The organism is Rhodococcus sp. Ni2, assembly GCF_021352185.1.
In the GTDB taxonomy this organism is placed as follows: Bacteria; Actinomycetota; Actinomycetes; order Mycobacteriales; family Mycobacteriaceae; genus Rhodococcus_F; species Rhodococcus_F qingshengii.
In genome coordinates this window covers 188,015-303,357 of the sequence record NZ_WOXZ01000002.1, presented here as the reverse complement: position 1 = coordinate 303,357, position 115,343 = coordinate 188,015, and the positions used below count along the sequence as shown (strand labels likewise).

The following is a 115,343-nucleotide window of genomic DNA, read 5'->3' as shown; positions in this document are numbered from 1 at the left end:
CCGTCAGGCGCGATCGCCACTCGAACATCGCGAGCCTCGAGATCGGCCCGCAAACGCTCGGCCTCAACCTGGTGCCGGTCGCCGACGGGCAGAATCGAGACTTGGTTGGGTGCCAGCCACGGCGGCATCCGCCCTTCGAACCTTTCGATCAAAAGCGCAGTCATGCGTTCCATCGATCCGAGCAAGCCCCGATGGATCATGACGGGGCGAGCCTTGGATCCGTCCTCAGCGGTGTACTCGAGGTCGAACCGCTCCGGTTGATTGAAGTCGAGTTGCACGGTCGAGAGTGTTTCCTCGCGGCCGTGCGCGTCTCGCACCTGGACGTCGATCTTGGGACCGTAGAACGCTGCCTCCCCCTTCGCTTCCACGTACTCGATCGAGCGTTCATTCAGCGCCCCGCGAAGGTGATCCTCGGCGTCCGCCCACTGCTCGTCGGTGCCGAGGTACTGCCCCTCTCCCCCTCTGATCGAGAGGCGGTACTTCCGTTCGGCAATCCCCAGAGTCGAGTAGCAGCGCTCGATCGCGTCGAGCGCGACTATCACTTCCGCTTGCACTTGTTCACGACTACAGAAGACATGTGCGTCGTCGAGATTGATCTGCCAGACTCGACTCAATCCGCTGAGAACTCCGGAGAGTTCGCTACGGAACATCGAGCCGAGTTCACGAACGCGGAAAGGTAGCTCGCGATAACTACGACCGCGAGCGGCGAATACCTGAGCGTGATGGGGACAGTTAGCCGGACGAAGGAGAAATGACTCTCCGCCTATCTTCATTTCGGGAAACATGTCGTCCGAGAACTTGGACCAATGCCCAGATCTCTCGTACAACTCTTTCTTCGCCATAACGGGGGTATAGACACCCCGGCATCCGGATCGCGCTGCTTGTTCGGCGGCGAGCTTGTCGAGTTCGTTCCTGATGATCGCGCCGTCCGGTAACCAGAGTGGGAGGCCGGCCCCGACGGTGGGGGTGGTGGCGAAAAACTCCAGGTCGCGCCCGAGTTCGCGGTGGTCAACGCTCATGAGAGCTCTCCGAATCGTTCAAGGGGAGACGCACACGGAGCGACGAAACAGGAAAGCCCCGGGGCGATAACTCCCGGGGCTGAAAGGGTTCGGTCAGCAGTTGCTAAACGATGCGCCGGAAGAGAACCGGCGTCGTCGTGTTGTGCGCAATACTGACCATGTACGTGAGGTTACATCAACTTCCTACCCACCTACAGCCCGAATTGTCGGGCCTCTATGCTGACGCAACTGGGAAGGCGCAGCAGTAGCCAACGAAACACCCACGAAGAGCGAAGTTTCGGCAATCATGTCCGAACGTGAGGTTCTCGGATATGAGGAGGATGTGCGACGGTGCCGGACCACTTGCTCGAACAGTTGATCACCATTCCTTTGTTCACGGGAATCATCGGGTACATCACCAATTGGTCGGGCGTCCTGATGCTTTTTGCGCCGATCAACTTCCACGGGATCAAAGTGCCCGGCCTCAAACTGCTCTTCCCGTTCCTCCCCCGGCGCGTCCAGGTGATCCCGGCGATCACGAGCGACGGCCGATTCGGCTGGCAAGGCATCGTCCCCTCGAGGGCGGAGAAGATGGCGTCGATCGCCGTCGACAAATCCCTCGCGAAAGTCGGCAGCATCGCCGACTTCTACCGCGTTCTGGACCCGGACAGCATCGCCGAGCACTTGGTGAACATCTCGCGCAGTGAAGTGCGCGGTGTGGTCACCAGAATCATGACGGCCGAGAATCCTCAGCTCTGGCACAACCTTCCGACGTCGGTGAAGGAAGCCGTCTTCCGCAAAGTGGAGGACGATCTGCCGGCCAGCGTGCGCATGATCACCGACCGCATCGAAGAGGACATCGACGAGTTCATCGACGCGAAGCTGATGGTGATCCGCTACCTCTCTTCGCACCCCAAACTGCTCAACGACATCTTCCGCACGATGGGCAACAAAGAGCTCAGGTTCATGCAGAACTTCGGCTTCTACTTCGGCTTCCCGATGGGCTTCGTGCTCGTCGGGATCCTCCACCTGGTTCCGCAGTGGTGGGTGCTTCCCATCGGCGGTGTGATCATCGGATACATCGTGAACTACCTCGGCATCACGATGATCTTCGAACCGATCACCCCCAGCCGTTGGGTGCCGTGGCGGCAGGGACTCTTCCTGAAACGCCGCACCGAGATCATCGCCGGGTACGCAAAAACCCTCGCCGATCACGTCGTAACGCTCGAGAACATCGGCACCGAACTCCTCGAAGGTCCCCGCTCGGACCGAACGCGGCGGATGCTCGATCAGGTACTGCGCGAATCCGTCGACGACGCAGCCGGCTGGGCAAAGTCAGTGGTCAAGATGACAGTCGGTTCGCAGAGCTACAAGCGTCTGCCCGGCCTGGCCACCACCGAAGTGCTCGACCTGTACCCCCGGGTCTTCGAGGACGCGGAGTTCGCCGAGAACCAGTCGGAGAAGATTCGTGTCTTCGTCACCGAACGCATGAGCATCCTTTCACCGGAAGATTTCAGCGAACTACTACGCTCAGCCGTCAAGCAGGACGAGTGGCTGTTGTTCGTACACGGGGCCGTGCTGGGCTCGTTTGCCGGTTTCCTACACCTCGCAATATTCGGAGTATGAGCATGAGTGAGCACGACCATCGCATGATCGTCGAAGCGGAATCGTACGACTGGGCTGCGGACATCACGCCGGTCGAATCCGTCGAAAAGCGTCTGATCCGTAGCCTCGTCGGGCTGACCGCCACGACGACGCTCACGTCGATCAAGCTGACGGGTTGGGCTTTCGGAACGGCGAAGGAGGCGACGCGGCAGATCGTTCAGGCTGCGGCCGAAGCCGCGGCAGAGGCCGCTGAATCGGCCAATGTTCAATCCGAACGTCGGGCCGAGAACTCCAACGGAGACGGCTCGCGGACCGAGAACCTACGGGCAGCAATGGCAACTCGAACCAATCGCAAGCAGAGCGTCGAGGCCACTCTCGCGGCGCTGCGGGCACGTGGCGACAGATTGCTGGACCGTTCCGCGGACGTGACCGATCGTGACGATCTGCACCCGGCCTACGACCGGATCCTCGACGAGATCGCGCCCGACGAAGCCCGAATTCTTCGGCTGTTGGCCACCTCCGGTGCGCAACCGAGCGTGGACGTACGCACGGCGCGGCCGTTCGGCGTCGGCTCGGAGATGATCGACGAGGGTCTGTCGATGATCGGAGAACTGGCGGGATGTCGCCATCTGGACCGCATCAGCGCGTACCTGAACAACCTGCATCGGCTCGGTTTGGTGGCGTTCTCACGCGAGCCCGTCGAGGCCGACCGGTACCAGGTGGTCGAGGTACAGCCGTCGGTGATCGAGGCGGTCAAGCGAGCCGGACGATCCAACAAGATAGTGCGTCGTAGCATCCTGCTGACGCCGTTCGGTGACGACTTCTGTCATACCTGTTTTTCGCTGTAGGGCCTCCGGCCCTGTGCGCCTTTTTGGTAGTTACCACTACCAAAAAGGCGCACAGGGGGCTTGCCCCCTACAGCCAGGTATCTTCTGTCGTGGTCGTCAGGAACGCTTCCAGATCGTCACGCCAGGTAGCCGGAACAGTCTTGTCCGGCTCGATGCCCGTGTACTGCCCGCGATAGAAGAGCAGCGGGCGTTCGGTCTTGATCTCACTCATCGACGACACCCGACCGAAGACGACGTAGTGATCGCCGCCGTCGTGCACGGTTTCCACCGTGCAGTCGATGTGTGCAAGGGACTTGTCGATGATCGGCGAGCCCAGAGGCGATGGCGTCCAATCGATGCCGGCGAACTTGTCCGGCTCACGTGACCCGAAACGAGCACACACCGCCTGCTGTTCCTCCGCCAACACGTTGACGGCGAACTTACCGGTCCGCTCGATTGCCGCCCACGACCGAGAACCCTTGGTGGGGCAGAACAACACCAAAGGCGGGTCGAGTGACAGGGCCGCGAAAGACTGACATGCGAACCCGACAGGCTCACCGTCGTCGACTGTCGTGATGATGGTGATACCCGTGCAGAATTGCCCGAGAACCGTGCGGAACTGGCGTGGATCGATCGCCTGCTCCGCACTCACCGACGCGTCGGGCGAACTCACGGCTTCATTCCCACCGTGAAGTCGTGACCCCACAGGCTCACGGCCGTGCTTTCCCTCGCGATCCAGTTTTCGTCCTCGACCTCTAGCCCCTCACAACCGAATTCGATGTCGAACCCGCCTGGAGTCTTCATGTAGAACGAGAGCATCTCGTCGTTGACGTGGCGACCGAGAGTCGCCGACATCTTGACCTTCTTGCGCAGTGCCCGGTCGAGGCACAGTCCGACGTCGTCGGAGTTCTCCACTTCGAGCATCAGGTGCACGATGCCCGTCGGGTTGGGCAACGGCAGGAACGCCAAGCTGTGGTGACGCGGGTTGCAGCCGAGGAACCTCAGCCACGCCGGGTCGCCGTCCGCGGGCCGGCCGACCATCTGCGGAGGCAGACGCATCGAGTCGCGAAGCTTGAATCCGAGTACGTCGCGGTAGAACCGCAGCGAAGCATCGTCGTCATCGGTGGTGAGCACGACGTGGCCGAGGCCCTGCTCACCCGTCACGAACCTGTGCCCGTACGGGCTCACGATCCGGCGGTGTTCGAGAGCAGCTCCGTGGAACACCTCGAGGGAGTTGCCCGAGGTGTCCTCGAACGCGATCATCTCGACGACGCGACGGTCCTTGAGCTGCTCCGCCGTGCCTTCCTTGAACGGAACACCGGCTGCCGACAACCTGTCACGGATATCCTGCAGCTCAGCGGCATTCGCGGTTTCCCAACCCGAGACGAGCAGACGGTCCGTGTCGTTCGGAACGATGACAAGGCGCGCCGGGAAGTCGTCCATACGCAGATACAGCGATTCCGCGTCGACGCCCTTGCCCTCGATCATTCCGAGGATCTTGAGTCCGTATTCGCGCCACGCAGCCATGTCGGTGGCCCCGATGCGCATGTACGCCAGAGATCGAATACCCATCATTTACCTCCGTCGAGCAGGAAGTCGGTTGCGAGCCGGTTGAATTCGTCGAACTTCTCGAGCTGCGCCCAGTGACCGCAACCGCCGAAGACGTGGAGCTGCGCGCGCGGGATCATCTTGAGCGCGACCAGTGCGCCGTCGAGAGGGTTGACCCGATCCTCACGGCCCCAGATCAGCAACACACGCTGACGAAGCTTGTACGCCTCGCGCCAGAGCATGCCGAGCTCGAAGTCACCGCTGGAGAAGGACTTACCCATCGCCTTGGCCGCAGCCAGCGACTCGGGAGTGCTGGCGGCAGCAAAACGTTCGTCGACGAGTTCCGGCGTGATCAGCTTCTGATCGAAGACCATGATCCGCAGGAATGCTTCGAGGTTTTCTCGGGTGGGCTGGTAGCTGAACTTTCCGAGGTTCTTGACGCCCTCGGTGGGGTCCGGCGCAAACAGGTTGACACTCAGACCGCCGGGGCCCATCAGAACGAGGCGACCCGCACGGTCCGGGTAGTCGAGCGCAAAGCGAACAGCAGCGCCACCACCGAGCGAATTGCCCAGCAGATCAACGCGACCGGTGATCTCGAGCGTGTCCAGGAGATCGTTGAGCGCCGACGCACTGTGCACGAAGTACTGCGGATGCTCCGTCGGCTTGTCGGACTGCCCGTAACCGGGCTGATCGACCGCGATGACGTGAAAGCTCTTCGCCAACACCGGAATGTTGCGGGCGAAGTTAGACCACGACGACGCGCCTGGGCCACCGCCGTGCAGCAGCACGATGGTCTTGTCGTTTCCGACGCCCGCCTCGTGGAAGTGCAGTTTCAGATCGGGGCGCACTTGCGCGAACCGTGAAGTGGACTCGTAGGTGAGGGCTTCTTCGGTGGTTGTCACTGAGCCTCCTCTAGACCATCGTGTCGGTGATCGGCAGACCGAATTCGCCGGTTCCGAACATGACGTAGGCGCGTTCGGGATCGTTGGCGGCGTGGACGCGACCAGCGTGAGCATCGCGCCAGAAACGCTGAATAGGAGTGCCGTTCTGCAGCGCCGTGGCGCCGGAGTTCTCGAAGAGCTTGTCGATCGAGGCGATCGCGCGGCCCGTGGCGCGCACCTGGTCACGTCGAGCGCGCAGCCGCAGTTCCATCGGAACCTCTTCGCCCGCAAGGATCAACGCGTACTCGTCGGCGACGTTGCCGGAGAGCTGACGCCACGCGGCGTCGATGTCGCTGGACGCCTCCGCGATGCGCACCTTGGCAAACGGATCGTCCTTCGACTTCTCGCCGGCGAACGCAGCGCGCACACGCTTGCCCTGGTGCTCGACGTGCGCTTCGTAAGCTCCGTAAGCCATTCCGACGATCGGTGCCGAGATCGTCGTGGGGTGAATGGTTCCCCACGGCATCTTGTAGACCGGCGCGGTGTTGTTCTCGAGGCCCGGGGCGGTCAGTTCGCTCATCGCCCGGAAACTCAGAACGCGATGCTTGGGAACAAAAACATCCTTGACCACAACGGTATTGGAGCCGGTTCCACGCAGACCGACCACATTCCACACGTCGTCGATCTGGTAGTCCTCGCGAGGAATCAGGTAGCTCACGAAATCGACTGCGCGGCCGTCCTTGAACACCGGACCACCGAGAACGGCCCAGCTGGCGTGGTCACAACCCGAAGACCACGCCCACGCACCGTTGACTTTGTATCCACCCTCGACTACTTCACCCATACCCATCGGGGCGTAAGAGGACGAGATGCGAACGTCAGTGTCGTTGCCCCACACGTCTTCCTGTGCCTGCTGAGAGAAGAGGGCGAGGTGCCAGTTGTGTACCCCGATGATCGAGGAGACCCACCCTGTGGAACCACACGCGCTGGCGATCTTCTTGACCGCGGAGTAGAACAGCACCGGATCGGCTTCGTATCCGCCCCACTGCTTCGGCTGCAGCAAGCGGAAGAAGCCTGTTTCCTGAAGAGCCTTGATGGACTCGTCGGGGATACGACGCAGATCCTCGGTCTCCTGTGCGCGCTCGCGCAGTGCCGGCAGTAGTGCGTCGAGCCTCTGCATCACCTCGTGGCTGTCATGGTTACCCACTTCGACGCTCCCGTCTTCCTCGATCGGTTGGTTCACTTACACTTGAGACTAGAACACGTTCTCTTTTCTGTCGAGACGCTGACAAAGGTCCCGTTTGTGGCCGCAATGCTGTAACAAGTGCCCCCAAAATCTGGCGGAACCGGATCGAGTTCTATAACGTGTTCTACTAACAGCTAGAAGGGATGTGAGGTCACAATGGCGCAGATTCGCGAGATCGACGTCGGAACGGTGCAAACTCGTTTCGCCCGCGGTTGGCACTGCCTGGGTCTACTGAAGACCTTCAAGGACGGCAAACCGCACGCGATCGAGGCTTTCGGTACGAAGCTCGTGGTGTTCGCCGACAGCAAGGGCGACATCAAAGTTCTCGACGGATACTGCCGTCATATGGGTGGTGACCTCACACAAGGCGAGGTCAAGGGCGATTCCATCGCCTGCCCCTTCCACGACTGGCGCTGGGGCGGCAACGGCAAGTGCACCGGCATTCCTTATGCCCGCCGCGTGCCTCCGCTCGCACGCACCCGCGCGTGGACGACCCTCGAGCAGAACGGTCAGCTCTTCGTCTGGAACGACCCCGAGGGCAATCCGCCGCCCGAAGAGATCGTGATTCCTCGTATCGAGGGTGCGTACAGCGACGAATGGACCGACTGGACCTGGAACTCCATGGTCATCGAGGGGTCTAACTGCCGCGAGATCATCGACAACGTGGTCGACATGGCGCACTTCTACTACATCCACTACGCCTTCCCGACGTACTTCAAGAATGTCTTCGAAGGTGAGATCGCCACTCAGTACCTCAACACCACGGGCCGTCCCGACATCGGAATGGCCTCCCAGTACGGCGGCGACACGCTGCTTCGCTCCGAAGCTGCGTATTACGGACCGTCGTACATGGTCAATCCCCTGTGGAACAGCTACAGCGGATACGAGGTCGAGAGTGTTCTGATCAACTGCCACTACCCGATCAGCCCGGACTCGTTCGTGCTGCAGTGGGGCGTGACGGTGAAGAAGCCGACGGGTGTCTCCGACGAGATGGCCGACAAGTTGGCCGGCAAGTTCACCGAGGGCATCAGCGAGGGATTCCTGCAGGACGTCGCGATCTGGAAGAACAAGACCAAGATCGAGAATCCCCTTCTCTGCGAAGAAGACGGCCCCGTCTACCAGCTACGACGCTGGTACGAGCAGTTCTACGTGGACAAGGCCGACGTCACCGAGAAGATGACGCAGCGCTTCGAGTTCGAGGTGGACACCACCAAGGCAAACGAAGCCTGGCACGCCGAGGTCGAGGAAAACCTCGCACGCCAGAAGGCCGAGAAGGAAGCTGCAGCAGAAGCGGCAAAGAAGGAAGCAGAGGTCTAGTCGTGAGCGCCTCGATCGGAACCGACGCACGGTGGGCTCGTTGGGCCAAGGCACCGGACTTTGCCGGGCAAACGGAACGGCTCGAGGCGATCGCGGCCCAGACGATCGAGGACAAGCACGAATACCTCGACTCGGGTCTGCAGGAAGTCGACTGCAAGGCATGCGGCGCGTGCGTACTGGTTCGCAAGAACACGTACAAACACACCAGCGTTCAGTGGACTTCCGACCCGGCGCTGCGTTGCCACACCTTCAAAGAGGCAATTGCTTCCGGGCAGTCGTCGGCATTGAAAGACGGATGCCCGAAACTGCACGACAGCATCGCCGACGCGGTTAGGGACGGCACCATCACGGTGCGTGATCCCGAGGTCAGCTGACCTGATTGTGTAGAACGAGGGCCGACCCACGGGTCGGCCCTCGTTTTACGTTCCAGCGCCCGCGCGTCCGTCAGGCAGGCGGTCGCACCTTTCGTGCAGCCACCGCGTAGACGTCGCTCGACGTGGTGAGAGAGTTCTTTCCGCTGGCCGCCGGCACTCCCCCGCGTAGATTCACGGCCCAGTTGAGCGCACCCAGCGGTCCACACCCGCTGGCTCCCGGCGCCGCAAACACCGCATCCGAATGTGGGACTGCCGGGAACACTGCACCGGGGAACTCACCGATAGGTTCCGACGGAGGGTTTCCGGTTGTGGTCAGGTGAAGGTTGATCGGATTCGAAACCGAACCGATGTAGCAATCGTCACCGAGCAAGGGATTAGACAGTTTCAATCGAACAGGCATGGTGAGTTCCTGCTCGAGAACCTTCAGATCCGGGACTCCCACCGATTCCACTGTCGCGCTGATCTGAGTCAGTCCCAGCGGAGTATCGATCCCGAGAGCACCTCCGGGTACCGAAATCGGATTGGAATAGACCCCGTTGGACCCGTCCTGCTTGGCGACGAACGTCTCGATGAAACTGTTGTCCGACTGGGTCGCGTATTTCACTCCGCCCGCAACCTTGAGGCTTCCGTCCGGGATCGGCACCGAAAGTGCGCCCAATTTCATGGTCCCTCCGCGAACTACGACGCTGGCGCACGTCGTCACCTCGAGATCCTCGATCGGGCACGTGCCCCAACCGTCGAAGGTCAACGGATCAACGGCTGCCGCACCGGAGGAACCGAGCGATCCGCTGCCGGAAGACCCTGACGATGATTCGTCGGCAATTGCCACACCTGCACCGGCCATGACAAATGTTGCAACTAGCGCGACTGTCGACATCACTCGAGATTTGTTGCGGCTCTTCATCTTCGAATTCCTCCACCGTTGACGGAAATTCACGCGAGCCACCCCCTGCGGATCGCACCTCGATCTACGCCCGGCACGCTACCGAGAAGTGAGACGCGGATTCACACATAACGACGATATTTCCCACCAAAGAACTACGGCGATCACGCTCGATCGAACTTCCGTCCTAGCCCGGAAACCGTATCGATCCTGTCGGCTCAGTTCGGTTCGACTGTGCCCGAACCGATGACCTGATCGAGGAACGGCCCGAACATCTCCCCCAGGTTCTCGGCGATCTGATCGGGGGTACCGAAAGACAACGTCACGTGACTGATCGCCAGACGCACTATCGTGCTGCCGAACATCTCGGCATGGATGCGGTCGACGTTCGCCCAACTGGTCATGAAGATCTCGGCCAACCTCGCGCTCGCATGTTCGAGCAGCGGAGTCCCGTCAGTGGTGACCAAGCTCAGCAGGTCGTGCTGCGGCCGGGGACCGACAATGCTGACCACCATCGGATCCCGGGCACCGGCGTCGAAGAAGGCACGGAAGGCTGCCGAGACCGCGCCCCGCGGATCCGAATGATGGAGCGTTACTTCGCGTTCCACCTCTTCGAGGAACTCGTCAACGAAACGGATGAGGTATCCGGACGCCAATCCCTGGCGGGACGTGAACTCCTTGTACAACGTCTGCCGGCTCATGCCCGCAGCTTCCGCGATATGCGCCATCGTGATGTCGTTCCACGATTTCTCGGTCAAGAGTTCGCGTGTGGCGTCGAGCGCTGACGCACGGAGGAGTTGACGAGCTGCCTCGTGGTACGGGACACGGGCACGAGCGGTGGACATATCGGGAAGATTTCCATCGCCCGTGCTCGGTGTCAAAACGGTGGACACGCAAGCCACAGAAGTCACGAGTGCACTCAGAGCACCGGTGAGGCGACAAGACCCGCCGCAAGTTCGGTCAGATCCCTGTTTGTATCGGCGAGTACGTCGGCGCTGATGTCCGGGGAGCGTTCGATAAGGGTTCGGACGGCACGAATGTCCTTCGGCCGGCCCACGCTCACAGCACCGACGATATTTCCGTCGCGCATGCAGATCGCAGTGAAGTCATAGGAGTCCAAGTCTCCTCGAACAATCACGGTGTCGTCCGCGCCTGGCCAACCCGCTACTTGAATGTTGCGGCCGAATTGGTTCGACCAACTCCAAGGGACGGATTCGAAGGGTTCTTCCTTCCCGACGATGGTCTTGGCAACTGCAACTGCGTGGTCCTGCGCAGTGTTCCAGTGCTCACCACGGTGCATGCCGCCGAGAAAACCGTTGGGCACGTTGGCCACATCGCCGATCGCGTACACATTATCGACAGACGTCCGGAGGTATCCGTCTACCGAAATCCCGTTGTCCACCGCAATACCCGCCGCAGCAGCCACATCGGTATCGGGCAAGGATCCGATTGCGACGACGGCCAAGTCCGCTGTCCACTCGCGTCCGTCACGCGCACGTGCGGTGACGCCGTCGGCACCCGTCGTGAGCGTCTCGAGGTCAACTCCCGTCTGCAAGGCGACGCCCGCCGAGGCGTGCAGCGCGGCGATCTTCTCCGCTATCGACGGTGGAAGCAGCCTGGACAGGGGCACCGGTTGCGCTTCGAGAACCTGCACACTGCAACCCAAGTCGCGTGCCGTTGACGCCACCTCCGATCCGATCAAGCCACCGCCGACCACCAAAAGCGAGGATCCTTCGATCAGCTGGGATTGCAAGCGTCGCATGTCTGCGATATCCCGAAGATAGTGAACGCGCTCAGAATCTTCCGCGGTCAACCGTCGGGACCGTCCACCCGTGGCAAGAATCAGAACGTCGTAGTCGATGCTGTCACCGTCGGCTAAAAGTACTGTGCGGGAATCTGTGTCGATACTCGTGACAGTTGCGCCGATCCGAAGATCGATACTCTGCTCGGTCCAGAAAGTCGACGGCCGCAACCGAGCCCGATCGATCGACGCTTTCCCGGACAGTAGCTCCTTCGACAGCGCTGGGCGGCGATACGGCTCCTCAGGTTCGCTGCCGATCAGGATGATGCTGCCGCCGAACCCTTCCTTGCGCAAAGCCTGCGCCGCACCGGAACCGGCGATACCCGTGCCCACGATCACGACGGTCCGGGTGTCGGGCTCGCTGACCGCTGTCATCAGCGGTCCACCTCCACCATTTCGAAATCGACTTTGGCAGCACCACAATCGGGGCAGGACCAGTCTTCGGGAATCTCGTCCCAGCGAGTACCCGGCTCGATACCGTCGTCGGGCCAGCCGATCGCTTCGTCGTACTCGAACCCGCACTGGAGGCAGCGGAACAATTTGTATGCAGTGGCAGTCTCGGACATCGGTTTTCCTTTCACCGGTGGGTAATTCGATCAGGATTGCGTGACGAGGGTGAAGTCGACCTTCTCGCGGACACCGCAGTCGGGGCAGCACCAGTCGTCCGGAATGCTCGACCACGGTGTGCCGGGCGGAAAGCCTTCTCGCGCAGCGCCTGTCGATTCGGTGTACGTGTAGTCGCAGATCGGGCAGATGTAGGCGTTCATGCGTTCACCCCGTAGGCTGCGAGGATCTTGGCCCGCTTCTTCGGCGCGATGTTGACCTGGGTGATGTCACCTCGGTAGTGCTCGAGAACGCGGTGGTCCATCACCTTGCGCCACAGGGGCGGAACTGTGGCGAGCATGATCATGCTGGCGTAGCCGCTCGGGAGCTGAGGGGCCTCTTCCATACTGCGAAGCGCTTGGTAGCGCCGTGTCGGATTCGCATGATGATCGCTGTGCCGCTGCAAGTGATAAAGGAAGACGTTGGTGCAGATGCGATCACTGTTCCAGCTGTGCGCCGGCGTGCATCGCTCGTACCGTCCGCTTGCGGTTTTCTGACGCAGGAGTCCGTAGTGCTCGAGGTAGTTTATCGCTTCGAGCAGCGAAAACCCGATGAACGCCTGGATCACGAGGTACGGCGCGATGCCGATCCCGAACACTGCAAGCGCGACACCGAACAGGACTACAGACATGAGCCAGGCGTTGAGCACGTCGTTCTTGATGCTCCAGTGCGTGGTGCCCAAACGCTCGAAGCGGGTCTTCTCGAGATGCCACGCCGACTTCAATCCCCCGCCGACGCTGCGCGGCCAGAAACCGTAGAGGGTCTCACCGAAGCGCGAGGTCGCCGGATCTTCCGGAGTCGACACTCGCACATGGTGGCCACGGTTGTGCTCGAGGTAGAAGTGACCGTAAGCACTCTGCGCGAGAACGATTTTGGACAACCAGCGCTCGACGCTCTCCTTCTTGTGCCCGAGTTCATGGGCGGTGTTGATGCCGATTCCGGCCGTCACGCCGATCGTCACGGCCAGTCCGATATTGGAGAGGACGCTCAAATCCCAACGCGCCCAGATGTAGCAGGACAGGAAGAAGGCCGTGTACTGCAGCGGCAGATAGGCGTAGGTGCACCACCGGTAGAAGCGGTCGTTCTCGAGTTCGTCGATCACCTCGTCGGGCGGATTCTTCCCGTCCTCACCCGCCAGGATGTCGATGACGGGAATGAGAGCAAACGCGATCAGTGGGCCGGTCCACCAGAAGACATTCCATCCGGTGGCGGTAACAAGCCCCACGGCGATGAAAGTTGCCGATGACGGAATCAGCGCCAACAGCCACAAGTAGCGTTTCCGGTCTCTCCAAGTTGCGAGCCGACCATCTGGCTCGGTGTACACCAACGCCGCCATCGAATTCTCCAGTTCTCGTTCGGATCAGTGAGTGCGTCCTGCGCGGTAATCCGCGACACGAACAACATCTATGTATAGAGAGTGGACAAATGATGGCGTTTTGTCAACGATTTTTGAGGTAAAAGTTTTACAAACACGCAGATTTGTACATCACTAGGATGTGGCGGGAGATCAGCGTTCAAGGAATCGAGGGCGCAAAAGTGCGCCGAAAGGCGCTCGCGCCTCAGGCGGAACGTAGGCCGCCTCGCCATGCCGGGAATACAGGTGGTCGTCCTCGTATCGCGGAAATACGTGGACGTGGTGGTGCCAGACGTCCTGGTTGCCCGCCGGTTCGTTGTGCTGCCGGGTCGAGACGCCGTCGCAGCCGTAGGCTTCACGAATTGCAACAGCCACGGCCTGAACCAGGTCGAAAACCGAGTGCCCGACGCTCGTGGGCAAAGTGTAGAGATTCTCGAAGTGCTCGATCGGCGACACAAGTACGTGGCCGGGGTTGCCCGGCCACCACTTCGGGGAAATCCGAGCGATTGCGTGGTCGGTTCGAGCAACCAGGTCGGTCGACGCGTTGTGCTCGTCGAACTCGCCCAGCGCGAAGCGACAGAACGGGCACCGGTACCCAGGCGGCTCATGATGCAACTCGCCTGCCTTCACGTCGCGATCTTCCCACGACCTCAACGTCTGCGACCCGTGTGGAAAGCCCCAAAATGCCCGATCTGCGCGAATTTCCCCAAAACAAAAGTTCGCGTACCCATACTGAAATGACCGACTGTCCCCGACGTGAGTGGGTCCTCATGGATACCGACGTATTGGTAGCGGGCGCCGGCCCGATCGGATTGACCACCGCGATCGAGCTGCGCAGACGCGGTGTCTCCTGTCGAATAGTCGACCCCCTCGACGAACCGCGGCAATACGCGAAAGCAGTCGGGATTCAGCCACGCACTCTCGAACTCTTCGAGAACATGGGGGTGCTCCGCCAGGCACTCGACGCCTCGACATTGATGCGCGGTCAGATCATGTACACGAACGGCGTCGAGGTCGGCCGCGTCGACCTCACCCTCCCCGACGACGTTCCTTACTGGTTTCTCTGCCTGCCTCAGTACTCGACGGAGCGCATCCTCACCGAGCGCCTCACCGAGTTGGGAACAACCGTCGAACGCGGAGTCGGCCTCACCGCATTCGAACAGTCCGACGACGCCGTCACCTGCACCCTCAGCGACGGCAGCACTGTGACAGCCCGGTACCTGGTGGGTTCCGACGGCGCGCACAGCGTGGTCCGCAAAGGGCTGGGCCTGAGCTTCGAGGGCGGCGCGTTTGCCGAGAGCTACATGCTCGGCGACGTCGAAGTCGACTGGTCGATACCCAGCGGCTACTCCGTCCGCGCCAACCACACCGCCGACGACGGAACCACCGACGATCTACTCGTCTGCATCCCACTTCCCGGACACAAGCGGTACCGCATGTCGATGCTCGTTCCGGACGAGTTGATGCCGGACGAATCGTCGAACAAAGCCGCTGTACAACACGGTTTTTCAACCGGCAAGACACCTGAACTCCATCACATCCAGGCCGTGCTCGACAGACTGTCCCCAGAACCGACAACCGCCTCGATGCTGCGATGGTCCTCGGTCTTCCGCATCAGCCACCGCATCGTCGACGCTTACAGCCGCGGACGGGTTTTTGTCGCCGGCGACGCCGCGCACATCCATCCCCCGACTGGCGCGCAGGGCATGAACACCGGGATCCAGGACGCCCACAATCTTGCGTGGAAGATAGCGCTCGCCGTCAAAGGTGTTGCGAAAGCGGATCTTCTCGAGACCTACGACGCCGAAAGGCGGCCGGTCGGTGAAGAAGTCGTCGGGATGACGGTCCGAAATGCTCGAGAAGGAATCGGTTCGGGAGAGTCCTCCATCGACACGGCAATGCGGCGCCAGGCTCAATTGTTGATCGACTACTCGGAGAGTCCGCTGAACACCGGGCGTAATTCTTCGAGTCCACACGTTCAACCGGGCGAGCGTGCACCCGATGCACGCGGAATGCGCCGAGACGGTGTGCAGTATCCAATTCGGTTGTTCGACTTGCTGTCCGGAGTCGACCACACGTTACTGCTGACTTCGGACGGATCCGCGGAGAGCATCAACAGCTTGGAGAAGGTCGCCGACGCCGCAATTCGATCAGCGCACGGCTTGCTGGACGTCTACGCGATAGTGCCACCGGGAACCGTGACCGTCGACTCGCTGGTGCCGATCATCGAGGACAACGCCTCGCAACTGTGCGCCGCGTATGGGGTCGAAGGTACGGCGGCGCTGGTCATTCGCCCCGACGGCTACCTCGGATTCCGTGGTCACCCGGAGAACGTTTCCGATTACTTCACGAAAGTGTTTGCCGTCAATCAGGAATGAGCGAAGCGAACATCAACCGAATCTCGGGCGAGAGCTTCATCAACTCGACGTATCCACCCAACGGCCCGGCATCGAGGTAGGAGAACTCCATGCCGGCGCCCTCTACCCGACCTTGTTGCACCACCGACATTCCGCGACGCTCGGCCTCGAGCAGCGTCGCCTCGTAATCGCCTGGAACCCAAGCCATGTGATGAACTCCGACGCCGTGAGTCTCCAGGAACTCCGTGTACAGGTTGCGTCCGGACACTGGTTGGATCAACTCGAGCTGTTGGCTGCCCGCATATCCGATCGACACGTGAACGACATAGTCCGCGGGCTCACCTCGATACGTTGTGGTCTCGGGACCAAAGGCGATGTCTGGCATACGTAGCCATCGCTCCACTCCCCACTGCCGAGTGAACTCCTGTTCGGCGGCCTCGATCTCCTCGACCGCCCAGCAGATCTGGAAGATCGGTCCCGAGACCAACGGGGTCATGCCATTTTTCCGTTGTCCACCGAGTAGACGGCCCCGTGTATCGCCGAGGCGTCGTCGGAGGCGACGAAAGCCACCATCTTCGCAACGTCCTCGGCTTCCATCAAGCCACGCGGCGAGGCAACCTTCATGACGAGGTCGAAGTCGACTCCGTCGGGGAAGGTGAATCCGGTGACTTGAGGAGTCATCATGCCGCCGGGGCAGATTGCGTTGACACGCAGAGACTTTCCGGTGAACTCCATCGCCATCGCTCGGGTCAGTCCGATGAGTCCGTGCTTGGCAGCACAGTATCCAGCCGAGTACGCCTGCCCTTCCAGTCCCGCGATCGAGGAGACGTTGACGATGTTGCCGCCCCGTTCCAGCAAGTGCGGCAGTGCTGCTCGGGAAAGGAAGAACGGTCCGTTCAGATTGACCGCAAGGTCATGTGCCCATTCGGAATCCGCAATGTCTGCCGTGTGGCGCAACGAGTGCGATCCCGCCACGTTGACGAGGATGTCGATACCACCGAGTTCGTCGACGCACGCCTGCACGGCCGCATCACACTGAGCGGAATCCGAGACGTCCGTCGCCGCGAAACGACGCTCTCCATCCGCGCCGACCACCTCGACCATCGACTGTCGCAGCTTTTCCTTGTCGCGGGCGATACCGAAAACCTGTGCGCCCCTGCGGTGGAGTATCTCGGCCACCGCGCGCCCCAACCCTGAGGACGCGCCGGTCACCAAGGCCACTTTTCCGGCCAGTACGTCTGCCATGACCTAGGAAGCCGCTGCTTCGCGCTGGAGTTCCAGCGCGATGTCGATCAACTGATCTTCCTGTCCGCCGACCAACTTGCGCTTACCTGCGCGCACCAGCAGTTCCGCGGACGACACTCCGTACCGCTCGGCCTGACGCTCGGCATGCTTGAGGAAGCTCGAGTACACGCCGGCGTAGCCCATCATCAGTGCCTGACGATCGAGCAGGCACTCCTGCGGCATTGCCGGGCGCACAACGTCTTCGGCTGCATCGGCGATCGCGAAGAAGTCGATACCGGTCTTGACTCCGATCTTGTCGCAGACACCGACAAACGCCTCGACCGGGGCGTTGCCGGCGCCGGCACCGAACCGACGGGTACTACCGTCGATCTGCTTGGCTCCCGCACGAACTGCCGCAATGGAATTGGCGACGCCCAGGCCCAGGTTCTCATGTCCGTGGAAGCCGACCTGAGCGTCGTTGCCGAGTTCCTGAACCAGCGCCTCGACGCGATCGGATACCTGCTCGAGCACCAGCGCGCCGGCCGAGTCGACCACGTACACACACTGGCAACCCGCGTCGGCCATGATGCGAGCCTGCTTGGCCAGCTTCTCCGGCGGAATCGAGTGAGCCATCATGAGGAATCCGACTGTTTCGAGTCCACGCTCACGCGCGAGGCCGAAGTGCTGGATGGATACGTCTGCCTCGGTGCAGTGAGTTGCAATGCGGCAGATGGACGCACCGTTGTCCTGTGCGATGACGATGTCGTCCTTGATGCCCAACCCGGGCAGCATCAGGAAGGCGATCTTCGCGTTGGTCGCCGTCTCGACTGCAGCTTTGATCAGTTCCTGCTCGGGAGTCTTCGAGAAGCCGTAGTTGAAGGAGGATCCGCCGAGACCGTCGCCGTGAGTGACCTCGATGACCGGCACTCCGGCTCCGTCGAGGGCACCGACGATGGCTCGTACTTCGTCGACGGTGAACTGATGACGCTTATGGTGGGAGCCGTCGCGCAGCGACGTGTCGGTGACGCGGATGTCCCAGCTCGAATCGAAATGAATCATGTCGCTCATGCCTTCACACTCAGAAGCTTCTGGGCGATTTCCTCGCCCACCTTGGTGGCTGCTGCCGTCATGATGTCGAGGTTGCCCGCGTACGGCGGCAGGAAATCGCCTGCGCCTTCGACCTCGACGAACGTGGTGACCGTTGCATAGCCACCGGAAACGACGCTCGGTTCGTCGAACTGCGGTTCGTTGAGCAACCGGTAGCCGGGCACGTACTGCTGGATGTCCTTGACGACGCGGTGAATGGAGTCGGTGATCGCGGCCTGGTCGGCGTCTTCGGGGATAGCGCAGAAGATTGTGTCGCGCATGATCATCGGCGGGTCCGCGGGGTTGAGGATGATGATCGCCTTGCCGCGCTGTGCGCCGCCGATGGTCTCGATACCGCGGCTGGTGGTCTTGGTGAACTCATCGATGTTCGCGCGAGTTCCCGGGCCGGCGGACAATGATGCAACGGAGGCGACGATCTCGGCGTACGCCACGTCGACGACACGCGACACCGCGTAGACGATCGGAATGGTTGCCTGCCCACCGCAAGTGATCATGTTGACGTTGGGTGCGTCCAGGTGCTCACGCAGGTTCGCGGGCGGAACCACAGCCGGGCCGACCGCGGCCGGAGTCAGGTCGACGGCACGGATACCGGCGGCCTCGTAGCGTGGTGCTGCCTCGCGGTGCACGTATGCCGACGTCGCCTCGAAGACCAGGTCCGGTTTCTCCGCCTGGCTGAGCAACCAGTCGACGCCCTCGGCGGAGGTCTCGAGTCCCATCTTGCGGGCGCGCGCCAATCCTTCACTCTCGGGATCGATTCCGATCATCCATCGCGGTTCGAGCCACTCGGAACGCTGCAGTTTGTACAACAGATCGGTACTGATGTTTCCCGATCCGACGATCGCCACACTTGCCTTGGTCATGACTACTCCTACGTGAACTGAAGAGAGACGGAACCGAGGCCGCTGAACTCGGCTCGGAAGTTGTCGCCTGGATGAGCGTCGATCGCTCGCGTGCACGAACCCGGCAGAACGATGTCGCCGGCCTTGAGCCGAACTCCGAACGTGTCGACCTTCTGCGCCAACCACGCGACAGCGGTGACCGGGTTACCGAGAACCGCATCGCTGCGCCCCTCCGCAATCCGCTCCCCGTTGCAGGTCAGCACCGCGTCGATGGCCTTGATGTCGATGTCCGACGGGCGAACTCGTTCCTTGCCGAGGATGAACCCGGCGGAGGACGCGTTGTCCGCGATGGTGTCCGAGAGGCCGATCTTCCAGTCCTTGATCCGGCTGTCGATCAACTCGATGGACGGCGCATAGGCGACAGTAGCGTCGATGACGTCTTGTTCGGTGCACCCGGCGCCCGGCAGATCTGCTCCCAGAATGAAGGCGACCTCCACCTCGACGCGCGGGAAGCAGAAGCGCGACGTGTCGACCGGACGGTTCTCGAACTCTTCCATCTCGGCGAGCAGGTGACCGTAATCTGGCTCGTCTACGCCCATCATCTGCTGCATCGCCAGTGACGAGAGTCCGACCTTGTGTCCGACCACCTTTGCGCCACCGGCAACACGACGCCGGATGTTGATGAGCTGGATCTCGTAGGCGTCGACGACGTCGATGTCCGGATACGTGGCGATCAGCGGGCTGATCGGAGCGCGATCCCGTTCCGCCGAATCAAGATGGTCGGCAAGTTCGCCGCGGATCTGCGTCGAGAGCATCGTTCAGGCCTTTCCGACTGTGGAGAATGCGGCTGCGTGCTGACCGGCTCGTCGTCCGGAGAACACGCAGTCGGCGAGCGACAAGCCGCTCACATACGAGTTGGAACAGATACCGACCGCGGTACGGCCGGCGGCATACAGACCAGGGATACCCTCCCCGGCCTCGTTTTTCACCATGCCGGACGATTCGTCGACCACCAATCCACCGAGCGTGAGCATCGGGCACGGATTCATCATGTTGGGCTTGATCGAGACGTCGTACATCGTGAACGGCGCAGACAGTATCGGCCTGACGAAGTCTGACGGTTTACCCATCGGATCAGGTTGTCCGGCAGCGGCAGCGGAGTTGTGCGCGTCGACGGTGGCTTGAAGGCCGGCGACGTCTATCCCCGCTTTGCGGGCGACCTCGGCAATGGTGTTGCCACGCACTGCAGTACGCATCATTCCGGTGGTCTGTACCCGCTGGAACCACATCGACTGGTCACTTATCTGCGATTTCGCTTCGCGAACGAGTTCGGAATCTGCCAGCAGCCAACCGATTCCGCTGCTCTTCTCCGCCATCGCCTGACCGAGAGCGGCACCGTAACGGGACTCGTCGACGATTCGCGCACCGGATTCACCCACCAAAATGGAACCGAGAAAAGCACTCGGCGGGACGATGAATCGCCAGGCGGACACATTGCCGAGCTTGTCGGTGGCTCCCCCGGCTTCGATACCGAGGTTGATGCCTTTGCCGTCGTCCCCGGAGGTGCCGAGCGGGATACCGCCCTTGTACGCGGGGGCATGGGTGCGCATCATCTCGCGATTGGACACGAAGCCGCCGGCGCTGAGGATCACGCCGCCGCGTGCCTGGATACGAATCCGCTTGGCGTGCTTCTTCTCGATCTTCGCGATCAGTGCGTCGAGAATCGTGCGCAACTGCGGTGCGTAGACGCCGGGCTTGGAGGACAAGGACCCGAGCGTCGCGTGACGGCGACGAACTCCGGCAGGTGCGTCACGCAGCGTCAGTGCTTCGACGCCGAGCACCCGGCCGTCCTCGATGATCAGCCGGTCCGCTCGCGTCTGGCCGAGCAACTGGACGCCCTTCGCCTCCGCGGACTTCGCGAGCGGGCCGTACAGCATCTTTCCCGACGTGCCACGCCCCTTGGCGCGATGACCACGCGGAGCAGGTTTTGCGATGTCACGGAACCCGCCGGCCGATTCGCTACCCGAGAAGTAGAGGTAGTGCTTGTTGCTCGGGTACGACGTCTTGTACGGACAGAGTGAGGCCTCGAACGGCACGCCGTGACTGCGCAGCCAGTCGATCGACGCCGGGCTCTCGTCGACGAACCGGCGCAGAGTCTGCGGCGTCACCGCGTCACCGACCTCGCGGTTCAGGTAGGCGAGCATGGCTTCGGGACTGTCCTCGACACCGGCTTCCTTTTGAATCACGGTGCCGCCGCCGGCGTAGTAGATTCCTCCGGAAATCGTGCTGGCCCCACCGCCGAGCGCTCGGTCGATCGCCAAAACCGACGAACCGGCCGCTACCGCTTCGAGCGCCGCACTGGCGCCCGCCACACCGAACCCGACCACAAGGACGTCAACCGAAGTATCCCAGGTCACACCGCACCATCCTCAATCTCACTGCAACGTGTTTCGTTATCAATGACAACGTCCGGAAATACTTCCTGGCAGAAAGCATGGACTGACACCCCCATCATTCTATAACGTGTTCTACATGAGCAAGCAGGAATACGACATCGTCGTCGTCGGCAGTGGTGCAGCAGGTATGACAGCGGCCTTGACCGCAGCCCACCAGGGCTTGAGTGTGGTCATCGTGGAGAAAGCCGCCCACTACGGCGGATCGACCGCCCGTTCCGGTGGTGGGGTCTGGATCCCCAACAACGAGGCACTTCAAGCGGACGGTGTCACCGATACACCGGAGGCCGCACGTTCCTACCTGCACAGCATCATCGGCGACGTTGTCGCTCCCGAACGCATCGACACCTATCTCGAGCGCGGTCCCGAGATGCTCTCGTTCGTGTTGAAGAACAGCCCGCTCGAGCTGCAGTGGGTTCCCGGCTACTCCGACTACTACCCGGAAGCACCCGGCGGACGCCTCGGTGGCCGCAGTGTCGAGCCCACCCCGTTCGACGGCAACAAGTTGGGCGCCGACCGCAAGAACCTCGAGCCCGACTACGTCAAGGCCCCCAAGAACTTCGTCATCACCCAGGCCGACTACAAGTGGCTCAACCTGCTGATGCGCAATCCTCGCGGACCCCTGCGCGCCATGAAGGTCGGCATGCGATTCCTCGCAGCGAAGGCCACCAAGAAGGATCTGCTGGTTCGCGGCCAGGCACTGGTCGCCGGTATTCGACTCGGACTTCAGTCCGCCGGAGTACCCATCCTGCTGAACACCCCGCTGACCTCCCTGTACACCGAAGACGGCGCAGTTCGCGGCGTCAACGTCATCGTCGACGGCGAGGAGCAGGTCATCCGCGCTCGCCACGGAGTCGTGTTGGGATCCGGCGGATTCGAGCACAACAAGGAAATGCGTGAGAAGTACCAGCGCGCACCTATCGGCACCGAATGGACCGTCGGCGCGAAGGCAAACACCGGCGACGGTATCCGCGCAGGCCAAGAAGTGGGCGCTGCAGTCGATTTCATGGACGACGCCTGGTGGGGCCCGTCCATTCCGTTGACCGGCGGACCGTGGTTCGCTCTCTCCGAGCGCACCCTCCCGGGCTGCATGATGGTCAACATGTCGGGCAAGCGCTTCGGCAACGAGGCTGCTCCGTACGTCGAGGCGACCCATGCGATGTACGGCGGTGAGTACGGTCAGGGCGAGGGCCCCGGCGAGAACATCCCGACGTGGATGATTCTCGATCAGCGCTACCGCAACCGCTACACGTTTGCCGGTATCACTCCCCGCTCCCCCTTCCCCGGCCGCTGGCTCAAGGCCGGCATCGTGGTCAAGGCGGGAACCATCGCCGAATTGGCAGAGAAGACAGGGCTTCCCGTCGCATCGCTGACCGAAACCGTCGATCGGTTCAACGGCTTCGCGCGCAACGGCAAGGACGAGGACTTCGGACGCGGTGACAGTGGTTACGACGCGTACTACGGCGATCCCCGACTGAAGAACCCCAGCCTCGCCGAAATCAGCAAGGCTCCGTTCTACGCCATCAAGATGGTTCCGGGTGACCTCGGCACCAAGGGTGGTATCTGCACCGACGTCAACGGCCGAGCACTACGCGAAGACGGAAGCGTCATCGACGGCCTCTACGCGGCTGGCAACGCGAGCGCTCCGGTCATGGGCCACACCTACGCCGGACCAGGCGCGACCATCGGTCCCGCAATGACTTTCGGTTACTTGGCCGTACTCGACATCGTCGAGCGTGCGAAGAAGGCCGAGACAACCGAAGCACCTGCAGCTGAAAAGACGGCGGTCGACCATGCCAATTGATCCGAAGATCGCACTCGGCGCCGAGCTTGCGCCACAAGAGTTCTCGTGGACCCCGTCGGACGTGCAGCACTACCACTTGGCATTGGGGGCAGGTGCTCGTCCGCTTGATCCGAACGAGCTTCGATACCTCGACGACGAAAAGCCTCAGGTACTACCCACCTTTGCCACCGTCGCCGCCAACTTCCACGCCACCGAAGCACCGAAGGTGTCGTTCCCCGGCGTCGAAATCGATCTGGCGAAGGTAGTCCACGGGAGCCAGGAAGTCACTGTCCATCAGCCGATCCCGGCAAGTGGAAGTGGCCGCACTACAACTCGAATCGCCGAGGTCTGGGACAAGGGCAAGGCCGCGGTGATCGTGCAGGAATCCGTCACGGTTGACGCCGAGGGCAACCCGCTGTGGACAGCTCGCTCGTCCATTTTCGCCCGCGGCGAGGGTGGTTTCGGGGGTGAACGTGGTCCGTCGGAGTCGATTACGCTTCCGGATCGCGAAGCAGATGAGACAGTGGTGACGCCTGTGCTTCCACAGCAGGCTTTGCTGTACCGGATGTGTGGTGATCGGAATCCGTTGCACTCGGATCCGCAATTCGCCTCCGCGGCAGGCTTTCCAGCGCCTATCCTGCATGGACTGTGTACTTACGGAATGGTCTGCAAGACCGCAGTGGATACCATGCTCGACGGCGACAGCAGTCGGGTAGCCGGATTTCGGGCCCGCTTTGCCGGGGTCGTATTTCCCGGCGAGAACTTGAGTATCCAGATCTGGAAAGACAATGGGCGACTCCTGATCTCAGCTTCTGTATTGGAGCGCGAAGCTCCTGCCCTGGCTGACGTAGTTCTCACTCTTGTCTGATACCAACCTGTCTGATACCCACCTGTTAGAACTCACCGTAGTTCTCGAACCCGATGGAGTAGCCCGAAGATGACGGCACAAGACGAAAAGTTCCGACTGTCCCGACGAGGTTTCATGGCCGCTGGAGCCGGCGCCGTGGCAGCGACCGCATTCGCCGGCTGGACGCCGGCCTACGCCGTCCCCGCCGGCTCTTCCGGCTCCGCGGGTGGTCCTGTCTCCACCCTCACGCCGCCGCCTGCCTTCCCCGAAGGCATCGCGCTGTACCAGCAGGCATATCAGAACTGGTCCAAGGAGATCATGCTCGACGCGATCTGGACCTGTTCGCCCAAGACGCCCGAAGACGTAGTCCGCCTCGCGAACTGGGGCCATGCCAACGGCTACACCATTCGTCCCCGCGGTGCCATGCACGGCTGGACGCCGCTGACCATCGTCAACGGTGCGCCGGTCGACAAGGTCATCCTCGCCGACACCACGGTCCACCTCACCGGAGTCTCCGTCAACGCCGGTGGCAGCCCAGCCACCGTCACCGCAGGACCCGGCGCGACCCTCGACGCCATCACGACCGCACTGCAGGCACAGGGCCTCGGGTTCGCGAACCTGCCGGCGCCGGGTGTGTTGACCATTGCCGGCTGCCTCGCCGTCGACGCTCACGGCGCAGCTCTTCCCGCCGAAGGCGAAGCACACGTTCCCGGACAGACTTTCGGCTCACTCTCCAACCTCGTCACGTCGCTGACCGCAGTGGTCTGGAACGGCAGCGAGTACGCGCTGAAGACGTATGCACGTAGCGACGCGGCGATCAAGCCGCTGCTGACTCACCTCGGACGCACCTTCCTCACCTCCGTCACCTTGCAGGCCGCCCCCAATTACCGCATGCGCTGCGTCAGCCACACCGACATCGGTTGGCAGGAACTCTTCGGCGCCCGCGGAGCGTCCGGACGCACCTTCGAGAAGTTCGTCCGCGAAAACGGTCGCGCAGAAGCAATCTGGTACCCCTTCACCGAACGCCCGTGGATGAAGGTGTGGTCACTTGCCCCCACCAAGCCGCCGTTCTCGCGTGAGGTGACCGGACCGTACAACTACATCTTCTCCGACAACCTCCCGGAGCCGGTCACCGACATGATCGGCCAGATCAACTCCGGAAACCCGGGCATCGCACCGGCATTCGGGCAGATCATGTACGCCACCACCGTTGCCGGACTCGCCGCGACGTTCTCCAACGACCTGTGGGGATGGTCCAAGGACGTCCAGTTCTACATCCGGGCCACCACCCTTCGTCTGACCGAGGGCGGCGGAGCCGTCATCACCTCGCGCGCCAACATCGGCCAGGTCATCCACGACTTCACCCAGTGGTTCAACGGTCGCATGGAGTACTACCGCTCTATCGGACAGTTCCCCCTCAACGGCCCCGTCGAAATCCGTTGCTGCGGCCTCGATCAACCGTCGGATGTCGAGGTCGACTCGGCAGGCGCCCCCACCATCTCGGCCATGCGCCCTCGGCCCGACCATCCGGAATGGGACACCGCCATCTGGCTCAACGTCCTCGGCGTCCCCGGAACCCCCGGCATGTTCGCGTTCTACCGCGAAATGGAACAGTGGATGCGTAATCACTACAACAACAACGACGCCACCTTCCGCCCCGAGTGGTCCAAGGGCTGGGCGTTCGGCCCCGACAAGCCGTACACCGACACCCCGATCATCACCCAGGGCCTCCCCCAGACCTACCGCGACGGCGTCCCATCGAGCGACAACTGGGACACCGCCAACGCCGCATTCAACGCGTTGGATCCGCACAAGGTCTTCAGCAACACCTTCCTGGACCAGTTGCTGCCTTGAGGTTCAAGTACTGAGCGCACACTCTGACAACTCGACGGTCGTCGCCACTCCCCTTACTTTCGGGAGTGCGGCGGCCGTCGTGCGTTGCAGTGAGCGGGATGAAGGAGTCCCCCCCGCATCCCGACGAGGCAGCTGCCTCAATCGCGATCAGGATGGATCGCCTCGTGCATACTTTCCACTGCCCTGGCGTGAGTTGAGAGCTCGGACCGAGCCGACCGAATCGTGGCGCTGTCGCTGCGTGCCCCCGGCTCGGACGACGACGAGTCCTCTCCGGGGTTCGGCGCGCCATCAGCTGGATGCTCGGAGGAGCCGGTGCGCTCTTCCCTCTCCGCGCGGGCGCGCAACAACGACTCGGACTTCGGGGTATTTCGCATCGGAGCATTGTCCCAGATCCATCTCCTATGACTCACATTGAGCGCTCTCACCCCCGGCGACCAGGCCGTTCCTGAATATCAACACCTAGAATGTTCGCAACAAAATATCTACAGCGGTCAGGGTAGACATTCTCGCGAGGCTGTTGTATCTTTTTTCTCGTAGCAAGGAACGAGTCAAGAGATGCGGGAGAGATGAACTACCCGCAAGCAGTACCGCAGGGCAGGGACGTGCCGGGGCCGAATTCGTGTGTGAGTGTGTAGTCGGACCCGGCACCCCCCTTCAAAGCGGCTACCGGATGTCTTGTGCGAGTCCGGAAGTTCGAAAGAATGCAGTTATGTAAGTAAGTTCAACCCCATCCGGCCCCCGGCGCTCCTCGCGCCGGGGGCCCCGTCCGTTCAGCGAAAGAAGCGAGCCATTCCGGCAGATACACCACCGGGGGACCCCTCCGGCAGATTCGACGACGAGAACTATCCTGCGTACAGCATGGGACATGCGGCCGAGATCCTCGGTGTCAGGCAAGCTTTCCTTCGTAGCCTCGATGCCGCGAAACTGCTTACCCCACAACGCTCTGAGGGCGGACATCGCCGCTACTCCCGCTACCAGCTGCGCATCGCAGCCCGCGCGCACGAACTCGTAGCCAACGGCACGGCGCTCGACGCGGCTTGCCGCATCATCATCCTCGAAGACCAACTCACCGAAGCCCGTCGCATCAACGCCGAGCTTCAGCAAGCGCAGGACCTGCGAGAGGAACCGGACGCGGCACCCGAATGAGGACTGCACTGGAACAGCAGTTGCGCCTACACGGTCGATCTGACCCCTCCTCCTTCCAACTGCGGTAAATTCGGCCAATTGGGACATTGCTCGGCGTCGGTTGCTCGATTTCCACATCGAAGGGATCGCAGGCATGACTTCCTCCCACCACCGCGCTCGGGTGCGGCTGTCTGCTCTGTCGATCGCCTTGACCGTTGCCATTGCAACCGCTGCGTGCAGTTCCGACGATGACTCCGCAACAAACACGGGCAGCGCCTCTCGCAGCACCTCGAGCAGTCGGGAATCCACCGAGATCACGGACATCGTCCGCCGCCAAGTGGCCGACTTGGGCCTCAGTGCCGCTGTGTTCGGGGTGTGGCGAGGCGACGACGAAGTTGCTCTCGGCGCCGTCGGAGAGTCCCCTGTCGGAGTTCCGGCGACAACCGACATGCTGTTGCGCGTCGGCCAACCGATGGAACCGATGCTCTCGACAGTCCTGCTGCAACTCGACGAAGAGGGAACGCTTCCCCTCGATCAACCGATCGCGAAGTGGGAACCGAACTTTCCACGCGCAGACACCATCACTCCGCGAATGCTGGCCAACAGCACGTCGGGCATCTCCGACTACGTGACCGATCCACAGTTCCTCAAACTCTTCACGGACAACCCGATGAAGGGCTGGACTTCTCGAGAGATCCTGGATCTTGCCAACTCCCGCCCGCCGTTGTTCGAACCCGGCACCAGTTGGGCGTACGCGCACAGCGACCTGACGCTGCTCGGCGACGTCATGGAGAAAGCGACTGGAAAACCGCTGGGCGAACTACTTCAGCAGCGCGTCTTCGATCCACTCGGGATGGATCACAGCAGCGTTGTACTCACGTCGCAGATGGACGAACCGATCCTGCACGGTTACACCAATGAACGTGGAGTATTCGAAGACTCCACTTTCTGGAATCCGACGGCGTTCCTGCACAGCGGAAACATGAACGCGCCTGTCGCCGACGTCGGAAAGTGGGTGCGCGCGCTGGGAACGGGAGAGTTACTCTCCGACAAGGCTTTCGAGCAGCAGATGGCGCCGACGACTGCGGGCTTGGGAAGTATGACGGCGGACAAGTTCTTTTCCTTCGGGACCGGGCACCTCGACGGCTGGCTGGTGATGAACCCGTCGTACGGCGGTTACAACGGTCTCGCGCTCTACTACCCCGATTCGAAGACGACGATCGTCGTCTACGCCACACTCGGGCCGACAACCAACGCGGACCTCAACAACACCGTGTCGATGGGGAAGGAGATCGGAACCCTCCTCGAGCCGGATCACCCGCCGCAGGTACCGACGCCGTGACGCCCCACACACGCTGGTAGTAAACAGCGCCGGTCGGCAACTTCCTGTTTACGCACGGATTACCTCCAGGACTTATCGCCCCATCACCATTCTCTTCAGTACCGAACGAAACGCGTCGGACCGCGGGTTGTCTCGCCAGTGAACGAGAACGTAGATAGATGGGGACAGGCCCGATGAGGAAATACGCGATGTCAGTGGCATGCACGGTTGCAGTCACAGCGGGGGTGACTCTTGTGATGTCGGTACCTGCCGGAGCGGACCCGAATGACGGTGGGTCGTGCCCGGCCGGTGCGGTATTCGCGGTCGGCGGAACGTGGGATCCGACGGGACAAACGACGCAACCCGTCACCGACCGCTACGTCGCCCAGGGTTACGCCTCCAAGCCGGTGACCTACCCCGCCAGCTTCTGGCCGCTCGGCGAACAGACATACGACCAGAGCGTTGCCGCCGGCGCCCAGACGCTTCGCACCGAAGTCAACGCTTTCCACGCTCAGTGCCCGGGCAGCGAGATCGTCGTCACCGGATACTCACAGGGAGCACGGATTGCCGGCGACGTTCTCGGTGACATCGCACGTGACGGATCCATTCCCCAATCGCAAGTCGAAGGCGTCCTCTACGCCGACCCTCGCAACTCGGCCGGGGGCATCGAAACCGTAGTGCCCAATGTCGTTCCGGGAGCGACGATGTCCGGAGCACGCGGCGGATTCGGAGACATCGCAGTGCAGGAAGTCTGCATCGAGGGTGACGGCATCTGCAACATGCCCAAGCCGCGTGATGCGCCCGAGGTGTTCGTGGATTCGGTCTTCGGCTACTTCACGAAGCACAACACCTACACGCCGATGATGTCCGAGCCCGCTCCGCCTGCTCCCCCGGCGCTGCCGCAGACACCGTCGGTGCCACTGCAACCGGCTGACGTCGCCACTGCGATCGTGACACGGGTCGTCGAGAACATCACTCCGTATCTGAGCGCTGCACTCGCCACCGTGCTGACGAAGTAACGCGACACCGCTTGTTCGGCTGACTGAAAGTCGACCGATTCGTACAAGTCGAGGACCACCCGCGCCGTGCACCATCGAATACATGCTCACCCTCATCGTAAGATACGGGTACGTCCCGTTCATGCTCTTGGGAATCAACGGAGCCGCAATCGCGCTGGCGGCATCCGGTGCGCCGAAATGGTCACTGGTGGCATTGATTCTCTTCGCAGTGGTCTGCTCTTTCGCGGCCGAACGGGCGCTTCCCTACGAATCTTCGTGGAATGCCCCGGGACCGGACAGGTTTCGCGACGCTGTCCATGCGTTTGTCAACGAATCCCTCATCTTGGTCAGCGTCGCGGTAATCCCGTTGATGGCCGCGGTGATTCCGTTCGACGGGCTGTGGCCGAGCGGTCTTCCGTTTGTCCTTCAGGTCGTCTTCGCAGTGTTGGTTGCCGATTTCGGCATCACCGTGGTGCATTTGATCAGCCACAAGGTTGGATGGTTGTGGCGTTTCCACGCGGTTCATCACAGCCTCGAACGGTTCTACGGTATGAACGGACTGATGAAGCACCCCGTGCATCAGACTTTCGAAACCGCCGGTGGCGTCCTGCCACTGATCCTCCTCGGGATGCCCGTTCCAGTTGCCTCGGCGCTCGCGGTTTGTGTCGCTGTCCAACTCCTGCTTCAGCATTCGAATGCCGACTACCGCATCGGCCCCCTGCGTCCGATACTCGCCCTCAACGCCGGCCACCGATTCCATCACCTGAAGTGGGCGGGAATCGGTGACGTCAATTTCGGTTTGTTCACTCTGATCTGGGATCACCTGTTCCGCACTTATTCTTTCGATCCGGAAAAGCGCTTCAGCAGTGACGATCTCGGAATGGCGGCCAAGCCCGACTACCCGGACGACTACCTCGGCCAGTTGGCCGAACCGTTCCGGAGACAGAACTGACGGACGAGGGGCGGAGATTCAGCCCGCGAGTACCCGTCGCATGACGGGCTTGGCTGCAAACGCACTGGCCAACACCAACGCGATCCCCACAGCCAGGGTGACGCCCAACTGAACCAGCGCCATCGGAGTGGTCAATACGGCTGCCCCTGCCAGTGGGAAGAGGAACAGCAGTGCAGCGCCGGCACCGGCCAGTGCCATCACCACCACGGGAGTGCGAACGTGCCGCATGCGGGCGCTGTCCATCACCTCGACAGGTGTACCGGCCAGAGTCAGACTCCGATACAGCTCACGGTTGTCGAGGATCCCGGATACCTGGGTGAGCGCAGACGAGATTGCCGCCAACGTGAATGTTGCTCCGAGAGTGAACAACACGCCGGTTCTCATGTCCGCGAACAGGAACTCCTGCCCTGGCTGCAAATCCTGCCCTTCCCCGTTGCCTATCGCGGCGAGGAGAGATGTGCCTGCGGCAACAAAGCTGGCCATCGTCACACCGCTGACCGTGCGCCACACAGCCTTCGGATTGTCCAAGACCCGACGCGCCGCAATCAGCGAAGCACCGTCTTTGGCGCATTTGAGCATGATCCGCCCAAGCAGCGAAATGACGAACGGACCGACCAACGCAACAACGCCGAAGCAGAGACCAAGGCCCACCAGGATTGCCGCGATGCTTGCCGCGGAGCCCCCGAATGCACTCCATCCCACAAGAACCCCCACCCCAGCCACCGCGAAGATCATCTTCGGTGCGGCGCTGGGATTGCCCGCCGTGACGCCCAACGGGCTCACGAACACCTGGCGCATCCCGAGCATCGACGTCAAAGCAGCCAGGATGGTCATTCCGAATACGATGCCCACCAGCGGAAGTGCGCCTACCCAAAGCTCACTCCACTCGAATGTCCGACCTTGAAATCTCAAGAGAGCTACGAGCGGCAACGCGAGGAGGTATCCCACCACACCGATCAACGCACCGGCCAAGCCCTGGATACCCGATTCCGCAGCGCACAGCGCAACGATCTGGCGAGGGGTGGATCCGATGAGTCGCAGCGAGGCAAGTCGTTCGTCGCGACGGCGCGCGCCCAAGCGGGCCGCCGCCAGGCCGAGAGTGACGGCTGGAACGATCATCAACACCGAAGCAACCCCTGCGAGTGCTAGGTACGCCTCGGCTTCGGGTTCGCTCGATCTGCCCGCAAATGCACCGTAGCCGCCGAGCACCGTCAGCAACAACGTCGTCGAGGCGGCAAAGGCCGTTACGGGAAGCGCGAAGGTACTCAAGGCCTTTCGGCCTTCACCTCGCACCGTCATCAATGCAACGCGCGCTGTGGCCTTCATGCCGCCACCTGTGTCCCGACGAGCGAACCGGCCTGCATCATCATCGTGCGATCACACCACCGAGCGACTTCGGCATCGTGAGTGACGACGACCAACGCAGAACCGATCTGTTGAGCCGAATCACGCAACACCCTCATCACTTCCCAACTCGTCTGCGCGTCGAGGGCACCGGTCGGCTCGTCTGCGAAGAGAACGGCGGGTTTGGTCACCAACGCTCGCGCAATCGCCACACGTTGCGACTGCCCACCCGACATCTGACCCGGGCGACGGTCCTGCAGCCCGTCCAGTCCCAATGGCGCAAAGAAGCCGTGCGCCGTCCGCTTGGCTTCGGCGATGGACAACCCGTTGAGCACCAAGGGCAAAGCGACGTTCTCGATCGCCGGAAGCTCCGGCAACAGTTGGCCCGATTGAAAAACGAATCCGTACGACTCGCGTCGGAGGCGGCTGCGGTCGTTCTCACCGAGGTTCTCGATATGCCTGCCGCTCAGCAGGATTGCTCCCGAGTCGGGCTTGACGATTCCTGACATGCAATGCAGCAGAGTCGACTTGCCCGACCCTGAAGGACCCATGATGGCCGTAGCAGTACCGGCGCGCACTTCCAGCGATACACCTCGGAGCACTGGAACGTCGCCGTACGACTTGCCCAGCGCGTGGACCGACAGGACTGCGGGTGCTTGTGCGTTGTTCATGATTCCACCTTCTCGTGAACCCCCTCGCCAGCACATCGGCCCAGCGCACGATCTTCGAACCGAGTGCGGTCCTACCGGAGGATGACCGGACCCCGAGCTCTGTCAGGGTCGTCACTATGATTTCCGACATGACCTGGTCCGGCGCCGTCCACATGGAGCCCGGAATTCTCATGTTCACCGGCGCAGTGGGATCCGCGCACATGCATTCGCATGCCGCTGTTCAGATCATGATCGTCGACGACGGGGACGTCACGGTCACGGACGGGGACGGCCACAGTGAAGTCGTGCGGTCCGTGGTCATTCCATCCGGGGCGGTCCACGCGTTATCCGCCTCCGAGGGTGCGCGGGGACGAGCGATCTACGTGGACTCCACCACGGGGATGGGCCGGCGCATCAGGCCGCCTGTATCCGAGCACGGTGGTGTGGCCGACTGGTCGGACCGTGGGCGGACCGCAGTAGCGATGACGGACCGTGGCGCTGATTCGGATCTGGAATACGCAGCGAGGCTGATCGATTCACTGTCCGAAAGTAGACAGCCGTCGAGCGTACGCGCTCTTCACCCTGCACTCGAGCATGCTCTGACGATACTGCCCGAGCGACTTTCGGGGCCGATAACGATGACGGACACCGCCGCGCTGGTCTCCATCTCGCCCGGCCGATTGGGAAGAATCTTCAACGATCAACTGCAGATGAGTTTTTCGACCTACATTCGTTGGTTGCGGCTACGACGCGCCATGGAAGTGATGAGCGGTGGCGCAAGCCTGACAACCAGTGCCCACGAGGCCGGCTTCACCGACAGCGCCCATCTCAACCGGATCTGCCACAGCATGTTCGGACTCACGCCCAGCGCCGCGACCGGCGATCTCACCTGGAATTGATGCTGCTCCTCAACTGATGCTGCCCACCGCCGACCTCGCCAGTAGCGACAGACGACTGTAGAGGCGCGCCAACCCCGGCACGTCCCGGAGGCTGCCTGCCACTTCTTCGACGTAAGCGTCGGCGTAGATCGTCAGCCGCGCATCGACGTCATAGAGAACATCGACGACATTCGCGAAACGGCGAAGGGCAAATTCCGACGCCTCGGCGAGCACCGGCACTCCGAAGATCACCCAGTCGTCGAAGCGGGCGGCGAGCGCGAGATAATCGGCAGCCGCGGTCGAACCAGCGCACAGCACCTCGAAATCGAACCAGACGACACCGTCTCGAATCGCCGAGCACTCCAATGTGCGTGTGCCTATCGTCAATTCGACACTTTCGCCCGAAGGCCGCGTAATTCCCGAGCCGACGAGGAATTCCCCTGTCGCAAAACGGTAGTCCCCGGCACCTGGCTGTCCCGCCGTCCGATAGTCGACGGAGCCACCCAACTCGATCACCTCGAGAGTCCGTTCGATCAACTCGATCGACGGAACGAACTGCTCGTGAAAAAGCGGATTGGGAAGAAGATCGGTCGGCGGAACATTGGACGTGACGACAACAGTCACGCCTTTCGCGACGATTGTGTCGAGAACCCTTGCCATGAACATGGCGTCGGCGACGTCGTCGATGTGGAACTCGTCGAAACAGAGCACGCGGATTCCATCGACGACGTGATCCAGTGCCACGCCCATCGAGCCGAGTTCATGCGCCCGAGAGTGCAGATCTGCAAAGAACCGATGAAAGTGAATGCGCCGCTTGCCGACCGGGAGCCTGTCGTAGAACTCGTCCATGAGCATCGTCTTCCCGCGGCCGACGCTACCCCAGAGATAGATCCCACCCCCGACCTCACCGCCCGAGATCCGGGCCTGCAGTGCGTCGAGGGCTTCGCGTGCCGCCAACTGCTCTTCGTCCAGTAGCATAAGACTCCTCTACGTCTGTAGAGTCGAGGCTAGTGATCGAAGGCAAATCGAGTCAATGTGACCCTCACGACGCACCATCTGCAACATTCAACTCCGGCAGCATGCAACATCGACAACAAGGAACGACATGAAGCCTGATCGCAGAGCCCTCATCGCGGCATCCGCCGTCACGATCATCGCCGAGCAGGGCCCGCGTGCACTCACCCATCGGGCGGTTGATCAGTCCCTGGAACTTCCTGCCGGTTCGACGTCGTACTATTTCCGCACTCGCGAGGCACTACTCGAAGCAACCGCATTGCACATCGTGCACCGGTCACGTTCGATATTCGACGAACTCCGCGAGAGGCCCAGCGATCCTGCTGCCCTGACGGCCGAGTATCTCGATGATCTTCTCTCGCACCGCAGACACGAATTGATCGCGAGATATGCACTGCTCTTGGAAACTCCCCGAGATTCGGCATTGCACCAACTCCTCGAAGACAGCCTGTTTTCACGGGAGAAGGCAAGGCCTGTCTTCGACATCGTTGGCGTTGACGATCCTGACGTCGCCGCCGCAAATTTTCTGAGCCTTCTGGAGGGCTTGATCTTCGACTACTGCCTCGGAGCGCGTAGCCGAGATCCCCGCTCCTCCGAAACCGTTCGGCAACTTCGGATCCCGATCGACATCTATCTGCGCGGAGTTGGTTCCGCCTGAAAGGTGTTGGTCAGCAGAGGCTTCCGGTGCATGGCCGTTGACCAGAGAACAGTGCCGCGACAAACGGGGTACTGTCTGGAACCGAAGCCGGAACGGTTCCCAGATGATCAGTGGGATAGGTATGGAATGCAAAGTCGACACCGTTGGCAGTAAGGTCGGCCGCGAACTTCAGTGTCAGCGGTGCCGGAACATCGATGTCCGACAACCCCTGACCGATGAAGAACGGGCGGTCGTATCCTGCGGTCGGCACAGTGAGCAGGTCACGCGCAGCCTCCATGAATACTGGATTGTCCAGCGACTTCGTCAGCACCTGCCCGAGCGTGACGGTGCCGTACTTCGTGCGCGCCTCGGTGTAGCACATGTTGTTCTCGACGTCGTCGAGGATGGTCTTGCCGAGCGGGGTCAGATACGAGTCGATGTCGATATCCGGCCGCGAAGCACGCAGTCCATCAAGAACGTTCGCGATGTAGACCGTCGAACCCTTGAGCGGAAGCGCCGGGAAAGCCGGACCACCGAGCGGTAGAAGATTCTCGATGTTCGAGGGGACACCAGTGGCGACAGCGCCGCGGTAGTCCAACTCCGGCGCGTAAGCAGTGGCAAGCGAAGCGGTGAACATAGTCGCCTGCCCGCCCTGCGACTGCCCCATCGCAACCCATGCGCTCGACAGGTCGTCGTCGACCGCACGAGCGGCACGCACCATGTCCACAACGCTGTGTGCAGCGGAACGACCGTCGAGATACGGGTGAACACCGGGTGTTCCGAGCCCCACGTAGTCGGTGGTCACGACCGCGTATCCCTGCTCCAGCCAGTGACCCAGATGCGTCGCGGTCCGTTCGAGTGGAACACTGCTGCTCGGCGCACACTGATCCGCGACACCCACCGTCCCGTGCGCGTAGGAGATGATCGGCCAACCACCCTCGGGCGGAGCTCCCTCTGGGCGATACACCACACCGGTACTCGTCATCGGCGCATCCTTCGGGCCCGTCGACCAGTACGTCACCTTCGTTGCGCTCACGGCACCCGGGATCACCCGGTCGGGACCGAGCAACTCCTGACTCACGACAGCACCCGGAGCATCGTTCGGTTCCGCTCCGGCCGGCGCCGCAACTGTCAACGCCACCAACGCACTCGCACTCAGTCCGACGAGCGTCCTACACAGTCGCTTACTCACGTACTTCTCCTACCGATTGCGGTGACGATGCATATGTGGTGATCGGCCCCACATCAGCTGATCGAGTTCAGACCATAGAACAGCCTTACCATTTGGTCAACCTAAATTCCCGCTCCGCATCGACCGTCGTGACACGCCTGCTCGGGTAGGGTGGCGGTGTTCGATACGTGCAGGTCCCCCGCGAGATCAGGAGGCCGAAAGGCTCTCTCATGTCAGCACCTGATCTCCCGACCTTCCCTGCTTCGCAGCAGAAGTCGGTGGCCGCGATCCTCCGAGCAGCAGGTTGCGTCTTCGCCGAAGACGAGGCTCGCCTACTTCTTCACACCGCACGCTCTCGCGATGAACTCGACGCGATGGTCGACCGACGAGTTGCCGGCGAACCACTCGAGCCCGTCCTCGGATGGGCCGAGTTCTGCGGCTTGCGCATTCACATCGACTCCGGAGTCTTCGTCCCACGCCGGCGCACCGAGTTCCTCGCCCGGCAGGCCTGCTCACTTGTCACCACAGGAAGCGTCGTCGTCGACATGTGTTGCGGCTCAGGAGCTGTCGGTGCTGTCCTGCAGTCGACGCTCGACGCCGTCGATTTGTACGCGGTAGACGTGGAACCGGCCGCAGTGCGGTGCGCTCGCCGAAACATCACACCGCCCGAGCGTGTACTCGAGGGCGATTTATTCGGACCACTGCCGACGAAATTACTCGGTCGCGTGGATGTCGTCGTCGCCAATGCACCTTACGTCCCCACCGAATCGATCAGGCTGATGCCGCCCGAAGCCCGTCTTCACGAACCGCTGGTCTCGTTGGACGGCGGTACCGACGGACTGGACCTGCAGCGTCGCATCATCGCGGACGCCGCGCCGTGGCTACGACCGGGTGGCTGTCTTCTCGTCGAGACGAGTACGGAGCAGGTCGAAATGACTGTTGAAACATTCACTCGGGGAGGGTTTCTCACTCGGGTAGCAACCTACAGCGAGACCGCGTCGACCGTGGTGATCGGTCAGCGTTGAAGGCGATCGGATCCTGGCGTGGACCACTCCCGAGCGCGGGCGGCAAAGCCGTCGACAAAAAGCCCGAACGCGCGATCGACGCGGGCCCGGTCCCCGGTGGCCAGAAGATCCATCGACAGACCCCGCATTTGCGAGAGCAACAGAGTAGCGACAGAGGCAACATCGTCCTCGGGGCAACCCGCTTGTCGTAGACCGGCTTCCAGTGCCTCGATCCAATCGCCCACAAAACGGTCCAGGAACCGTCCGTAGCGGTCGCGGTCGCCGAGCGCGAGGGCGTAGATCTCGACCATCACCCGGAACCGCGGCAGGACCTCCGGCGTCGTACGTTCGGTCCACCACGCAGTCAGCACTGTCGCCGGATCGACCCCCGGTTTCATCGGCACCGCAATCGGAATGGACTCACCACGCATGTTCTCGATGACCTCGGAGAGCAGATTCTCCTTGCTATCGAAATGGTTGAGCAACGACGCATGCGACACACCCACGGCCTTGGCGAGCTGCCTCACCGTCAATTCCCCGACACCGTTGTCGATGACGTAGCGGGTCAGCGCGTCGAGCAACTCCTCACGTCGCCCGGCGTATCTCAGGCTGCGTTTGTCGATGCGATCGGGCTCCGGCACATATCCACCCTACCGGCCGGAATCACCAGGTCAGCGGCTGACTGCCTTCTGATACCGACGAATAGCGAACGGCACGAAGACGATCAGCAAACCGAAAGTCCACAACAACGACGCGATGACCGGATTCTGCAGCGGCCACGCATCCGGAACCGTCATCGCAGGATTGGTATTGCCGAACAATTCACGCACCGCCTGAGTAACCGCCGACACCGGATTCCATTCGGCGATCACTTTGAGCGGGCCGGGAAGATTGGTGGTCTCGACAAAAGTGTTCGCGATGAACGACAGCGGAAAGATGACGATGAAGCTCGCGTTGTTGAATACCTCCGGTGTCCGGATCCAAAGCCCGACAACAGCCATGACCCACGACAACGCGTACGCGAAGAACAGAAGCAGCGCATAACCCGCCACCGCTTCGAGGAAACTGGAGTGAATCCGCCACCCGACCAGAAGACCGGTCAACGACATGACCACCAAACTGATGACGTTGATCAACACGTCACTCGATGTTCGGCCTGTCAGCACGGCAGACGGAGCCATGGGCAGCGATCGAAATCTGTCGATGATTCCTTTCTGAATGTCTTCGACCATCCCCAAACCAGTCCAGGTCGCACCGAATATGACCGTCTGCGTGAAGATTCCGGCGATCAGGAATTCTCGATACGACGTGCCCGGGACCGAGATCGCACTGCCGAACACATACGCGAACAAGAGCACGAACATGATCGGCGACAAAGTGGTGAACACCAGCAGATCCGGAACGCGCTTGATCTTGATCAAGTTTCGCCTGGCGATGGTCAAACCGTCTTCGAGCGCCATCTGCACGGTCATTTCTGATCCTCCAGTTCAGCCTGGTGCCCGGTCAGTGTGAGGAAGACATCGTCGAGAGTGGGTCTGCGCAGGCCGACGTCGAATACGCGGATACCTCGTGCCGACAGAAGATTCAGCGCCGCGACCAACGCGTCGGTGCCGTCGTCGACAGGAACAGTGACGCGACGGACATTCTCTTGAACCTGAATGTCCCCCACGGCAAGCGAGCGCAATTCCTCGCGGACGATGTCGAGATGTTCGACCTCGTGCACGCTCAATTCGATGCGCTCACCCCCGACCCGCGCCTTCAACTGGTCTGCAGTACCGCGCGCGATGACCGAGCCGCGGTCGATGACGGCGATCTGGTCGGCCAACCTCTCGGCTTCCTCCATGTATTGCGTCGTGAGCAACAGCGTGGTCCCCTGAGCCACCAACCCTTCGATGACGTCCCAGAGACCGAGTCGCGCCCGAGGATCGAGGCCCGTGGTCGGCTCGTCGAGAAACAACACCTGTGGCCGAGCAACCAATGCGCCGGCGAGATCGAGACGTCGCCGCATTCCACCGGAATAGCCCTTGACCGGCCGATCTCCAGCCTCGACGAGATCGAACTGCGCGAGCAATTCACGCGCTCGGGCCTTACTGCTTCGGGCGCCGAGATGATACAGCCGCCCGACCATGTCCAGATTCTCGTAGCCCGTCAGGTACTCGTCGACCGCGGCGTACTGACCCGAAGCACCGATCTTGGATCGCAACGCCCGCGCATCCTCGACCACGTCCAGCCCGGCAACCTTGGCGCGTCCACCGTCGGGAATGAGCAGCGTCGTGAATATCCTTACCGCAGTGGTTTTTCCGGCGCCGTTGGGGCCCAACAGAGCCATCACCGAACCCTCGCGCACTTCCAGGTCGATGCCGTCCAATGCCGTGACGTCGCCGTACTTCTTGACCAGCCCCTCGGCCACAATCGCTTCGGTCATGAGCCCTCCCGCGTCGGTAATCCGTCGGTAGTCCGTTCCCCAGTGTGACCCAGGAGGCCGACACATTCCAGGAAATTTCGTCAGTTGCCCGGCTGCAATCACCTCCCTGGTTTCGCCGGTGCCTTTCGGCCACGAGGTACGGAACAGACCACACCTCCCAGTCCTGTCCAATACAGCCGATAAATTTCACCGACCTTTCGACGGATATATACCGGAAAGAAAAACCCGAAATTCTTGAACAAAGACCGCTTTCAGGTATTCATGATGAACGCGGCAGCGTTACACTCGTTCAGCAAGTGACACTCGGGCCGGTGACGGTTGACTTATGGTGTCGAATCTCGAATTACAAATCAGACAGAGGCCGAAAAGAATTGAATCACCGATTCAGTGCACGCGGGGAAGACTCACACTTCGGGGGATCGAGAAAGGCTGACTGTGCCATGAGTATCAGAACTCGATACATCCGAACTCCGTGGATCCGAAAAACGGCGAAATATTCCTTCGAGACCATCTGCTTCACCCTGGCCGTGATTGTCGCGGCCGCACTGATCGCCGCGTACAACACACAACCACGCTCCGCGTCGACGTACACGCCGGCCTCGTTCTCGGCGAATCCTGAATCTGCAGCGCTGCCCTTCGACATTCCACCCAAGTCAGCACTGAACGGAAAGTTGGTTTTCGCTCACTACTTCCCGCCCTATCCGGTTTCGATCGACAATGCGAATCCGTCTGGCGATTACTATGCGACACAATATCTTACGGTCAACGGCGAGAACAACAAACACGTTCGCTACGGAGGATTCCTCCGCGATCGGCCGACACCGCGGCAACCCATCGCCGATACGCAGTGGCGCCAACGCGACCTCGAAAACGAAGTTCGTTCGGCAATCGCCGCGGGCATCGACGGATTCTCCGTCGACATCATCGCCAAGGCAACCGACACCAGTTGGTGGGGTTCCACCGTGCCCACAGCCCTGATCAAAGCGGCCGCAGCAGTCGATCCGAATTTCAAGATCATGCTCATGCCTGATATGAACGGCGCGTTCAAAAACATGACCGCAGCTCAAATGGCAGCAGAGATGAAACCGTATTCGACCATGGCATCATCGTTCAAATTGAGCGACGGACGACTAGTGATCTCGCCATTTCTTGCCGAAAACAAGACTGCGGGCTGGTGGTCGGAGTTCATCACTATTATGAAAAATTCTTACGGAATAAATGTGGCATTTGTTCCGATTTTCCTCGACGCAGCAGCCAACCGGAATTCTTTTGCATCGATCAGCTACGGGATGTCGAATTGGGGTAATCGAAATCCGGCAGGAAATCCGCTCTCGGGATCGAACCCGAACTCTCCGATGGGACTTGCCGCTGCCGCTCACTCCTTGGGAAAGATATGGATGCAGCCAGTCGCCTTCCAAGAAGTTCGTCCGAGTCAGTCGATCTACGACGAGGCACAGAATTCACAGAATCTGCAGAACATGTGGCAGATTGCGATTGCGTCCAACAGTGAATGGGTACAGCTCGTCACCTGGAACGACTACAGCGAGGGAACGTCGTTCGCACCCAGCGCCGGTCATGGGCGCGCGTTACTCGACATGAGTTCCTACGGGCTGTACAGCTTCCGCTCCGGCGCCTCACCCGCGATTGTTCGCGACACCGCGTATCTCGTCTATCGCAATCAGTCGGTCTCCGCGGTCCCCGTCAATCGCTCTGCTGCCCCTATGACACTGCGCCAATGGTCATCCCCCGCTCGCGATACCGTCGAGGTTCTCACCTTCTTGACCGCTCCCGCAGTCGTCAAAGTGACGGTTGGAACCACGACAACCACCTGCAATGCCCCGGCCGGGATGAGCAGCTGCATCGCCCCGTTGAAAGTAGGTTCCATCAAGGCCTCTGTCGTTCGCGGCACTACCGAGGTGTCTCGGGTGAGTTCGCACGCGGCGGTGACGGCCACACCGTACAACCAGAATCTCGAGTACCTGGTCGATTCCAGTCGGAGATAACGGTGACGAAGATCGGGTGAGTCCGTCGACTCACCCGATCTTCGTTGCGCCATCGGTTTCGGCTGCAATTGGTAACTCGGGCCGCGATACCGCCCCCGTCCGCTCCACCCTCACTGCCAAGGTCACCGCGGCCGCCAGTGCCGATACGCCCGCTCCGATCCAGTACAAAACCGCGAACGAATGCAGGGTCGGCACAGTGCTCGCACCGATCACCACCGTCGAACCGGCCAATACCGCTGCCTCAACGGCGCTTCCGGTGGAGGTACCGACCGAACGGAGCAGGCTGTTGAATCCGTTGGCCGAGGCAGTCTGATGGATCGGCGCAGATTCGGTGATCAGAGTCGGCATGGCTGCCAGGGAAAATGCCACACCGGCCGATACCACGGCAGCGCCGATCACGATATTGACCAGCGTCGGCGTCAACAGCACACGCAAGACGTATCCGATTGCGATGACGATCGCTCCTGAGGCCAACGTGGCCTTCGCTCCCCATCGCCTCGTCACCTTCGACGACACCGGCGCCAATCCGATCATCAGGACTCCGCCCGGCATCATCGCCAGTCCGGCTTCGGCAGCCGAGAGTCCGAGACCGTCCGCCGACGCCAGGGGCAACTGAAGTTCCTGCGTTGCCGCCAACGCGCTGATGAACATGGCAAAACCGAGTAATACTGCGCAGACGTTCGAAACCAGAATCGGAGCGCGAAGGGAAGTCCGCAGATCGACCAGCGGTGCCGGCGTGTGCAGTTCCCACGGAATCCATCCACAGAGCAAGACCACGCCGGACGCGATCAGAACCAGAACCTCGGGGCTTGCCCAGCCCCATTCGGTTCCTTTCGAAACGGCCAGCAGCAGTGCAGTCATAGCGAGCGTGAGGACTGTGGCTCCCAGAAAGTCGAAGCGTCCGCGACTCTTCACAGCCGATTCCGGCACCACCAGAGGCAAGACGACTATCAGTACGACCCCGAATCCACCGGTGACCCAGAAAAGCGCGGGTAGTCCCCAGTGCGCCGAGATCACCCCAGCCATCGGCATACCGAACATGCCACCGATCCCCAACGTCGCACTCATGAGAGCTACTGCACCACTGAGCTTTTCCGGAGGAAGGACATCGCGCATGATGCTGATTCCGACGGGCAGAAGTGCCGTCGCGAACCCCTGCAACGAGCGCCCGAGGATCAATAACCAGAAACTCTGGCTGAGCGCCGCAACCATGCAGCCGACGATCATCACGGCAAGACAGACGAGCATCATCGCGCGCTTACCGAACATGTCGGCGAGTCTGCCGATGAGAGGGGTTGCGACGGCACCGGTCAGCAATGTCGAGGTCACCAGCCAGGAAGCGGTGGAGGACGATACTCCCGATGCCGTCGCGAACGCAGGCAGGACCGGCACCACCAAGGTCTGTTGCAGCGCGACCACCACACCGCTCAGACTCAGGACGCCGACGACCCACCCGGTCCGCGCTTTCGCGCGAACAGTCTTGTCCGTCAAGCGTTCGAGCGAGCGGCTACTCCGGCGTCGACAGGAACCACGATGCCACTCATGTGGGCACTCGCGTCGGCGGCGAGGAACAGGACTACTCGCGTGATCTCGAAGGGATCCAGCCAACCGACCGGCTGCGCATGCAGAGTCGCGTACACGGGTTCGACGTCGTCTGCCGTCGGCGATTCGAGGTCAGGCCGCATCATCGCGTACATCATGTCGTTGTGAATCATCGGCGTCGAGATGTTCCCCGGTGCAATAGCATTCACGGTCACACCCGAGTTTGCCAGTTCGAGCGACACACTCTTCGTCAAACCGATGACGCCCCACTTGGAGGCGCCGTACGCAGCCATCTGGGTGCCACCGGAGCGACCCATCATCGAGGAAATCGTGATGATGCGACCGTAACCACGTTCCGCCATTCCACCTGACACGGCCGCAACGGTGTTGAACACACCGGTCAGGTTCGACGAGATGACTTCGTTCCACTGCGCCGACGTCATCGACGTGATCGGAGCGGGCACGGACACACCGGCATTCGCGACGGCGATGTCGACACGGCCGAACTCGGCTTCAGCGCGGGCAACGAGCGCGTCCATTGCGTCGCGATCAGCAGTGTCTGCCTTGACGGCAATGCACCGACGACCGGTGGCTTCCACCAAACGAACGGTTTCCTTCAGATCCTCCTCGTTTGCGAGGGGGTAGGCGACGACATCACTGTTCTCGCACCGGTCGCAGATCACGATGTCCGCGCCACGCTCCGCGAATGCGACAGCGTGGGCGCGCCCCTGACCGCGTGCGGCGCCGGTGATCAGTGCAACTTTTCCTTCGAAGCTGCCTTCGAGGCTGTTCATGCCGTCTCCTAGTTCGTCGTATGCAAGCGTGCGCTGTACTGCATGCGTACTCCGAACCCGCCCGAAAGAAACAGTCGATCCCGGACAGCGGGAATCCAGCCGGTTACTGGTAAACGGCGGTCTCGAATTCCAGGTATCCGTTGATGGATCCAGGGTCCGCGAACGGCAGAATCTGCGTTGCCCAGAACCCGCCGACGCCGGTCTGCCGGTCGATCCAGTAATAGAGGTTGGCAAGACCCGCCCAAGCCAGCGATCCGGCCGGCCTACCGGTGGGTGCCACCTCTTCATTTGTCATGAAGGAGTATGCCCATCCCTTGGGTACACCGGGGAAGAATTCCGCATCGTTGGACAGCGTCGGGAGAACTCCGGGCAACAACCCCACGTGCTGGCCTTCGAGCCCGTTCTGAACGGCTGCAGCTACCGTCTCCGACGACAACACGCGACCCGAAGTGCCCGCGCCGTCGTTGAGCCACATACGAATGAACTTCATGTAGTCGCCGACAGTGCCGTGCAAACCGTGACCACCCATGTGCACCTCGGGTTCGGCCGGAAGCTCGAATCCGATGAGCGGAGTGAGGCTTCCGTCGCTCTCACGCTGATGGATCGGCGCAAGTCGATCCTTCATCGACGGGCTCATCGTGAATGCCGTATCGGCCATCTCGAGAGGTTCGAAGATGCGCTCGCGCATGACATCGCCGAGTCGCTGACCTCGAATCGACTCGACGACCTGTCCGGCCCAGTCGATGTTGGTGCCGTACTCCCACTTCTCACCCGGGTCGAAGAGCAGCGGTGTCGTGAGCGCCGCTTTGCTACACGTGATCACGCTGGGCTGCCCATGTTCCTGCGAGAGCCGGTTGTACGACTCGTTGAAGAAGTCGTAGCCGAACCCTGCAGTGTGAAGGAGCAGCATGCGAGTGGTGATGTCACGCTTGGGTTCCCGAAGAACGGGGTTTCCGCCGGCGTCGAAACCGTCCAGGACCTTCAGCTCACCGATGTCGGGAACATAGGTCGCTGCAGGTGCATCGAGATCGAGCAACCCCTCCTCCACACATTGCAGGACAGCGGTACCGGTAATCGCCTTGGTGGTGGAGAAGAGCGCAAAGGTTGTATCGAGGGTCATCGGTTCGCCGTGACCGAGAGCCCGCTCACCGGCTGCACCCTCGTAGATGTTGCCTTCTCGATCCGTGATCATCGCGACGACACCCGGGACTCGGTCAGCCCGCTGAGTTGCTCGCGCCAGCACGTCGTCGAGGTGCTGCTTCGAAAGGGGCTTCCGCGCAATATCTTCGATCGTCACTGCATTTCTCCATCCGACTTGCAACTTGTCTTGTCGAACAGAATGTAACGGCGATCACATACCCGGTTCTGCCTCGAAACGGCAGTAAAACTGTCTCGTTTCGGCAGAACCGGGCAGAGCTTGGAGTCAGCTCTGGGGCGCTCCGATATTCACCAGCCAGGAAATGCCGAATTTGTCTGTACAGGCGCCGAATTCGTCGCCCCACATCTGCTTCTCGAGTGGAACGCTCACCGTTCCCGTTCCCGACAACTGCTCCCAGTACCCGCGCAGCACATCGCCGTCGTCGCCGCTGAGGCTGACCGTGATGTTGTCGCCGGGGTTGTACGGCATGCCGGGCGGAGTGTCGGCACCCATCAGGGTGTATCCCTGATCGGTTTCGAGCATTCCGTGCATGATCTTGTCGCCGCCTTCACCGGGATTGCCGAACTCACCGAACGTGCTCAGCGCCAGCGTGCCACCAAAGATTTCTTTGTAGAACTCCAACGCCTCACGGGCATTGCCGTTGAAGCTGATGTACGGATTGAGTCGAGTTGCCATGACGTACTCCTAGCTCGTGGGATTGCTGTCACGTTCGATTTCAATCCTTGCAGAACGCTCCGACACGAAACAACGGATCACGGCAGTTCATCGAGTGCGTAAAACGATCGTCATGACCGTTCAAACAACTGTCCTCAGAGTCGATTCCGGGTCTCGGAAGGCAACTCTCCGAACCGTTTCCGGTATGTGGCCGCAAACATACCCAGATTGACGTAGCCCCAGGCGTTGGCGATTTCGGAGACGGTTCTCCCGTCGGAACGCAACAGTTCGCCGCGTACACCCTCCAACCGACGCGCGCGCAATCGTTGCCCCGGTGTGGTGTCTCGGTACCGTCGAAATCCCGCAGTGAGCGCCCGGACACTGACACCCACCGCAGCCGCGATCTCCGATGCCGTCGGCACCGAGCGAGCAAACGTATCGATGTACTCCTCTGCCGATCGCACGTAGGCAGGTTCGGCGGAGGCGACGTCGACGCCGAGTTGCAGCCCGGCCTGCGTCGCCCACTCGTCGAGAAGCTGAGCCGCGATGAGTTCTTGAACCCTGGCACCCAGCCTTTCGCTCGACATCGCCTCAGGCGAGTCTGCAATTGCGCGAACGACGTAGTCCATCAATGCCAGCCAACTCGAGCCCCGCCCGCCGATGGTGCACTTGTGCCGCCACAGACGGTCGTCGGGAACCGACCCGAACCATTGCATGGCGTGATCGGCGACAAGCTGATGCGGCACAGTGAGATTCAGCTGCAGGTGATCTTCGTCGAATTCGACGAAGTAGTCGGTCCGGCTACAGTCGGCGACAAAGGTCTCCCCCACGGCAGTATTCACCGCAGTTCCTCCGCCGAGGGCATGTCGACCGTTGCCTCTGATAGTCGTCAGAACCAGAATGTTTCCGGCCTCAGGCGAACATTCACCGACGGAGACCGGAATCCCGTAACAGAATCTGGTGACGTCGATCTTGCCGACTGCCGCGGAGTACATGTCCGAAGCCGGCTTCAACCGACTTCCGATCGGCGTGACCGTATACGGCATGTAGATGTTGTCGGACCACTCCTTGATGCGGTCCCAGTCCCGAGAAAAGGCCTGGTGATGCTGCATAGTGGGCTGGCCGGCCGCGTCGATGAGCAAGGCATCCTCGAACATGGTTCGAGTATCGCACCAGGGCCCGGGAAGGTCACGCGAAGTGAGCTGACGTGATCTCTGGCTGTACGGCGGCGGGTCGTGTTGCAGCAAAAAGCAGCGAATCCACCGCGGTCCCCCGGATCACCATGTGTGCCCTCATTCGCCCCTCCTCCTCCATTCCGATTTTGGTGAGCACCGACGCCGACGCCGAATTCTCCGGACGACACGTTGCCTGCACTCGCTGCGCTCCGAAGCGAGCAAAGGCGAATTCCAGAACCGCGCGCCCCGCCTCCGACGCATAGCCTCGCCCTTGGAACTTCGGGTTCACGACAAAACCGAGTTCCGCCCGCCGGTGCGCGGCGGATACTTCCCACACAGCTACCGAACCGATGACCGTTCCATCGGCCTTCGACGTAATGACCAGGGTGAACGTGCGACGTTCGACGAGCGCAGCTTCTAGTGCAGCGTCAGCCAGGAACGCCCTGGTCACCGCAGGGGTGTTCGGCCCCCAATCAACATATCTACAGACGGCAGGGTCGGACGCGTACTGATGGACGGCACCTTCATCCGCGGCAGTGAAATCTCGAAGAACAAGGCGTTCCGTAGTCAACGTGAACATCCAGCGATCCTAGAGCGAGCCCAAAAGCACCTCTTGACTCGAACGCATGTTCGAGTATGATTTGGGGAGGGGATCGGGGGATTCAATGAGTGTCTTGTTGTCGGACGTGGTTTCGGGTTCTGCGGTGGGGTTACGCGGACGTCTGTGGCAGTTGTCGGCTGCTGAGTTACGTGCGGCTGCGGTGTCGGCGAGCGCGGAGATTCTTCGTCTCGAGGCTGTGCGGGTGGCAGTGGTCGACGAACTCTCGATGCGCCCGGATGATCAGGTGATCGCCAGCCGCGGGGTCGGTTCGTGGTTGGCGGCGAACACCATGTTGCAGGTTCGGGACGGGAAAAAGATCGCCGCGTTGGGTGCAGCTTTGCGGCCGTTTCCGGCGGTGGCGGCTCGGTTCGATGGCGGGGATTGCTCGTTCGATCATGCCGTGTTGATCGTGGCGTTCTGTGAGTCACCGCCGAAGGGGATGCCGGAGGAGGCGCTACCGAAGTGCATCGATTTGTTGTTGGCGGCTGCGTCGGGTGTGGAAGCGACGACGACGAAAGTGCGGAACGTGATCGCGACCTTGGAGCGGTTGTTCGAATCGGATGAGATCCCGCCCGCCGAGGATGTCGATCTCAACGAGTTGCGGATCGCCTCGACATTGAACGGTCGAGTGGTGGTGCGCGGCGATTTCGATGCCCTGACCGGGGAAATGCTGCTGTCGGCGTTGTCGAATCTGACGATGCCGACCCCGGCACCGGACGGAACCCCCGATGCCCGGTCGGCGGCGAAACGCACGGCCGACGGGTTCACCGAACTGATCCGCCGCTATCTGGACTGCGCCAAGACCGGCACCGATGGTGGTCAGCGTCCACACGTGAACGTGCACATCAACGCTCGGGATCTGGCCGAGCACCGGGACTGCGCCGCAACACCCTCCACTTCTGATGACGGAATGGCTGTATCGGATCTTGATGTCGGGCACATGCCCTGGCTCGGACCACTGTCCGTATCGCAGACCAGACTCCTCGGGTGTGACTGCTTCCTCTCCACCGTCCTGCTCGACGATCACGGCGCGCCCTTGGATGCGCAACCAGGAAAGAGGTTGGTCACCGCCGAACAACGGACTGCGTTGATCGCCCGGGACAAAGGCTGCGCCTTCCCGGGCTGCACATGCGTGCCCGCGTGGACTGATGCGCACCATATCCGGCACTGGGCCAACGGTGGCCCGACGGTGATGAACAACCTGGTCCTGCTGTGCCGTTCACATCACCGGTTGATGCACCGAAAATCCGGGTTCGTCGGGAAATGGGAAATCCGGATCGGTGTCGACAACAAGCCCTGGTTCATCCCGCCGCCCTCGATCGACCCCGGACAGCAACCCAGGCCGGCGAACACCACCTTCAAAACCTGAGGTAGTACTCCTCGGGCACAACAGAACACGGCCGAGCACCGCATCGAAGGAGACCTCGATGCGGTGCCAACCGGCCGTGACGCTTGATGAAGCTGTGCCCACGATAATCAGCGAGTCAGCACAAGCCCCGATGTCGGAACGCCCGTTCCCGCAGTCACAAGTACATTCTCGACGGAGTCGACCTGGTTGACCGAAGTACCGCGGATCTGCCGAACACCCTCGGCGATACCGTTCATCCCGTGAATGTATGCCTCGCCGAGCTGTCCACCATGGGTGTTGATCGGAAGCTTGCCGCCGAGTTCGATTGCGCCACCGGCGATGAAGTCCTTTGCCTCTCCCCTGCCACAGAAACCGAGTTCCTCGAGCTGCATCAGAACATAGGGCGTGAAGTGGTCGTAGAAGATCGCCGTCTGCATGTCCGACGGGCGCAGCCCACTTTGTGACCAGAGCTGATCGCCGACAAGGCCCATCTCCGGTAGGCCGGTCAAACCGTCGCGGTAATAGCTGGTCATGATGTATTGATCTGCCCCGCTGCCCTGTGCGGCGGCAGCGATAACGGCGGGGGTGTTCTTCAGATCTTTGGCTCGTTCTGGCGAGGTGACGACGATCGCGATGCCGCCGTCGGACTCCTGGCAGCAATCGAGAAGATGCAAAGGTTCGGCGATGAACCGCGAATTCTGATGGTCCTCGAGGGTAATCGGTTTTCCGTAGAAGAACGCCTTCGGATTGGTGGCTGCATGCTTACGATCCGCGACGGCGATTCGACCGAAGTCCTCGCTGGACGCTCCGTATACGTGCATGTATCGCTGCGCGACCATCGCGACAAACGATGCAGGAGTACCCAATCCGTGAGGATAGGAAAAGGCGTTGTCCGTTCCCGACGAATTGACCTGCGCCACAAGGCCGGAGTTCACCTGCCCGAAACGCGCACCCGATCGCTCGTTGAACGCGCGGTAAGCGACGACGACGTCTGCGACGCCAGTGGCAACAGCCATGGCGGCCTGCTGAATCGTCGCCGCAGCGGCACCGCCTCCGTAGTGAATGCGGCTGAAGAACTTGAGGTTCGGAATCCCCACCGAACGAGCTACTGCCACTTCGGTGTTGGTGTCCATGGTGAACGAGGTAAGACCGTCGACGTCGGCGGGTGTCAGACCGGCGTCGTCCAACGCGGCTTGAACAGCCTCGGCGGCAAGTCGCAGTTCACTGCGACCGGAGTCCTTCGAGAAATCCGTGGCTCCGATTCCGACGATCGCTGCCTTGCCGGACAATGCGCTCATTCAATGTCTCCGTTTTCAGTGTCTCCATTCGAGCCCGACGCCGGAAATGCCAGTGTGACCTGTGCGGTGATGTGATCTCCCAGGCTGTTCTTGCCGACCACCGCGAGCGACACGAGATCCTCGTCGTAGGAGGTCACCGTTCCGGAGAGCGTCAAGGTGTCGTAGGCGTACCAGGGGACTCCGAGGCGGAGTTTGATCGACGTGAGTACAGCCCGCGGTCCGGCCCAATCGGTCACGAATCGCTGCACCAAGCCGGTGTCGGTGAGGATGTTGACGAAAATGTCTTTCGAGCCGCGTTTCTGTGCGAGATCGCGGTCGTGGTGAACATCTTGAAAATCGCGGGTAGCGAGCGCCGCCGAGACCACAAACGTCGGGTCGCCGTAAATCGAAAGCTGCGGAAGAACCTCTCCCACAGTGATATCCGTCGTCGAAGTCATCGTCACTCCTTCACCGCAGAAACCGCAGACACCGCAGACACAGAAACCGGCTGCCAGGCGTACAGAGTCCAGGGAGTTCCCCCGGTCTCGTCGTCTCCGGGGAAGTCGAGGTAGATCGCCTCCACCTCCATCCCGATCGACACACTCGACGGATCGACGCCGCGCAATTCGCCGAGCATCCGCACACCCTCAGGCAGTTCGACCAGGGCAACGACGAACGGCAACGACCGACCAGGAACCTTGGGGGCGTGGTGAACGACAAAGCTGAAGACCGTTCCCCGACCTGACGCCACCACGTAGTCGGTCTGCTCCGACTTGTGTTTCCAGATCGCGGGCACCGGCGGGTGCTGTACCGAACCGTCCGCACGCAGTTGAATACGCAACTCGTGTGCGGCGACACCGTCCCAGAAGAACTGCGTGTCGAGGGATGTTGTCGGACGCAGCATTCGAGATGCGTCCAGGTCCGCAGGCACGTCAGTGGAGGAACTCTCGCTGACTGGCGGCGCGAACTTCAAGATCCGGAACATCATCTCCGAGACCAGTTCTTCGCCGACCCGCCAGAAGCTGCGAGTAGTGAAGAACCATCCTTCACCAAGACCTGTCTTCTTGGGTCCCACAACGTCTTCCAACACCGAGGAGATGGTGACTTCTTCACCCGGCTTCAAGTAGCGGTGGTAGATCTGATCGCAGTTGGTCGCGACGACGGAGGTGAATCCGGCCTCGTCGAGGATGTCCGTCATCCGGCCCAACGGGTCGTCGGCTTCTCGAATTGCCCCCAGACCGCGCATCGTCCATACCTGCGCCATCGCCGGCGGTGCGACTATTCCGTCGTGTCCGGCGGCGCGGGCGGCCGATTCGTCGACATAGATCGGGTTCTCGTCACCGATCGCCTCGACCCAGTTGCGGATCATCGGCACGTTCACGGGGTCCCGGCCGGCGCGAGGAGCGCTTGGCCCGTCCTCTCGAACCCGCTCGGCAGCAGTGAGAATGGGATCTGACACGATTTGTTTCCTATCTCGGAACGCGGGGAAGCTTCAGGCCGGCGGTAGCGATCAATTCGCGCATCACCTCGTTGACTCCACCGCCGAAGGTGATCACCAGGTTGCGCTTGATCTGCATGTCCAGCCACTCCATGAGATCAGCTGTTTCGGGATCGATCGGATTTCCGTACCGCCCGACGATCTCTTCCGCGAGTCGACCGACCCGCTGGATACGCTCGGTCGCAAACACTTTGGTTGCCGAAGCGTCGGCGATATCCACCGAATCCGAATCACTCGACGCCACTTGCCAGTTGAGCAGTTCGTTGAGGCGGTACGTCGCATGAATTTCGCCGAGCGCGCGTCGTACGTCAACGTGATCAAGCAGGTTTTCACGCTTGGCCCAATCGAAGACGTGGTCGTAAATCCCTGCGACACGACCTGCCGGACCGAGCATGACGCGTTCGTGGTTGAGCTGCGTCGTGATCAAGCGCCAGCCCTGATTCTCCTCAGCCACAAGCATGTTCGCCGGAACGCGAACGTCCTCGTAGTAGGTGGCGTTGACGTGATGTGCACCGTCGCAGGTGATGATCGGGGTCCAGGTGTAGCCGGGATCTTTGGTGTCCATGATCAGGATGGAGATGCCGCGGTGCCGTGAATCGGCAGACCCTGTCCGCACGGCAAGCCACACGTAATCGGCGTCATGCCCGCCGGTGGTGAAAATCTTCTGGCCGTTGACGACGTACTCGTCACCATTTCGTGCCGCCGAAGTGCGCAGTGCTGCAAGGTCGGTGCCGGCTTCCGGTTCGGTGTAGCCGATCGCGAAGTGCACTTCACCGGCGAGGATCGCGGGCAGGAATTTCTGCTTCTGCTCCTCGCTGCCGTACTTCTGCAGGGTCGGACCGACGGTCTGCAAAGTCACCGAAGGCAGTGGGACATCCGCCCGCACAGCCTCGTTGACAAAAATCTGCTGCTCGACTTCACCGAACCCACGTCCGCCGAACTCCACCGGCCAGCCGACGCCGAGCCAGCCGTCCTTGCCCATACGACGGATGACCTCGCGATAGGTAGGGCCATGCCGCTCCACGCGCATGATCTTGGCCTCTTCGGGCGAGATCAGCGTCGAGAAGTAGCGTCGAAGTTCAGCTTGCAATGCGCGCTGACTGTCGGTCAGATCGATGAACACCGGGCCCCCACGAGGTCGAGTCGCTGCGAAGCACCGCCGAGCAGGCGTGCCAGGTCTTTTGCAGTCGAGTAGTAACGATGAAGTGGATACGTGACGTCGACGCCCAGACCGCCGTGCAGGTGGTGAAGCACCTGCATCGTGGCAGGCACTTCTTGGGCGATCCAGTACGCCATGACGTCGAGGTCCGACTGGGCGTCCAGGCCCTCCGACACGCGCCAGGACGCCGACAACGCCGCGACATGAAGGGTCCGGGAGGTGACGTACGCGTCGGCTATCTGTTGTGAGACCGCCTGGAACGTGGCGAGCGGCTTACCGAATTGCTCGCGTGAGCCGACATGTGCCGCAGTGAGATCGACGGCACCGGACACCAAACCGTCTGCAACGGCTCCGATACTCGCCGTGGCGATCCGGTACAGCGTCTGGACGGCTTCCTCGCCGGCACCGAGAAGTTCACCGACTGCCTCGTCCATCGTGACTGCGAACTCGGGACTGCCGGAAGCACTGGGGGTCGGCGTCAATGCGACGCCGGCGGCGGTCGGATCGACGAGAACGACTCCGGCGTCGGTGGGCACAAGAATTCTGTGTGCGCTCGCCGCGAAAGGCACGGCAAGCACCGTCCCGCTGACGCGATACCAGTCGCCCGACTGATGGGCGGTGGTCGACGGCTGTGCCGGGAACTGCTGACCCGGCTCACCGAGCGCCGCGGTGAACACCCGTCCGGCGCCGACTCCGGTGAGCAATTCGTCCTGTTGAGCGTCGGTCCCCAGTGCGACTATGGGGAGTACACCGAAGCCGAGGGTTGCGAGAGCCGGAATTGGAGCGGCGGCCCGGCCGACCTCGACGAGGAGGGAACCGACGTCGGCGACGGAGAGTCCCTCGCCGCCCAGACGCTCGGGCAGGGCCAACGTGAGCAGGTCGGCATCGGCGAATGCCGCCCAGAGCGCGTCCGGCTCCAGTTCGCGGGCAAGGAGCGCGGTAGCCACCTCGGCTACCGCTTCCTGGGTTTCATCGGGAGTGAAGTCCACGCTGGCAATCCTGTCTCTGATGTAGAACGTGTTCTAGTTGTATCACCAACGTGGACATTTCTAAAGGCCTCTACTCACGCCGTCTAATCACGGGGCAGGCCCAGAATTCTCTCCGCGGCGACGGTCAACAGAATCTGCGTGGTTCCGCCGGCAATCGACAGGCATCGCGTGTTGAGGAACTCACGCGAGAGCGGACCCTCCACCCATCCGGCCGGGCCACCCAATTCCATGGCGAACTCTGCGACATTCTGACGCTGGCGCACGCCTACCAGCTTGCGGACGCTCGACGCCGGACCCGGATCCTGACCGTCCAATTGCCGCAGTGTCGTGCGCAATTCCAGCAGTGAGCCCACCATGGCGGTTCCGATCAGCCCACCGAGCTTGTCTGCCACCACAGGATCGGGGTCGCCGGCCAGCTCGAGCAATTCCTCCATCGCACCGCCGAGCGAAGAGCCACCGCTCATTGCGACCCGCTCGTTGGCGAGGGTCGTTCGGGCCAGTTTCCAGCCTCCACCGAGCTGGCCGACGACGCACTCGTCCGGGACGAAGACGTCGTCGAGGAAGACTTCGTTGAACAGGGCATCTCCGGTGATCTCGCGCAGCGGCGAGATTCGAATCCCAGCCGTCTTCATGTCGAGAAGGAAGTACGTGATGCCCTTGTGTTTGGGAACCTCGCGATCGGTCCTGGCGAGGCAGATGGCCCAGTCAGCTTCACGCGCAAGCGAAGTCCAGACTTTCTGGCCGTTCAGCTTCCAACCGCCGTCGACCTTTTCCGCGGTCGTGCGCAGTGCCGCAAGATCCGAACCTGCGCCGGGTTCACTGAAGAGCTGGCACCAGGTGATCTCGCCCTTGAGCGTCGGAGTCGCAAATCTTTCGATCTGCTCCGCACTGCCGTGCTCGAGGATGGTCGGCACTGCCCACCAGCCGATCACCAGATCGGGTCGGCCGATACCGACGGCCGCCAACTCTTCTTCGATCAGAATCTGTTGCGCGGCCTTGGCGCCCCGGCCGTACGGCTTGGGCCAGTGCGGCGCAAGGTAGCCCGATTCGGCCAACGCGTTGCGCTGCTCGGATTCGGGCAGCGCCACCAATTGCGCTACCTCTTCGCGAATTTCGGACCGGTCGGATTCGAGCTCACTCAAGTCGATCTGAAGGTGACGCCGTGCGCCGCCGATCGTCAATTCCGCGACGCGTGCGCGCCAATGAGACGATCCGCCCAGAATCTGCCGGAGCGACAGTGCTCGACGAAGGTAGAAGTGCGCCTCGTGCTCCCAGGTGAATCCGATGCCGCCGAGCACTTGAATGCAGTCCTTTGCCGTGTCGACAGCGGCATCCAGCGACACCGCGGCGGCCACTGCTGCGGCGATCGGAAGTTCGTCGCCCGACTCGGCAGCGACCGCACCATCCCAGGCGACGGCTCCGGCATTCTCTACGCGACACAGCATTTCGGCGCAGATGTGTTTGATCGCCTGGAACGAGCCGATGGGCTTTCCGAATTGTTCGCGAATCTTCGCGTACTCCACCGCAGTACGCAGGCTCCACGCCGCAATTCCGGCAGCTTCGGCAGCCCCAAGTACCGCCGCTAGGTCGGAAACCGATCCTGGCGCAATGTCATCGAGGATTCGGTCGGCATCGACCGTCACTCGATCGAAGGAGACTCGCGCCAGTGGTCGCGACTTGTCGATCGTGTCGACCGCTTCGTAGGTCACGCCTTCGCTGTCTCCGTCGACGAGAGCCCAGACGACACGCGAGCCTTCGTCTTCGGACACGACGCCCGCCGACACGAGTACCGATACGCCCGAATCGCCGCCCCAGGCGTAACCTCCTTCGCCATGAAGCTCGATGCCGCCGGACGCATTCGCCGTTGCCGCAACTGGACTTTCGTCCAATACGACGGCACACGGCAGCGCACCGTCGGCGAGCGTTTCGGACCATCGCTTGGCAGCGGGCGACGAACTACGCCCCACCACCAGAGCTGCGAGTGCAGTCGTGAGAACAGGACCCGGCACGAGTTCGATTGCCGCCTGCTCGAGCATTGCTGCGAGATCGACGATTTCGGCCCCGGCTCCGCCTACCGCTTCGGGAACGGCGACCGAAAATATCCCGAGAGACGCGAACTCGGACCATTTCTCCCGCCACGAAACTGCTGGTCCACGGCGTACCATGTCCATCGGCGTGGCCGAGCGAGCCCAGGCCTCTATCGATTCCTGGACCGCCCGCTGTTCATCGGTCGTGGCGATTGTCACAACTGGTTCCCGCCTCTCGATAAGTGACACAATTGTTTAGAACGTGTTCTAATATGACACCTGGCCAAGAGTCAAGGCGCGAAGGAATTTGTCGATGACCACAACATCCCGATCCCGCTCCAACGCGGTTGCTTCTGCAACGCTCGGGGACGACGATCTCAGCTCCAACGCGCAACGCGAACGCCGCAAGCGGATTCTCGACGCAACACTCGCCTTGGCGTCCAAGGGCGGCTACGAGGCTGTTCAGATGCGCGCCGTGGCCGAGCGTGCCGACGTCGCAGTCGGAACGCTCTATCGCTACTTCCCGTCCAAGGTTCACCTACTGGTGTCCGCCCTGGCACGCGAATTCGAGAAGATCGATTCCAAGGGCAAGATCCCGCCTGGAACCAGTCCGCTCGAGCGGATGCAGCTGATCCTCAGCCTCATCACCCGCGCGATGCAGCGCGATCCGCTCCTCACCGAAGCGATGACTCGCGCGTTCATGTTCGCCGACGCCTCCGCAGCGGCCGAGGTCGATCAGGTGGGCCAGTTGATGGACCGCCTCTTCGCACGAGCGATGACCGAAGAGGAGCCAACCGAAGAGCAGTTGGCGATCGCGCGCGTGATCTCCGATGTGTGGCTGTCCAATTTGGTGGCATGGCTCACGCGACGCTCTTCGGCTACCGATGTCGCCAATCGACTGGAATTGACGGTTGAACTGCTGCTCGGTGACGGAACTCGGAAACCCGAATAGACATCCTTTGTCGCATCTGTCATTTTTGCACTGATCGGCCGGAAACGTATCGAGCCAGGAGTCGCTGCATCACCTAGATTTGAAGAGGTGAGCGCACAAGATCTGTCCATCGAACTCCGCCGAGCGCTGTCAGGCGTGGCACGCACGCCGCGTCTGCTCGTAGCCTCCGACTACGACGGGACGATGGCACCCATCGTCGCCAACCCGGACAAGGCGTATCCCCGGGCGGAAACGGTGCGTGCGCTTCGCTCTCTCGCCAGCCTCGCGTCGACGACGGCTGCCGTGATCTCGGGCCGCGCCCTCAAGGATCTGGCTGCGCTGTCCCGACTTCCCGCCGAAGTGCAATTGGTCGGCAGCCACGGCTCCGAGTTCGACATCGGATTCGTCCACGCGATCGACGCCGACGCCAGGAAACTGCTCGACGAGATCGTCACCGAGTTGGGCCGAATCGCCGCCGACACCCCTGGGGCAACGGTGGAGAAGAAGCCCGCCAGCGTTGCACTGCACGTACGCAACACCAGTGCCGACGACGCCGAGAAGGCGCTCATCGCCGTCCGCACCGAATCGGCACTCTGGCCAGGCGTTCAGGTCACCGAGGGCAAATCGGTGGTCGAGTTGGCTGTCATCGCCACCGACAAGGGGCACGCACTCGACTTGATTCGCCATCAGGACGGCGCAACCGCTGCCGTCTTCATCGGCGACGACGTGACCGACGAAAAGGCGTTCAGCAGGCTTCAGGGGCCGGACATCGGAATCAAGGTCGGCAGCGGGGACACCGTCGCCGACTATCGCGTCGACAGCACCGAGGACGTCGCTGCCGCTCTGGCGTTCCTGCTCGACGAGCGTCGTACGTGGCTTTCCGGCGCCGACGCTCCGCCCATCGAGCGACTCTCGATGCTCGCCAGTCCGCGCACCGTCGCTTTGGTGACCCCGGATGCGACGCTGACCTGGTTGTGTCACCCGGAACCGGATTCAGCGGCCGTCTTCGCACACCTTCTCGGCGGAACCGGGGCCGGCCACTTCTCGGTCGGGCCTCGACGCACAGCCTTGCCGCTGAGCCAGAAGTACATCGACAGCACGATGACAGTTCAGACCCGCTGGGCGAGCCTGTCCGTCACCGACTACCTCCCCCACGACGTCCCACAGGGACGAACCGACCTGACCCGCATCATTTCCGGTCAGGCCGACGCGATCGTCTCGTTTGCACCCCGTCCCGAGTTCGGCCAGGGTCAGGTCACGCTCGAGGTCGTCGACGAGGGCATTCGGGTCCTCGGCACCAACGAGCCGTACGTGCTCCGCTCCCCCGGTGTGCTGTGGAACATCGCCACCGACGGAAACCAGCAGACCGCCCACGCCATCGTCGAGCCGTCCAAGGGTGACGTCGTCCTCGAATTGCGCTGCGGAACAGAAGAAATCGGCCCGTCCGACGTTCCGGAGCTCGAGCGTCGAGCGACCTCGGAGGCCTACTGGTCCGATTGGGCCAAGACGCTCGAACTCCCGAAGCTGAAGCCGGACTTGATGAAACGCTCTGCACTGACCTTGCGCGGGCTGGTCCACGCCGATTCCGGCTCCATCATGGCTGCCGCGACGACGTCCCTGCCGGAAGAGATCGGCGGAGTCCGCAACTGGGACTACCGCTATTGCTGGTTGCGCGACGCCGCCCTCACCGCAACAGCTCTCGTGAGCGTCGGATCCACCGACGAGGCCGAGAACTACCTGGACTGGGTACACCGCGTGCTCGAAACACTGCCGGGACCCGAGCGCCTGCACCCCCTCTACACGCTCTACGGGACTTCGCTACCGCCAGAGGCCGTCATCGATTCACTCCCCGGATACGCCGGCTCCCGGCCGGTCCGCGTCGGAAACGCCGCGAATCAGCAGGTTCAACTGGACGTGTTCGGCCCGATCGTCGAGCTCATCGTCGAACTGGCGAATGCACGCGAAAAGGCCGGTGATCCCGATCCTTTGAGCGACCGCGACTGGGAACTGGTGTGCGCCATGGTCGAAGCAGTGCAGCGGCGCTGGTTCGAACCCGATCACGGCATCTGGGAAATTCGCGACAACCCGCGCCACCACGTCTATTCCAAGGTTATGGGCTGGGTCACCGTCGACCGCGCCGTCGATCTTGCGACCCGCTTTTCTCGCGAGGCTCTGCCGGAATGGGCGGAACTGCGTGACCAGATCGCCGACGAAGTACGACACAAAGGCTGGAAGGACGACGTCCAGTCGTACACCGCAGCCTACGACGGTACCGATCTCGACGCGGCGACTCTGCACATCGGACTGTCGGGGCTGATCGATCCGACGGATCCGCGCTTTGCAGCGACCGTCGTAGCCACCGAGGCCGAACTACGCAGCGGCTCAACGGTATACCGCTACCATCACGACGACGGCCTGCCCGGCATCGAAGGTGGATTTCATCTCTGTGCCGCCTGGCTCGTCGAGGCATACCTACTGATCGGGCAACGCCTGCAAGCAGAGGCACTGTTCGACCAGTTGGTCGCGGCAGCGGGTCCCACCGGACTGCTCGCGGAGGAGTACGACCCCATCGCGGAACGCTCACTGGGCAACCACCCCCAGGCGTACAGCCATCTGGGCTTGTTGCGCTGCGCCCAACTCCTGGCGTGAGCGCTACCCCTTGATCCGACCTGATGTTCGCCCGGCCAGTAGTTCGGTGTCGAGCATCTCGACTATCGGAACGCCGGATCCGGACGGCGACATCAGGAGCGCACCGGCACGCCGGCCCTTCTCTTCCTGGGGCTGGCGCACCGTTGTCAGTGATTCGCGCAGCGCCTCGTCGACGCCGTCGAATCCGGTGATCGACAGTTGGCCAGGTACATCTATGCCCTGCCAGCGCGCCCAGTCCAAGGCGCCGAGAGCCAGCACGTCGGTGGTGCAGACCAGTGCGGTGATCTCGGGGTTGGTCGCGAGAGCTTCCGCCGCCGCCGAGTGCCCGGACTGCGATGTGTGGACGTACCGCTCGATCACGGTGAGTGAGAGTGGGTCCATGTCGGACGCCACCATCGCGTCGCGCACTCCTTCGATCCGCTCACGCTGGACGTGGAAGTGTGGGGACTTGAGTCGTTCCTGGCTGACGACGCCGTCCATCCGGTCGCGCCCCAGCCTCATGCAGAGCACGCCGATGTCGCGGTGGCCGAGCCCGATGAGGTAGTCGGCGACCTTGCGCATGGCAGCGCGGTCGTCGATGCCCACGAGGGATGCACCGGGAATCTCGCGGGGCTGGTCGCAGACGACGATCGGAATGTGACGCTCGAGCACGGCAGCGAGATACGGGTCGTCGTCGGCCACGGAGTAGACGACAAAGCCGTCGACGCCCGCCTGCTGGACCACGGCGGCAGCATCCACCTCGTCGCGGCCGGGCCCGGCCGGGATGAGCAGCAAGCCCTGGCCGGCGTCCTCACATGATTCCGAGAGACCGGCAAGGAAGCTCATGGCGGCCGGGTCGCGGAACGAATAACTGAGTGCTTCGGTGAGCAGGAGACCGACGGCGCCGGCTTTGCGAGTTCGCAAGGAGCGGGCGACCGGATCAGGTCCGGGGTATCCGCGTCGCTTGGCCGCTTGGAGCACTCGATCCCGCAGCTCGACGGAGAGCTGATCGGGTCGGTTGTACGCGTTCGAGACTGTAGTTCTCGACACATTGAGCTCGGCGGCAAGCGACGCCAAAGTGGCTTGACGGCGTGGCTGACGGGACCGGGGCATAAACGGACGTTAGCCGTAGTGCCCGCAGACGGCGCGTTGGGGCTGAACCGAAGGTGAACTACCAGCGACTATGCGCTAATGTGTAACGGTAACGGTTTCCAATAGCATTTAGCCCAGCCTTTGTTCAGGAGAAAAGCACGTGCGTTCGTCGTCGAAATTCCGCACCGCCACCGCCCTCGCGGCCGTCTCGGTCGCCGCAGCATTCGCGCTCACCGCGTGCAGCTCAACCTCCTCGAAGGACGACGGCATCACCGTCGTCGCATCGACGAACGTGTGGGGCAACGTCGCGCAGGCCGTCGCCGGCGACAAGCTGACCGTGACGTCGATCATCAACGAGCCGTCCGCGGACCCGCACTCGTTCGAGGCGACTCCCGCCGATGCCGCCAAGATCACCGACGCATCGCTCGTCGTCTACAACGGTGGCGGCTACGACCAGTTCATCACCGACGTCCTCGACGCAGGCAAGGGCGAGCAGAAGACGGTCAACGCCTACAACCTGCTCGACGGCGGCATCCACGCCGGCGAAACCGCGGGCGAATCGCATGACGGTCACACCCACGGCGCAGTCAACGAACACGTCTGGTTCGACATCCCGACCGTCGACGCCGTCGCACATTCGGTGGCCGATCAGCTGAGCGCTCTCGATCCGGACAACGCGGCGACCTACGAGGACAACGCGAAGGCATACAGCCAGAAGCTCGCCGGCGTCACAGCGATCACCGATTCCATCGCCGCTGCCCACGCAGGCGCACCGGTGGCGCAGACCGAGCCGATCGCGCACTACCTCCTGGTCGCAGCTGAACTGAAGGACGCAACTCCCGAAGAGTTCACCAGTGCCATCGAAGACGGCAACGATCCTTCACCGGCCGCAATCGCCGCAACGCGCCAGCTCCTCTCGGAGAAGCAGGCCCGCGCACTGGTCTACAACATCCAGACGCAGGACAAAGTGACCCAGGACATGCGCACCACAGCCGAAACCGCCGGAGTGCCCGTCGTCGAGGTTACGGAGACTCTCCCCGAGGGCCTGGACTACATTCAGTGGCAGACGCAGACCGCGGAGTCGCTCGCAAACGCCCTCTCTGCCCAGTAATTATTTGCCCCACCATTTCCGAGAAGAACCGATCGGCTTGTGACAGAAACTTCCGCGAATACTCCTGTGCCCCCTGGTAACACCGTGCCTTCTGGTAACACCGCGCCTTCAGAGGCCTCCGTGCCCGCTGTGACGCTGAAGGACGCTCGATTGTCCTTCGGCGCCCGCACATTGTGGGACGGGCTCGATCTCGAGGTACAGCCAGGTGAGTTCATCGCCGTACTCGGGCCGAACGGGTCGGGCAAGACCTCGCTCCTGAAGATTCTGCTGGGCCAACTACAACTCAGCGGCGGTAGTGCACAGATCGTCGGCACGCCGGCACGGGCCGGGAACTCACACGTCGGGTACATCCCGCAGCAGAAATCCATCGACGACGGCCTCCCGCTCCGAGGCCGCGACCTGGTCGGCCTCGGCGTCGACGGTCACCAGTGGGGTACTGGCCTACTGCGTCGGGGTCGTCGCCGCAAGATCGTCGACGACGCCATCGCACAGGTCAGCGCCCAGTCGTTCGCCGACGCTCCCATCGGTTCCATGTCCGGCGGTGAGCAGCAGCGACTGCGGATCGCACAGGCTTTGGTCGGCGACCCGCGGATCCTGCTGTGCGATGAGCCGCTGCTCAGCCTCGACCTCGCCAACCAGCACCTGGTCTCGACGCTGATCGACAAGCGTCGGCGCAGCCATGACACCGCGGTGCTGTTCGTGACGCACGAGATCAATCCGATCCTGCCGTTGGTCGATCGAGTGCTCTATCTGGTGGACGGCAAATTCCGGATCGGTACGCCGGCCGAAGTGATGACGTCCGAGGTTCTCTCGGATCTGTACAACACCGACGTCGAAGTGTTGCAGGTTCGTGGCCGCCTCGTCGTGATCGGCACCGGCGACGCCATCGACGCGCTCGGCAGCGCCGGCGGACTACGCCCGGGAGAAGGCGTTCACCATTCTGATGAGGATCACCACCAGTGAGTAACAAGTTCACCGACGCGATGTCGCGGATGTTCGACGTGTCCGCCACCGTCGACCTACTGCAGTACGACTTCGTCCAACAGGCGTTGATTGCCGGTGCCATCCTCGGATTGTTGGCAGGCATCATCGGGCCGCTGATCGTGAGCCGTCAGATGTCGTTCTCGGTGCACGGAACGAGTGAGCTGTCACTGACGGGCGCATCCGCCGCACTTCTCGTCGGTGTGGGCGTCGGCTTCGGTGCCATCGTCGGATCCGTGGTCGCGGCAGTGCTGTTCGGACTGCTCGGAGCCAAAGCGCGCGACCGAGATTCGGTGATCGGCGTGATCATGGCTTTCGGCCTCGGCCTGTCGGTGTTGTTCCTCTGGGCGTACGACGGTCGCACGGGAACCAGCTTCTCGTTGTTGGTCGGACAGATCGTGGCGCCGGGAAACAGCGGTCTCGAACTTCTGCTGCTGTGCGCGGTCATCGTGATCGGCACACTCGGATTCATCTACCGCCCTTTGCTGTTCGCAAGCACCGACCCCGAAGTTGCTGCAGCTCGCGGTGTTCCGGTCCGGGCACTGTCGATCGTGTTCGCAGTGTTGGTCGGCATCACCGCAGCACTCGGCGTACAGATCGTCGGTGCTCTGCTGGTGATGTCGCTGCTGATCACCCCCGCAGCGGCCGCCGCGTACGTCACGGCAAGCCCACTCAAGGCCACGATCCTCTCCGTCGTGTTCGCCGAACTGGCAGCCGTCGGCGGCATCCTTCTCTCGCTGGCCCCCGGCGTTCCCGTCTCGAGTTTCGTCACCTCGGTCTCGTTCGTGATCTACCTGATATGCCGACTCTTCGGATCCGCACGTCGCAAGAATGCCGGACGGATTCCGGCGCACGCCTGAACACCGAGAGCCCATACCTACCTAGAATCGAGGTATGGGTTACAGCGTTGATCTGAACAGCGACCTCGGCGAGGGCTTCGGAGCCTGGACCCTGGGCGACGACGACGCCATGCTCGAACTTGTCACCAGCGCGAACATCGCCTGCGGATTCCATGCCGGCGACCCGACAACGCTGTTGGCGACTTGCGAATCCGCAGCCACCCGCGGCGTCCGGATCGGCGCGCAGGTGGGTTACCGAGACCTCGCCGGTTTCGGCCGACGCTTCATCGACGTCTCCCCGAAGGACCTCACCGCCGACGTCATTTATCAAGTAGGGGCACTCGACGGTTTGGCCCGTGTCGCCGGATCGCGGGTCACGTACGTCAAACCCCACGGCGCGCTCTACAACGCAATAGTCCATCACCGACGGCAGGCGCGGGCCGTGGTCGCCGCCGTCGTTGCCTATGACAGTTCGCTACCTGTTCTCGGACTACCGGGTTCGGTGTTTCTCGAAGAGGCGCGCGAGGCCGGTCTCGACGTGGTCGCCGAGGCTTTTGCCGATCGTGCGTACACGGCGGAAGGCACCCTGGTCCCCCGCACCGAGTCGGGCGCCGTTCTGCAGGACCCGACACTTGTTGCAGAGCGGGTTCGGCGAATGGTCGTCGACGGCGAGTTGGACGCAGTCGACGGGAGCACGTTGAAAGTCGCTGCCGCATCGGTGTGCGTGCACGGTGACAGTCCGGCAGCCGTCGACATGGCCGTGGCAATCCGCGCTCTCCTCGAATCTTCCGACGTCGAGATCACGCCGTTCACATGATCGCGATCCTGCCCGCCGGTGAATCCGCAGTCCTCGTCGAGTACGACGAACTGCCGAGTGTGCTGGGCAACTTCAGGGCTCTCGACGCCAGTCGGATCCCCGGAGTGATCGACCTGATTCCCGCGGCGCGAACCATCTTGATCGAGTACGACAACACGATCACCGCGCACCAACTGGTGGAGAAATGGGTACGTGGGGCCGTACCGATCGAACTCACAGCTGACGAGAGTGGGTCTGCTGTCGAGATTCCGGTCCGCTACGACGGTCCCGATCTCGTAGAGGTGGGCAAGCTGACCGGACTCGGGGTCGACGGTGTGATCGATGCTCACACGTCTGCGTCGTGGACCGTCGCGTTCATCGGTTTCGCCCCCGGCTTCGCGTATCTGACCAGCAACGAGAGAAAGCTCGAAGTTCCACGTCGATCGGACCCGCGCAGGCAGGTCCCGGCCGGTGCAGTCGGGTTGGCCGGACCGTTCTCGGGCGTCTACCCGCGTAGCTCCCCGGGCGGCTGGCAGTTGATCGGAACGACGGAACTGTCGGTGTGGGATGCCGAGCGCCGCCCGCCGGCGCTGCTTCTACCCGGCACCACAGTCACCTTTGTCCGTGCATGATTTTGGTGCAAGCATGATTTTGGTGTCTTCACCGCGCTGTTGCGGGACAATGGATTCATGGCCTGGCTCGAGGTTGTGCGTACCGGCCCGCTCGCCACAGTTCAGGACCGCGGGCGGAGAGGCTACGGCGCCCTCGGGGTCGGAAGATCCGGCGCCGTCGACATGATCTCGCATGACAGCGCCAACAGACTCGTAGGCAACACTTTTCGAGCAGCAACCATCGAAGTCACCGCTGGGGGTTTCGCTATGCGGGCCGTCGGTTCGATGACGGTGGCAGCGACAGGCGCGCGGGTGCCGCTGGCCGTCGACGGACGGCCGGCACCTGACTACGCGAGCATCCATCTGGGTAGTGGCAGCATTCTCGAATTGGGTTACAGCACAACCGGGTTGAGAACGTATATCTCTGCACGCGGTGGCGTCGACGTCCCGCAGGTACTCGGAAGCAGATCCACCGACACGCTCTCCGGACTCGGGCCGCCGCCGCTCGCCGCCGGCGATCTAGTCCTCCTCGGGGCCGAGGAAGGGACGTGGCCCACCGAAGAGTTGATTCCACCGCCCGCACCTGCACTCGGCGCGGTTCCGATCGAGATCACGCTCGGCCCCCGAAATTCCTGGTTCACCGCCGCATCCGTTCACGCGCTCCTTCACACCACGTGGAAAGTCACCGAACACACCAACCGAGTCGGGGTCCGGCTACAGGGCCAAGGGCCTTTGCATCGCTCACGCACCGGGGAATTGCCGAGCGAAGGCGTCGTGACGGGATCCATCCAGGTGCCGCCAGGCGGCCAGCCCGTCGTGTTCCTCGCCGACCATCCCGTGACCGGCGGATACCCGGTCATCGCCGTCGTTTCCGACGCCGGGATTGCGTCGCTGGCACAGCTGCGGCCCGGCAGCACCATTACCTTCAAGGCCACTACTCGGCCGTCGTAGCGCTGATAGTCTCAGCCGCGCCAGCAATGCTGCCGGCGGCGCTCGGCCGTCGCCAAAACCTGAAGGACTGTCACACTATGAGCCCTAAGAGCAGCACACTTGCTCTCGGAATAGCGTCACTGATCACTGCTGCACTCGTCTTGTCCGGATGCAGCAGTTCGGAAAGCGGCGACGCCGTCTCCAGTGATACCAACACCAGTGAGACCACTGCTTCCGAAAGTTCTGCATCCTCGTCGTCTGCCGCTGCCGCGACGCCGACATTACGGGACGGAACACCGTTCATCGGTGAGCGGACGACGATCGAAACCGGCGACGACCCCGAAGCGCCGAGCATCAGCGTCAGCCTCCCGCCGAGCTGGACTCACGGCGAGAACATCCCTGCCGGCGTTACGGACGCATTGTCCAGCAACAGCCAGGAACCCAGCGGTTTCATGCCGAACACCACGGTGACGGTCGAAAATCAAGGCACCGCAACAAAAGACGAGGTTCTTGCCGCTGCGCGTGAAACGATCGCCACTCTCGACGGGTGGACCGAGGTGAAGTACACCGAGATCGACGTCGACGGACAGCAGGGTTTCCGCCTCTCCGGAACCTGGACCGCCCCAAACCTGGACGTTCCGCTCTACGCCGTCATGACGGTCGTCGCTTACCAAGCCGACGACAACTCGCCGGTCTACCTGGTCAGCTTTGCAAACCAGTTCACCGACACGACGAACATGCAGACCTCCAACCAGGTGGAAGAAATCAACACCTCGATCGAATTCGGCTGAGCACCTGATGGTTTGAATACCCGATCACCGAACAACCGCGGCGGGCCGAGACTACGACAGTCTCGGCCCGCCGTTTCACAACTCTCGCCTAGCTCGAACCGAACAGGCCGCTGAGGGAACCGAGGCCACCACTCAACGAGCCGAGCGATCCGGTTCCGCCACCGGTTCCGGGGCCAGTGGGATCAACCGGATCAACGGGATCGACCGGGTCAACCGGATCGACCACATCCGCGGCGCGGACAGTGATGGACGGGCCCAAGTTTGCGAAATTCGCACTCGACTGGAATCCGTTGCCCATCACCGTGGCACCTACCGCCAATCCACTTCCGTACACGGTTCCCGGCGCACACGAAGCAGTGACCGTGTAGCTGGTCTTCATGGTCACCGGTTTGCTGCCGTTGTTGATCCAGCCGGCACTGGTCACCTCGAGCGTCGTGGCTGTCAGTTCCGGCGTTTCAGTGGTTTCGGTCATCGTCCCGCCAACGTGAAACTTCGTGACCTTCGCCGAGCCCGGGACAAAGGTCAAGCATGCGGCATGCGTCTCGGTGAACCTGCTGATATACCCGTCGATTCCGCTCTTCTTCGACACTGTCGTGTAGGTGATCGTGTCACCGATCTTCGGCGACGCATTGTCCACGGTGCGAGTAAATGTGTAGGCACCGGAAGTTGCTGTCTCGGCAGTCGCGACTCCCGCACCCAGCGCGCTTGCGCCCACAGCAAGAGCAATCACCCCCAAACCAGCTCCAACGGTGGACAGACTACGATTCCTGGATCCAAACTTTGCCACGAACAATCTCCACTCTGTGTGGTTCCAGGACAACCGAATTCATTGATTACTGGAACTTGTTGCAACCCGACTCTCGAAGTACGATACAGTCGACCTGGACATTCGCCCAGCTTTTCGTCGAAATAGTCGACAATCAGTTAACGGCAGGCAATCGACACCGAAAAAGTCCTCTCAATTCGGACTTTTCCGTAAATTCTGCCGAACTGATACATAGGCAAGCGTCCGATAGGTTTCAATGGTTACCGCGGCGCAACCTTTGAAGAGTCATCCCATCGCCGTCAGCGTGAACCCCTCGAACGGAGAATTTCATGTCACGTTTTTCAATGCGCAAAACACTCACCGGAATCGCAATCGCTGCACTTGCCACCAGCGGACTCGTGATGACCGCAGGCACCGCGAGCGCCGATGCCACCCACCCGTCCGCGGCAACGGTCAACTCCTCCAACGTCCGAATCACCAAGAGCATCGTGGGCGACGGCGAAGTTGCACCCGGCGGCAAAGTCACCGTGCGCACGGTCATCTCCACAACAGGCCACCCCGAGCGTTACGTCGACCAGTTCGTCGACCGCTACCCCGCCACGTTCAAGTACATCCAGGGCACGGCGACGGTCAACGCGTGGCACTTGATCGGCGGTCAGAAGACCGAATCCGTCACGCCTTCGGTTGACACCGCCGCCCGAACCGTGAATGTACCCAGCACCGGCTGGCTGATCTCACCCACCGGAAGCAAGACCGTGACGATCGAGGCGCAGTACCTCGTCGCCGACGATGCACCGATCGGTTCGTACCAGGAAATGTCGAGCTCGATCGGTATCTCGACGTTCAATACCGAGCAGAACATCAGCGGCGTCTACGCCAAGATCCGCGCCAAGAACCCCGGTGAGGCTGCCGCATCAGGCTCTGCGGATCTGGGCTTCGGCTCTTCTGACGGCGAGGGAGGAACCGGTTCGGCCGGCTCCTCCATCCTGGACAACCCGGCCGGCTTCATCTCCGACATCATCAGCGGTGTCCTGGCCAACGGCAGCTGATTCACCCGCACCGCCTGCTCCACCTGTAAACACTCCGTCGGGGAATGTGTTCGAGGGTGGCATCGAGTCTTCGGACTCGGTGCCACCCTCGATCTTTTGTGGCGATCACACTTCCGTCGCGCCTGCATCAAGAATCAAATAGGAAAGCATTACCTAAGTCATTCGCGGTATGATCCACCGATGAGTTCCACAGGATTTCCGTACTGGGCTGTGCCGGCAGGCCGGTACGTTCCGCTCCCCTTCTCGATGACGACGTCCACCATCGGGCGTGATCAGAAGCGCTCGTGGCGTGAGATCCGCCATCCCGAACACGAACTCCTCTGGGGCGCTTCCGGCGAGATGAGCGCGTACATCGACGACGTTCGTTGGCAGATACCACCGACGGTCGGCATGTGGATTCCGGCTGGAACTCCACGGCGCATCACGCTCGGCGCATCCACCGAGGCTCGCTTCACCTATTTCCGGCCCGAGTCGTTCCCCCACCCGTGGACAAAACCCGCGATCATCGGCATCGACGACGTCGTCAAGACGATGCTCATCCATCTGCACCAGCGAAACATGCCTACCGAGGCTCGCTTGCGGGCGGAATCCGTAGTCTTCGACACGCTCGCGCCCATCGAGGCGGCTGATGTCGCAGTACCGATGCCCGCCGATCCCCGGGCCCTCGCCGTTGCACGCCGCTTGATCGCCGACCCCGCCGATCAACGCGGGCTTGCCGATTGGGCCTATGTGGTAGGCGGAAGCCCCCGTACCCTGAGCCGTGTGTTCTCTCAAGGCACGGGGATGTCCTTCACCGAGTGGCGAATTCAAGTTCGCGTCCGCGCTGCGATGTCCTATCTCGCTGCGGGCGTTCCTGTTTCGACGGTAAGCCGTCGCGTCGGATACGAAACCCCCAGCGCCTTCACCAGCGTGTTCCGCAAGGTCACCGGACGCACACCGAAGAACTACTACTCGGACGCGTGCGAGTTGTCAGCCTAACTGGTCAGAACCCGTTCATCTTCGAGACCAGTTCCGCGAAAGCATATTTGACGCTCAGCGACGTGGGTGAAGCCAAGGCCATGACTCGTGCCAGACCGAGCTGCTGAATCAGCCTGCCGTCCTTGACTGCCGGCAGGTCGGCAAACAACTTGTCCCCCATCAATCCGGGGAGCCCCTGCCCACTCGCGTCGTTGAGCACGATCACGTCCGCGTCCAGTTCGTTGTACTGTTCGCGCGATGCAGTCACCGACCCCTGGGTGTCGCCGCACAGCTCTGCGCTTCCGGCCGACTGCTCAAGTCCGAGCTGGGACATCAGGATGACTCGGCCGTCGTCAGCGCAGTAATTGGTGAGGCCGTCGATGTTTCCCGAGAGGAAGGTCAAGGTTTTCCCGTTCAGATTGGGGGATCCGGCAGCCAGGTCGGCTATGGAATCGTCAGTTTCCTCGATCAGCTCGGCAGCCCGCTTCGGTTGGCCGAGCACTGATCCGATGGTCGACAACTGTTCCTGCCACGTGGTCGCCCATGCGGTCTCCTTGAACGGAATGGTGGGTGCGATCTGGGAAAGACGTGCATAGTCGTCTTCGGTGATTCCCGAGACCACTGCGATGATCACGTCCGGCTCCAACGCCAGGATCTGCTCGAACGGCACACCGGACGTGCTGTCGAGCAACGTGGGTTCGACATCGCCCAACAATTCTTCGTCCCACGGCAGGATGCCGTTCTCCAAGCCTGCCCCACTGAACGACTCCATGGCGACGGGTGTCTTGCCCAGTGCGAGGACCGAATCCTGGCTGTTCCAGCCGATCGTCACGATCCGCTGAGGTTCGGTCTCGATGGTGGTCGACCCGTACGCGTGATCAACGGTGACCGGCAGCGCGCCGGCCTCGGCCAACTGCGTCGTGCCCTCCGACGCTGTTGACTCGGTGCTGCTCTGGCAGCCTGCGAGCAGGGCAATCGCGGCCAACGCAGCCACTATTCGGGTAGTGCTCTTCATCTTCTGTCAGCTCTCTTCGCAAACGTACTTTGTTTCGACCAGCCAGGTATATCGAGACCCGATCCCGGTAATGGGGTGTCGATACTCCATCTGGCCGCTGCCGCGTAGCCCTTGGCATCTGCGAGCACTTTCCGCACTCGCACCGGCTCTACCGTAGAACTGCACAACGAGTGTTCAGATCTGGGCGAGGAGTTTCACGAGTGTCAGCGCTGCCCGAAACTCGTTCCGGTCCGATGGAGATGATCCGAGTCGGATCATTCTCCTCCGGACGCGGCCCGCGACTGGTTGCAGCCGTCACCGGGCAGGCGTCGTATCAGGTAGCTCAAGCCCTCATCCCGGTGCTGATCGGCACCGTCGTCGACCGGGCAATCGGAAAGTCCGACAGCACAGCACTTCTCGTGTGGCTTGCGGTGCTGTGTGCTCTGTTCGTGGGACTCGCTCTGTCGTGGCGCATCGCAGTTCGCCTGAACACGCAGGTCTTCGTCTACGGCGAACACGACCTACGACTGAATGCTGCCAGACGAGTACTCGATGCCAGGGGGATGAAAGCTCAGCGTTCGACCGGTGAAGTTCTCACCATCTCTACCTCGGATGCCTCACACGTCTCGGGCTTCTCCTGGGTTGTCGCCGAACAGGGCTCGGCATTTGCGGGGCTCGCCGCGGCAGTGATTTCGCTTGCCTTCGTTTCGTGGCCGCTCGCACTGATCGTCGTACTCATCACCGCTGCGCAGCTCATATTCATCCACAAGATCAGCGGTCCGTTGGACGAGCGCGTGTATGCAGAGCAGAAGAAGGCAGCCGAGGCAGGCATGCTTGCAACGGATTTCACGCTGGGACTGCGGGTACTGAAGGGTTTCGGGGCTGAACCCACCGCCCTGTCGCGATACGTCAACGCGAGCCGGGAGTCGATGAAGGCAGCGATCCGGACGGTCAGAGCAATGTCCAGCCTGACCGCGCTCAATTCCGGGGTCTCCGCGTTGGTGCTGGCTTCGGTTGCGCTTGGAGCCGCGTGGATGGCGCATCAAGGCACGATCACCGTGGGCAACTTCGTCACCGTTGTCGGCTTGAGCAGAGTGATTGCCGGTCCGATGGAAACGCTGGGGTTCTTCGGTGCCGAACTCGCTGCCAAGCGAGGTTCCGCGCGCAGACTGTCCGAACTGTTGGCCGAGCCACACCTGATCGAATCGCTGGCCCCCACGGCCGCGACCGAACCTGCCAGAACTGAAGACGCCCTATTGATTTCGGCGGACAACGGAACCGTCGTCTCAGCTCGCCGCGGAGAAGTGGTGGGTGTGCGCGCTGACGATTCCGCCGACCGACTGGCACGACAACTCGCCTATCAGACCCCGCTCGCCCCCGACTCTTACTTCGTATTCGGCACCGATGCAACCGACCTCGGCCCGGACGGAGTTCGTGATCAGGTGTTCGTCTCCGCCCATGAAGGAACCGTGTTCACCGGCACCGTCTTCGACAATCTGGCTGCACCGAACGTCGACTCGTCGGCAATGACGTCATCTGCGCTCGACGACGTGTTGACGCATCTGCCCGACGGCCACCTCTCCGAGGTAGGCGAGCAAGGAAAAAAACTCTCCGGAGGTCAACGCCAACGCCTTCTCCTCGCCCGCGCTCTCCATCAACCCCAGCCGATCCTGGTCCTCCACGAACCCACCACTTCCGTGGACTCTGTCACCGAGCATCGAATTGCACACTCGCTGAGAAACTTCCCCGACAAGGCCATTCTGGTGATCACCTCGAGCCCGACCCTGCTCCATTCGTGTGACCGTGTCGTCACGATCGACCACGGCGTTCGGGAGGGAGAGTCGCTGTGACCGATACCCTTCCGGATGCATCTGCTGTTCCGGTTGTATCTGCCCTGCCGATCGCGTCGACCAAGCAGACCGTCCGCGCATTGATCGCACTGCTTCGGCCACGCAAGCGAGCGCTCGCACTCACGACCGTCGTGCTTCTCTCTGCTACGGCCTGCGGCCTGTCCACCCCGGCACTGCTCGGACTCATGGTCGATGCGGTCACGGAGGGCAAACCGTTTGCCTCACTCCTGCGTATCACCGCGTTCATGCTCGGCGCAGCGGCAGCAGGGGTTGCGCTGACCTGGTGGAGCACACAGCTTCTGGCGAACGTCGCGCAGAACGTGCTGGCCGATCTTCGTGAGGACGTGTTCGCCGCCACCCTCGCGCAGCCGTCGTCACTGGTCGAGGATGCCGGAACCGGTGATCTGATTTCCCGGATCTCGGGCGACGTCGAAGCGGTAAACACCGTCATCGCGCGAGTACTACCCGCCACCGTGTCTGCCCTGTTCATGATTTCACTGACGCTTGTCGGTGTGGGAGTGATCGATTGGCGCTTCACCGTGGCAATCGTTGCCGTTGCGCCGATTCACTATTTCGCTCTTCGTCATTTCCTCCGACGCTCCGGACCCGTCTACCGACGCTCTCGCGCTGCGCAGGCCAGGCGGGGACAACAGCTCATCGAAACTCTCGGAGGCGCAGGCACTGTCACTGCCCTGCGGCGAACAGACGAGCACATCGGCCGAATCGCCGAGACCTCCGAGCACGCCATCAGCTTCGACATGCAGGCAGTTCGCCTGCGCACCAACTTCTTCGCCCAACTCAACGGCGCCGAACTGCTCGGACTGGCCGCCGTCCTGAGCGTCGGCTACTGGCTCGTGACCACAGGCTCGGTGTCCATCGGGGCCGCTACCGCCGCCGCCCTCTACTTCCACAGTCTGTTCAGCCCCATCGCGGTATTTCTCTCGAACATCGACGAATTGCAGGATGCGGGTGCCAGCCTGGCTCGCCTGATCGGAGTCACCGCGATGCCCGGGCGGCCCACGAGCATTCCTGCCTCGGCTCGGTCCGAACCCATCGGCGTCGAGGTGGACCGGGTTTCCTACTCGTACGACAACTCCACCCCGGTGATCGATTCGATCTCGATCTCGATCGCACCGGGGGAACGAATCGCCGTCGTCGGAAGCAGCGGCGCCGGAAAGACCACGCTCGCCAAACTGATTGCCGGCATCATTCCCGTCGGGGACGGGCGAATCACCGTCGACGGCACACTGATTGACGACCTGAGTGATGCCGAACTTCGGCACGAAGTCGTCCTCGTCAGCCAGGAAGTTCACGTGTTCGTCGGGACGATCGCCGACGATCTCCGGTTGTGTGCACCAGATTCGGACGATGCGAAGATCGCCGAAGCCGTCGACACGATGAAAGCTCAATGGATTCATAAACTTCCGGACGGACTCGAGACCAGGGTCGGGGCCGGTGGGTACCAGTTGACGGCGGCGCAGGCACAGCACATAGCCCTCGTCCGACTGGCTCTGCTCGATCCTCCCGTCGTCATCCTCGACGAGGCGACTGCCGAAGCCGGAACCACCGCAGCCGGTCTACTCGATCAGGCAGCCGAGCTCGCAGTCACCGGCCGGACCGCCGTGGTGATCGCACACCGGCTGAGCCAAGCAGTCCGCGCCGATCGCATACTCGTCATGAGCGGTGGCCGCGTAGTCGAGAGCGGGACACATGACGAACTGATCGGCGCGGACGGTTCCTACGCTGCACTGTGGGAAGCCTGGTCGGTACGGAGCTAGAACCCCGCCAGACTCACCCGAAAGCCGTTACAACTCAGCTGCTACGACGCCTGCGGGCGATGTCCGCCAGGACGACTCCGGCGGCAACCGAGGCGTTGAGCGACTCGACCGGACCGGCCATCGGAATCGACAGGATCGCGTCGCAGTTCTCGCGGACGAGGCGCGAAAGGCCCTTGCCCTCGGAACCGACCACGATCACAACGGGACCGCTGCCGTCGAAATCGTCGAGAGTGGTGTCGCCCTCGGCGTCGAGACCGACGACCTGAACACCCTTCGATGCCCAGTCCTTGAGCGTGCGGGTGAGGTTGGTTGCCCGAGCAATCGGCAAACGAGCGGCAGCGCCGGCGCTGGTGCGCCAAGCGACAGCACTCACGCTCGCGCTACGACGCTCCGGAATCACGACGCCGTGTCCACCGAAAGCTGCGACCGAGCGCACGACGGCACCCAGGTTGCGGGGATCGGTGATGTTGTCCAGCGCGACGAGCAGCGGCGGCTCGGCATGCTTGCGTGCCTCCGAGAGAAGATCGTCCGGGTGCGCGTAGCGGTACGGCGGAACCTGCAGGGCGATGCCCTGGTGAAGACCGTTGGCGCTGAGGCGATCCAGATCGGTGCGGGGGACCTCGAGGATCGAGATGCCGGCATCCGCAGCGAGCTGAACGGATTCCTTCAGTCGATCGTCGCTCTCGGTGCCGACGGCGACCCACAGTGCAGTCGCCGGAACGCCGGCGCGTAGGCACTCGACCACCGGGTTGCGTCCGAGCACTGTCTCGGGACCGTCGAGAACCTTGCGGCCCGGACCCGGACGGCCACCGCGGCCCTGCTTCTCGTCGGCACGTGCGGCGCGCGCTGCACGCTTTGCCGCGGGATGCTTGGTGCGTGCCTCGGCGGGCGGCGTAGCGCCACGCCCTTCGAGACCGCGACGGTGCTTACCGCCGGAACCGGCAACCTGGCCCTTCTTGGTGCCGCCCTTACGGACTGCGCCGCGCCTGCTCGAGTTTCCAGCCATTGTTACTGCCCTGCCTTAAGGGACCATTCGGGTCCGTCGGGAGTATCGGTTACTTCGATACCCGCCTTGATGAGGCGATCGCGGACCTCGTCCGCCACCGCCCAGTTCTTTTCCGTACGTGCCTGCTGCCGACGATCGAGATCGGCCCGCACCAACACGTCCAAAGCTTCCATTGCCGTCTCGGTGTCGCCACCGGACTGCGTCCAATGCTCGTCGAGTGGGTCGACGCCCAGGATCGCGAGCATGGCCCGCACCTGGCCGGCAGCCACCCGAGCCGCGTCGAGATCACCGGCAGCGAGCGCGGAATTACCCTCGCTCGCCTTGCCGTGAATCTCGGCCAACGCGATCGGCACCGACAAGTCGTTGTCGAGAGCCGCCGCGAAACCTTCGGTCCACGTACCGAGTTCGACGCCACCCGCACGCTTGTGTGTGCGCAGGACGAACGACTCGAGCCCCTGGTAGGACTTCGCACTTTCGTCCAACGCCTCGTCCGAGTACTCGAGATTGGAACGGTAGTGCGCACTACCGAGGTAGTACCGAAGTTCTTGCGGACGAACCTTCTTGAGCACGTTCGGCACCGAGAGAACGTTGCCCAACGACTTGGACATCTTCTCGCCACTCATCGTGACCCAGCCGTTGTGCAACCAGTACTGAGCGAAATCGTCGCCGGCGCACTTGGCCTGCGCAATTTCGTTCTCGTGGTGCGGGAAGACGAGATCGCGTCCACCACAATGGATGTCGAATGCCGCCCCGAGATAGAACTCCGCCATGGCCGAGCACTCGAGGTGCCAGCCCGGACGGCCGGGTCCCCACGGTGTCGGCCACGAGGGCTCACCGGGCTTGACGGCCTTCCAGAGGGTGAAGTCGCGAGGATCACGCTTTCCCTCGGCAGCGCTCTCGCCCTGATGAACGTCGTCGAGTTTGTGGCCGGACAGTGCGCCGTACTCGGGGTAGCTCTGCACGTCGAAGTAGACGTCACCGCCCGCCGCGTACGCGTGGCCGTTCTCGATCAGACGTTCCATCATCTCGACCATCTGCGTCACGTGGCCGGTGGCCCGTGGCTCGATGGACGGTGGCAGCACACCCAGTTGGTCGTAGGCCCACGTGAACGACCGCTCGAACGTCGCCGCCCACTCCCACCAAGGTCGACCGGCGCCGGCGGCCTTGTTGAGAATCTTGTCGTCGATGTCCGTCACGTTGCGCACGAAGGCAACGTCGTTGCCGTGCGCCAACAGCCAGCGACGCAGCACGTCGAAAGCGACGCCGCTGCGAACGTGTCCGATGTGAGGATCACCCTGAACTGTCGCCCCACACAGGTACACCGATGCATGTCCGGGGGCCAACGGAACAAAATCCCGAAGGGCCCGCGTACCGGTGTCGTATAGGCGCAGGGTCACGACCAGCGATCTTACCTGTCGTGTTCGGTTGTCATGACCAACGCGGTGGCCATGGCGGCGATCCCCTCGCCTCGACCGGTCAAGCCGAGGCCGTCCGTGGTGGTCGCGGACACAGAAACAGGCGCGCCCAGTATCTCGGAAAGCACCTTCTGCGCCTCGTCGCGACGCGGCCCGATCTTCGGACGGTTGCCGATGACCTGCACCGCGGCGTTGCCGACGGCGAACTGGTTCTCTTCGAGCAGTCGGCGAACCTCGGCAAGCATTCGAGCGCCGCTCACGCCGTCCCATTCGGGCCTGCCGGTGCCGAAAACCGAACCGAGGTCACCGAGGCCCGCCGCAGAGAGCAACGCGTCACACAGCGCGTGGACGGCGACATCGCCGTCCGAATGGCCCGAGCACCCGTCTGCTTCCTCGAACAGCAACCCGGCCATCCAGCAAGGACGACCGACCTCGATGGGATGAACATCCGTGCCGAGACCGACGCGCATCTAATTTCCGTCCTGTGAATCCGCACTCAACGCTGTCTCCGAGCTCAGGAGCGCCCGTGCAAGGACCAGGTCGAGCGGAGTGGTGATCTTGAAGGCGAGAGCGTCGCCGGGAATCGTCTGCACCGAAACACCGAGACGCTCGACCAGAGCGGCGTCGTCGGTCGCGGCGACGTCACCGGCGTCGTACGCACTGCGCAGGACGTCGGTGGAGAATCCTTGGGGAGTTTGAACCGCACGCAACTCCGAACGCAGAGGCGTACCGGTGACTGCGCCGAGTACGTCGACCGACTTGATCGTGTCGGTAACCGGAAGTACCGGGATGACAGCGGAGCTGCCGGCTCGGAGAGTTCCGACGACGCGCGCGATCAACGCCGGCGGTGTCAATGCCCGTGCGGCATCGTGCACGAGTACAAAATCTGCGTCGCCGGCAGCGCTGAGGCCGGCTCGAACCGAATCGGTTCTTTCGGCACCACCGCCGACGACGTCGACGTCCGCTGCACGACCGAGGTCGGCTACGACGGATTCGACCAGTTCAGGCGGCACAATGACAACAACGCGGTCGATCGCTCCGGATTTCCGGAGTCCATCGACCGCGCGTGCAAGCATGGTGCACCCACCGAGTTCGACAAATGCCTTGGGCAATTTCTCGCCCAATCGCACTCCCCGACCTGCGGCAGGTACCAGGGCTACTACTGCCACTGTCAGCTTTGTTGTGTTGCAGTCAGGACGCGGCCGCGAGGACCTCGTCGAGAATGGTCTCTGCCTTCTCGGTGTCAGTGCCCTCGGCGAGCGCGAGCTCTCCGACGAGAATCTGACGAGCCTTGGCGAGCATGCGCTTCTCACCAGCGGAAAGTCCGCGGTCCTGCTCACGACGCCACAGGTCACGAACAACTTCTGCAACCTTGTTCACGTCACCTGAGGCAAGCTTCTCGAGATTTGCCTTGTATCGACGAGACCAGTTGGTGGGCTCTTCGGTGTGCGGTGCTCGCAGAACCTGGAAAACCTTGTCGAGGCCTTCTTGGCCGACCACGTCACGAACTCCGACGTACTCTGCGTTGTCTGCAGGAACCCGTACTGTGAGATCGCCTTGAGCGACCTTCAGAACCAGGTACTCCTTCTGCTCACCCTTGATGGTGCGGGTTTCGATAGCTTCGATCAGCGCCGCACCGTGATGGGGGTATACGACGGTGTCTCCGACCTTGAAAATCATGTGTCCCGTGCCCCTTTCGATTCCACTAGTTTAACACGTGAAAGAACCGACCACTCATCAACTGTGCAGGTCAGGGGCATCCTTGCTCGAGCGTAGGGGTTGACAGGGCTTGTTGTACGTGCATTCAACTGGTCTGGAGCACCCCTGCGTAACGGACTGAAAGCCCACGCAGACAACCGTTGTGGCGACCCGACGGCCAGCCCGCGGGACCTTATCTACTACTCTGCCTAGTGGAGTGCGAACCTGACGCCGTGGAGGACAAATCGTGACTGCTATCCGTAAGCCGACTCGTCGAGTCGCTACCGCCATTGCACTGGCTGCAGGCGCAGCCATCGCGCTGTCCGCTTGCGGTTCCGGACAGGTGAGCCAGACCGCCGTCCAGCAGGCCGCCGTGAACGGCAACAGCGCCGACCTCGGTGAGATCGCACTGCGCAACGTGCACATCGCTTACCCCTCGTCCGAGGAGTACAGCATCGAGCCGGGCGGCAACGCCGTGCTCGCGTTCACCGTCGTGAACGACAGCGCCGAGACCACGGACAAGCTCGTCAGCATCACCACCGATTACGCAGCACGCGTCATCGCAGGTGAAGAGGTAGGTGGCTTGACGATCAAGCCGCAGACGTCGCTGCAGGCCGGTCAGTTGCCCGCAGGCGAAGGCGCCGCGACCGAGGCCGAGACCCAGATCAAGAACAACGAAGAGAACGACGACGCACCCGCTGCGCTCTCTCTCGTCGTTCTGCAGGACATCAAGGCAGGGGTTCGCCCCGGCTTGACCGTCCCGATCACCTTCAAGTTCGAGAAGGCCGGATCGGTCACCGTCGACGTACCTGTCGACGCCGGCCCGCAGCTCGAGCGCAACGAGTCGGACAAGTCACCCGACGTTGCAGAAGCTGGGCACTGAGCCTCGAATCACCAAGGCGCACAATGCGCCTCGCAGAACAGCTTCAAAATCACACTAGAGGCGGGGTCCATGTCGGACCCCGCCTCTAGTCTGTCCCGGTGGCCAAAGTGAAATCGAACTACCGCTGCTCCGAATGCCAGTCGGTAGTGCCCAAGTGGGTCGGTAGATGTCCGGACTGCGATTCGTGGGGCTCGATGACCGAGGTCGCCGTAGTGGCACCCGTCGCCAGTCGCGCCGGCGCCTCACTCGCCAAAGCAGGATCAAGCGCCGTGCTGCCTACGACGCCGGCCACGCCGCTGACACAGATCGACAGCACCTCGACGCAGGCCAAACCCACGGGGATCGGTGAGTTGGACCGCGTCCTCGGCGGTGGCGTCGTACCGGGTTCGGTGGTGCTGCTCGCGGGCGAGCCCGGCGTCGGAAAATCGACGCTACTTCTCGAGGTCGTCTACCGCTGGGCGATGCGCAGCGCGGATGATCGAGCGTTGTACGTCACGGGCGAGGAGTCTGCCGGTCAGGTTCGGCTTCGGGCAGATCGCACCAACTCTGTCCACGAACGGATGTATCTGGCGGCCGAATCCGATCTCGCGACCATCCTCGGCCACATCGAGCAGGTCAAACCGACACTGGTCATCGTCGACTCGGTGCAGACCATGCTTGCTGCCGACGTCGACGGGGTCGTCGGCGGCGTGACTCAGGTCAAGGCCGTCACCAGCGCCCTGACCTCCCTGGCCAAGGCCAGTGGAATCCCGGTGCTTCTGATCGGCCACGTCACCAAGGACGGCGCCGTCGCCGGTCCGCGCTCGCTCGAGCATCTCGTGGACGTGGTTCTGCACTTCGAAGGTGACAAGCACTCCACCCTGCGCATGGTCCGCGGCGTGAAGAACAGATTCGGTGCGGCCGACGAGGTCGGATGCTTCGAGCTGAGCGAGCAGGGCATCAACGAGATCAGCGATCCGTCCGGCCTGTTCCTGCATCACCGTGAAGAAGCTGTGGAAGGCACTGCCGTCACCGTGATGATGGACGGTAAGCGACCTCTACTCGGTGAAGTTCAGGCGCTCGTCGCCGCCACGCCGCTACCGACACCTCGCCGAGCCGTCAGCGGGCTCGACACCGCCCGTGTGGCCATGGTTCTGGCCGTGTTGGAACGCCGCGTCGGAGTGTCGATCTCGAAGGCCGACGTCTACGCCGCGACCGTCGGCGGTATGCGGATGACCGAGCCGGGTGCCGATCTGGCTCTCGCCATTGCGGTCGCTTCCGCCGTGAAAGCCAAACCCGTCCCCAAGGGGCTCGTCATCCTCGGCGAGGTCGGACTCGCCGGGGAGGTTCGACGGGTTGCCGGGGTGAACCGACGGCTGATCGAAGCTGCCCGACTGGGATTCACCAGCGCCATCGTGCCGGTCGATTCCGGCCCGAACATTCCCGGCATGCGCGTCAACGAAGTAGCGAATCTGGCCGAGGCACTGGCCTACGCCGGATTGATGGGCGGCAAACAAGCCCCCTCTCGCCCCAAGCTCACGCCGGTGAAGTGATCGTCCCTCGGCCGACTACCTCGTCAGACCGACGAGGTGCCGAACGGGGACGTCGGTTCGCCGTCCACGAACTCCTTCGTCTTGGCGAAGTGTTCCGAGGTGATGGTCAGGAACAGTCCGCGGGAGGTTCCCACCACCGTGTCCGGATCCGCTGTCGGACCTTCGACGATCACCGCTTCTGCACTGGTGTAGACCTTGCGGCGTACAACGCCGTCGATGCGAGCCCGGAATTCGAGCACCGATCCCAACGGGATCGGCCGGGCGAAGTCGATCTCGAGGTGCCCGGTCACCACCGGCGAGCCGAGAGCCATACATGCCATACCTTGAGCCTCGTCGAATGCCGTCGACAGAATGCCGCCGTGAATGACACCTGGACCGCCCTGATACTTCTTGGCGACCTCCAGACGACCGGTCACTTCCAGTCCGTTACCAGCCCTGAAACTCATCGCCATTCCCGCAGGCTGGTCGTCGCCGCAGCCGAAGCATTTCGACCAGTGCTGAGGCAGCTTCTCGCCGGCGGCCGGAAAGAATTCGACCGGCTCCGGGACAGTCAGGTCATCAGGCAGGGTCCAGGTACTACTCATGGATAGGTAATCTAAACGGGGATCCGTCCGGCGCAGGCATCGGACCCGACCGAAGTGACATCGACCTCAGCAGGGAGTTTCTCAATGATCAGTGCGATGGCGGACACACAGTCGTCGTCGGCATTGCGAGAGACCATCGCCAGGTTGGCGCCGGGTACCGCTTTGCGAGACGGGCTCGAACGAATTCTGCGCGGCCGTACCGGCGCGCTGATCGTCCTCGGATACGACGAGGAAATGGAAGCGCTGTGTGACGGCGGATTCAACCTCGACGTGGAGTTCGCACCGACCCGATTGCGTGAGCTGTCGAAGATGGACGGCGCGGTTGTCCTCTCGACGGACGGCACACGCATCGTGCGTGCCAACGTCCAGCTGGTTCCCGATCACAAGATTCCCACCGTCGAATCCGGCACGAGGCACCGTGCCGCCGAGCGCACGGCAATTCAAACCGGCTATCCCGTGGTCTCGGTCAGTCAGTCGATGTCGATCGTCAGTGTGTACGTCGGTGGTATCCGGCACGTCATCGACGGCTCGGCCACCATACTTTCGCGCGCCAACCAGGCCGTCGCGACGCTCGAACGATACAAAGCGCGACTCGACGAAGTGACACGGCAACTGTCGGTCGTCGAGATCGAGGATTTCGTGACTCTGCGCGACGCGTTGACCGTCGTACAGCGCCTCGAAATGGTTCGCCGCGTGTCGATCGAAATCGAACAGGATGTCCTCGAGCTCGGCACCGACGGTCGCCAGTTGGCACTGCAGCTCGAAGAACTGGTCGGCGACAACGACATTGCACGTCAACTCATCGTTCGGGACTATCTTGCCGGTCCCGAACCCATCGGCACCGCGGCGATGGACAACGTCCTCGTCGCACTCGATCGGGTCACCGACGCCGATCTACTCGATCTCACGACTCTTGCGCGTGTTCTCGGTTATCCGGGCACGATCGAAGCCCTCGACACTCCGATGACTCCTCGCGGATATCGCGTGCTGATGCGTGTACCTCGATTGCAGTTCCATCAGATCCACCGGTTGGTCGGATCCTTCGGCACTCTCCAGTCGCTGCTGGCCGCTACGGCTGCCGATCTGCAGTCGGTCGAGGGCATCGGCGGGCTGTGGGCCCGTCACATCCGTGAGGGACTTTCCCGGCTCGCGGAAACGTCGATCACCGGATCCTTCAACTAGCGGGCCTGTTCGGGCTTGCCCGCTCTCATGCGATGTTGAACGGCTCCGGGGAGCTTCGCAGTGCACCGAGCTGCCCGACAACCGTGTAAGCGCCTGCGCCCACCGGATTGCGCTCGGGGTTCTGCGCGGTCGCGCACTCGGGGGTCGACGTCGTGGCCGACCAGGCGACCTTGAACGCAGCTTGCTCGCCGGGCGCGAGATTGCGTACGTCGGCTGCGGGCTGTGGGTAGCAGTCGACGTTGGACCACAACCGGGTCTTGCCGTCGATGCTGTAGACGAGCACCTGCTGAAGGCCGCCCGCCAGATCTCGATCACAGGGTGCCGAACCGATGTTGGTGATGACGATCGTGAACGACGGCTCTTCGCCGGGAGCGAAGGTCGCCTTGTCTGCGGTGGCCTTGACTGCCAGCGACGAGTCGGCGCACTGACCGGCCGGGACCGGAGCCCCGGTGGTCGACGAAGAGGAAGAAGACGAAGACGATCCCGAAGCCTGCGTGCCCGAGCCACCTGATCCACCGGCAGCGCCGCCACCCGAGCCACCGCCACCCTCCGGCGCGTTGGAACCGGAAGGGTTGGGGGTGAAGGAGACGTCCGTCGTCAGCGAGGAACTCGCAGCGGCCGAATCGGCCTCCGGGGTATCACTTCCACCGCCGAAGAGGGCGGACGCCGCCCAGATGATCAACGCCAGTGCAATGACGGCGGCACCAATGGCCAGCGCCCGGCGACGCCAGTAGATCTCGGGGGGCAGTGGTCCATTAGGTTCCAACACGGACTCAACGGTAGTTGGCGCAGGGTCCACTAACCGTCAGCTGAGGCGGCGTGTCGGTACCCATTGTCTGCTGCCAGGTACCACTGCCCCGGAAGATCTAACCCTCGACGGTCTCGACGCTCTCGCCGATGTCGCCGACCGCGCCCTGAACTCGCATGTGACCGTCGGACAACGTGTACGTGACGCCGACGATCGCGCACGCACCCTTGTCCACCTTGTCGGCGATGATCCGGGACCTCTGCATGATCAGCGAGCCGGTCTCCACGACGTGACGGCCTTCGAGTTCGTCCACGGTGGACAAGCCCTCGTTGCGGCCCATCAGGATGGACGGAGCAACACGCTCGACCACACTGCGGATGAATCCGTCGGGAACTGCGCCCTTGTCCAGGGCGTCGAGCGTTGCCTTCACGGCACCGCAACCGTCGTGCCCGAGGACGACGATGAGCGGCACGTTGAGCACGTGAACCGCGTACTCGATGGAACCGAGCACCGAATCGTCGAGCACGTGACCTGCAGTGCGCACGACGAACATGTCGCCGAGACCCTGGTCGAAGATGATCTCGGCGGCTACGCGCGAATCACCGCAACCGAACAGCACCGCTGTGGGGTGCTGCCCATCGACGAGTTTCGCGCGGTCCGCGATTCCCTGGCTGGGGTGAATGGACGCGTCGTTGACAAATCGCTCGTTGCCTTCGCGAAGGGACTTCCAAGCGGAAATGGGGCTTGATCGTGGCATTCACTCATTGTGCACCCGCCGCATTTCGGGCTCTCGCCGGGAAGGTTGCGTGGACGCAAACGAAAGTTCCGCGTCGACATTCGCGCCCGGTGATGAAGTGGCCGAAATGGAACTTACTTCAGAGTCAGTTTCCTGATACCGTCTCCGAACGTGACCTGGAGCACTTCGAGCTCCCGAGTGTGATCGAAGAAACCCGACCAGAACGATTCGGCCGGAGAGGGGGATGGCGTGAGCACCGAAGCTACGACGACCGGGAATGGAACAACCGGGGAAACAACTGCTGTCTCCCCCGCCAAGACGAACATGTTCTCGAACCTGCTCTCCGAGATCGGACTGCTCTTCACCTTCACCGTTCGCGTGTGCGTTGCGGCGTTCACATCTCTTCGACACAAGCGCCTCGCCTGGCGTGAGGCGCTCGACCAGATGTGGTTTCTCGCCCACGTCACCTCGGTCGCATCCGCTCTGGTGATGATTCCCCTCGGTGTCGGGGTAGCACTGCAGATCGGTGCGCTCGCAGATCAAATCGGCGCGGGTGCGTACAGCGGTGCCGTCGTCGCGTTCCTCATCATCGGACAGGCCGGCCCCCTGGTGTGCGCCCTGATCATCGCCGGTGTCGGCGGTTCCGCAATCTGCGCAGATTTGGGAGCGCGAACAATACGCGAGGAAATCGATGCACTCGAAGTGCTCGGTCTACCCGTGCTCGAACGCCTGGTCGTACCCCGGATGATCGCCATTGCCGTCGTCTGCCTCCTACTGAACTCGATAGTTCTCGTAATCGGTTTGGGCGCAAGCCTCTTCGTTCACGTCCTGATACTCGACGGCAACGCACAGAGTTTCCTGCGCAATCTCGTTCAATTCAGTCAACCCAGCGACTTCGTCGTCTCCGGCATCAAAGCCGTTGCCTTTGCTCTCATCTCGGGAATCGTGGCCTGCTACAAGGGCCTGACCGTCAAGCGCGGAGCTCAAGGCGTCGGCGACGCAGTCAACGAGACCGTCGTGCTCTCGTTTGTCCTCGTGTTTGTCGCCAACCTCGCAATTACTCAGTTCTACCCACTGTTCGTCTCGGTGAAAGGTGCCTATTGATGCACCTGCCCATCGCAATTCGTGCCAAGCGGGTCAGTTCGCGGACCGTCGACGGCCTGAGTCGACTCGGCGATCAGTTCACGTTCCACGCGCGTGTCATCACCTCGATTCCGGCAACCCTCAAGCGTTATTGGCGTGAAGTCGCCCGTCTCGTCGCCCAGGTGGCATTCGGTTCGGGCACCCTGCTCGCCGGAGGCGGCAGCGTCGTCGTGATCTTCGCGATCTCGTTCTTCGCCGGTTCCCAGATCGGACTCGAGGGCTACCGCGGACTCAACCTAGTCGGCCTCGCACCGCTGTCCGGCGTGATGTCCGCCATCGCGAATACTCGCGAGGTGGCACCACTCGTTGCCGCAATCACCCTGGCAGCCAAGGTCGGAACCGGATTCACCGCGCAGCTCGGAGCGATGCGGATCTCCGAGGAAATCGACGCGCTCGAAGTCATGGCGATTCCCTCGCTGCGGTACCTGGTCACCACCCGAATGATCGCGGCGCTCATCGCGGTGGTCCCGCTGTACCTGGTCGGCCTGTTTGCTTCGTACATGGCAACGGCGCTTGCGGTGATCCGGGTCAAAGGCCAGTCGGAGGGAACGTACGGCTACTACTTCATTCTTTTCCTCTCTCCCAACGACATCTGGTTGTCCTTGATAAAAGTCATGGTGTTCGCGGTCGTCGTGACCCTCGTGCACTGCTACTACGGTTACACCGCGACGGGTGGACCCGAAGGCGTCGGACGAGCCGCCGGACGAGCGTTGCGCACCAGCATCGTCTTCCTTGCGTTCACCGACGTCGCGATGACCATTGCGCTGTGGGGACTCAAACCTCACGTACCCGGGCTGACCGGATGATCGTCACGAATTCCAGCCGAATCACCCTGGCACTGCGGGGTTTACTCGCCGTGGTCATCCTGATCCTCGCCTACGTCTTCTTGTTCAGCAGAGGTACGGACTCCACCGGTTCCACACCGCAGGTCAGTGCTGTCGTCCCCGCCAGTGCCGGTGCGCTGCGAGTCGGATCCTCGGTACAGTACCGCGGCGTCGTCGTCGGCGCTGTGGCCGAGATCGAGCCGGGCACCACCGCTTCGACTGTCTCACTCGCGATCGACGAGGGAGCGTTCGAGGACATACCGTCGACAAGTCAGGTGCGACTGATGCCCCGCAACATCTTCGGCGACTTCTTCGTAGACCTGATTCAACCTGACGGACTCTCGCGTGGTCCTGCTCTCGTGCCGGGTACCGAATTGGTATCCGATCAGTCCGAAGTCGCGGTCCAGCTCTACCAATCGATCTCACGGATCTACTCGCTCGTTTCTTCCCTCGACCCCGCCGACATCAACGTCGCACTCACGGCAGTCTCGGACGCGTTGAGCGGCAAGGGAAACCAGATCGGCGAATCGCTCGATTCAGTCCACCAAGCGTTGGTCGGTGCGCAGCCCGTCATCGACGGACTCGGTGACGACCTCGACGACATAGCCACCCTCGCCGACAGTCTCTCGACGAGTGCGCCGGACATGCTCGCCGCATTCGAGAACTCCATCACCACATCCAAGACCGTCGTCGAGAAATCCGACGGGTTGGCGGGGCTTCTGCGTGCCGGCACCAGCACGGGAGCTGCTGCCACGAGTCTGATCGGTGACAATCGCGACCGCATGATCACCTTGGTCGACGACGCCGATTCCCTCACCAGCGCAATCACTTCGCGGCCGGACCACATCACCACCTTCTACAACGGCCTGCGCAATCTCACGATCAAGCTCCCGCCCGCGTTGGCGCATGGTCCGTGGCTCAGCACCGATCTACGGCTGTCCGTCACAGATCTGTATCCGTACGGAAAGACCGACTGCCCACAGTACGACGGAACCCGCGGACCCAACTGTCCTGCCGCCGCGACCGCGTTCGGCGGAACCGTCGGCCCGGTCGGCAGCCCTGCCGAACAGTCCCTGATCTCGGCTCTCACCCAGGGCGGTACAGCTTTGGACACTCTCGTGGCGGGGCCGGTATTTCGCGGCACGACGGTGGTGGGCGGATGAGCGTGAAGAAATCTCTGATCAGGTTCGGACTGTTTGCTGCACTGTCGATTCTCGCCACCGTGGTTGTGGTGAGCACCCTGATCAACCCAGTCTCCGGGTCGAGTTCGCAGTACCGGGCCGTCTTCGTCAATGCCTCCGGCCTGGTCACCGGCAGCGATGTTCAGATCGCCGGGGTGCGAGTAGGGCGCGTCGACAGCGTCGAGTTGGTGAACAACCAAGCCGTCGTCGGCTTCGAACTCGAATCTGCACAACGTATTCCGTCCGACGGTCGCGCTGTGGTGAGGTACGCAGACCTGTTGGGAGCGCGAACAATTTCGATCGAACCCGGACAGGCCGAACGCGCAACAGGCAACTACCTCTCCCCCGGGGCCACAATTCCCGTGGAACAGACTCAGCCGGCGATCGACCTCACCGACATCCTCGGCGGATTCCGTCCCCTGTTCGACGCACTTGACCCCGCAGAAGTCAACGAGCTTGCCGCACAGGTCGTCCAGGTATTCCAAGGACAAGGTTCCACCATCGAAAGCCTGCTGGAGCGCACTGTTGCCGTCACCGAGAACTTGACGTCCCGGGACGCGATCTTGGACCAACTACTGAACAACCTCGACCGGGTCCTTACCGTGACCACGACGAATCGACCCAACTTCGTCGAGATGATCAACACGCTCGACACACTGGTCGGCGGTTTGGCACAGGACCGCCAACAGATCTCGGCCGCAGTGGATTCCGCAGGCGCCCTGACTTCTTCCCTTCAGGACTTGGTGACGGGCGCGGAACCGGACTTGGCTGGCGCGCTGACTTCGATCGATCAGTCGGCTCGCGTCGTCGTCGACAATCGTGAGTCGCTGGCGACCGGTATCACCGCTTTCGATCAACTGTTCACCCAGTTGGGGATCGCGATGAGCTACGGAAGCTGGGCGAACATCTACATCTGCAACTTCCGGCTCAGCGCGCTGGACCAATCGGTGACCCTCGGCGGCCCCGAGCGTTCGGCGGTGTGCCGATGAACTGGCTCACCGTCAAGAACCCGGTCCGCAACGGAATCATCTGCATCCTCGTCGGAGTCGGTGTGGTTCTGGCCGCACTCGTTGTCCCTCAACTGATCTTGAAGGTCAAGACCAACGAGTACCACGCCGTCTTTGCCAACGCCACCGGGTTGACGCAGGACGATCCGGTCAACGTCGCGGGAGTCCCGAGCGGGGTGGTCACCTCGTTGGCGGTCAGCGGCAACTCGGTTGAAGTCACCTTCCGACTCGACGACGGCGTCACTCTCGGCGAAGACTCCCGTGCGGACATCAAGATCTCGACTCTGCTCGGCCGACGCTCGCTCGACGTCACTCCGAACGGATCGCGCTCGTTACCCGCAGGTTCGACCATCCCCATCGAGAACACGAGCGTTCCCTTCACTCTCGACGATCTCGGTCGAGGAGCACAATCCACGTCGGAAAACCTTGATCTGCAACAACTGCGAAACATGCTGACCGCGGTGTCCGACAATTCACCGGACGATCCCGAACTCATTCGCCGCTCACTCGAGGGAATCGACGCACTCTCCGGAGTAGTCAACGACAACGACGTTGCGCTCCGTTCCCTTCTCACCGGAGCGCAGCAGACGACCGCAACACTGATCGAGCAGAAGGACACTCTGGAAACCCTTCTGGGGAATGCGGATCTGGTGATGTCCACGATCGCCGACCGGCGAGATGTGCTGAATGCGCTTGTACAAGACCTGAATCAGTTGAGCACCACACTTGCCCAGTTCCTGGGCGACAACCAGGCTTTGATCGACTCGGTCATGGGAGACATCCACGTGGTGACGGGAGTTCTGTCCGAGAACGAACAATCACTGACCACACTGCTCGACAACTTCGCCCCCAGCGTCCGCTACGTCACCAACGCGACCGGTAACGGCAACTGGCTCGACCTCAACTCGCCCTCCACCCTCATCCCGGACAACTGGTTGTGCGTCGTCGGGCTCGTTCAGGGGTGTCGATGACCACGACCGTCAAGAAACTCGCCGTGCTGGCAGCGATTGTGATCTGCGCGATCGGTGCCGTCCTGTTCGTCACGCGTGACGAACACAGACTCACTCTCACCGCCGAATTCACCTCGACCGACGCTATCTTCACCGGGAACACAGTGACGATTCTGGGAGTTCCCAGCGGGAGGGTCGAGAGCGTCACGCCGGAAGGGTCCCGGGTACGAGTGGCGCTGAGCCTGCCATCCGGAACACGTATACCCGCCGACGCGCAGGCCTGGGTCCTGTCTCCCTCGGTCATCAGTGACCGCACGATCGAACTCGGCCCCGGCTACGAGGACGGTGAGTTCCTGACCGACGGCGCGGTGATCCCTCTCGAACGCACTCACTCCCCGCTGACGTGGGACCAACTCACCGCATCGGTGAACGAATTGACGGTGGCGCTCGGCCCTGGCGCCGACGGTGGCGGGATCGGTGACCTCATCGGAGAAGGCGCCCACGCGTTGGACGGCAACGGGCAAGCATTCAACGATGCCGTTCGGTCCATCTCACAGGCCAGTTCGGTACTGGCGGGTGCAAGTCCCGACATCTCCGAACTGGTGAAGAACCTGAACACCCTCGTGCAGTTGATCGCGGACAACCAGACCAAGGTCGACTCCCTGTCGAACTCGGTGACAGTCACCGCCCGCACGTTCAGCGCCCAGCGAGAAGACATCAGCGGGGCGCTCGATTCCCTGACCACGTTGCTCGGACAGGTCTCAGCGCTACTCGCCGAACACGGCGAGGCGGTCACCGCCGATCTGGGTACGCTCGCACAGTTGGCCGGTGCAGTCGCGACCAAACAGGATCAACTGCGCGAGATCATCGAAACGGCACCAACGGGATTCGAGAACGTCGCCAACCTCGTCACCGAAGAAGGCCGAGCCAGGGCGCGATTGAACGTCGCCACCGATCTCTCACAGTTCGACACGACGCGAGAACTGTGCGAGAAGATGCCGATTCCGCTGTGCACCGGGCCGGGAATCGTCAATCCCATCGAATTTCCTTCGGCAGGCAGCTCCGACCTGGCACGCATCCTCGGTGGGGGTAACTGATGGCGTCGAACAAGTCCGTGGTGAGCGTTGTCGTGGCACTTGTCATCGCCGCGCCATTGACCGGCTGCAGTCTCAACTTCCAGCACCTCCCCCTCGGACGCGGTCTGCCAGGAGAGTCGTACCCGCTGAACATGGAATTCGTCGACGCGTCGTTACTTCCCGTCGGCGGCGAGGTGCGGATCGGCCAGGCAGTGGTCGGCAGAGTCACGTCGATGAGCGCGCAAACCTTTGCAGCCGTGGTACATACCGAAATCGCGTCGGACATCGAACTACCTGTCGGCACCCGCGCTCGGATCGAACTGTCGACCCCGATCGGCGATGCGTTCGTCAACCTCGAAGTTCCGGTCGATCCAGCGGGCCCCATTCTCGAACCAGGTTCCACCATCGAGCGATCGGAGACCGTGCGCGGACCCGATGTCGCACAACTGCTCGGCGCCGTCGGAACTCTGTTGAACGGCAGTGGGTTGGCGCAGGTCAAGAACATCGTCAGTGAGGCTGATCAGATTCTCGACGGCAGGGAGGAGACGATCCGCGATCTGCTTGCACGCCTTGACACTTTTCTCGGAACACTTGACGACCGAAAGGAATCGATCAATTCGGCACTGGATTCACTGAACCGGCTCAGCGCTCTGATCGGAGACGAGAGCGCCACCATCGACGAAGGCTTGCGCACACTCACACCCGCATTGGGCGTGATCGCCGACCAACGACAACCGCTCCTCGATCTACTCGACGAAACCGATCGGCTCAGTACCGCAACCAATTCCGTACTCGACCAGTCGGCCGACCAGATTTCCGAGATCACCGGACGACTGTCACCCATCCTCGACCAGTTCTCGGCAATGGGGCCGACACTGGGTGAGACGATGGCCAACCTGGACAACGCAAGAGTGCTCCTCGAGCGTGCCAGCCCAGGCGATTACGTGAACATCGACCTCGACGTCGATGTCGAGGGCACCGTGACCGGAGTGCTCAACGAGATAATCCCGGGCGCCGCACCGCCACTGCCACCTCTGCCCGCCTCCGATCGGGAACTGCCGATCACGACACCCCTGCAAGGAGGAACGCGATGAAGAACCGAACCGTCTATTTCGAGATCGCCGCCTTTCTCCTCATCGCGGTGGTCAGCACGACGTACGTACTCCGGCAAGTCGGTGCCGGAGATCCGTTCACCGGAACCTTCTCGGTCATCGTCGAATTGGAGAACGCGGCCGGAATCGCTCCCGGTTCGGAAGTGGCCTATCGCGGAGTCACCGTCGGCGACGTCGAGTCGGTGGAGGTGGACTCTGCCCAGGACCTCGTCGTGATGACGTTGAGCATCGCCGCCGACAAACAGATCCCCAACGATTCGCATGTGGCCATCAGCCAGGACACCGCCGTTCCGGTATTGAAAGTTCAGTTGTCCTCGCAGACCGACGGCGGCCCGTATCTGGTTGAAGGTTCCGTTGTTCCGACTGAGCGCACTTCGATCCCGGTCGCGTTGGGAACCGTGATTGCGAATTTCAACGCTGCTGCCGACACCGTCGATCCGGCAGACCTGCGAACCCTCTCGCACGAACTCGGCGAGGGATTGAACGGATTGGGTCCGGATCTGCAGGCGCTCGTCGACAACTTCGACATGCTCGCGCGCACTGTCCAATCCGATCAACCGCGTGTCAACACACTCGTCGAGAACTCGCGCTCACTGTTCACTGCGAACGAGGAAAATGTTGACGCTCTTCCCGAAGTTGCACGCACACTTCGCCAATTGACAGATCAGGTACGAAACTCCGATCCGCAACTGCGCACACTCCTCGATCGAAGCCCGAGTGTTCTCGACAATCAGATACTGCCTCTCATCGAACAGAGTCGTGAGCCGTTCAGTCTGCTGTTGGCCAATTCTCTCGTCTCCACTCAGATCGTCACTGCACGGATGCCCGCCGTCGATGCCTTGTTGGTGGTGGTGCCCAAAGGATTCGAGAAGTTCGGAAGTATCGTCAAAGACGGACGGGCACAGCTTGATCTGATCACAGCACTCGGCCCGGTCTGTATCTACGACACGCCCCGGCGATCGGTACAGGACACCTCACCGACCACGCTCGACAAGAACCAACACTGCGCGGACCAGTCGGGCCGGATCCAGAATCGCGGATCGCAGAACGTCCCCACCGGAACTGGAACGATCGACGGGGTTGCTGAATACGATCCTGCCCTCGGAACGGTCGCAGCCGGTGACGGAACGTCGATTCGTCTGGGCCTCAACGGTGGTCAGAACACCGTTCTCGGTGACAACTCGTTTGCCGCACTACTAGTACAAGGAACGCAATGACCGAGACAACCGAACCCCAGACGCCCACAATCGTCGACAAGCCCAAGCGGCTTCGCAAGCAGACCGTAGCGATCGTTGCCGGCGCCCTGGTCGTGGTCGCGGCGCTCGGATGGGGCGCATTCGCGACCTGGCAGAAATCGGTCGACGAAAACGCGCGTATCAGCGCCCTGGACAGCGGACGGCAATTCGCCACTGATCTTGCGACGTACAACTTCCAGAACCTCGATCAGAATCTTTCCGTGGTCCGTGACAATTCTGTCGGCGAATTCGCCGGTCAGTACGCCCAGGTGGCAGCCAACTTGCAGAACATGATCGTGCAGTATCAGGCGACCTCGTCCGCTCAGATCATTTCAGCCGGGTTGGCGAGCAGTGATCGCGACAACGCCGAGGTGCTCGTGTTCCTCGATCAGACGATCACGAACACCAACTCCCCCGATCCGAGAATCGACCGCAACCGGATGCAACTTTCGCTGGTCCGCGAGGACGGCGAGTGGAAACTGAGCAACGTGCAGTTGTTGTGACCCGGCGGTCGGGCGTCAAAGACAGCCGTGTCGGCGACTGCCGATAAAGTGGCCCCCACAAGTCGACGTCTCCTTCGTCGACCGGGAGCGCAGGTTCGAGGAGTGTGTCGGTAGCAGTGGCAGTGGAATCTTCGGTGCTGCTGAAGTGGTACTCCGAGACGGCTCGCGACCTGCCGTGGCGACGCGAGGGCGTCAGTGCCTGGCAGATCCTGATGAGCGAGATCATGCTCCAGCAGACGCCGGTGGTGCGCGTTGCGCCAATCTGGGAAGAGTGGGTCGAGCGCTGGCCGGTACCGTCGGCGATGGCAGCGTCGAGCCAGGCAGAGGTGCTTCGCGCGTGGGGCAAACTCGGTTATCCACGACGCGCGCTGCGGTTACACGAATGCGCGGGCGTCCTGGCTGCCGAGCACGGTGACGTGGTCCCGGAAGACGTCGATACCTTGCTCTCGCTACCGGGAATCGGTTCGTACACCGCCCGCGCCGTCGCGTGTTTCGCCTACGGACAGCGAGTGCCTGTGGTGGACACCAACGTACGACGCGTGGTTGCGCGAGCCGTCCACGGCAATGCGGAACCCGGGAACCCGTCCAACACGCGAGACCTCGCCGACGTCGCGGCGCTGCTGCCGAGGACGCGTGCGCGCGCCGCCACCTACAGCGCAGCTCTCATGGAACTCGGTGCACTGATCTGCACGGCGCGGAACCCGAACTGCGAGAACTGCCCTTTGCCGAACTGCGCGTGGGTCGCTTCGGGCAAACCGGCACACACCGGACCACCCAAGAAGGTGCAGAAGTTCGCGGGCACAGATCGCCAGGTTCGTGGAAAATTGATGGCCGTTCTTCGCGAGAGTCACCGTCCGGTCGAGCGCGCGCAACTCGACATCGTCTGGCCGGCCGATCCGGGTCAGCGTGACCGTGCGTTGCATTCACTGCTGGTCGACGGACTGGTCGAGCAGACCGACGACGGCCTGTTTGCGCTGGCCGGAGAGGGTACGGCTTAGCCGACTCGCAGCGGGGTGCATTCTTCGGCTGTGGGTTCGTCGGTCTGGAGCGGTGCGACTTCCGGATCAGAACGCCGAAGTACAGCAGGAACGGCAGGCACCACTGGATCGCAAGGCGCAAGTGTCGGAATCTGTAGGGCAGCGCCGGGCGGGGGCCCGCTGGTGGAGGTCGCCGACTCGGCGCCGATGTTCGGGCTATCCGTGGACACCGCGCGCGACCCGTCCGGGGACAGAGCGATCAGCAACCCCGTCAACATGAGTAGAAGCGGCAGTACTATTGCCGCCGCCCACCGGACCCTGTTGACGGGCCGGACAGCCATGCCGTCACCGGACCGAACTTCGCTTCCGCGATCGGCCGCTACCAGCGCAGCCCCTATCGCCAGTTGGGTCCGCTCGCCGAGAAACAGGAAGCCGAGACCTGCCAGTTCAGCGGCTTCCGCGGACGGCTGCCGAGAGTCTTCCTTCACGAGCATCGCGACGAGCATCTTGGGCACAGGGTCTCGTTCGGCGACGAGGAGGTCCAATGTCGCAGCAAACGTCGAGCTGTCCGCAAGCAACTCGGCCGTGTCGTAACGATGCGCCGAGTCCACGACGCCTGCTCTCGGGTCGACGGCCGCGATCACGGTCTCACTGCCGTCCGGCCAGAACGCGAGAATCGGCGAAACACCAATGAGAGCGTCGACCGTCCGCAGGTAGGCAAGCCGTGCGTCGAGACCGTTGACCAACTCGATGTTCTCGAAAGGACTGGAGGACAACGAATCCGAGACATGTTCGCGCACGTCCGCACGCTCGCACATCACTCCGACGACGGTGGGGCACAGATTCGAGCGCAGGGCTCGACCGGTGGCGACCTCGGCCGCGGAGGCGAGTGCGCGCGCCGACGCTTGCGGAGAGGGAACAGTCCCGTCTGCACCCCAGGGGTGACGGAACTCGTCGATCGAGCCAAGAAGGGGTGTGTCCGCATCTACGAGAGCTGTTGAAATTGACTGATTTTCGAATACAACGCCCAGGCTTTCACGCACTGGATCCTCCATTGACTGCTACTGACTGTTACGAGTGTTGCCATTCCTGCGAAGCTGTATCAGAACGTCAGGCCACCGACCGCCATTGCACCTGGTTCCAGCACCACATCCACCGGCGCTCGGCCGTCGACCGTGACGCGATACGTCCCCGGTAGCAGTCCGACAAACGAGAAGTGACCCTCGAACGGTTTCACCGTCCGCGCTGTCGCGTGCCCGCATTGATCGACGCCGTCGATCACCACCGCCTCCGAGATGCCCGATGTCACCAGACCTGAGATTCGTCCATCTGCCGAGACAGCAGCCCACTGGCTTCTCTGACCACCAACAGAAATCCCGTACGGATCACACACTCCCGGGGTGGTCGCCACCCGCACCGTGACATCGCCCGACCGCACGCGAACCGCCCCCCGATCTGCGGTGACCAGTGCAGCGATCGGTAGACCGTCGGCGTCTTCCCGCTTTCCCGCAGTCATCGTCGCCGTTCGGGTGAAGTACCGGTCCGCTTCCAGATTGCCTATCAGGCAATGTAATCCGACCTCGTCGACACCCGAGCCGTCTCCGCAGTAATCAGGCACGGACGGCAGAACGAAACCTCGAGGCACCGGAAGTTGCACGACCACGTCGGAGAGCGGGTTGCCCCGGACACCGATGTCGATGACATACGTCACCGGATCACCCTCTCGGACAATGCCGTTGGACGGTCCCGAATCGAGCCCTGGACCGTCAGCGGGATCGAAGGGCGGTGCACCGTCAATCACCGTCAGCTCGACGGCGAAGGGAGGCACGAACTCTCCCTCGGCCGCCAATCGAACATCCGACTGCATCGGCAGCAAGCCGAGCGCAGCAGCGCCGACCACCAGAGCTCCGGTCACGACAACTATGCCGATACCTCGCACTCCTCGGCGCCACGCTCTCGGCCGGAGTCCGACGACAACGGCCTTCGACCGCACCTCTGACAGACGAGTTCTCACGACGCTCCTTCGATGTCTGACTCTCGGGCCTCCGACAGGCGCTCGCGGCCACATTTGGCGAATCCCGAGCTACGTTCAATAGAAGTCGCTCGAGGGACTCGAAAGCCAATGGTGACGGCGTGATTGTGTGGGTGAACTTCTCTCAGCCGGGGTGAATTCCCGGGTGAATTGCCCGGGATGGCACGCTCTGGATTCGCACCAGCTACGCTCCTCCCTGTAGATAGATGGATCGAGACAATCCGCCCAAACTCTTCAATCATTGCGGGGCGCGAAAGCAGAAAGGGTCCGCGTTGATGTTCGGGATGGACGGCCACGACTGGGCAGCTATTCCCGAAAGGCGCACCCTCGCGACGTCGATTCCCCGGCAAGCGCTCTTCGACAAACTTGACCGACGTGCCGCGCTGACCATCGTCCGTGCACCGAACGGCCACGGGAAATCGTCGTTGATCGCATCGTGGCTGCGCGCCCATTTGGCATCCGAACGAATACTCGTCTGGGTCTCGGCCCCACGGCCCTCGTCGACACTCGAAGATTTCTGGGCCGTTGTCCTCGATCGAATCCACGCTGCCGGAATCGCACTGCCCGACGTCGACGATCTCGCCGATCCTTTCACCGCTGTCGCCAAATCCCTGAACGCCCTCAGCCGCCCCGTGCTGCTCGTGCTGATCAGGCCGGATCTGATATCGGAACCAGAGTTGGACGATCAGTTGATCGAACTCCTCGCCCTCTGCCACAACCTGGACCTCGTGGTCACGCTCTCGGGCTTCGGCATGTTCTCCGAGCCGTACCTGCTCGACACGGACCACGAGGTGATAAGCGCGAGTGAGCTGTTGTTCACGAGAGCCGATACCGCCCATTTGCTCGCACAAGCTGACGTACACACGACTGACGGTGATGCCGAACAAATCACATCCCTGACAGGTGGGCTGCCAGCGCTGGTTCGTGTCGCCGTTCCCGCCGTCCAGACATCGGGTAGCCGCAACCGCGAGCAGATGATCAGGAAGAACATCGCGCAGGCGATCGACGACTACGTGAACAAATCCGTTCTCATGACCGCTGATCATGTGGAACAACTCGAGTTCCTGCTCGCGACGGCCTTTGCGCGATCGATCACCGTCGACATCGCCGCCATGCTGTTCGAGTCCCAACACCCTGAGGATGGCGAGACCGTTCATCAGATTCGCGTGCGCCTGGCGATACTGGAGACAGCCGGGTTGTTGTCACGGGTCGAGACCGAAGCCGAAGAAACCTGGGAGCTGCCTCCCGCCATTCGTCGATCGATACTCGCGCACCAAAAGCGCGCTGGAGTCGATCCGGCGCAACGTCTTTCGTTCCTCGCACACAACCGACTCGACCACGGTCATCACGCGTCGGCGCTGGACTACGCGGTCGAGGCACAGAACTGGACCCTGGCAGTAGACATCGTCGAGCAACACTGGGTGACGATGATCGTCCACAATCTGGACTCGGTTCGCTCTGCTCTCCAACGGATTCCGGCGGAAGCAGCGGACAAACACTCTGCCGTGGAGGCAGGGCGCGCACTGTTCACGATGCATCCGAGCGAGCGCTCGACGGTAGTCGACTTGCTACCCGAATCGCCGGCAGAACTGTGGGCTCTCGGCGCTGAAGCCGGCGCGAAGGACGCCTTGAGCATTGCCTGCGTTCAATCGATCATGCTCAGGATGGCAGGCGAGTACGGGCTCGCAGCAGAAACCACCAGGCGCCTGTCTCATCTCAGTCGCAGTGCGCTGGAGAACAACCCGGAAGCGGTCAGCGCACAGCTCCCTCTCATGCGACTTCAATGGGCGATCAATTTTCAATTGAGCGGCAGGTTCACAGAATCCACGATCAAGGCTCGAATGGCGTACCACGGCGCCCTGTCTCATGGAGTCGACTTCATCGCTCGTAACTCTGCGGGAAGTGCCGCCCTGAATTGGGCGCTGGCTGGTGAGCCGCGGCAGGCCACACACTGGTCCGAACTCGAACAGAAGCATCCGGACCCCGGCGGTTGGCTCGAACCTGTGGTCAAGATCGCCGGCCTGACAGCACGGGCGCTCACTGCTCTCGACACACTCGACTTCGACGACGCATGTCTCGCATTGACCGAACTCGGTCTTCCGTCCGACACCGAGGAACTGTGGGCATTCGTCGTCTATGCGCATTGCCAATTCGCCTTGACCTCCGGCGACCACACTGCGGCACTACTGTTGCTCCACAATGCGATCGAAGCACATTCCAAGCAGTACACGGCTACATCTTTCGCGCTTCCTCTGTTGCAATCCGCAGAGATCGATCTCTTGCTCGCTCTCGGACAGGGGAACAATGCCGTAGCACTGGCCAAGGAGATCATCGATCCTGCCGCCAATCCGTGGACGCTCACGTCGGTGGCGCGTTTACGTCAGCGGATCGGCCAGAACGAGGCCGCGGTGGCGCTGTGTCACCAGTTCGACTGGTCTGGCGTATCCTATCCGCGGGCACAGATGGAATCGCTTCTGGTGCAAGCGGTTGCACACTCCGAGCTGGGTGAGCCACGCCTCGCCTCTCAGGAGTGGTCCAGAGCGTGCAGCATCGCGGATCAGACCGGACTTCTACGTTCGTTCGCGACCATCGCATCGGCGGACGTCGAGAAACTCGAATCGATGGCCGAAACGAAATCGCGTGCACTCGCCGAGTTCTCGAAAAGGTCGCCTGCGGAATCATTTCCGGAATTCGTACATATCGTGGAGTTGACCGAACGCGAGCAGAAAGTCCTCTCACTCCTGGCGCTCGGCATGGGGTCGGCTGCGATGGCCGACAAACTGTACGTGTCCGTCAACACCGTCAAGACTCAACTGCGCACTCTCTACAAGAAGCTCGACGTACACAATCGAAACGAAGCGATCACGAGGGCACGCCAACTGCGCTTGCTGTAGTCCGGGGTCGGATCTGATTTCGGACTACATTCTGTAGGCATGAGCACCGATTCCTGCGTCTTCTGCAAGATCGTCGCGCTGACCGAGCCGGCGATTCTCGTTCACGAGAGCGAGACAACTCTCGCATTCCTCGATGCACGGCCGGTGAGTCGCGGACACACCCTGGTGGTCCCCAAGCGTCATGCAGAGAACCTCGATGCTCTCGAAAGTCACGAAGGCGCAGAGATGTTCCGCGTCGGCACGCTCATCGCCGGAGCTCTACGCCGCTGCGACATCGCCGCTGACGGAGTCAACTTTCTCGTCAACGACGGGCGTGCCGCGGGCCAAACCGTGTTCCACTCGCACCTGCACGTCGTCCCCCGCCATCGCGGCGACAAGGCGAAGTTCGCTGCTGGACTCCTCGCCAGGCGAGCCGTCGAGCTGGAGCAGGTGGGCGCGTCGATCCGAAGTCAGCTCACGGTCTGAAGGAATTCCGTCACCACTTCGCGATAGCGCTGCGGTTGATCGTCGTGGACCAGGTGGCCTGCATCGGCAATACGTACGTACCGAGTTCCCGGCCTCTCGGCCATCTCTCGCATCTGTCCCTCGGGGGTGATGGTGAACTCTCCCTCGATCAGCAAGGTCGGCACCTCGATCGCCTTCCACTGATCCCAGAAATGCCTCGTGCCCCACTCCTCCGAGATGTCGCGGAAGGTCGACACGTCGCCGTGCAGGTACCACCCGTCGTCGCGGCGGTCGAAAGAATCGAGAAAGTACTGGCCGGCGACGGGGCCGAAGAATTCCTTCATCGCCTCCTCGGAAGCAAACGGCTGCGGCCACGCCGAGATCATCTGCGCCCAGTCCGCAGCGGTGCGTCCACGAAAGTCCGGGGCCATGTCTTCGAGGACCAGCGCACAAACCTTTTCGGGATGCGCGGCGGCGAAGCACCACGCATGCAGAGCCCCCATCGAATGACCGATCACGATCATCGGCTCCTCGATGGACGCAACCGCCGATGTCAGGTCCTCGACGAATGCCTCGGTAGTCAGTGCCGCTGGCGCCGGCCTGCCGTGACCGGCAGCGTCGAAGGTGTAGACGTGGCCGAATTCGCGGATCCACGGCACCTGGCGACGCCACGTTCGGGAGCTGCCCATGAGGCCGTGCAACAACAGAATCGGTTGTCCCGTTCCACCTTCGTCATGCAACACGAGTGTCACGGTACGCGGTGAAGGTGCGCGGGTAATGTCGCTTGCATGGCAGTCGTGAAGATCAATGCAATCGAGGTCCCCGAGGGCGCCGGCCCCGAACTGGAGAAGCGTTTCGCAGCACGCGCTCACGCAGTCGAGAACTCCCCGGGCTTTCTCGGATTCCAACTCCTCCGCCCCACCGCCGGTGAGAGCCGCTACTTCGTGGTGACCCAATGGGAGTCCGAGCAGGCGTTCGCCGATTGGCGTGACGGCCCCGCCCGTGAAGCCCATTCCGGCGAGCGCGCGAAGCCCGTCGCTTCGGGTGCGTCGTTGCTCGAATTCGAAGTTGTCCTGGACGTCGCCGCAAAGAGCTGATCTCGAGCGATTGTGCCTGCCTTGGCGAGCACAATCGACGGTCATCTCGGCTTCACGCGTTGACACGGTGCGGGCTGTAGTGCAAAAGTTCGCATGTAAACGCGATGGTCCGACAGGAATCCGGTGAAAGCCCGGAGCGGTCGCGCCACTGTAATTCGAGGTGAAGTGCCTTTTTCGGCACGACTATTTCGACAGCCAGACACTTCGGCCATCGCATGGACCTAGGGGACGCGAAAATCCCAGGAGGCTTCGATGGCTCTCGCCTATTCTCCCGATACGTCGATCGATTCGACTCGTCTTGCTTTCCTCGCCGCTGCAGTGGTTCTGTTCGCGATGCTGGCTCTCTACCTGGTCGGATTCGACCAGGGCGCTATCTCTCGCACCGGCATGTACATGCATGAATTGATGCACGACGGTCGACACTTGATGGGCCTGCCGTGCCACTAGTCGACAATTTCACGAAGCTTCTCATTCGTGGTTTGTTGGCTGGTCTGATCGCAGGCATCCTTGCCGGCGGAGTTGCATTCGTGCTGGGTGAACCGCACGTCAACGCTGCCATTGCGATCGAAGAAGCCAACAGCGCCACCGGTGAGGTTTCCGGCGAAGCCGCTGGGCATTCGCACGGTGACGAAGAAGAACCACTGGTGAGCCGCGACGGGCAGCGCGCCGGGCTGTTCCTGGCCACAGCGCTTGCCGGACTGGCACTCGGGGCGATCTTCTCGGTCGTTGCCAATTATGCTCGACGACTCACCGGAATGTCCGGGCCGTTGTTGGCGATCGCCATCGCCGTCGGTGGTTGGCTGGCTATCGAGGCCGTCCCCTTTTTCAAGTACCCGGCCAATCCGCCGGCCGTCGGAGATCCCGACACCATCAACCAGCGCACACTGCTGTGGCTGGCCGCCGTGATTCTCGGGCTGCTGTCCGTCACCGCGGCAGCAGCGGCGGCAAAGGCAGTTTCCGGGCACGAGTTCCTCAGCGTGCGCATCGCTGCTCCGGTGGCTGCGTTCCTGGTGATCGTCGCGATCGGTTACGTCTCGCTTCCCGGCATCAACGAGGTGGGCGAGGACTTCCCGGCAACTCTGCTGTGGGAGTTCCGACTTTCCTCGCTCGCTACGCAGGCGACGCTCTGGCTCGTGCTCGGGTTGGCATTCGCCTTCCTCACCGAGCGCGCGACCAAGGACACCGAAGTAGCAAAGAAGTACGCCCTTCGCTGAACCTGCTGTGCGCCTTTATTAACCTCCCGCGGTTAATAAAGGCGCACAGCAGTTCTTTTTCAGCTCAGATGATGCACTTCTTGCAGTCCGTACACCGGCGTCGGGATGCCCTCGTAACGCGCCTTCAATTGCAACGCCAAGTACAGCGAGTAGTGGCGCGACTGGTGCAGATTGCCTCCGTGGAACCACAGCGCTTCCTGCTGCGTCGGCTTCCACATGTTGCGCTGCTCGCCTTCCCACGGTCCCGGATCCTTGGTGGTGTTCGACCCCAGGCCCCACACCTTGCCGACCTTGTCGGCGGTGTCCTGACCGATCAGATCCGCCACCCAGCCGTTCATCGAGCCGTAACCGGTCGCGTAGACCACCACGTCGGCAGGCAATTCCGTACCGTCTTCGAGAATCACGCTGTTCTCGGTCAGCTCACGAACATTGCCGTGCGCGAGCTTGATGTCTCCATTGGCAACCAGTTCGGCAGCGCCGACATCGATGTAGTAGCCCGAGCCACGGCGTAGGTACTTCATGAACAGGCCCGAACCGTCGTCGCCCCAGTCGTGTTCGAAGCCCGCCTTCTCGAGGCGATCGTAGAAATCCTTGTCGCGCTCACGGATTGCGTCGTACACCGGGATCTGGAACTCGTGCATGATCCGGTACGGCAGCGAACCGAACGTGAGGTCCGCCTTGTGTGTCGTCATGCCGGCGGCCAGTGCCCGCTCCGAGTACAGATCGCCCAAGCCCAAATCCATCAGCGAATCCGACTTCACGATGTGCGTCGAGCTGCGCTGCACCATCGTGACGTCGATACCGTTCTCCCACAGTGCGCCGCAGATGTCGTGCGAGGAGTTGTTGGCCCCGATCACGACGACCTTCTTGCCCACGTACTGATCCGGGCCGGGGTGCTTGCTCGAGTGGTGCTGATCGCCGAGGAACTTGTCCTGCCCGGGGAACGTCGGAACGTTGGCCTTGCCGGACATACCCGTCGCCATCACCAACTGCTTAGGACGCAACGTCAGCTTCTCGCCGTTGCGGTTGACCTCGACGGTCCATTCCTGGGTCTTCTCGTCGAACGACGCCGAGGTGCAGGTCGTGGAACTCCAGTACGGAACCTCCATGACCTTGGTGTACATCTCGAGCCAGTCGCCGATCTTGTCCTTGGGCGCGAACACCGGCCAGTTGTCGGGGAACGGCATGTAGGGCAGGTGGTCGTACCAAACCGGATCGTGCAGGCACAGGGACTTGTAGCGTCCGCGCCACTGATCGCCGGGTCGCTCGTGGCTGTCGATCACGATGGCCGGTACTCCGAGCTGACGCATCCGGGCGCCGAGCGCGATGCCGCCCTGGCCGCCGCCGACGATCACGACGTAAGGCTGTGTGGTGTAACCGAGTTCGCGGTCTTCGATCTCCTTCTGCTCGGCCCACGTGATGCGGTTCGGGTCTGCCCCATGCTTGGCGCCGCGCGGACGACGAGTGCCCTTACCTTCTTCGTGTCCCTTCAATTCCTGCAGCGACGTCAGCAGGGTCCAACCTTCATCTCCCTTCAAACGAAGGTGCCCGTGCGCGCGACCGGTCGCAGTCTCGAACTCGATCCAGGCTGACGTGACGCCGTCGGCTTCGTCGGGTGTCTCGGTGGTCCGGAATCCCGAAGGATCGGTGTCGTCGAGTCGCGCGGAGAGCATGTCGGCGATCTGCTCGCGACCTTCGACGGTCTTGATGTTCCAGGTGAACGACACCAGGTCTCGCCAGAAGCTGTCGAGTGCAAATTTGCCTGCCACACGGTCGATGTCACGAGCCGCGAGGGCCGACTCGAAATCCGCCAGCCAGGCGTCGACGCGCTCCTGAGGTGTCACCGCCGTCAACTTCACCTCGGGGGTGACTGCGGAATCGATGGTTTGCGTCATCACTTCTCCTTGTTTGTGAATGTGACACACAGCACATCCCATAAGTGGCCCCGGTCACAAGCGTTGCAGTCTGTTGCAATCAGTGGACGCGGTGCCGGCGTCCGATACCGGTTACCCGCACCGATGTGCGGGCAACCGACTCACCCCTCAGCAGGCTTGAATCTACCGAGTCCCAGCGACTGAAATCCCACAACGTAGAACAACGTCCACAACACGGCCCAATCCACGAAACCCAGTGCATTGCCGTGTAATCCGTCGACAACTGCCGGCTCGTGAAGAATGTGCTCTGCTGCAAAGCGGTAATAGAACAAGAATGTGACCACCGCGAGCACAAACGTGAGCAGCGCGCGGATCGCCAGGTTGACCCCGTCCGCAAAGCCCGTGGGTTTGTTACCGAAGGCGTTGGCCCAGAAGATCATCCAGAATGCCCAGCACACACCGAGCTGCGCCGGGAACTGATGGACCACACCACCCAACTCGGCAACGGCATCGCTTCCCAAAAGTGCCTTCACCACTGGAAGCGCCACGAAGTACAAGCCGGTTCCCACGGCGAAGTTACCGATCGTGGCTGCGAGCGCCGTCTTTCCCCCACCGCCGAACAGTCGCCACGGCCAGTTGTCGAGCGTCTGGCCAGTCAGGATCACGACCACCACGACGCAGTAGAACCACCCGAGCACGGTGTCGACGGTCATCAACGGATCCGTGGCGGACAGCGACACGGACGGCAGACCGAACACGAAGTACAGCGCCAGCGTCGGGACGGCGACAAACGCGATCTCACACAAACCCACCAACGGCTGCTTCATCCCCAGGGAAGTCCACGGCCAATGCTGCCAGTTCAGGACCACCATCACCCAGGTCCCGAAGCCGAAGAGTACGAACAGCGCACCCGCGAAATATCCGAGGCCGCCCTCACGATCGGCCGCGAAATCCGGGTACAAACTCCCCAAGCCGTTTGCCAGGAGCCACGTCACCACGACGGCGAAGACCGCGGTCGCGACCATGATCGCCAGGCCTTTCGCCGGCTGCGGGAGTCGGTCGAAGCCGGCGAACTCGCAATTGAAGCCGATGAACACCACAAAAAGGATTGCCCAGAAAAGCGCCGCGTTGAACGGCAGAGGATAGAAACTCCAGGGACTGGTGGTCGGATCGGCCAGAAGGTACCAACTCGCCACGGCCAGCACGAGAACGATCACGAGGTTCGCGATCCCGAACCCGATCCAGCGGCGTGACGGTTGTCGGCTCGGCGTGGCCGGTTCCGTGGGTGTGTCGACTGTAGCGGTCATGTGCCCTCTCCCAGATTGTCTCGCAAGATGATTCGCGAAGTGGTGGCGCAACTATGGAGCCGTCGCGCGGGGTACCGGGAGGGTTGCCGAGGGTTGCAACCGCTGCCCCATTCTGCGGAATTGCAACACGGTGCAACCCTTCCGCATTGTGGTCGCCGTCACATACAAATCACTCACCGGTTCACAACCGACTGGTTCACTGCTTACGAGGAGAAACTGCATGAGCATCACGGGCAAGGTAGTACTGGTCACCGGCGCCGGCCAAGGCATCGGACGCGGAATCGCTCTCCGCCTCGCCCACGACGGCGCCGACATCGCGTTGGTCGACCTCGACCAGACCAAGCTGGATGCGGTTGCCGACGAGATCAGACAGATCGGCCGTCGTGCAACGACGTTTGTCGCCGACGTCAGCGATCGCGCGCGGGTTCACGCAGCCGTCGAACATGCACACCAGGAATTGGGCGGATTCGACGTCATCGTCAACAACGCGGGAATCGCTCTCGTCGGCCCGATCTCCGACGCGACGCCGGAAGAGGTCTCCAAGATCTGGAGCGTCAACGTCGACGGCGTCCTGTGGGGAATTCAAGCTGCAGCAGCAAAGTTCCAAGCTCTGGGTCAGCGCGGAAAGATCATCAACGCGTCATCCATCGCCGGTCACGACGGGTTCGCCATGTTAGGTGTTTACAGCGCAACAAAATTCGCGGTCAGGGCCCTCACTCAGGCTGCAGCCAAGGAATACGCGTCCGACGGAATCACCGTCAACGCGTACTGCCCCGGCGTCGTGGGCACCGACATGTGGGTGACGATCGACAAGAGGTTCGCCGAATTGACCGGTGCACCAGAGGGCGCCACCTACGAGAAGTTCGTCGGCGGAATTGCGCTGGGTCGAGCTGAAACCCCCGACGATGTCGCCGGTTTCGTCTCGTACCTTGCCGGGCCCGATTCCGACTACATGACCGGTCAGGCCGGTCTCATCGACGGCGGCCTCGTCTACCGCTGACCGCGGTGTCTTCACTGAAAGCGGTGCCTTCGCTGAAAACGGTATCTTCGCTGAAAAAGCGGTTGCCCGAGCCCGCGATGCCGCCCGGCGAGGATCCTCGCGACTACGCGAGGACCCTCGCCGCGGTGTACGACGCGACGATGGCCGGAGACCGCGCACCGGCCCGCCCCAGGGACGTGGTCCGCCAATCGTGGCAACGCCTGCGCGAGTTAGGTATCGACCCCGAACACAACCGGGTCGAACCGTCCATGGACGTCGCCGAACTCGATCTCCGTCGTCGTGAGTCCGGACTGTACGACGTGCTCGACGACGTGACGCGTGGACTCGAATCAGTTACCGCGAGCGGTGAGAACATCATGGTCGTCGCAGATCTTCGCGGAACTGTACTGTGGCGCAGCGGGTCCCATCGAGTACTGGACCAAGCTGCGCGTCTGGGATTTGTCGAGGGTGCGAACTGGGCCGAGGACAGCGTCGGCACCAACGCCATCGGAACGGCATTGGTGTCACGACAAGCGGTTCAGATCTTCTCGGCGGAACACTATGCGCGCAGCCATCATCCGTGGACCTGCGCGGGGGCACCCATCCGCGATCCGCGGGACGACCGTGTCATCGGCGTCGTCGACATCAGTGGTCCCGCCAAGACCGTCCACCCCACCACACTCGCTCTGGTCGACGCCGTCGCACGCCTCGCGCAATCACACCTACGCGACAAGCATCGGGACAATCTCGATCAATTGCGTTCTGTTGCAGGGCCGATGCTTGCACGTAGCGGATCACCGGCATTGGTGATCGATACTCATGGCTGGGTAGCGGCGGTCGATGCGCTACCTCATCGCTCGCGCGTGCTGCTCCCCGCGGCTTTGGCTCCCGGCAGGACGTGGTTCCCCGCTTTGGGTCTGTGCGAACTGGATCCACTTCCCGGCGGGTGGGTGGTCCGGCCGATCGCCACCGGCGAGAAAATCAGTGCGCCCACGGTGCATATCGATCTGCGCGATTCCGAGAACATGTCGGTGACCGTCACGTCGGGGTTGGGCGAATGGGCCTACTCCCCGACCCAGCGGCATGCGGAGATTCTGTTTCTCCTCGGATCCGAGAGGCGTGGGCTGACCGCATCGCGGTTGGCGCAGGATCTTTTCGGTGACCCGGCCCGCACGGTGACCGCGCGGGCCGAGATGTCGCGTCTGCGCAAGAACCTTGCCGGAGTTGTTGCAGCGCAGCCGTACCGGTTCGTCGATGCAGCGCACGTCACGCTTTCCTGCCCCGACGACGGTGCACATCTGTTGCCGTTCTCGAACGCCCCGGCAGTTCGTGCCGCTCGCCTTACTCAGGCCGGTTCGGAGGCCTGAGTAAGCAACTGCAGAAACACCTCTTCGGGTTGAGCGCCGGATACTGCGACCGCACGGTTGGCGACGAAGAACGGAACGCCGCTGACCTGCAGTTGGCGGGCCATGGACAGATCTTCGCGAACAGCCTCGGCTGCGGCATCGGAGCCCAGTTGCTCGCGCACGACGTCGGCGTCGAGGCCGACGCTCACGGCCAGCTCGACCAGCACCTCACGGTCGTCGATCACCTTGCCGTCGCTGAAGTGCGCTTTGAACAGCGCTTCGAGGAGTTCGTTCTGCCGCTCACCCGCGAGATGCAGCAACCTGTGCGCATCAAAGGTGTTGGCGGCGATCACGGTGTCGAAGTCCAAGGTCAAGCCGACCTCGGCTGCCGTCGCGCTGACGTGGGCGAACATCTGACGTACCTGTTCAGGCGCCATCCCCTTCATCTCGACCAAGGCGTCGAGTTCGGTTCGTCCCTCTCCCACCGGGGTCTCCGGAGCGAGCTGGTACGAGCGCCAGATGACGTTGACGCGGTCCTTGTTCTCGAAACGATCCAGAGCCGAAAGGAACCTGGTCTTTCCGATGTAGCACCACGGACAAGCGACGTCAGACCACACTTCGATGGTCACGTCTTGGTCAATCACGATTTGATCAGTCACCGAAGGTGCAACAACGAACAGGGTCGGGATTAGTCCCGGCTCACGTCACGAGGTCACAGAATCACGTGACCAGACCACACCGGAACGCGATCAACGACGCACTCACCCGGTTGGGCACACCGAGCTTGGCGAACAACGAGGAGATATGCGTCTTGACGGTGGTCTCACCGAGGTACAGCCGCTCCGCGATGACGCTGTTGGCCGCGCCTGTCGCCAGGATTGTCAGCACTTCGCGCTCACGCTCAGTGAGCGAAGCGAGGGGAGTCAGGTCGGGTGCTTGCCGACGCGGCGCCGAGGCCACGATGGCACGTAGAGAATCGGAGCTGAACAACGAGTGGTCCGACGCCACCACCCGTACTGCCTGCTGGAACGCCTGTGGGGCCGCGTCCTTGCTCAGAAAACTGTGCGCGCCCGCCTCGACCGCCTGCACGACCATGTCGTCGACGTCGAAGGCGGTCATCGCAATGACCTTCGGCGGATTGCTCATGGTCATCAACTCTCGGGTGGCCTCCAAGCCACCGACCCGTGCCATCTTCAGATCCATCAGCACCACGTGCGGACGAAACCGAGTGACTTTGGCTGCGACCTGATCGCCGTCCTCGGCCTCGGCAACCACCACGATGTCCGGCGCTGCTTCCAGGATGTCCTTCATTCCGCGCCGAACCCAGGCGTCGTTGTCGACGATCAAAACTGTGATGCGCGAGTCAGCGTCCATAGTGCGCTCAGATTACCCAGAGCCCCCGACGGTCGGAGGGTGGGAGGGTTACGACGACCAGGGCACCCAGCAACTGACGAGGAAATCGTCCCCCAGCGCGCCTGCCTCCACCTTGCCGCCGATTTCTCTTGCCTGTTCGGCCAACCCGCGTAAGCCGGACCGCGAACCGATCGACGTCATGGGTGCAAGCTCGCTCAGCTTGTTGCGTGCGAGGATACGAATTCCGTCGTGCGGCGACCCGGTCACCGAAATGACGAGCATCTGGTCGCTCGCGTACTTCTGGACGTTGGTCAACGATTCCTGAACGACGCGATAACAGACGTGCCCCGCCAACATTCCGACATCACCCGGGAGCAACTCCGATTCGAGACGGCAGTGAATGCCCGCGGCGCGTGCACCGTTGACCAGATCGCCGATCGCGTCGATCCCCTGGTGCCCGCCGTGTTCGCGGCGATCACCGCTTCCCCTGAGCACTCCGACGATTCCCTTCAATTCGTCCAAAGCCTCGTGCGCGGTGGTTCTGATCATCGCAGCGGTGTTGACGACCTTCTCGGGATTGTCTGCCGCGCTGACCTGTAACCCACCGGCGAACAACGAAATCCGGCTCAGACTGGCCGCGATCGTGTCGTGCATGTCGCGCGCGATCCGCGTTCGTTCCTCGGTGCGAATCATCTCGTCGCGCATCACGTCTGTTTTCTCGGTGGCAAGATCCCGTACGTGTTCGGCCTCGACGAGTTCGGTTCTGGTCCGAATCAGGAGCGAGAGCGCCACGACGATGCCGACCATAACGGCTGCGACGAGCCACGGGATCCAGATGGCGACGTCGTATTGAACAACCGCCGAACCGTCCTTGGGTTTCATCGTTCCCATCGTGAGAACGGAGTACTCACGATTGCGAAAAGCGTCGTAGGTCAACGAAATTCCGCACGCGACGAAGACAGCTGCCGCAGCGGCAGCAAGCCGAGGCCCACGCGCGATCCGAGCAACGGCGAACAATGCGATGAGCGCCGCCGTCGCATCGGTGGGGAAGAACAACGGGCCGACCAGCGTGATCGCCAGAACCACCCAGGGATACTGATGGCGCCACACAAGCGATATCCCACCGGCCACGCCCAGGACGAACCCGATACCGACCAATACCGGTGGCATATTTCCCGACGCGCCTGCGATGCCCACCGTCATGAAGGAACAGAACAGGCTGAACGCGACAGCGGCGGTAGTCCATACGCGTCGTCGCACAACGGTTCCTTTGGTGGTGATCACCGAGCAAGCGTATCCACCGCCACCGACGCCTCGAATCAGCCGAACGGGTGGACGAACCGCCAGGCTCCGACCGAAAGGATGAGGCGGACCGATCTTTCGACCGAAGCGGTGAGCAGTCCTCACATCGTTGACTTGTGCCATACCAACTCTCGAAAGGCGCACATCATGCGATCACTCCGCACTCCCCTCGCCCTCCTCGCCGTCGGCGCAGCCCTGTTCGCAACCATCGCCTCGGGCGAGACCGACGAAGCGAAGAAGGTCGACGACAACGGTTCTTCCGCCGCACCTGCGGCCGCCTTCGGAATCGGTGACGTCGTCGAACTGGGCGACTGGCGCGTCCAGGTACACGGCGTCGTCGATCCCTACGTCTCGACCAATCAGTTCATCACCGCTGATCCCGGAAACCGCTACGTCGTGGTCGACACCGAGGTCACCAACAACAGTGACAAGCCGTCGACGGTCTCGTCGATGATGTGCTTCGAACTGCAGGACTCGGCAAACAAGTCGTACAACATCACGTTCACCGACAGCAGCACTTCGAGTGTCGACGGAGAGCTCGCGCCGGGCGCTGCCAAACGAGGCGAATTGGCGTACGAGGTCCCCGAAGCCGCCACCGGTCTGCGCCTTCAGTTCAAGTGCGATCTGTTCTCGTCCGGCTCGGCAACCATCAACCTGTCGTGAACCGTCCGGGCGATCTGCTGCTGAATCCGTGGGCACTGGTCTCGGTGGCCGTCATCTTGATCAACGACCACGTACTCAAAGGGGCATTCGGGAACACGATGACGGGCAAGCTGTCCGACGTTGCCGGTGTGTTCCTGCTTCCCCTGCTTCTGCTCTCGGTTCTCGAGGTGCTCAGGCGAAGTCTGGTGGGGCGAGCAGCGATCGCCTGGTCCATCGCAGTCACGGGGATCGGCTTCGCCGCCGTGAAGGTGATATCGCCGATCGGCGACGCATACGAGTGGGTGATCGGGTTTCTCCGCCTGACCGCAGGAGGATTCCGCGGAGATCTCTTGCCGATCCTGGTCTATCGCGATCCCTCGGACCTGTGGGTGCTCCCGATCCTGTTCGCGAGCTACCTGGTCGTCACACACCACCGCACTCGGGCGCCGGAGGGGGCGCCCGAGCGCGAGATGATCAGTCCAGGGCCGCATCCAACGTGATGTCTACGCCGGTCAGTGCCTTGCTGACCGGGCAGGTTTCCTTGGCCGCCTGGGCAACCTTGGCAAAACCGTCGGCGTCGAGGCCGTCGACCTCGGCGCGAACGGTGAGCTTGATTCCGGTGAGCTTGAATCCGACCGCGTCGGGGCCGAGTGACACGTCCGCGGTGATGTCGAGGCTCTGCGGGGTCCCGCCGGCCTCGGCGATCAGGGCCGACAACTGCATCGCGTAGCAGGACGAATGCGCCGCGGCGATGAGTTCCTCGGGGCTGGTGGTTCCGCCGGCCTCCTCAGCTGCGCGCTTGGGGAACGACACGTCGAAGGTGGCGACGCCCGAGCTGGTGAGTTCCACCTGTCCCGATCCGGCCTCGAGGGTGCCGTTCCAGGCGGTGCGTGCGGTACGAGTTGGCATTGCTGTCCCTACTTCCGTCTTCACATGATTCGGTGAACGCCTTGCGATCACGAACCTACCCGCGATACGTGAAGTCACACCTACTGTTTCGGACGGGACTACCCGAGGAGCGTCGCGGACAGCAGTTTCTCGACGCGGGCCTGCGCGGAGTTCTCCGAGGAAAAGTGCACGATTCGGCCGATGTCGAAGACCAGTCCGAGCGCCGCGTGGACGAGAAACCGCGCTTGGACGATCGACAACTCCGGACGCGCCTCGACACACAAGTGCGCCCACTCCTCGACGTTCAAACGCTGAATGTTGCGCAACTCGGTCCGTGATCGATCCGGCAAACTGCCGATCTCGGCAAAGTACACGGCCAACAGTTCGCTGGTTCCGAACGAAACCTCGACGTACATCTTCGCCAACGTCTCGACGGCCGCGAGAGGAGTCTCCGACTCAGCCAACGCCGAGCCCAACGTCATAGTCAGACGATCGGACGCACGGTGGAAGGCCGCAGCAAGAAGGTCGGCCTTGCTCGCGAAGTGCCGATACACACTCGACGCGTTGATACCCGCCGCGGCACCGATCTCCTCGATGCTCACGTCGTGGTAGCCGCGCTGATAGAACAGCAACACTGCTTCCTGAAGCAGCACTTCGCGTTTCGACGTCCGTACGAGGCCTGTTTTGCGTTCGGACGCCCCTGCCCTCGCGCCGTCCTCCTCGGCAGCGGGCAATTCGACGCCGATGACGGACCAGCATGCCGCAAGAATCAGCGCTTCGATCTGCTTGGCGGACAACGCGGATCGATGACCGGTGATACTGGCGATCACACTGAGCACGGCGGGCGCGATGAGTTCTACATCCGCCGGGTCGAGTTCCGGACGAACCGCTGCCAGCGGCTCGGCGATCCGAAGATTGAGCGTGCGCATTCCCACCCGCAATTGCTCACGATCCTCGTCGACCAGGTACCTGCCCTCCCATCGGTAGAGCCCTCCCCGGCGCCGATTCTCGATCGTCGCGCGGATGACACCCACCATCGTGGAGTTCAACTGCTCGCGTGGATTTTCGTTTCCGTGCACAGCTGGATCGCTGGCATCCAACAACGCCTGCGTCAGGTTGTTCACGGTGTAGACGAACAGGGCGTATTTCGTGGGGAAATGACGATAGAGGGCCGGACCGGAAATTCCGACCTTCGCGGCGATCTCGTCGATGCCCACCGCGTGGTAGCCACGTTCGCTGAATGCTTCCGCAGCAGCGGCCGCGATTTGCGCCTTCCGATTCTTCGGACGCGTCCGTGGTGCAGGGTCGCTGCCACGCACGGAGACGCGTGTCTGTCCGGGCACCTGACCCTCCACTTCCGTTGCTTTCTCTTGCACTGCCTTCGTCCGCTGCACCGCACTTCCACGGGCGCGAGTCCGAACGGATCATGTTAACCGTCGCGAAGGTCGCAATTCGCGCCCGGTACTGCTTCACCCGAAACCCTACAACGCAGTTGTAGCGGCGGACGGATTCCGGAAAAAGAGTCTTGACACCCGCTCTCTCAGCGGTGTTATGTTAGTGACGATTCGCATAACCTCGCACGTAGTCCGCTGGCGGGCTCGTTCCCTGCGGCGTGAAGTTTTCCTCGCCCGCAAGAGGGTTCGAAGCCGAATGACCGACCGTAAGAAAGTAGTTGTGAGCAGATGATTCGCACTCGCTTCACCGAAATGTTCGGCGTTGACCATCCCATCGTGCAAGGGGGCATGATGTGGGTGGGACGAGCAGAACTTGTTGCGGCCACGGCAAATTCCGGCGCCCTCGGGTTCTTGACGGGCCTCACCCAACCCACACCGGAAGACCTCGTCAAGGAAATTGCTCGAACCCGCGATCTCACCGACAAGCCTTTCGGCGTCAATCTCACTATTCTGCCGTCGATCACGCCGCCGCCGTACGCCGAATACCGCCAGGCGATCATCGAATCCGGGATCAAGATCGTCGAAACCGCCGGTTCCAATCCGATCGATCATCTTCCGCATTTCAAGGACGCAGACGTGAAGGTTATCCACAAGTGCACTGCAGTTCGACATGCGGTCAAGGCCGAGAGACTGGGCGTCGACGCCGTCAGCATCGACGGCTTCGAATGCGCCGGGCACCCAGGCGAGGACGACATACCAGGGCTCATTCTGATTCCGGCGGCCACGCAGCAACTCACGATTCCGGTGATCGCTTCAGGCGGAATCGCAGATTCACGTGGACTCGTCGCGGCGCTTGCGCTCGGAGCAGACGGCGTCAACATGGGAACTCGCTTCATGTGTACCGTGGAATCCCCTGTCGCACAATCGGTTAAAGAGCAGATTGTCGCAAACACCGAACGCGACACCAAGCTCATCTTCCGGACCCTTCACAACACCGCGCGCGTAGCCGCGAATGCGATCAGTGCCGAGGTCGTCGACATCGAAGCACGTGGCGATGCGCAGTTCAGCGACATTCAGCATCTGGTAGCCGGAGCCCGCGGACGCAAGGTCTTCGAGGACGGCGACCTCGATGCAGGCATCTGGTCCGCCGGACAGAGCCAAGGATTGATCAACGACATCCCGACCGTCGCAGACATGATCGACCGCATGGTCTCGGAGGCCGAACACCTCATCACCTCACGGCTTTCCGGATTCGTCACCGCTGTGAGCGCGGCATGACCGCCACCGCCGAGACGGGCTTTCGCTCCGAAATCACCGACGGTGTACTGCGATTGACCTTCGACCGCCCGAAGCGGATGAACGCGATCGATCTGCCCACGATGACTGCTTTCGCAGCTGCCGTCCACGACGGCGGCGCAGACCCGGCCGTTCGCACCATCGTCATCACCGGATCCGGTCGAGCGTTCTGCACCGGAGCCGACCTCGCCGCAGCGGCCGTCAACCCCGCAGACCCGAAAGTCGTCATGGATGCGGCGACGTCGCTGATTCGCGCCATCACCAGCGCCCCGGTCCCGGTGATCGCCGCGGTCAACGGCCCGGCCGCCGGCGTCGGAGTGTCCATCGCTCTAGCCGCGGACCTGACGTACGCCGCATCGAGCGCCTATTTCCTCCTCTCCTTCGTCAACATCGGCCTGATGCCCGACGGCGGCGCCAGTGCGTTGGTACCGGCAGCGATCGGACGTGCCCGAGCGGCCGAGATGGCATTGCTGGGCGAGCGAGTTTCCGCCGAGGACGCAGAGCGATTCGGGCTCGTGTCCCGCACCGTCGCCGACGACGCGTTCGACGCACTCGTCGACTCCGTCGTCGATCGCACGTCGAAGGCTCCCCGACGCGCCCTCGAACTCACCAAGCGCGCACTCAATGCGGCGACACTGGACCGCCTCGATGCTGCGCTGGAGCTCGAAAATACCGGTCAGGCAGAACTTCTCACTGGCGAGGACTTCAAAGAAGGCGCGATGGCGATGCTGCAGAAACGCGCACCCCACTTCAAGTAATCACTGCGAATTTTCGTTAACAAAACCACTGTACGAATCGACGGCTCACTGTAGCCTGAGTCACACAATCACCCACGCATGAGAGGAACCCATCGATGGCCTCCACCGATGCAGTCTCCGAGGCGCAGCGTTCACGCCGCACCAACTGGAACAATCAGATCGCCAGGCATGCGCAGATGATTCCCGATCGCACCGCACTGCGATTCCTGGGCGATTCCATCACCTGGAGCACCCTCGACGCACGCGTCGAGAAGCTGGCGGACGCTCTTGCCCGACGCGGCGTCAGCTTCGGCGACCGCGTGCTCATCCTGATGCTCAACCGCCCCGAATACCTCGAGGTCGTGCTCGCGACCAACGCACTGGGCGCCATCGCTGTTCCGGTGAACTTCCGTCTGACACCACCCGAGGTCGCTTATCTGGTAAACGACTCCGGCTCCAAAGTCATTGTCGCCGAAGGACCGTTGGCTCCGTTGGCCGGAGCTGCGCGAGCCGCGTCCGAGGGTATCGACATCTCCATCACCGTAGGCGCCCCCGCCGAGGGTGACAGCCTAAATTACGAGGACTTGATCAGCGAAGAGGGCGAGTCGCACGCGTTCGTCGACATCCCGGACGACACTCCTGCACTCATCATGTACACCTCGGGAACCACCGGTCGCCCCAAGGGCTCGGTGCTCTCCCACTCCAACCTGTCTTCGCAAGCATTGACCTGTATCAGGGCCTTCCACCTGTTCAATGCCGATTCCATCGGCTTCTGTGCGTCGCCCATGTTCCACATCGCAGCCCTCGGTTCCATAGCGCCGAGCCTGCAACTCGGCACGACCACGGTGATCCATCCGGTCGGCGCATTCGACCCGGGTCAACTACTCGACATTCTGGAAGCCGAGAAGGTCACCAGCTTGTTCCTCGTGCCCGTGCAATGGCAGGCCGTGTGCGCAGTACAGAAGGCGCAACCTCGAGCACTGTCGCTGAAGAACATCTCGT

114 protein-coding genes and 1 riboswitch (2 of these 115 running past the window's edge) are annotated in these 115,343 nt (G+C 62.1%); of the genes, 55 read left to right on the top strand and 59 right to left on the bottom strand.

The genetic code is table 11. The annotated features are described in order from the left end of the window. On the bottom strand, positions 1-1,019 hold the 5' portion of the coding sequence (gene thrS, locus GN300_RS15025; protein ID WP_063315035.1) for a threonine--tRNA ligase. Its footprint begins 202 nt before the window's first position; only the first 1,019 of its 1,221 coding nucleotides appear in the window; its start codon is at positions 1,017-1,019; its stop codon lies beyond the left edge, outside the window. Between the two features lie 330 nt (positions 1,020-1,349). Between thrS and GN300_RS15020 the strand changes: the two genes are divergently transcribed. Together GN300_RS15020 and GN300_RS15015 are read left to right on the top strand one after the other, a co-directional pair. Beyond that, positions 1,350-2,624 (top strand): DUF445 domain-containing protein, encoded by a 1,275-nt coding sequence (locus tag GN300_RS15020; protein WP_007734105.1) that lies wholly within the window; start codon positions 1,350-1,352, stop codon positions 2,622-2,624. A gap of 2 nt (positions 2,625-2,626) precedes the next feature. Continuing rightward, positions 2,627-3,451, top strand: coding sequence for an Abi-alpha family protein (locus GN300_RS15015; RefSeq protein ID WP_003945623.1), 825 nt, complete (start codon positions 2,627-2,629; stop codon positions 3,449-3,451). 67 nt (positions 3,452-3,518) lie between these two features. On the opposite strand, the gene hsaB is transcribed toward GN300_RS15015, so the two are convergent. The 4 genes from hsaB to hsaA are packed head-to-tail and all read right to left on the bottom strand — an operon-like array spanning position 3,519 to position 7,066. After that, entirely contained in the window at positions 3,519-4,103 is a 585-nt protein-coding gene (gene hsaB, locus GN300_RS15010; RefSeq protein WP_003945677.1) for a 3-hydroxy-9,10-secoandrosta-1,3,5(10)-triene-9,17-dione monooxygenase reductase subunit, read from the bottom strand. Then, the gene (hsaC, locus tag GN300_RS15005) at positions 4,100-5,002 is read right to left on the bottom strand and encodes an iron-dependent extradiol dioxygenase HsaC (protein ID WP_003945585.1); all 903 of its coding nucleotides are present in this window, start codon (positions 5,000-5,002) and stop codon (positions 4,100-4,102) included. Before hsaC ends, hsaB begins: the two co-directional genes overlap by 4 nt. Further along, a complete protein-coding gene (gene hsaD, locus GN300_RS15000; RefSeq protein ID WP_003945808.1) occupies positions 5,002-5,880 on the bottom strand; it encodes a 4,5:9,10-diseco-3-hydroxy-5,9,17-trioxoandrosta-1(10),2-diene-4-oate hydrolase in 879 nt (292 codons plus the stop codon). The genes hsaC and hsaD overlap by 1 nt, the downstream gene beginning before the upstream one ends. A 10-nt stretch (positions 5,881-5,890) precedes the next feature. After that, positions 5,891-7,066: a 3-hydroxy-9,10-secoandrosta-1,3,5(10)-triene-9,17-dione monooxygenase oxygenase subunit gene (gene hsaA, locus GN300_RS14995; protein ID WP_039973406.1), complete on the bottom strand. Its 1,176-nt coding sequence runs from the start codon at positions 7,064-7,066 to the stop codon at positions 5,891-5,893. A gap of 195 nt (positions 7,067-7,261) precedes the next feature. On the opposite strand from hsaA, the gene GN300_RS14990 reads away from it, so the two are divergent. Further along, positions 7,262-8,422 (top strand): Rieske 2Fe-2S domain-containing protein, encoded by a 1,161-nt coding sequence (locus tag GN300_RS14990; RefSeq protein ID WP_003945847.1) that lies wholly within the window; start codon positions 7,262-7,264, stop codon positions 8,420-8,422. A 2-nt stretch (positions 8,423-8,424) separates the two neighbouring features. Beyond that, positions 8,425-8,796 (top strand): hypothetical protein, encoded by a 372-nt coding sequence (locus GN300_RS14985; protein WP_003945499.1) that lies wholly within the window; start codon positions 8,425-8,427, stop codon positions 8,794-8,796. A gap of 70 nt (positions 8,797-8,866) precedes the next feature. On the opposite strand, the gene GN300_RS14980 is transcribed toward GN300_RS14985, so the two are convergent. From GN300_RS14980 to GN300_RS14950, 7 genes are all read right to left on the bottom strand, one after another. After that, complete coding sequence (locus tag GN300_RS14980; RefSeq protein WP_063315036.1) at positions 8,867-9,700, bottom strand: hypothetical protein; 834 nt, start codon at positions 9,698-9,700, stop codon at positions 8,867-8,869. A gap of 197 nt (positions 9,701-9,897) precedes the next feature. Continuing rightward, positions 9,898-10,524, bottom strand: a complete 627-nt coding sequence (locus GN300_RS14975; RefSeq protein ID WP_007734097.1) for a TetR/AcrR family transcriptional regulator — start codon at positions 10,522-10,524, stop codon at positions 9,898-9,900. A 74-nt stretch (positions 10,525-10,598) separates the two neighbouring features. Beyond that, positions 10,599-11,855 carry an NAD(P)/FAD-dependent oxidoreductase gene (locus GN300_RS14970; protein ID WP_063315037.1) on the bottom strand — a complete coding sequence of 419 codons (1,257 nt, stop codon included), beginning with the start codon at positions 11,853-11,855 and terminating at the stop codon, positions 10,599-10,601. Next, entirely contained in the window at positions 11,855-12,046 is a 192-nt protein-coding gene (locus GN300_RS14965; protein ID WP_007734094.1) for a rubredoxin, read from the bottom strand. The genes GN300_RS14970 and GN300_RS14965 overlap by 1 nt, the downstream gene beginning before the upstream one ends. Before the next feature lie 30 nt (positions 12,047-12,076). Then, positions 12,077-12,247 carry a rubredoxin gene (locus GN300_RS14960; RefSeq protein ID WP_007734092.1) on the bottom strand — a complete coding sequence of 57 codons (171 nt, stop codon included), beginning with the start codon at positions 12,245-12,247 and terminating at the stop codon, positions 12,077-12,079. Further along, positions 12,244-13,419, bottom strand: a complete 1,176-nt coding sequence (locus GN300_RS14955) for an alkane 1-monooxygenase (protein WP_003945652.1) — start codon at positions 13,417-13,419, stop codon at positions 12,244-12,246. The genes GN300_RS14960 and GN300_RS14955 overlap by 4 nt, the downstream gene beginning before the upstream one ends. A 171-nt stretch (positions 13,420-13,590) precedes the next feature. Beyond that, positions 13,591-14,067 carry an HIT family protein gene (locus GN300_RS14950; RefSeq protein ID WP_054826824.1) on the bottom strand — a complete coding sequence of 159 codons (477 nt, stop codon included), beginning with the start codon at positions 14,065-14,067 and terminating at the stop codon, positions 13,591-13,593. 140 nt (positions 14,068-14,207) lie between these two features. Here GN300_RS14950 and GN300_RS14945 point away from each other — a divergent pair, with 140 nt between their 5' ends. Further along, positions 14,208-15,815, top strand: coding sequence for an FAD-dependent monooxygenase (locus GN300_RS14945; RefSeq protein ID WP_063315038.1), 1,608 nt, complete (start codon positions 14,208-14,210; stop codon positions 15,813-15,815). On the opposite strand, the gene GN300_RS14940 is transcribed toward GN300_RS14945, so the two are convergent. From GN300_RS14940 to GN300_RS14915, 6 genes are read right to left on the bottom strand one after another with little or no spacing between them, the layout of a single operon-like run. Further along, positions 15,802-16,290, bottom strand: a complete 489-nt coding sequence (locus GN300_RS14940; protein WP_058227278.1) for a VOC family protein — start codon at positions 16,288-16,290, stop codon at positions 15,802-15,804. The genes GN300_RS14945 and GN300_RS14940 overlap by 14 nt on opposite strands. After that, complete coding sequence (locus GN300_RS14935; protein ID WP_003945607.1) at positions 16,287-17,039, bottom strand: SDR family NAD(P)-dependent oxidoreductase; 753 nt, start codon at positions 17,037-17,039, stop codon at positions 16,287-16,289. The genes GN300_RS14940 and GN300_RS14935 overlap by 4 nt, the downstream gene beginning before the upstream one ends. Before the next feature lie 3 nt (positions 17,040-17,042). Further along, on the bottom strand, positions 17,043-18,086 hold the full coding sequence (dmpG, locus tag GN300_RS14930; RefSeq protein ID WP_007734084.1) for a 4-hydroxy-2-oxovalerate aldolase: 1,044 nt from the start codon (positions 18,084-18,086) through the stop codon (positions 17,043-17,045). After that, entirely contained in the window at positions 18,083-18,985 is a 903-nt protein-coding gene (locus GN300_RS14925; RefSeq protein WP_054826815.1) for an acetaldehyde dehydrogenase (acetylating), read from the bottom strand. The genes dmpG and GN300_RS14925 overlap by 4 nt, the downstream gene beginning before the upstream one ends. An 8-nt stretch (positions 18,986-18,993) precedes the next feature. Next, positions 18,994-19,779 carry a 2-keto-4-pentenoate hydratase gene (locus GN300_RS14920; RefSeq protein WP_042449395.1) on the bottom strand — a complete coding sequence of 262 codons (786 nt, stop codon included), beginning with the start codon at positions 19,777-19,779 and terminating at the stop codon, positions 18,994-18,996. 3 nt (positions 19,780-19,782) lie between these two features. Further along, positions 19,783-21,381, bottom strand: coding sequence for an FAD-binding protein (locus GN300_RS14915; RefSeq protein ID WP_063315039.1), 1,599 nt, complete (start codon positions 21,379-21,381; stop codon positions 19,783-19,785). A gap of 115 nt (positions 21,382-21,496) precedes the next feature. Here GN300_RS14915 and kstD point away from each other — a divergent pair, with 115 nt between their 5' ends. From kstD to GN300_RS14900, 3 genes are all read left to right on the top strand, one after another. Further along, complete coding sequence (kstD, locus tag GN300_RS14910) at positions 21,497-23,221, top strand: 3-oxosteroid 1-dehydrogenase (protein WP_007734077.1); 1,725 nt, start codon at positions 21,497-21,499, stop codon at positions 23,219-23,221. After that, positions 23,211-24,068 (top strand): MaoC/PaaZ C-terminal domain-containing protein, encoded by an 858-nt coding sequence (locus GN300_RS14905; RefSeq protein ID WP_003945880.1) that lies wholly within the window; start codon positions 23,211-23,213, stop codon positions 24,066-24,068. Before kstD ends, GN300_RS14905 begins: the two co-directional genes overlap by 11 nt. 69 nt (positions 24,069-24,137) lie before the next feature. Continuing rightward, the gene (locus GN300_RS14900; protein ID WP_007734073.1) at positions 24,138-25,901 is read left to right on the top strand and encodes a cholesterol oxidase substrate-binding domain-containing protein; all 1,764 of its coding nucleotides are present in this window, start codon (positions 24,138-24,140) and stop codon (positions 25,899-25,901) included. Positions 25,902-26,038: 137 nt separating this feature from the next. Here the strand turns inward: GN300_RS14900 and GN300_RS14895 are convergent, their stop codons facing one another. Continuing rightward, on the bottom strand, positions 26,039-26,275 hold the full coding sequence (locus GN300_RS14895; RefSeq protein WP_125050305.1) for a hypothetical protein: 237 nt from the start codon (positions 26,273-26,275) through the stop codon (positions 26,039-26,041). 484 nt (positions 26,276-26,759) lie between these two features. Between GN300_RS14895 and GN300_RS14890 the strand changes: the two genes are divergently transcribed. The 4 genes from GN300_RS14890 (at position 26,760) to GN300_RS14875 (ending at position 30,297) form a co-directional block, all read left to right on the top strand. Then, positions 26,760-27,047, top strand: coding sequence for a MerR family transcriptional regulator (locus tag GN300_RS14890; protein ID WP_003945791.1), 288 nt, complete (start codon positions 26,760-26,762; stop codon positions 27,045-27,047). Positions 27,048-27,180: 133 nt separating this feature from the next. Continuing rightward, positions 27,181-28,368, top strand: a complete 1,188-nt coding sequence (locus tag GN300_RS14885) for a serine hydrolase (RefSeq protein WP_063315160.1) — start codon at positions 27,181-27,183, stop codon at positions 28,366-28,368. A gap of 188 nt (positions 28,369-28,556) precedes the next feature. Further along, positions 28,557-29,366 (top strand): PE-PPE domain-containing protein, encoded by an 810-nt coding sequence (locus tag GN300_RS14880; protein ID WP_003945630.1) that lies wholly within the window; start codon positions 28,557-28,559, stop codon positions 29,364-29,366. A gap of 82 nt (positions 29,367-29,448) precedes the next feature. Continuing rightward, positions 29,449-30,297 carry a sterol desaturase family protein gene (locus GN300_RS14875; protein ID WP_054826812.1) on the top strand — a complete coding sequence of 283 codons (849 nt, stop codon included), beginning with the start codon at positions 29,449-29,451 and terminating at the stop codon, positions 30,295-30,297. 18 nt (positions 30,298-30,315) lie between these two features. Here GN300_RS14875 and GN300_RS14870 read toward each other — a convergent pair whose 3' ends face one another. Beyond that, positions 30,316-31,623 (bottom strand): FtsX-like permease family protein, encoded by a 1,308-nt coding sequence (locus GN300_RS14870; RefSeq protein WP_054188044.1) that lies wholly within the window; start codon positions 31,621-31,623, stop codon positions 30,316-30,318. Beyond that, the gene (locus GN300_RS14865) at positions 31,620-32,312 is read right to left on the bottom strand and encodes an ABC transporter ATP-binding protein (protein ID WP_020906134.1); all 693 of its coding nucleotides are present in this window, start codon (positions 32,310-32,312) and stop codon (positions 31,620-31,622) included. Before GN300_RS14865 ends, GN300_RS14870 begins: the two co-directional genes overlap by 4 nt. A gap of 128 nt (positions 32,313-32,440) precedes the next feature. On the opposite strand from GN300_RS14865, the gene GN300_RS14860 reads away from it, so the two are divergent. Continuing rightward, the gene (locus GN300_RS14860; RefSeq protein ID WP_063315161.1) at positions 32,441-33,190 is read left to right on the top strand and encodes an AraC family transcriptional regulator; all 750 of its coding nucleotides are present in this window, start codon (positions 32,441-32,443) and stop codon (positions 33,188-33,190) included. A gap of 9 nt (positions 33,191-33,199) precedes the next feature. Here the strand turns inward: GN300_RS14860 and zapE are convergent, their stop codons facing one another. After that, positions 33,200-34,147 carry a cell division protein ZapE gene (zapE, locus tag GN300_RS14855; RefSeq protein WP_063315040.1) on the bottom strand — a complete coding sequence of 316 codons (948 nt, stop codon included), beginning with the start codon at positions 34,145-34,147 and terminating at the stop codon, positions 33,200-33,202. Positions 34,148-34,274: 127 nt separating this feature from the next. Between zapE and GN300_RS14850 the strand changes: the two genes are divergently transcribed. Next, the gene (locus tag GN300_RS14850) at positions 34,275-34,841 is read left to right on the top strand and encodes a TetR/AcrR family transcriptional regulator (RefSeq protein WP_063315041.1); all 567 of its coding nucleotides are present in this window, start codon (positions 34,275-34,277) and stop codon (positions 34,839-34,841) included. 10 nt (positions 34,842-34,851) lie between these two features. On the opposite strand, the gene GN300_RS14845 is transcribed toward GN300_RS14850, so the two are convergent. Further along, positions 34,852-36,012 carry a lipase family protein gene (locus tag GN300_RS14845; protein ID WP_063315042.1) on the bottom strand — a complete coding sequence of 387 codons (1,161 nt, stop codon included), beginning with the start codon at positions 36,010-36,012 and terminating at the stop codon, positions 34,852-34,854. A 209-nt stretch (positions 36,013-36,221) separates the two neighbouring features. On the opposite strand from GN300_RS14845, the gene GN300_RS14840 reads away from it, so the two are divergent. Continuing rightward, on the top strand, positions 36,222-37,016 hold the full coding sequence (locus tag GN300_RS14840; protein ID WP_063315043.1) for a putative protein N(5)-glutamine methyltransferase: 795 nt from the start codon (positions 36,222-36,224) through the stop codon (positions 37,014-37,016). Here GN300_RS14840 and GN300_RS14835 read toward each other — a convergent pair. Genes GN300_RS14835 through GN300_RS14825 form a run of 3 tightly spaced genes read right to left on the bottom strand, consistent with a single transcriptional unit; the run spans position 37,007 to position 39,420 of the window. Next, positions 37,007-37,636, bottom strand: coding sequence for a TetR/AcrR family transcriptional regulator (locus GN300_RS14835; protein WP_063315044.1), 630 nt, complete (start codon positions 37,634-37,636; stop codon positions 37,007-37,009). The two genes, GN300_RS14840 and GN300_RS14835, sit on opposite strands and share 10 nt — an antisense overlap. Positions 37,637-37,666: 30 nt before the next feature. Next, the gene (locus GN300_RS14830) at positions 37,667-38,467 is read right to left on the bottom strand and encodes an ABC transporter permease (RefSeq protein WP_003945537.1); all 801 of its coding nucleotides are present in this window, start codon (positions 38,465-38,467) and stop codon (positions 37,667-37,669) included. Next, positions 38,464-39,420, bottom strand: a complete 957-nt coding sequence (locus GN300_RS14825) for an ATP-binding cassette domain-containing protein (RefSeq protein WP_054188040.1) — start codon at positions 39,418-39,420, stop codon at positions 38,464-38,466. The genes GN300_RS14830 and GN300_RS14825 overlap by 4 nt, the downstream gene beginning before the upstream one ends. Positions 39,421-39,860: 440 nt before the next feature. On the opposite strand from GN300_RS14825, the gene GN300_RS14820 reads away from it, so the two are divergent. After that, positions 39,861-41,423: a glycoside hydrolase family 71 protein gene (locus GN300_RS14820; protein ID WP_063315045.1), complete on the top strand. Its 1,563-nt coding sequence runs from the start codon at positions 39,861-39,863 to the stop codon at positions 41,421-41,423. 30 nt (positions 41,424-41,453) lie between these two features. On the opposite strand, the gene GN300_RS14815 is transcribed toward GN300_RS14820, so the two are convergent. The 6 genes from GN300_RS14815 to GN300_RS14790 form a co-directional block, all read right to left on the bottom strand. Then, positions 41,454-42,914, bottom strand: coding sequence for an MFS transporter (locus tag GN300_RS14815; protein ID WP_063315046.1), 1,461 nt, complete (start codon positions 42,912-42,914; stop codon positions 41,454-41,456). After that, positions 42,911-43,759: a mycofactocin-coupled SDR family oxidoreductase gene (locus tag GN300_RS14810; protein ID WP_003945658.1), complete on the bottom strand. Its 849-nt coding sequence runs from the start codon at positions 43,757-43,759 to the stop codon at positions 42,911-42,913. The genes GN300_RS14815 and GN300_RS14810 overlap by 4 nt, the downstream gene beginning before the upstream one ends. Positions 43,760-43,862: 103 nt before the next feature. Beyond that, a complete protein-coding gene (locus GN300_RS14805; protein WP_197487703.1) occupies positions 43,863-45,002 on the bottom strand; it encodes a serine hydrolase in 1,140 nt (379 codons plus the stop codon). Between the two features lie 180 nt (positions 45,003-45,182). Then, complete coding sequence (locus GN300_RS14800; RefSeq protein WP_047269632.1) at positions 45,183-45,593, bottom strand: VOC family protein; 411 nt, start codon at positions 45,591-45,593, stop codon at positions 45,183-45,185. Between the two features lie 134 nt (positions 45,594-45,727). Then, positions 45,728-46,729 (bottom strand): AraC family transcriptional regulator, encoded by a 1,002-nt coding sequence (locus tag GN300_RS14795; protein WP_063315047.1) that lies wholly within the window; start codon positions 46,727-46,729, stop codon positions 45,728-45,730. Between the two features lie 31 nt (positions 46,730-46,760). Continuing rightward, positions 46,761-47,327: a GNAT family N-acetyltransferase gene (locus GN300_RS14790; protein WP_063315048.1), complete on the bottom strand. Its 567-nt coding sequence runs from the start codon at positions 47,325-47,327 to the stop codon at positions 46,761-46,763. 85 nt (positions 47,328-47,412) lie between these two features. On the opposite strand from GN300_RS14790, the gene GN300_RS14785 reads away from it, so the two are divergent. Next, positions 47,413-48,717, top strand: coding sequence for an HNH endonuclease signature motif containing protein (locus GN300_RS14785; RefSeq protein ID WP_063315049.1), 1,305 nt, complete (start codon positions 47,413-47,415; stop codon positions 48,715-48,717). A gap of 107 nt (positions 48,718-48,824) precedes the next feature. Here the strand turns inward: GN300_RS14785 and GN300_RS14780 are convergent, their stop codons facing one another. From GN300_RS14780 to GN300_RS14755, 6 genes are all read right to left on the bottom strand, one after another. Next, a complete protein-coding gene (locus GN300_RS14780; protein ID WP_019746856.1) occupies positions 48,825-49,994 on the bottom strand; it encodes a lipid-transfer protein in 1,170 nt (389 codons plus the stop codon). Next, positions 49,991-50,431 (bottom strand): MaoC family dehydratase, encoded by a 441-nt coding sequence (locus GN300_RS14775; protein WP_042920527.1) that lies wholly within the window; start codon positions 50,429-50,431, stop codon positions 49,991-49,993. The genes GN300_RS14780 and GN300_RS14775 overlap by 4 nt, the downstream gene beginning before the upstream one ends. Positions 50,432-50,433: 2 nt before the next feature. Continuing rightward, the gene (locus GN300_RS14770; protein ID WP_063315050.1) at positions 50,434-51,435 is read right to left on the bottom strand and encodes a bifunctional MaoC family dehydratase N-terminal/OB-fold nucleic acid binding domain-containing protein; all 1,002 of its coding nucleotides are present in this window, start codon (positions 51,433-51,435) and stop codon (positions 50,434-50,436) included. 7 nt (positions 51,436-51,442) lie between these two features. Further along, the gene (locus GN300_RS14765) at positions 51,443-52,594 is read right to left on the bottom strand and encodes an acyl-CoA dehydrogenase family protein (protein WP_063315051.1); all 1,152 of its coding nucleotides are present in this window, start codon (positions 52,592-52,594) and stop codon (positions 51,443-51,445) included. Beyond that, a complete protein-coding gene (locus GN300_RS14760; RefSeq protein WP_050657065.1) occupies positions 52,579-53,619 on the bottom strand; it encodes an acyl-CoA dehydrogenase family protein in 1,041 nt (346 codons plus the stop codon). Before GN300_RS14760 ends, GN300_RS14765 begins: the two co-directional genes overlap by 16 nt. Before the next feature lie 83 nt (positions 53,620-53,702). Then, positions 53,703-55,865, bottom strand: coding sequence for an acyl-CoA dehydrogenase (locus tag GN300_RS14755; RefSeq protein WP_042920534.1), 2,163 nt, complete (start codon positions 55,863-55,865; stop codon positions 53,703-53,705). Between the two features lie 94 nt (positions 55,866-55,959). On the opposite strand from GN300_RS14755, the gene kstR reads away from it, so the two are divergent. Both kstR and otsB read left to right on the top strand, forming a co-directional pair. Further along, positions 55,960-56,598 carry a cholesterol catabolism transcriptional regulator KstR gene (kstR, locus tag GN300_RS14750; RefSeq protein WP_003945752.1) on the top strand — a complete coding sequence of 213 codons (639 nt, stop codon included), beginning with the start codon at positions 55,960-55,962 and terminating at the stop codon, positions 56,596-56,598. Positions 56,599-56,685: 87 nt separating this feature from the next. Continuing rightward, positions 56,686-59,226 (top strand): trehalose-phosphatase, encoded by a 2,541-nt coding sequence (otsB, locus tag GN300_RS14745; RefSeq protein WP_003945932.1) that lies wholly within the window; start codon positions 56,686-56,688, stop codon positions 59,224-59,226. A gap of 3 nt (positions 59,227-59,229) precedes the next feature. Here the strand turns inward: otsB and GN300_RS14740 are convergent, their stop codons facing one another. Beyond that, the gene (locus GN300_RS14740; RefSeq protein ID WP_007733995.1) at positions 59,230-60,318 is read right to left on the bottom strand and encodes a LacI family DNA-binding transcriptional regulator; all 1,089 of its coding nucleotides are present in this window, start codon (positions 60,316-60,318) and stop codon (positions 59,230-59,232) included. A 139-nt stretch (positions 60,319-60,457) separates the two neighbouring features. On the opposite strand from GN300_RS14740, the gene GN300_RS14735 reads away from it, so the two are divergent. The 7 genes from GN300_RS14735 to GN300_RS14705 all read left to right on the top strand — a co-directional run bounded on the left by GN300_RS14735 (position 60,458) and on the right by GN300_RS14705 (position 66,356). After that, positions 60,458-61,408 (top strand): metal ABC transporter solute-binding protein, Zn/Mn family, encoded by a 951-nt coding sequence (locus GN300_RS14735; protein ID WP_047269639.1) that lies wholly within the window; start codon positions 60,458-60,460, stop codon positions 61,406-61,408. Positions 61,409-61,528: 120 nt separating this feature from the next. Then, on the top strand, positions 61,529-62,371 hold the full coding sequence (locus GN300_RS14730) for a metal ABC transporter ATP-binding protein (protein ID WP_020723636.1): 843 nt from the start codon (positions 61,529-61,531) through the stop codon (positions 62,369-62,371). After that, a complete protein-coding gene (locus tag GN300_RS14725; protein WP_003945811.1) occupies positions 62,368-63,249 on the top strand; it encodes a metal ABC transporter permease in 882 nt (293 codons plus the stop codon). The genes GN300_RS14730 and GN300_RS14725 overlap by 4 nt, the downstream gene beginning before the upstream one ends. Before the next feature lie 34 nt (positions 63,250-63,283). Then, entirely contained in the window at positions 63,284-64,045 is a 762-nt protein-coding gene (locus GN300_RS14720; RefSeq protein ID WP_063315052.1) for a LamB/YcsF family protein, read from the top strand. Next, positions 64,042-64,656: a 5-oxoprolinase subunit PxpB gene (pxpB, locus tag GN300_RS14715; RefSeq protein ID WP_082845682.1), complete on the top strand. Its 615-nt coding sequence runs from the start codon at positions 64,042-64,044 to the stop codon at positions 64,654-64,656. The genes GN300_RS14720 and pxpB overlap by 4 nt, the downstream gene beginning before the upstream one ends. A gap of 57 nt (positions 64,657-64,713) precedes the next feature. After that, positions 64,714-65,586 carry a biotin-dependent carboxyltransferase family protein gene (locus tag GN300_RS14710; RefSeq protein ID WP_007733989.1) on the top strand — a complete coding sequence of 291 codons (873 nt, stop codon included), beginning with the start codon at positions 64,714-64,716 and terminating at the stop codon, positions 65,584-65,586. Positions 65,587-65,663: 77 nt separating this feature from the next. Continuing rightward, positions 65,664-66,356, top strand: coding sequence for an LpqN/LpqT family lipoprotein (locus tag GN300_RS14705; RefSeq protein WP_058039314.1), 693 nt, complete (start codon positions 65,664-65,666; stop codon positions 66,354-66,356). An 88-nt stretch (positions 66,357-66,444) separates the two neighbouring features. Here GN300_RS14705 and GN300_RS14700 read toward each other — a convergent pair whose 3' ends face one another. Further along, on the bottom strand, positions 66,445-67,086 hold the full coding sequence (locus GN300_RS14700; RefSeq protein ID WP_029254438.1) for a hypothetical protein: 642 nt from the start codon (positions 67,084-67,086) through the stop codon (positions 66,445-66,447). 365 nt (positions 67,087-67,451) lie between these two features. Between GN300_RS14700 and GN300_RS14695 the strand changes: the two genes are divergently transcribed. Further along, positions 67,452-68,171 (top strand): hypothetical protein, encoded by a 720-nt coding sequence (locus GN300_RS14695; protein ID WP_003945935.1) that lies wholly within the window; start codon positions 67,452-67,454, stop codon positions 68,169-68,171. Between the two features lie 180 nt (positions 68,172-68,351). Further along, a complete protein-coding gene (locus tag GN300_RS14690) occupies positions 68,352-69,149 on the top strand; it encodes an AraC family transcriptional regulator (protein ID WP_021332364.1) in 798 nt (265 codons plus the stop codon). 4 nt (positions 69,150-69,153) lie between these two features. On the opposite strand, the gene GN300_RS14685 is transcribed toward GN300_RS14690, so the two are convergent. Next, the gene (locus GN300_RS14685) at positions 69,154-70,143 is read right to left on the bottom strand and encodes an iron-siderophore ABC transporter substrate-binding protein (RefSeq protein WP_047269643.1); all 990 of its coding nucleotides are present in this window, start codon (positions 70,141-70,143) and stop codon (positions 69,154-69,156) included. 200 nt (positions 70,144-70,343) lie between these two features. Here GN300_RS14685 and GN300_RS14680 point away from each other — a divergent pair, with 200 nt between their 5' ends. Both GN300_RS14680 and GN300_RS14675 read left to right on the top strand, forming a co-directional pair. After that, positions 70,344-71,972: an ABC transporter ATP-binding protein gene (locus GN300_RS14680; RefSeq protein ID WP_007726874.1), complete on the top strand. Its 1,629-nt coding sequence runs from the start codon at positions 70,344-70,346 to the stop codon at positions 71,970-71,972. Beyond that, the gene (locus tag GN300_RS14675) at positions 71,969-73,750 is read left to right on the top strand and encodes an ABC transporter ATP-binding protein (RefSeq protein ID WP_063315053.1); all 1,782 of its coding nucleotides are present in this window, start codon (positions 71,969-71,971) and stop codon (positions 73,748-73,750) included. Before GN300_RS14680 ends, GN300_RS14675 begins: the two co-directional genes overlap by 4 nt. A 34-nt stretch (positions 73,751-73,784) precedes the next feature. Here GN300_RS14675 and rlmB read toward each other — a convergent pair whose 3' ends face one another. From rlmB to carD, 5 genes are read right to left on the bottom strand one after another with little or no spacing between them, the layout of a single operon-like run. Next, positions 73,785-74,756 (bottom strand): 23S rRNA (guanosine(2251)-2'-O)-methyltransferase RlmB, encoded by a 972-nt coding sequence (rlmB, locus tag GN300_RS14670; protein ID WP_003945749.1) that lies wholly within the window; start codon positions 74,754-74,756, stop codon positions 73,785-73,787. Between the two features lie 2 nt (positions 74,757-74,758). After that, entirely contained in the window at positions 74,759-76,153 is a 1,395-nt protein-coding gene (gene cysS, locus GN300_RS14665) for a cysteine--tRNA ligase (protein ID WP_003945830.1), read from the bottom strand. Between the two features lie 11 nt (positions 76,154-76,164). Further along, a complete protein-coding gene (ispF, locus tag GN300_RS14660) occupies positions 76,165-76,641 on the bottom strand; it encodes a 2-C-methyl-D-erythritol 2,4-cyclodiphosphate synthase (RefSeq protein ID WP_003945901.1) in 477 nt (158 codons plus the stop codon). Then, positions 76,642-77,340 carry a 2-C-methyl-D-erythritol 4-phosphate cytidylyltransferase gene (gene ispD, locus GN300_RS14655; RefSeq protein ID WP_039972758.1) on the bottom strand — a complete coding sequence of 233 codons (699 nt, stop codon included), beginning with the start codon at positions 77,338-77,340 and terminating at the stop codon, positions 76,642-76,644. Positions 77,341-77,362: 22 nt separating this feature from the next. Beyond that, entirely contained in the window at positions 77,363-77,851 is a 489-nt protein-coding gene (gene carD, locus GN300_RS14650) for an RNA polymerase-binding transcription factor CarD (protein ID WP_003945666.1), read from the bottom strand. 265 nt (positions 77,852-78,116) lie between these two features. On the opposite strand from carD, the gene GN300_RS14645 reads away from it, so the two are divergent. Next, positions 78,117-78,752 (top strand): lipoprotein, encoded by a 636-nt coding sequence (locus GN300_RS14645; protein ID WP_007726888.1) that lies wholly within the window; start codon positions 78,117-78,119, stop codon positions 78,750-78,752. A 98-nt stretch (positions 78,753-78,850) separates the two neighbouring features. After that, positions 78,851-80,284 carry a DNA repair protein RadA gene (gene radA, locus GN300_RS14640; protein WP_003945739.1) on the top strand — a complete coding sequence of 478 codons (1,434 nt, stop codon included), beginning with the start codon at positions 78,851-78,853 and terminating at the stop codon, positions 80,282-80,284. A 23-nt stretch (positions 80,285-80,307) separates the two neighbouring features. On the opposite strand, the gene GN300_RS14635 is transcribed toward radA, so the two are convergent. Beyond that, a complete protein-coding gene (locus tag GN300_RS14635) occupies positions 80,308-80,868 on the bottom strand; it encodes a PaaI family thioesterase (protein WP_003945494.1) in 561 nt (186 codons plus the stop codon). A 96-nt stretch (positions 80,869-80,964) separates the two neighbouring features. Between GN300_RS14635 and disA the strand changes: the two genes are divergently transcribed. After that, complete coding sequence (gene disA, locus GN300_RS14630; protein ID WP_024487741.1) at positions 80,965-82,050, top strand: DNA integrity scanning diadenylate cyclase DisA; 1,086 nt, start codon at positions 80,965-80,967, stop codon at positions 82,048-82,050. A gap of 25 nt (positions 82,051-82,075) precedes the next feature. Here disA and GN300_RS14625 read toward each other — a convergent pair whose 3' ends face one another. Together GN300_RS14625 and GN300_RS14620 are read right to left on the bottom strand one after the other, a co-directional pair. Next, positions 82,076-82,819, bottom strand: a complete 744-nt coding sequence (locus GN300_RS14625) for a DUF4232 domain-containing protein (RefSeq protein ID WP_003945615.1) — start codon at positions 82,817-82,819, stop codon at positions 82,076-82,078. A 97-nt stretch (positions 82,820-82,916) separates the two neighbouring features. Further along, positions 82,917-83,555: a carbonic anhydrase gene (locus GN300_RS14620; RefSeq protein WP_007726896.1), complete on the bottom strand. Its 639-nt coding sequence runs from the start codon at positions 83,553-83,555 to the stop codon at positions 82,917-82,919. 228 nt (positions 83,556-83,783) lie between these two features. Here GN300_RS14620 and GN300_RS14615 point away from each other — a divergent pair, with 228 nt between their 5' ends. From GN300_RS14615 to GN300_RS14570, 10 genes are all read left to right on the top strand, one after another. Then, complete coding sequence (locus GN300_RS14615) at positions 83,784-84,638, top strand: ABC transporter permease (protein WP_003945667.1); 855 nt, start codon at positions 83,784-83,786, stop codon at positions 84,636-84,638. Continuing rightward, a complete protein-coding gene (locus GN300_RS14610) occupies positions 84,638-85,483 on the top strand; it encodes an ABC transporter permease (RefSeq protein WP_063315054.1) in 846 nt (281 codons plus the stop codon). The genes GN300_RS14615 and GN300_RS14610 overlap by 1 nt, the downstream gene beginning before the upstream one ends. After that, positions 85,480-86,664: an MCE family protein gene (locus GN300_RS14605; protein ID WP_063315055.1), complete on the top strand. Its 1,185-nt coding sequence runs from the start codon at positions 85,480-85,482 to the stop codon at positions 86,662-86,664. Before GN300_RS14610 ends, GN300_RS14605 begins: the two co-directional genes overlap by 4 nt. Next, a complete protein-coding gene (locus GN300_RS14600) occupies positions 86,661-87,671 on the top strand; it encodes an MCE family protein (RefSeq protein WP_054782178.1) in 1,011 nt (336 codons plus the stop codon). Before GN300_RS14605 ends, GN300_RS14600 begins: the two co-directional genes overlap by 4 nt. Further along, positions 87,668-88,660 (top strand): MCE family protein, encoded by a 993-nt coding sequence (locus tag GN300_RS14595; protein ID WP_042453390.1) that lies wholly within the window; start codon positions 87,668-87,670, stop codon positions 88,658-88,660. The genes GN300_RS14600 and GN300_RS14595 overlap by 4 nt, the downstream gene beginning before the upstream one ends. Then, entirely contained in the window at positions 88,657-89,736 is a 1,080-nt protein-coding gene (locus GN300_RS14590) for an MCE family protein (RefSeq protein ID WP_037132219.1), read from the top strand. The genes GN300_RS14595 and GN300_RS14590 overlap by 4 nt, the downstream gene beginning before the upstream one ends. Next, the gene (locus GN300_RS14585) at positions 89,736-90,809 is read left to right on the top strand and encodes an MCE family protein (RefSeq protein WP_042451872.1); all 1,074 of its coding nucleotides are present in this window, start codon (positions 89,736-89,738) and stop codon (positions 90,807-90,809) included. The genes GN300_RS14590 and GN300_RS14585 overlap by 1 nt, the downstream gene beginning before the upstream one ends. Next, complete coding sequence (locus GN300_RS14580; RefSeq protein WP_063315056.1) at positions 90,806-92,044, top strand: MlaD family protein; 1,239 nt, start codon at positions 90,806-90,808, stop codon at positions 92,042-92,044. The genes GN300_RS14585 and GN300_RS14580 overlap by 4 nt, the downstream gene beginning before the upstream one ends. Beyond that, a complete protein-coding gene (locus GN300_RS14575) occupies positions 92,041-92,565 on the top strand; it encodes a hypothetical protein (protein ID WP_042451875.1) in 525 nt (174 codons plus the stop codon). Before GN300_RS14580 ends, GN300_RS14575 begins: the two co-directional genes overlap by 4 nt. Before the next feature lie 116 nt (positions 92,566-92,681). Beyond that, a complete protein-coding gene (locus GN300_RS14570) occupies positions 92,682-93,563 on the top strand; it encodes an A/G-specific adenine glycosylase (protein ID WP_007726916.1) in 882 nt (293 codons plus the stop codon). On the opposite strand, the gene GN300_RS14565 is transcribed toward GN300_RS14570, so the two are convergent. Further along, entirely contained in the window at positions 93,560-94,585 is a 1,026-nt protein-coding gene (locus tag GN300_RS14565; RefSeq protein WP_230793165.1) for a hypothetical protein, read from the bottom strand. The genes GN300_RS14570 and GN300_RS14565 overlap by 4 nt on opposite strands. Positions 94,586-94,644: 59 nt before the next feature. Then, positions 94,645-95,556, bottom strand: coding sequence for a hypothetical protein (locus GN300_RS14560; protein ID WP_063315057.1), 912 nt, complete (start codon positions 95,554-95,556; stop codon positions 94,645-94,647). A 224-nt stretch (positions 95,557-95,780) separates the two neighbouring features. Here GN300_RS14560 and GN300_RS14555 point away from each other — a divergent pair, with 224 nt between their 5' ends. Together GN300_RS14555 and GN300_RS14550 are read left to right on the top strand one after the other, a co-directional pair. Next, a complete protein-coding gene (locus GN300_RS14555; RefSeq protein ID WP_082845683.1) occupies positions 95,781-98,468 on the top strand; it encodes a LuxR C-terminal-related transcriptional regulator in 2,688 nt (895 codons plus the stop codon). 39 nt (positions 98,469-98,507) lie between these two features. Further along, positions 98,508-98,933, top strand: a complete 426-nt coding sequence (locus tag GN300_RS14550) for an HIT family protein (RefSeq protein ID WP_003945905.1) — start codon at positions 98,508-98,510, stop codon at positions 98,931-98,933. On the opposite strand, the gene GN300_RS14545 is transcribed toward GN300_RS14550, so the two are convergent. Further along, positions 98,918-99,655: an alpha/beta fold hydrolase gene (locus GN300_RS14545; protein WP_042453393.1), complete on the bottom strand. Its 738-nt coding sequence runs from the start codon at positions 99,653-99,655 to the stop codon at positions 98,918-98,920. The genes GN300_RS14550 and GN300_RS14545 overlap by 16 nt on opposite strands. 45 nt (positions 99,656-99,700) lie before the next feature. On the opposite strand from GN300_RS14545, the gene mhuD reads away from it, so the two are divergent. The 3 genes from mhuD (at position 99,701) to GN300_RS14530 (ending at position 101,223) form a co-directional block, all read left to right on the top strand. Further along, a complete protein-coding gene (gene mhuD / locus GN300_RS14540) occupies positions 99,701-100,009 on the top strand; it encodes a mycobilin-forming heme oxygenase MhuD (RefSeq protein ID WP_007726927.1) in 309 nt (102 codons plus the stop codon). Positions 100,010-100,097: 88 nt separating this feature from the next. Continuing rightward, a riboswitch (cobalamin riboswitch) is annotated at positions 100,098-100,237 on the top strand. A gap of 24 nt (positions 100,238-100,261) precedes the next feature. Continuing rightward, positions 100,262-100,456, top strand: coding sequence for a CbtB domain-containing protein (locus tag GN300_RS14535; protein WP_003945915.1), 195 nt, complete (start codon positions 100,262-100,264; stop codon positions 100,454-100,456). Then, the gene (locus tag GN300_RS14530) at positions 100,447-101,223 is read left to right on the top strand and encodes a CbtA family protein (RefSeq protein ID WP_063315058.1); all 777 of its coding nucleotides are present in this window, start codon (positions 100,447-100,449) and stop codon (positions 101,221-101,223) included. Before GN300_RS14535 ends, GN300_RS14530 begins: the two co-directional genes overlap by 10 nt. A 59-nt stretch (positions 101,224-101,282) precedes the next feature. Here the strand turns inward: GN300_RS14530 and GN300_RS14525 are convergent, their stop codons facing one another. Together GN300_RS14525 and GN300_RS14520 are read right to left on the bottom strand one after the other, a co-directional pair. Continuing rightward, entirely contained in the window at positions 101,283-103,118 is a 1,836-nt protein-coding gene (locus GN300_RS14525; RefSeq protein WP_063315164.1) for an NAD(P)/FAD-dependent oxidoreductase, read from the bottom strand. Between the two features lie 140 nt (positions 103,119-103,258). Beyond that, complete coding sequence (locus GN300_RS14520; protein WP_042451931.1) at positions 103,259-104,404, bottom strand: hypothetical protein; 1,146 nt, start codon at positions 104,402-104,404, stop codon at positions 103,259-103,261. Positions 104,405-104,624: 220 nt separating this feature from the next. Between GN300_RS14520 and GN300_RS14515 the strand changes: the two genes are divergently transcribed. Both GN300_RS14515 and GN300_RS14510 read left to right on the top strand, forming a co-directional pair. Next, positions 104,625-105,404 carry an acetoin reductase gene (locus GN300_RS14515; protein ID WP_054826788.1) on the top strand — a complete coding sequence of 260 codons (780 nt, stop codon included), beginning with the start codon at positions 104,625-104,627 and terminating at the stop codon, positions 105,402-105,404. 77 nt (positions 105,405-105,481) lie between these two features. Beyond that, positions 105,482-106,750, top strand: coding sequence for a GAF domain-containing protein (locus GN300_RS14510; RefSeq protein ID WP_020968367.1), 1,269 nt, complete (start codon positions 105,482-105,484; stop codon positions 106,748-106,750). On the opposite strand, the gene GN300_RS14505 is transcribed toward GN300_RS14510, so the two are convergent. From GN300_RS14505 to GN300_RS14495, 3 genes are all read right to left on the bottom strand, one after another. Further along, positions 106,729-107,358, bottom strand: coding sequence for a DsbA family protein (locus GN300_RS14505; protein WP_228232432.1), 630 nt, complete (start codon positions 107,356-107,358; stop codon positions 106,729-106,731). The genes GN300_RS14510 and GN300_RS14505 overlap by 22 nt on opposite strands. Positions 107,359-107,449: 91 nt before the next feature. Continuing rightward, on the bottom strand, positions 107,450-108,103 hold the full coding sequence (locus GN300_RS14500; RefSeq protein WP_042451934.1) for a response regulator transcription factor: 654 nt from the start codon (positions 108,101-108,103) through the stop codon (positions 107,450-107,452). A 48-nt stretch (positions 108,104-108,151) separates the two neighbouring features. After that, positions 108,152-109,507, bottom strand: coding sequence for a sensor histidine kinase (locus GN300_RS14495; protein ID WP_054781748.1), 1,356 nt, complete (start codon positions 109,505-109,507; stop codon positions 108,152-108,154). Positions 109,508-109,531: 24 nt separating this feature from the next. On the opposite strand from GN300_RS14495, the gene GN300_RS14490 reads away from it, so the two are divergent. Beyond that, positions 109,532-110,047, top strand: a complete 516-nt coding sequence (locus GN300_RS14490; protein WP_003945701.1) for a DUF4352 domain-containing protein — start codon at positions 109,532-109,534, stop codon at positions 110,045-110,047. Further along, positions 110,044-110,526, top strand: a complete 483-nt coding sequence (locus GN300_RS14485) for a hypothetical protein (RefSeq protein WP_042923589.1) — start codon at positions 110,044-110,046, stop codon at positions 110,524-110,526. Before GN300_RS14490 ends, GN300_RS14485 begins: the two co-directional genes overlap by 4 nt. Here the strand turns inward: GN300_RS14485 and GN300_RS14480 are convergent. Continuing rightward, a complete protein-coding gene (locus GN300_RS14480) occupies positions 110,501-110,935 on the bottom strand; it encodes an OsmC family protein (RefSeq protein ID WP_042923588.1) in 435 nt (144 codons plus the stop codon). The genes GN300_RS14485 and GN300_RS14480 overlap by 26 nt on opposite strands. A 98-nt stretch (positions 110,936-111,033) precedes the next feature. Continuing rightward, positions 111,034-112,257, bottom strand: a complete 1,224-nt coding sequence (locus GN300_RS14475; RefSeq protein ID WP_233405645.1) for a TetR/AcrR family transcriptional regulator — start codon at positions 112,255-112,257, stop codon at positions 111,034-111,036. A gap of 339 nt (positions 112,258-112,596) precedes the next feature. On the opposite strand from GN300_RS14475, the gene GN300_RS14470 reads away from it, so the two are divergent. The 3 genes from GN300_RS14470 to fadD5 all read left to right on the top strand — a co-directional run. After that, on the top strand, positions 112,597-113,586 hold the full coding sequence (locus tag GN300_RS14470; protein ID WP_063315059.1) for a nitronate monooxygenase family protein: 990 nt from the start codon (positions 112,597-112,599) through the stop codon (positions 113,584-113,586). Further along, positions 113,583-114,362: an enoyl-CoA hydratase gene (locus tag GN300_RS14465; RefSeq protein WP_003945899.1), complete on the top strand. Its 780-nt coding sequence runs from the start codon at positions 113,583-113,585 to the stop codon at positions 114,360-114,362. The genes GN300_RS14470 and GN300_RS14465 overlap by 4 nt, the downstream gene beginning before the upstream one ends. Before the next feature lie 95 nt (positions 114,363-114,457). Next, a protein-coding gene (fadD5, locus tag GN300_RS14460; RefSeq protein WP_003945871.1) for a fatty-acid--CoA ligase FadD5 crosses the window boundary here: on the top strand, positions 114,458-115,343 show its 5' portion. It continues 704 nt past the right edge of the window; 886 of the gene's 1,590 nt are visible here — the first part of the coding sequence; its start codon is at positions 114,458-114,460; its stop codon lies off the right edge, out of view.

Bases quoted from the DNA above. Each gene is read 5' to 3' on its own strand.
- GN300_RS14780 (WP_019746856.1), bottom strand. From the start codon at position 49,994: ATGAGCGCATTGTCCGGCAAGGCAGCGATCGTCGGAATCGGAGCCACG.
- mhuD (WP_007726927.1), top strand. From the start codon at position 99,701: ATGGCAGTCGTGAAGATCAATGCAATCGAGGTCCCCGAGGGCGCCGGC.
- GN300_RS14550 (WP_003945905.1), top strand. From the start codon at position 98,508: ATGAGCACCGATTCCTGCGTCTTCTGCAAGATCGTCGCGCTGACCGAG.
- GN300_RS15015 (WP_003945623.1), top strand. From the start codon at position 2,627: ATGAGTGAGCACGACCATCGCATGATCGTCGAAGCGGAATCGTACGAC.
- dmpG (WP_007734084.1), bottom strand. From the start codon at position 18,086: ATGAGCGACATGATTCATTTCGATTCGAGCTGGGACATCCGCGTCACC.
- GN300_RS14720 (WP_063315052.1), top strand. From the start codon at position 63,284: ATGGGTTACAGCGTTGATCTGAACAGCGACCTCGGCGAGGGCTTCGGA.
- GN300_RS14605 (WP_063315055.1), top strand. From the start codon at position 85,480: ATGATCGTCACGAATTCCAGCCGAATCACCCTGGCACTGCGGGGTTTA.
- GN300_RS14875 (WP_054826812.1), top strand. From the start codon at position 29,449: ATGCTCACCCTCATCGTAAGATACGGGTACGTCCCGTTCATGCTCTTG.
- GN300_RS14535 (WP_003945915.1), top strand. From the start codon at position 100,262: ATGGCTCTCGCCTATTCTCCCGATACGTCGATCGATTCGACTCGTCTT.
- GN300_RS14900 (WP_007734073.1), top strand. From the start codon at position 24,138: ATGACGGCACAAGACGAAAAGTTCCGACTGTCCCGACGAGGTTTCATG.
- GN300_RS14980 (WP_063315036.1), bottom strand. From the start codon at position 9,700: ATGAAGAGCCGCAACAAATCTCGAGTGATGTCGACAGTCGCGCTAGTT.
- kstR (WP_003945752.1), top strand. From the start codon at position 55,960: ATGACCACAACATCCCGATCCCGCTCCAACGCGGTTGCTTCTGCAACG.
- GN300_RS14795 (WP_063315047.1), bottom strand. From the start codon at position 46,729: ATGTTCGAGGATGCCTTGCTCATCGACGCGGCCGGCCAGCCCACTATG.
- GN300_RS14710 (WP_007733989.1), top strand. From the start codon at position 64,714: ATGGCCTGGCTCGAGGTTGTGCGTACCGGCCCGCTCGCCACAGTTCAG.
- GN300_RS14880 (WP_003945630.1), top strand. From the start codon at position 28,557: ATGTCAGTGGCATGCACGGTTGCAGTCACAGCGGGGGTGACTCTTGTG.
- GN300_RS14555 (WP_082845683.1), top strand. From the start codon at position 95,781: ATGGATCGAGACAATCCGCCCAAACTCTTCAATCATTGCGGGGCGCGA.
- carD (WP_003945666.1), bottom strand. From the start codon at position 77,851: ATGATTTTCAAGGTCGGAGACACCGTCGTATACCCCCATCACGGTGCG.
- GN300_RS14740 (WP_007733995.1), bottom strand. From the start codon at position 60,318: ATGCCCCGGTCCCGTCAGCCACGCCGTCAAGCCACTTTGGCGTCGCTT.
- GN300_RS14825 (WP_054188040.1), bottom strand. From the start codon at position 39,420: ATGACCGAAGCGATTGTGGCCGAGGGGCTGGTCAAGAAGTACGGCGAC.
- hsaC (WP_003945585.1), bottom strand. From the start codon at position 5,002: ATGGGTATTCGATCTCTGGCGTACATGCGCATCGGGGCCACCGACATG.
- GN300_RS14705 (WP_058039314.1), top strand. From the start codon at position 65,664: ATGAGCCCTAAGAGCAGCACACTTGCTCTCGGAATAGCGTCACTGATC.
- GN300_RS14790 (WP_063315048.1), bottom strand. From the start codon at position 47,327: ATGTTCACGTTGACTACGGAACGCCTTGTTCTTCGAGATTTCACTGCC.
- GN300_RS14975 (WP_007734097.1), bottom strand. From the start codon at position 10,524: ATGTCCACCGCTCGTGCCCGTGTCCCGTACCACGAGGCAGCTCGTCAA.
- GN300_RS14525 (WP_063315164.1), bottom strand. From the start codon at position 103,118: ATGACGCAAACCATCGATTCCGCAGTCACCCCCGAGGTGAAGTTGACG.
- GN300_RS14830 (WP_003945537.1), bottom strand. From the start codon at position 38,467: ATGACCGTGCAGATGGCGCTCGAAGACGGTTTGACCATCGCCAGGCGA.
- GN300_RS14635 (WP_003945494.1), bottom strand. From the start codon at position 80,868: ATGAGTAGTACCTGGACCCTGCCTGATGACCTGACTGTCCCGGAGCCG.
- kstD (WP_007734077.1), top strand. From the start codon at position 21,497: ATGAGCAAGCAGGAATACGACATCGTCGTCGTCGGCAGTGGTGCAGCA.
- GN300_RS14595 (WP_042453390.1), top strand. From the start codon at position 87,668: ATGAACTGGCTCACCGTCAAGAACCCGGTCCGCAACGGAATCATCTGC.
- GN300_RS14860 (WP_063315161.1), top strand. From the start codon at position 32,441: ATGACCTGGTCCGGCGCCGTCCACATGGAGCCCGGAATTCTCATGTTC.
- ispF (WP_003945901.1), bottom strand. From the start codon at position 76,641: ATGCGCGTCGGTCTCGGCACGGATGTTCATCCCATCGAGGTCGGTCGT.
- GN300_RS14945 (WP_063315038.1), top strand. From the start codon at position 14,208: ATGGATACCGACGTATTGGTAGCGGGCGCCGGCCCGATCGGATTGACC.
- GN300_RS14685 (WP_047269643.1), bottom strand. From the start codon at position 70,143: ATGAAGAGCACTACCCGAATAGTGGCTGCGTTGGCCGCGATTGCCCTG.
- rlmB (WP_003945749.1), bottom strand. From the start codon at position 74,756: ATGGCTGGAAACTCGAGCAGGCGCGGCGCAGTCCGTAAGGGCGGCACC.
- GN300_RS14960 (WP_007734092.1), bottom strand. From the start codon at position 12,247: ATGAACGCCTACATCTGCCCGATCTGCGACTACACGTACACCGAATCG.
- GN300_RS14935 (WP_003945607.1), bottom strand. From the start codon at position 17,039: ATGGCAGACGTACTGGCCGGAAAAGTGGCCTTGGTGACCGGCGCGTCC.
- GN300_RS14600 (WP_054782178.1), top strand. From the start codon at position 86,661: ATGAGCGTGAAGAAATCTCTGATCAGGTTCGGACTGTTTGCTGCACTG.
- GN300_RS14480 (WP_042923588.1), bottom strand. From the start codon at position 110,935: ATGCCAACTCGTACCGCACGCACCGCCTGGAACGGCACCCTCGAGGCC.
- GN300_RS14690 (WP_021332364.1), top strand. From the start codon at position 68,352: ATGAGTTCCACAGGATTTCCGTACTGGGCTGTGCCGGCAGGCCGGTAC.
- GN300_RS14500 (WP_042451934.1), bottom strand. From the start codon at position 108,103: ATGGACGCTGACTCGCGCATCACAGTTTTGATCGTCGACAACGACGCC.
- GN300_RS14580 (WP_063315056.1), top strand. From the start codon at position 90,806: ATGAAGAACCGAACCGTCTATTTCGAGATCGCCGCCTTTCTCCTCATC.
- GN300_RS14495 (WP_054781748.1), bottom strand. From the start codon at position 109,507: ATGGCACAAGTCAACGATGTGAGGACTGCTCACCGCTTCGGTCGAAAG.
- GN300_RS14870 (WP_054188044.1), bottom strand. From the start codon at position 31,623: ATGAAGGCCACAGCGCGCGTTGCATTGATGACGGTGCGAGGTGAAGGC.
- disA (WP_024487741.1), top strand. From the start codon at position 80,965: ATGGCGGACACACAGTCGTCGTCGGCATTGCGAGAGACCATCGCCAGG.
- GN300_RS14575 (WP_042451875.1), top strand. From the start codon at position 92,041: ATGACCGAGACAACCGAACCCCAGACGCCCACAATCGTCGACAAGCCC.
- GN300_RS14515 (WP_054826788.1), top strand. From the start codon at position 104,625: ATGAGCATCACGGGCAAGGTAGTACTGGTCACCGGCGCCGGCCAAGGC.
- GN300_RS14920 (WP_042449395.1), bottom strand. From the start codon at position 19,779: ATGCTCTCGACGCAGATCCGCGGCGAACTTGCCGACCATCTTGATTCG.
- GN300_RS14925 (WP_054826815.1), bottom strand. From the start codon at position 18,985: ATGACCAAGGCAAGTGTGGCGATCGTCGGATCGGGAAACATCAGTACC.
- GN300_RS14940 (WP_058227278.1), bottom strand. From the start codon at position 16,290: ATGACCCCGTTGGTCTCGGGACCGATCTTCCAGATCTGCTGGGCGGTC.
- GN300_RS14850 (WP_063315041.1), top strand. From the start codon at position 34,275: ATGAAGCCTGATCGCAGAGCCCTCATCGCGGCATCCGCCGTCACGATC.
- GN300_RS14810 (WP_003945658.1), bottom strand. From the start codon at position 43,759: ATGAACAGCCTCGAAGGCAGCTTCGAAGGAAAAGTTGCACTGATCACC.
- zapE (WP_063315040.1), bottom strand. From the start codon at position 34,147: ATGCTACTGGACGAAGAGCAGTTGGCGGCACGCGAAGCCCTCGACGCA.
- GN300_RS14840 (WP_063315043.1), top strand. From the start codon at position 36,222: ATGTCAGCACCTGATCTCCCGACCTTCCCTGCTTCGCAGCAGAAGTCG.
- pxpB (WP_082845682.1), top strand. From the start codon at position 64,042: ATGATCGCGATCCTGCCCGCCGGTGAATCCGCAGTCCTCGTCGAGTAC.
- GN300_RS14590 (WP_037132219.1), top strand. From the start codon at position 88,657: ATGACCACGACCGTCAAGAAACTCGCCGTGCTGGCAGCGATTGTGATC.
- GN300_RS14965 (WP_007734094.1), bottom strand. From the start codon at position 12,046: ATGTCCGAGACTGCCACTGCATACAAATTGTTCCGCTGCCTCCAGTGC.
- GN300_RS14890 (WP_003945791.1), top strand. From the start codon at position 26,760: ATGGGACATGCGGCCGAGATCCTCGGTGTCAGGCAAGCTTTCCTTCGT.
- GN300_RS14820 (WP_063315045.1), top strand. From the start codon at position 39,861: ATGAGTATCAGAACTCGATACATCCGAACTCCGTGGATCCGAAAAACG.
- GN300_RS14865 (WP_020906134.1), bottom strand. From the start codon at position 32,312: ATGAACAACGCACAAGCACCCGCAGTCCTGTCGGTCCACGCGCTGGGC.
- GN300_RS14970 (WP_063315037.1), bottom strand. From the start codon at position 11,855: ATGACAGCGGTCAGCGAGCCCGACACCCGGACCGTCGTGATCGTGGGC.
- GN300_RS14620 (WP_007726896.1), bottom strand. From the start codon at position 83,555: ATGCCACGATCAAGCCCCATTTCCGCTTGGAAGTCCCTTCGCGAAGGC.
- GN300_RS14610 (WP_063315054.1), top strand. From the start codon at position 84,638: ATGCACCTGCCCATCGCAATTCGTGCCAAGCGGGTCAGTTCGCGGACC.
- GN300_RS14775 (WP_042920527.1), bottom strand. From the start codon at position 50,431: ATGACTTCGACGACGGATATCACTGTGGGAGAGGTTCTTCCGCAGCTT.
- GN300_RS14885 (WP_063315160.1), top strand. From the start codon at position 27,181: ATGACTTCCTCCCACCACCGCGCTCGGGTGCGGCTGTCTGCTCTGTCG.
- GN300_RS14800 (WP_047269632.1), bottom strand. From the start codon at position 45,593: ATGGCAACTCGACTCAATCCGTACATCAGCTTCAACGGCAATGCCCGT.
- GN300_RS14585 (WP_042451872.1), top strand. From the start codon at position 89,736: ATGGCGTCGAACAAGTCCGTGGTGAGCGTTGTCGTGGCACTTGTCATC.
- GN300_RS14990 (WP_003945847.1), top strand. From the start codon at position 7,262: ATGGCGCAGATTCGCGAGATCGACGTCGGAACGGTGCAAACTCGTTTC.
- GN300_RS14490 (WP_003945701.1), top strand. From the start codon at position 109,532: ATGCGATCACTCCGCACTCCCCTCGCCCTCCTCGCCGTCGGCGCAGCC.
- GN300_RS14510 (WP_020968367.1), top strand. From the start codon at position 105,482: ATGCCGCCCGGCGAGGATCCTCGCGACTACGCGAGGACCCTCGCCGCG.
- GN300_RS14470 (WP_063315059.1), top strand. From the start codon at position 112,597: ATGATTCGCACTCGCTTCACCGAAATGTTCGGCGTTGACCATCCCATC.
- GN300_RS14955 (WP_003945652.1), bottom strand. From the start codon at position 13,419: ATGGCGGCGTTGGTGTACACCGAGCCAGATGGTCGGCTCGCAACTTGG.
- GN300_RS14695 (WP_003945935.1), top strand. From the start codon at position 67,452: ATGTCACGTTTTTCAATGCGCAAAACACTCACCGGAATCGCAATCGCT.
- GN300_RS14905 (WP_003945880.1), top strand. From the start codon at position 23,211: ATGCCAATTGATCCGAAGATCGCACTCGGCGCCGAGCTTGCGCCACAA.
- GN300_RS14520 (WP_042451931.1), bottom strand. From the start codon at position 104,404: ATGACCGCTACAGTCGACACACCCACGGAACCGGCCACGCCGAGCCGA.
- GN300_RS14895 (WP_125050305.1), bottom strand. From the start codon at position 26,275: ATGCGAAATACCCCGAAGTCCGAGTCGTTGTTGCGCGCCCGCGCGGAG.
- GN300_RS14785 (WP_063315049.1), top strand. From the start codon at position 47,413: ATGAGTGTCTTGTTGTCGGACGTGGTTTCGGGTTCTGCGGTGGGGTTA.
- GN300_RS14465 (WP_003945899.1), top strand. From the start codon at position 113,583: ATGACCGCCACCGCCGAGACGGGCTTTCGCTCCGAAATCACCGACGGT.